The 113,078-nt window shown below is 67.3% G+C and carries 103 protein-coding genes and 2 pseudogenes (2 of these 105 only partly in view); 46 read left to right on the top strand and 59 right to left on the bottom strand.

The window, feature by feature from the left end; genetic code table 11:
- A protein-coding gene (locus QE393_RS16390) for a TetR family transcriptional regulator (protein WP_310044698.1) crosses the window boundary here: on the top strand, nt 1-83 show its end. Its footprint begins 574 nt before the window's first position; only the last 83 of its 657 coding nucleotides appear in the window; its start codon lies off the left edge, out of view; its stop codon occupies nt 81-83.
- 683 nt (nt 84-766) lie between these two features.
- Here QE393_RS16390 and QE393_RS16385 read toward each other — a convergent pair.
- The 3 genes from QE393_RS16385 to QE393_RS16375 all read right to left on the bottom strand — a co-directional run bounded on the left by QE393_RS16385 (nt 767) and on the right by QE393_RS16375 (nt 3,230).
- Complete coding sequence (locus tag QE393_RS16385; protein ID WP_273809014.1) at nt 767-1,624, bottom strand: glucose 1-dehydrogenase; 858 nt, start codon at nt 1,622-1,624, stop codon at nt 767-769.
- 63 nt (nt 1,625-1,687) lie between these two features.
- Nucleotides 1,688-2,545, bottom strand: a complete 858-nt coding sequence (locus QE393_RS16380) for an SDR family oxidoreductase (RefSeq protein WP_273809015.1) — start codon at nt 2,543-2,545, stop codon at nt 1,688-1,690.
- A gap of 97 nt (nt 2,546-2,642) precedes the next feature.
- Entirely contained in the window at nt 2,643-3,230 is a 588-nt protein-coding gene (locus QE393_RS16375) for a TIGR00730 family Rossman fold protein (RefSeq protein WP_273809016.1), read from the bottom strand.
- Between the two features lie 330 nt (nt 3,231-3,560).
- Between QE393_RS16375 and azu the strand changes: the two genes are divergently transcribed.
- Nucleotides 3,561-4,010, top strand: a complete 450-nt coding sequence (azu, locus tag QE393_RS16370; protein ID WP_310044697.1) for an azurin — start codon at nt 3,561-3,563, stop codon at nt 4,008-4,010.
- Between the two features lie 212 nt (nt 4,011-4,222).
- On the opposite strand, the gene QE393_RS16365 is transcribed toward azu, so the two are convergent.
- Together QE393_RS16365 and QE393_RS16360 are read right to left on the bottom strand one after the other, a co-directional pair.
- A complete protein-coding gene (locus QE393_RS16365; RefSeq protein WP_310044695.1) occupies nt 4,223-4,771 on the bottom strand; it encodes a glutathione peroxidase in 549 nt (182 codons plus the stop codon).
- Nucleotides 4,772-4,852: 81 nt separating this feature from the next.
- On the bottom strand, nt 4,853-5,182 hold the full coding sequence (locus QE393_RS16360) for a hypothetical protein (protein ID WP_133862181.1): 330 nt from the start codon (nt 5,180-5,182) through the stop codon (nt 4,853-4,855).
- A gap of 220 nt (nt 5,183-5,402) precedes the next feature.
- On the opposite strand from QE393_RS16360, the gene QE393_RS16355 reads away from it, so the two are divergent.
- Nucleotides 5,403-6,809 (top strand): L-cystine transporter, encoded by a 1,407-nt coding sequence (locus QE393_RS16355; protein ID WP_310044693.1) that lies wholly within the window; start codon nt 5,403-5,405, stop codon nt 6,807-6,809.
- Between the two features lie 58 nt (nt 6,810-6,867).
- Here the strand turns inward: QE393_RS16355 and QE393_RS16350 are convergent, their stop codons facing one another.
- The 7 genes from QE393_RS16350 to QE393_RS16320 form a co-directional block, all read right to left on the bottom strand.
- Nucleotides 6,868-7,398: an REP-associated tyrosine transposase gene (locus QE393_RS16350; protein ID WP_310045644.1), complete on the bottom strand. Its 531-nt coding sequence runs from the start codon at nt 7,396-7,398 to the stop codon at nt 6,868-6,870.
- A gap of 373 nt (nt 7,399-7,771) precedes the next feature.
- The gene (ureC, locus tag QE393_RS16345) at nt 7,772-9,472 is read right to left on the bottom strand and encodes an urease subunit alpha (protein ID WP_273809020.1); all 1,701 of its coding nucleotides are present in this window, start codon (nt 9,470-9,472) and stop codon (nt 7,772-7,774) included.
- Nucleotides 9,473-9,614: 142 nt separating this feature from the next.
- Nucleotides 9,615-9,920 (bottom strand): urease subunit beta, encoded by a 306-nt coding sequence (locus QE393_RS16340; protein WP_064307547.1) that lies wholly within the window; start codon nt 9,918-9,920, stop codon nt 9,615-9,617.
- Entirely contained in the window at nt 9,917-10,426 is a 510-nt protein-coding gene (locus tag QE393_RS16335) for a GNAT family N-acetyltransferase (protein ID WP_273809021.1), read from the bottom strand. The genes QE393_RS16340 and QE393_RS16335 overlap by 4 nt, the downstream gene beginning before the upstream one ends.
- A gap of 10 nt (nt 10,427-10,436) precedes the next feature.
- On the bottom strand, nt 10,437-10,739 hold the full coding sequence (gene ureA / locus QE393_RS16330) for an urease subunit gamma (RefSeq protein ID WP_007162996.1): 303 nt from the start codon (nt 10,737-10,739) through the stop codon (nt 10,437-10,439).
- Between the two features lie 132 nt (nt 10,740-10,871).
- A complete protein-coding gene (locus tag QE393_RS16325; RefSeq protein WP_273809022.1) occupies nt 10,872-11,711 on the bottom strand; it encodes an urease accessory protein UreD in 840 nt (279 codons plus the stop codon).
- 1,009 nt (nt 11,712-12,720) lie between these two features.
- The gene (locus QE393_RS16320) at nt 12,721-13,764 is read right to left on the bottom strand and encodes an AraC family transcriptional regulator (protein WP_310044691.1); all 1,044 of its coding nucleotides are present in this window, start codon (nt 13,762-13,764) and stop codon (nt 12,721-12,723) included.
- Between the two features lie 339 nt (nt 13,765-14,103).
- Here QE393_RS16320 and eat point away from each other — a divergent pair, with 339 nt between their 5' ends.
- The 3 genes from eat (at nt 14,104) to eutC (ending at nt 17,959) form a co-directional block, all read left to right on the top strand.
- The gene (gene eat, locus QE393_RS16315; RefSeq protein WP_310044690.1) at nt 14,104-15,468 is read left to right on the top strand and encodes an ethanolamine permease; all 1,365 of its coding nucleotides are present in this window, start codon (nt 14,104-14,106) and stop codon (nt 15,466-15,468) included.
- A gap of 166 nt (nt 15,469-15,634) precedes the next feature.
- Nucleotides 15,635-17,026: an ethanolamine ammonia-lyase subunit EutB gene (locus QE393_RS16310; protein ID WP_310044687.1), complete on the top strand. Its 1,392-nt coding sequence runs from the start codon at nt 15,635-15,637 to the stop codon at nt 17,024-17,026.
- A 117-nt stretch (nt 17,027-17,143) separates the two neighbouring features.
- Entirely contained in the window at nt 17,144-17,959 is an 816-nt protein-coding gene (gene eutC, locus QE393_RS16305) for an ethanolamine ammonia-lyase subunit EutC (protein ID WP_310044685.1), read from the top strand.
- 13 nt (nt 17,960-17,972) lie between these two features.
- Here the strand turns inward: eutC and QE393_RS16300 are convergent, their stop codons facing one another.
- A complete protein-coding gene (locus QE393_RS16300) occupies nt 17,973-18,407 on the bottom strand; it encodes a GNAT family N-acetyltransferase (protein WP_310044683.1) in 435 nt (144 codons plus the stop codon).
- Between the two features lie 127 nt (nt 18,408-18,534).
- Between QE393_RS16300 and QE393_RS16295 the strand changes: the two genes are divergently transcribed.
- Nucleotides 18,535-19,440, top strand: coding sequence for an alpha/beta fold hydrolase (locus QE393_RS16295; protein ID WP_310044681.1), 906 nt, complete (start codon nt 18,535-18,537; stop codon nt 19,438-19,440).
- Between the two features lie 8 nt (nt 19,441-19,448).
- Here QE393_RS16295 and rutR read toward each other — a convergent pair whose 3' ends face one another.
- Nucleotides 19,449-20,129 (bottom strand): HTH-type transcriptional regulator RutR, encoded by a 681-nt coding sequence (gene rutR / locus QE393_RS16290; protein WP_310044678.1) that lies wholly within the window; start codon nt 20,127-20,129, stop codon nt 19,449-19,451.
- A 366-nt stretch (nt 20,130-20,495) separates the two neighbouring features.
- On the opposite strand from rutR, the gene rutA reads away from it, so the two are divergent.
- From rutA to QE393_RS16230, 12 genes are all read left to right on the top strand, one after another.
- Nucleotides 20,496-21,584, top strand: a complete 1,089-nt coding sequence (gene rutA, locus QE393_RS16285; protein WP_027600944.1) for a pyrimidine utilization protein A — start codon at nt 20,496-20,498, stop codon at nt 21,582-21,584.
- Complete coding sequence (gene rutB, locus QE393_RS16280; protein ID WP_273809030.1) at nt 21,584-22,312, top strand: pyrimidine utilization protein B; 729 nt, start codon at nt 21,584-21,586, stop codon at nt 22,310-22,312. The genes rutA and rutB overlap by 1 nt, the downstream gene beginning before the upstream one ends.
- 6 nt (nt 22,313-22,318) lie before the next feature.
- Nucleotides 22,319-22,702, top strand: coding sequence for a pyrimidine utilization protein C (gene rutC / locus QE393_RS16275; RefSeq protein WP_310044675.1), 384 nt, complete (start codon nt 22,319-22,321; stop codon nt 22,700-22,702).
- A gap of 100 nt (nt 22,703-22,802) precedes the next feature.
- Nucleotides 22,803-23,588, top strand: coding sequence for a pyrimidine utilization protein D (rutD, locus tag QE393_RS16270; RefSeq protein ID WP_310044673.1), 786 nt, complete (start codon nt 22,803-22,805; stop codon nt 23,586-23,588).
- 4 nt (nt 23,589-23,592) lie between these two features.
- On the top strand, nt 23,593-24,117 hold the full coding sequence (locus QE393_RS16265) for a flavin reductase (protein WP_310044671.1): 525 nt from the start codon (nt 23,593-23,595) through the stop codon (nt 24,115-24,117).
- 361 nt (nt 24,118-24,478) lie between these two features.
- The gene (locus QE393_RS16260; RefSeq protein WP_310044670.1) at nt 24,479-25,498 is read left to right on the top strand and encodes a 2-oxoglutarate and iron-dependent oxygenase domain-containing protein; all 1,020 of its coding nucleotides are present in this window, start codon (nt 24,479-24,481) and stop codon (nt 25,496-25,498) included.
- Entirely contained in the window at nt 25,498-25,884 is a 387-nt protein-coding gene (locus QE393_RS16255; protein WP_310044668.1) for a VOC family protein, read from the top strand. The genes QE393_RS16260 and QE393_RS16255 overlap by 1 nt, the downstream gene beginning before the upstream one ends.
- A 20-nt stretch (nt 25,885-25,904) precedes the next feature.
- A complete protein-coding gene (locus QE393_RS16250; RefSeq protein ID WP_273809034.1) occupies nt 25,905-26,996 on the top strand; it encodes a BMP family ABC transporter substrate-binding protein in 1,092 nt (363 codons plus the stop codon).
- 76 nt (nt 26,997-27,072) lie between these two features.
- Nucleotides 27,073-28,587, top strand: coding sequence for an ABC transporter ATP-binding protein (locus QE393_RS16245; RefSeq protein WP_310044667.1), 1,515 nt, complete (start codon nt 27,073-27,075; stop codon nt 28,585-28,587).
- Nucleotides 28,580-29,707 carry an ABC transporter permease gene (locus QE393_RS16240; RefSeq protein ID WP_310044665.1) on the top strand — a complete coding sequence of 376 codons (1,128 nt, stop codon included), beginning with the start codon at nt 28,580-28,582 and terminating at the stop codon, nt 29,705-29,707. Before QE393_RS16245 ends, QE393_RS16240 begins: the two co-directional genes overlap by 8 nt.
- Nucleotides 29,704-30,630 carry an ABC transporter permease gene (locus tag QE393_RS16235; RefSeq protein WP_273809037.1) on the top strand — a complete coding sequence of 309 codons (927 nt, stop codon included), beginning with the start codon at nt 29,704-29,706 and terminating at the stop codon, nt 30,628-30,630. The genes QE393_RS16240 and QE393_RS16235 overlap by 4 nt, the downstream gene beginning before the upstream one ends.
- On the top strand, nt 30,627-31,331 hold the full coding sequence (locus QE393_RS16230; protein WP_310044664.1) for an isochorismatase family cysteine hydrolase: 705 nt from the start codon (nt 30,627-30,629) through the stop codon (nt 31,329-31,331). The genes QE393_RS16235 and QE393_RS16230 overlap by 4 nt, the downstream gene beginning before the upstream one ends.
- 142 nt (nt 31,332-31,473) lie before the next feature.
- On the opposite strand, the gene QE393_RS16225 is transcribed toward QE393_RS16230, so the two are convergent.
- The 3 genes from QE393_RS16225 to QE393_RS16215 form a co-directional block, all read right to left on the bottom strand.
- Complete coding sequence (locus tag QE393_RS16225) at nt 31,474-33,099, bottom strand: hypothetical protein (protein ID WP_310044663.1); 1,626 nt, start codon at nt 33,097-33,099, stop codon at nt 31,474-31,476.
- 1,188 nt (nt 33,100-34,287) lie between these two features.
- Nucleotides 34,288-35,094, bottom strand: a complete 807-nt coding sequence (gene hisN, locus QE393_RS16220) for a histidinol-phosphatase (RefSeq protein WP_310044662.1) — start codon at nt 35,092-35,094, stop codon at nt 34,288-34,290.
- Nucleotides 35,095-35,096: 2 nt separating this feature from the next.
- Nucleotides 35,097-36,047 carry an adenosine deaminase gene (locus tag QE393_RS16215; protein ID WP_133861420.1) on the bottom strand — a complete coding sequence of 317 codons (951 nt, stop codon included), beginning with the start codon at nt 36,045-36,047 and terminating at the stop codon, nt 35,097-35,099.
- 228 nt (nt 36,048-36,275) lie between these two features.
- On the opposite strand from QE393_RS16215, the gene QE393_RS16210 reads away from it, so the two are divergent.
- The 3 genes from QE393_RS16210 to QE393_RS16200 all read left to right on the top strand — a co-directional run bounded on the left by QE393_RS16210 (nt 36,276) and on the right by QE393_RS16200 (nt 39,162).
- Nucleotides 36,276-37,376 (top strand): acyltransferase, encoded by a 1,101-nt coding sequence (locus QE393_RS16210; protein ID WP_273806655.1) that lies wholly within the window; start codon nt 36,276-36,278, stop codon nt 37,374-37,376.
- Between the two features lie 106 nt (nt 37,377-37,482).
- Nucleotides 37,483-38,589: a calcium:proton antiporter gene (locus tag QE393_RS16205; protein WP_017638648.1), complete on the top strand. Its 1,107-nt coding sequence runs from the start codon at nt 37,483-37,485 to the stop codon at nt 38,587-38,589.
- A 9-nt stretch (nt 38,590-38,598) separates the two neighbouring features.
- On the top strand, nt 38,599-39,162 hold the full coding sequence (locus QE393_RS16200) for a DedA family protein (RefSeq protein WP_133861417.1): 564 nt from the start codon (nt 38,599-38,601) through the stop codon (nt 39,160-39,162).
- Between the two features lie 966 nt (nt 39,163-40,128).
- Here the strand turns inward: QE393_RS16200 and QE393_RS16195 are convergent.
- Entirely contained in the window at nt 40,129-41,148 is a 1,020-nt protein-coding gene (locus QE393_RS16195) for a branched-chain amino acid aminotransferase (protein ID WP_310044660.1), read from the bottom strand.
- Between the two features lie 401 nt (nt 41,149-41,549).
- Here QE393_RS16195 and QE393_RS16190 point away from each other — a divergent pair, with 401 nt between their 5' ends.
- Entirely contained in the window at nt 41,550-42,041 is a 492-nt protein-coding gene (locus QE393_RS16190; RefSeq protein ID WP_178083908.1) for a hypothetical protein, read from the top strand.
- Nucleotides 42,042-42,047: 6 nt separating this feature from the next.
- Here the strand turns inward: QE393_RS16190 and QE393_RS16185 are convergent, their stop codons facing one another.
- Nucleotides 42,048-43,091 (bottom strand): zinc-dependent alcohol dehydrogenase family protein, encoded by a 1,044-nt coding sequence (locus QE393_RS16185; protein ID WP_310044659.1) that lies wholly within the window; start codon nt 43,089-43,091, stop codon nt 42,048-42,050.
- A gap of 94 nt (nt 43,092-43,185) precedes the next feature.
- The gene (locus tag QE393_RS16180) at nt 43,186-43,878 is read right to left on the bottom strand and encodes a 3'-5' exonuclease (RefSeq protein WP_273806651.1); all 693 of its coding nucleotides are present in this window, start codon (nt 43,876-43,878) and stop codon (nt 43,186-43,188) included.
- A 209-nt stretch (nt 43,879-44,087) separates the two neighbouring features.
- Here QE393_RS16180 and QE393_RS16175 point away from each other — a divergent pair, with 209 nt between their 5' ends.
- From QE393_RS16175 to prpF, 4 genes are all read left to right on the top strand, one after another.
- Entirely contained in the window at nt 44,088-46,427 is a 2,340-nt protein-coding gene (locus tag QE393_RS16175; protein WP_310044657.1) for a DNA polymerase II, read from the top strand.
- 340 nt (nt 46,428-46,767) lie between these two features.
- A complete protein-coding gene (locus QE393_RS16170) occupies nt 46,768-50,883 on the top strand; it encodes a CheR family methyltransferase (RefSeq protein ID WP_310044656.1) in 4,116 nt (1,371 codons plus the stop codon).
- A 104-nt stretch (nt 50,884-50,987) separates the two neighbouring features.
- Nucleotides 50,988-51,878 carry a YghX family hydrolase gene (gene yghX / locus QE393_RS16165; RefSeq protein WP_310044654.1) on the top strand — a complete coding sequence of 297 codons (891 nt, stop codon included), beginning with the start codon at nt 50,988-50,990 and terminating at the stop codon, nt 51,876-51,878.
- Between the two features lie 21 nt (nt 51,879-51,899).
- Nucleotides 51,900-53,051, top strand: coding sequence for a 2-methylaconitate cis-trans isomerase PrpF (prpF, locus tag QE393_RS16160; RefSeq protein ID WP_310044652.1), 1,152 nt, complete (start codon nt 51,900-51,902; stop codon nt 53,049-53,051).
- 550 nt (nt 53,052-53,601) lie between these two features.
- Here prpF and QE393_RS16155 read toward each other — a convergent pair.
- Nucleotides 53,602-56,943 carry a PAS domain S-box protein gene (locus tag QE393_RS16155; protein ID WP_273806646.1) on the bottom strand — a complete coding sequence of 1,114 codons (3,342 nt, stop codon included), beginning with the start codon at nt 56,941-56,943 and terminating at the stop codon, nt 53,602-53,604.
- Nucleotides 56,944-57,187: 244 nt separating this feature from the next.
- Between QE393_RS16155 and QE393_RS16150 the strand changes: the two genes are divergently transcribed.
- Complete coding sequence (locus QE393_RS16150) at nt 57,188-57,571, top strand: response regulator (protein ID WP_310044649.1); 384 nt, start codon at nt 57,188-57,190, stop codon at nt 57,569-57,571.
- Here QE393_RS16150 and QE393_RS16145 read toward each other — a convergent pair.
- From QE393_RS16145 to QE393_RS16115, 7 genes are all read right to left on the bottom strand, one after another.
- Nucleotides 57,568-57,960, bottom strand: a complete 393-nt coding sequence (locus QE393_RS16145) for a response regulator (RefSeq protein WP_187980332.1) — start codon at nt 57,958-57,960, stop codon at nt 57,568-57,570. The genes QE393_RS16150 and QE393_RS16145 overlap by 4 nt on opposite strands.
- Nucleotides 57,961-58,043: 83 nt before the next feature.
- Complete coding sequence (locus QE393_RS16140; protein ID WP_310044648.1) at nt 58,044-59,051, bottom strand: NAD(P)-dependent alcohol dehydrogenase; 1,008 nt, start codon at nt 59,049-59,051, stop codon at nt 58,044-58,046.
- Nucleotides 59,052-59,125: 74 nt separating this feature from the next.
- Entirely contained in the window at nt 59,126-59,680 is a 555-nt protein-coding gene (locus QE393_RS16135) for a GNAT family N-acetyltransferase (protein ID WP_310044646.1), read from the bottom strand.
- 57 nt (nt 59,681-59,737) lie between these two features.
- The gene (locus QE393_RS16130; RefSeq protein ID WP_310044645.1) at nt 59,738-60,388 is read right to left on the bottom strand and encodes a MotA/TolQ/ExbB proton channel family protein; all 651 of its coding nucleotides are present in this window, start codon (nt 60,386-60,388) and stop codon (nt 59,738-59,740) included.
- Between the two features lie 14 nt (nt 60,389-60,402).
- Nucleotides 60,403-62,691 carry a TonB-dependent receptor gene (locus tag QE393_RS16125; protein ID WP_310044642.1) on the bottom strand — a complete coding sequence of 763 codons (2,289 nt, stop codon included), beginning with the start codon at nt 62,689-62,691 and terminating at the stop codon, nt 60,403-60,405.
- A 24-nt stretch (nt 62,692-62,715) separates the two neighbouring features.
- Nucleotides 62,716-63,489, bottom strand: coding sequence for an energy transducer TonB (locus QE393_RS16120; RefSeq protein ID WP_310044640.1), 774 nt, complete (start codon nt 63,487-63,489; stop codon nt 62,716-62,718).
- A 2-nt stretch (nt 63,490-63,491) separates the two neighbouring features.
- The gene (locus QE393_RS16115; protein WP_310044638.1) at nt 63,492-63,899 is read right to left on the bottom strand and encodes a biopolymer transporter ExbD; all 408 of its coding nucleotides are present in this window, start codon (nt 63,897-63,899) and stop codon (nt 63,492-63,494) included.
- A 196-nt stretch (nt 63,900-64,095) separates the two neighbouring features.
- On the opposite strand from QE393_RS16115, the gene QE393_RS16110 reads away from it, so the two are divergent.
- Nucleotides 64,096-65,757, top strand: coding sequence for a bifunctional metallophosphatase/5'-nucleotidase (locus QE393_RS16110; protein WP_310044636.1), 1,662 nt, complete (start codon nt 64,096-64,098; stop codon nt 65,755-65,757).
- A 51-nt stretch (nt 65,758-65,808) separates the two neighbouring features.
- Here QE393_RS16110 and QE393_RS16105 read toward each other — a convergent pair.
- Together QE393_RS16105 and QE393_RS16100 are read right to left on the bottom strand one after the other, a co-directional pair.
- Nucleotides 65,809-66,192, bottom strand: a pseudogene (locus QE393_RS16105) (DUF4398 domain-containing protein); the annotation flags it as partial.
- Nucleotides 66,193-66,221: 29 nt separating this feature from the next.
- On the bottom strand, nt 66,222-66,653 hold the full coding sequence (locus tag QE393_RS16100) for a DUF4398 domain-containing protein (protein ID WP_187980324.1): 432 nt from the start codon (nt 66,651-66,653) through the stop codon (nt 66,222-66,224).
- 158 nt (nt 66,654-66,811) lie between these two features.
- Here QE393_RS16100 and QE393_RS16095 point away from each other — a divergent pair, with 158 nt between their 5' ends.
- The gene (locus QE393_RS16095) at nt 66,812-68,437 is read left to right on the top strand and encodes a methyl-accepting chemotaxis protein (RefSeq protein ID WP_310044634.1); all 1,626 of its coding nucleotides are present in this window, start codon (nt 66,812-66,814) and stop codon (nt 68,435-68,437) included.
- Between the two features lie 3 nt (nt 68,438-68,440).
- Here QE393_RS16095 and QE393_RS16090 read toward each other — a convergent pair whose 3' ends face one another.
- Nucleotides 68,441-69,586 (bottom strand): HPP family protein, encoded by a 1,146-nt coding sequence (locus QE393_RS16090; RefSeq protein WP_310044633.1) that lies wholly within the window; start codon nt 69,584-69,586, stop codon nt 68,441-68,443.
- A 274-nt stretch (nt 69,587-69,860) separates the two neighbouring features.
- Between QE393_RS16090 and nhaA the strand changes: the two genes are divergently transcribed.
- The gene (nhaA, locus tag QE393_RS16085) at nt 69,861-71,030 is read left to right on the top strand and encodes a Na+/H+ antiporter NhaA (RefSeq protein ID WP_310044630.1); all 1,170 of its coding nucleotides are present in this window, start codon (nt 69,861-69,863) and stop codon (nt 71,028-71,030) included.
- An 11-nt stretch (nt 71,031-71,041) separates the two neighbouring features.
- On the top strand, nt 71,042-71,419 hold the full coding sequence (gene crcB / locus QE393_RS16080) for a fluoride efflux transporter CrcB (RefSeq protein ID WP_273806638.1): 378 nt from the start codon (nt 71,042-71,044) through the stop codon (nt 71,417-71,419).
- A 19-nt stretch (nt 71,420-71,438) separates the two neighbouring features.
- Here the strand turns inward: crcB and QE393_RS16075 are convergent, their stop codons facing one another.
- A complete protein-coding gene (locus QE393_RS16075; RefSeq protein WP_273806637.1) occupies nt 71,439-72,491 on the bottom strand; it encodes an acyltransferase in 1,053 nt (350 codons plus the stop codon).
- A 351-nt stretch (nt 72,492-72,842) separates the two neighbouring features.
- Nucleotides 72,843-73,364, bottom strand: coding sequence for a hypothetical protein (locus tag QE393_RS16070; protein WP_187980319.1), 522 nt, complete (start codon nt 73,362-73,364; stop codon nt 72,843-72,845).
- Between the two features lie 234 nt (nt 73,365-73,598).
- Between QE393_RS16070 and QE393_RS16065 the strand changes: the two genes are divergently transcribed.
- The gene (locus tag QE393_RS16065; RefSeq protein WP_310044628.1) at nt 73,599-75,035 is read left to right on the top strand and encodes a dihydrolipoyl dehydrogenase; all 1,437 of its coding nucleotides are present in this window, start codon (nt 73,599-73,601) and stop codon (nt 75,033-75,035) included.
- 238 nt (nt 75,036-75,273) lie between these two features.
- On the opposite strand, the gene QE393_RS22605 is transcribed toward QE393_RS16065, so the two are convergent.
- The 4 genes and pseudogenes from QE393_RS22605 to QE393_RS16050 all read right to left on the bottom strand — a co-directional run bounded on the left by QE393_RS22605 (nt 75,274) and on the right by QE393_RS16050 (nt 79,861).
- Nucleotides 75,274-76,041 (bottom strand): methyl-accepting chemotaxis protein, encoded by a 768-nt coding sequence (locus QE393_RS22605; protein ID WP_405046307.1) that lies wholly within the window; start codon nt 76,039-76,041, stop codon nt 75,274-75,276.
- A gap of 87 nt (nt 76,042-76,128) precedes the next feature.
- Nucleotides 76,129-77,136, bottom strand: a pseudogene (locus QE393_RS22600) (cache domain-containing protein); the annotation flags it as partial.
- Nucleotides 77,137-77,370: 234 nt separating this feature from the next.
- Complete coding sequence (locus QE393_RS16055; RefSeq protein WP_273806634.1) at nt 77,371-78,783, bottom strand: sugar porter family MFS transporter; 1,413 nt, start codon at nt 78,781-78,783, stop codon at nt 77,371-77,373.
- A gap of 184 nt (nt 78,784-78,967) precedes the next feature.
- The gene (locus tag QE393_RS16050; RefSeq protein WP_310044625.1) at nt 78,968-79,861 is read right to left on the bottom strand and encodes a LysR family transcriptional regulator; all 894 of its coding nucleotides are present in this window, start codon (nt 79,859-79,861) and stop codon (nt 78,968-78,970) included.
- Between the two features lie 96 nt (nt 79,862-79,957).
- On the opposite strand from QE393_RS16050, the gene QE393_RS16045 reads away from it, so the two are divergent.
- Nucleotides 79,958-81,127 (top strand): MFS transporter, encoded by a 1,170-nt coding sequence (locus tag QE393_RS16045; RefSeq protein ID WP_310044621.1) that lies wholly within the window; start codon nt 79,958-79,960, stop codon nt 81,125-81,127.
- Nucleotides 81,128-81,140: 13 nt separating this feature from the next.
- Here QE393_RS16045 and QE393_RS16040 read toward each other — a convergent pair whose 3' ends face one another.
- Complete coding sequence (locus QE393_RS16040) at nt 81,141-81,638, bottom strand: carboxymuconolactone decarboxylase family protein (protein WP_310044620.1); 498 nt, start codon at nt 81,636-81,638, stop codon at nt 81,141-81,143.
- A gap of 231 nt (nt 81,639-81,869) precedes the next feature.
- Here QE393_RS16040 and QE393_RS16035 point away from each other — a divergent pair, with 231 nt between their 5' ends.
- A complete protein-coding gene (locus QE393_RS16035; RefSeq protein ID WP_310044617.1) occupies nt 81,870-82,370 on the top strand; it encodes a GNAT family N-acetyltransferase in 501 nt (166 codons plus the stop codon).
- Between the two features lie 9 nt (nt 82,371-82,379).
- Here QE393_RS16035 and QE393_RS16030 read toward each other — a convergent pair whose 3' ends face one another.
- Nucleotides 82,380-83,477 carry an alpha/beta fold hydrolase gene (locus QE393_RS16030; protein WP_310044615.1) on the bottom strand — a complete coding sequence of 366 codons (1,098 nt, stop codon included), beginning with the start codon at nt 83,475-83,477 and terminating at the stop codon, nt 82,380-82,382.
- A 385-nt stretch (nt 83,478-83,862) separates the two neighbouring features.
- On the opposite strand from QE393_RS16030, the gene QE393_RS16025 reads away from it, so the two are divergent.
- Entirely contained in the window at nt 83,863-84,114 is a 252-nt protein-coding gene (locus QE393_RS16025; RefSeq protein ID WP_310044613.1) for a hypothetical protein, read from the top strand.
- Nucleotides 84,115-84,184: 70 nt separating this feature from the next.
- On the opposite strand, the gene QE393_RS16020 is transcribed toward QE393_RS16025, so the two are convergent.
- The 7 genes from QE393_RS16020 to QE393_RS15990 form a co-directional block, all read right to left on the bottom strand.
- On the bottom strand, nt 84,185-85,000 hold the full coding sequence (locus tag QE393_RS16020) for an SDR family oxidoreductase (RefSeq protein ID WP_310044610.1): 816 nt from the start codon (nt 84,998-85,000) through the stop codon (nt 84,185-84,187).
- Nucleotides 85,001-85,070: 70 nt separating this feature from the next.
- Nucleotides 85,071-85,553, bottom strand: a complete 483-nt coding sequence (locus tag QE393_RS16015; RefSeq protein ID WP_310044608.1) for a hypothetical protein — start codon at nt 85,551-85,553, stop codon at nt 85,071-85,073.
- A 124-nt stretch (nt 85,554-85,677) separates the two neighbouring features.
- Nucleotides 85,678-86,799 carry a hypothetical protein gene (locus QE393_RS16010; RefSeq protein ID WP_273806626.1) on the bottom strand — a complete coding sequence of 374 codons (1,122 nt, stop codon included), beginning with the start codon at nt 86,797-86,799 and terminating at the stop codon, nt 85,678-85,680.
- 258 nt (nt 86,800-87,057) lie between these two features.
- A complete protein-coding gene (locus QE393_RS16005) occupies nt 87,058-88,494 on the bottom strand; it encodes an NAD(P)(+) transhydrogenase (Re/Si-specific) subunit beta (protein WP_310044607.1) in 1,437 nt (478 codons plus the stop codon).
- A gap of 1 nt (nt 88,495) precedes the next feature.
- Nucleotides 88,496-88,810, bottom strand: a complete 315-nt coding sequence (locus QE393_RS16000) for an NAD(P) transhydrogenase subunit alpha (RefSeq protein WP_133861386.1) — start codon at nt 88,808-88,810, stop codon at nt 88,496-88,498.
- Between the two features lie 35 nt (nt 88,811-88,845).
- Entirely contained in the window at nt 88,846-89,964 is a 1,119-nt protein-coding gene (locus QE393_RS15995) for a Re/Si-specific NAD(P)(+) transhydrogenase subunit alpha (protein ID WP_310044605.1), read from the bottom strand.
- Nucleotides 89,965-90,087: 123 nt separating this feature from the next.
- Nucleotides 90,088-90,960 (bottom strand): alpha/beta fold hydrolase, encoded by an 873-nt coding sequence (locus QE393_RS15990; RefSeq protein WP_310044603.1) that lies wholly within the window; start codon nt 90,958-90,960, stop codon nt 90,088-90,090.
- A 236-nt stretch (nt 90,961-91,196) separates the two neighbouring features.
- Between QE393_RS15990 and QE393_RS15985 the strand changes: the two genes are divergently transcribed.
- Entirely contained in the window at nt 91,197-91,598 is a 402-nt protein-coding gene (locus QE393_RS15985) for a TetR family transcriptional regulator C-terminal domain-containing protein (RefSeq protein WP_310044601.1), read from the top strand.
- 60 nt (nt 91,599-91,658) lie between these two features.
- Entirely contained in the window at nt 91,659-91,796 is a 138-nt protein-coding gene (locus QE393_RS15980; RefSeq protein WP_167348568.1) for a hypothetical protein, read from the top strand.
- A gap of 210 nt (nt 91,797-92,006) precedes the next feature.
- Here QE393_RS15980 and QE393_RS15975 read toward each other — a convergent pair whose 3' ends face one another.
- The 5 genes from QE393_RS15975 to QE393_RS15955 form a co-directional block, all read right to left on the bottom strand.
- Nucleotides 92,007-92,783: an SDR family oxidoreductase gene (locus QE393_RS15975; RefSeq protein ID WP_310044600.1), complete on the bottom strand. Its 777-nt coding sequence runs from the start codon at nt 92,781-92,783 to the stop codon at nt 92,007-92,009.
- A complete protein-coding gene (locus QE393_RS15970; protein ID WP_273806620.1) occupies nt 92,780-93,640 on the bottom strand; it encodes an amidohydrolase in 861 nt (286 codons plus the stop codon). The genes QE393_RS15975 and QE393_RS15970 overlap by 4 nt, the downstream gene beginning before the upstream one ends.
- Entirely contained in the window at nt 93,637-94,929 is a 1,293-nt protein-coding gene (locus QE393_RS15965) for an L-fuconate dehydratase (RefSeq protein ID WP_310044599.1), read from the bottom strand. The genes QE393_RS15970 and QE393_RS15965 overlap by 4 nt, the downstream gene beginning before the upstream one ends.
- A 105-nt stretch (nt 94,930-95,034) precedes the next feature.
- Complete coding sequence (locus tag QE393_RS15960; RefSeq protein ID WP_310044598.1) at nt 95,035-95,883, bottom strand: ureidoglycolate lyase; 849 nt, start codon at nt 95,881-95,883, stop codon at nt 95,035-95,037.
- Nucleotides 95,884-95,927: 44 nt separating this feature from the next.
- Nucleotides 95,928-96,668 carry an SDR family oxidoreductase gene (locus QE393_RS15955; RefSeq protein ID WP_133861378.1) on the bottom strand — a complete coding sequence of 247 codons (741 nt, stop codon included), beginning with the start codon at nt 96,666-96,668 and terminating at the stop codon, nt 95,928-95,930.
- A gap of 152 nt (nt 96,669-96,820) precedes the next feature.
- Here QE393_RS15955 and QE393_RS15950 point away from each other — a divergent pair, with 152 nt between their 5' ends.
- The gene (locus tag QE393_RS15950; protein WP_310044597.1) at nt 96,821-97,585 is read left to right on the top strand and encodes a FadR/GntR family transcriptional regulator; all 765 of its coding nucleotides are present in this window, start codon (nt 96,821-96,823) and stop codon (nt 97,583-97,585) included.
- A 353-nt stretch (nt 97,586-97,938) separates the two neighbouring features.
- Entirely contained in the window at nt 97,939-98,769 is an 831-nt protein-coding gene (locus QE393_RS15945) for a PhzF family phenazine biosynthesis protein (protein WP_310044595.1), read from the top strand.
- A 7-nt stretch (nt 98,770-98,776) separates the two neighbouring features.
- On the opposite strand, the gene QE393_RS15940 is transcribed toward QE393_RS15945, so the two are convergent.
- Nucleotides 98,777-100,594 carry an alkaline phosphatase family protein gene (locus QE393_RS15940; protein ID WP_310044593.1) on the bottom strand — a complete coding sequence of 606 codons (1,818 nt, stop codon included), beginning with the start codon at nt 100,592-100,594 and terminating at the stop codon, nt 98,777-98,779.
- 132 nt (nt 100,595-100,726) lie between these two features.
- On the opposite strand from QE393_RS15940, the gene QE393_RS15935 reads away from it, so the two are divergent.
- Nucleotides 100,727-101,509, top strand: coding sequence for an aldolase (locus tag QE393_RS15935; protein WP_310044591.1), 783 nt, complete (start codon nt 100,727-100,729; stop codon nt 101,507-101,509).
- A gap of 9 nt (nt 101,510-101,518) precedes the next feature.
- Here QE393_RS15935 and QE393_RS15930 read toward each other — a convergent pair whose 3' ends face one another.
- Together QE393_RS15930 and QE393_RS15925 are read right to left on the bottom strand one after the other, a co-directional pair.
- A complete protein-coding gene (locus QE393_RS15930; protein ID WP_310044590.1) occupies nt 101,519-101,800 on the bottom strand; it encodes a hypothetical protein in 282 nt (93 codons plus the stop codon).
- A 371-nt stretch (nt 101,801-102,171) separates the two neighbouring features.
- Nucleotides 102,172-104,259, bottom strand: coding sequence for a PAS domain-containing protein (locus tag QE393_RS15925; protein ID WP_310044589.1), 2,088 nt, complete (start codon nt 104,257-104,259; stop codon nt 102,172-102,174).
- A 305-nt stretch (nt 104,260-104,564) separates the two neighbouring features.
- Here QE393_RS15925 and QE393_RS15920 point away from each other — a divergent pair, with 305 nt between their 5' ends.
- Complete coding sequence (locus QE393_RS15920; RefSeq protein ID WP_310044588.1) at nt 104,565-105,926, top strand: MFS transporter; 1,362 nt, start codon at nt 104,565-104,567, stop codon at nt 105,924-105,926.
- 152 nt (nt 105,927-106,078) lie between these two features.
- Entirely contained in the window at nt 106,079-107,149 is a 1,071-nt protein-coding gene (locus tag QE393_RS15915) for a 2-isopropylmalate synthase (RefSeq protein ID WP_273806610.1), read from the top strand.
- Here QE393_RS15915 and QE393_RS15910 read toward each other — a convergent pair.
- On the bottom strand, nt 107,130-107,918 hold the full coding sequence (locus QE393_RS15910; RefSeq protein ID WP_310044586.1) for a helix-turn-helix transcriptional regulator: 789 nt from the start codon (nt 107,916-107,918) through the stop codon (nt 107,130-107,132). The genes QE393_RS15915 and QE393_RS15910 overlap by 20 nt on opposite strands.
- Before the next feature lie 4 nt (nt 107,919-107,922).
- Nucleotides 107,923-108,417, bottom strand: a complete 495-nt coding sequence (locus QE393_RS15905; protein WP_273806608.1) for a MarR family winged helix-turn-helix transcriptional regulator — start codon at nt 108,415-108,417, stop codon at nt 107,923-107,925.
- A gap of 78 nt (nt 108,418-108,495) precedes the next feature.
- Between QE393_RS15905 and QE393_RS15900 the strand changes: the two genes are divergently transcribed.
- Nucleotides 108,496-109,710, top strand: a complete 1,215-nt coding sequence (locus QE393_RS15900; protein ID WP_273806607.1) for an MFS transporter — start codon at nt 108,496-108,498, stop codon at nt 109,708-109,710.
- Here the strand turns inward: QE393_RS15900 and QE393_RS15895 are convergent.
- Together QE393_RS15895 and QE393_RS15890 are read right to left on the bottom strand one after the other, a co-directional pair.
- A complete protein-coding gene (locus QE393_RS15895) occupies nt 109,707-111,068 on the bottom strand; it encodes an ATP-binding protein (protein ID WP_273806606.1) in 1,362 nt (453 codons plus the stop codon). The two genes, QE393_RS15900 and QE393_RS15895, sit on opposite strands and share 4 nt — an antisense overlap.
- A complete protein-coding gene (locus QE393_RS15890; protein WP_273806605.1) occupies nt 111,065-111,730 on the bottom strand; it encodes a response regulator in 666 nt (221 codons plus the stop codon). Before QE393_RS15890 ends, QE393_RS15895 begins: the two co-directional genes overlap by 4 nt.
- A 153-nt stretch (nt 111,731-111,883) precedes the next feature.
- Here QE393_RS15890 and QE393_RS15885 point away from each other — a divergent pair, with 153 nt between their 5' ends.
- Nucleotides 111,884-112,150, top strand: coding sequence for a PepSY domain-containing protein (locus QE393_RS15885; RefSeq protein WP_273806604.1), 267 nt, complete (start codon nt 111,884-111,886; stop codon nt 112,148-112,150).
- Entirely contained in the window at nt 112,150-112,698 is a 549-nt protein-coding gene (locus tag QE393_RS15880) for a cytochrome b/b6 domain-containing protein (protein WP_273806603.1), read from the top strand. Before QE393_RS15885 ends, QE393_RS15880 begins: the two co-directional genes overlap by 1 nt.
- A 7-nt stretch (nt 112,699-112,705) precedes the next feature.
- On the opposite strand, the gene QE393_RS15875 is transcribed toward QE393_RS15880, so the two are convergent.
- On the bottom strand, nt 112,706-113,078 hold the final stretch of the coding sequence (locus QE393_RS15875; RefSeq protein WP_310044583.1) for a cation diffusion facilitator family transporter. Its footprint extends 590 nt past the window's final position; only the last 373 of its 963 coding nucleotides appear in the window; its start codon lies off the right edge, out of view; it ends in the stop codon at nt 112,706-112,708.

The raw sequence follows: 113,078 nt of genomic DNA, 5'->3' as shown, positions 1-113,078 counted from the left end.
ACATCGACATGGAGGAGCCGGCCGTGCTGCGTCGGCACAAGACCATGATCGGCGATGCGATGGTGCGCTACCTGCAGCCGTAGGACCTCCGGGCGACCCTCTCCCAGGGGGAGAGGGAGCGTTTGACCGATGCGTCCAGTCGCCGGCATGGATTCGCAGGGCGGCAAACCGCGCAGGTTGGGTTGAGACGGCCCCATCGTCGAAGCCCAACGCTGCTGGATGTCCAGTGTTGGGCTTAGCTGCGCTCAACCCAACCTACGGATCTGCCAACTCCTCGCACCTCACCCCGCTTCGTAGGTTAGAAAACGGCGCAGGTTGGGTTGAGACGGCTTCATCGTCGAAGCCCAACGCTGCTGGATGTCCCCACGTTGGGCTTCGCTGCGCTCAACCCAACCTACGGATCTGCCAACCCCTCGCACCTAACCCCGCTTCATAGGTTAGAAAACGGCGTAGGTTGGGTTGAGATGGCTTCATCGTCGAAGCCCAACGCTGCTGGATGTCCCCGCGTTGGGCTTCGCTGCGCTCAATCCAGCCTACGGACCTACCTCCTCTCCCTCGGGGAGAGGGCTGGGGTGAGGGCAAACCCTGCTTCATAGGTTAGAAAACGGCGTAGGTTGGGTTGAGACGGCTTCATCGTCGAAGCCCAGCGCTGCTGCATGTCCCCGCGTTGGGCTTCGCTACGCTCAACCCAGCCTACGGGCCTACCCCCTCTCCCTCGGGGAGAGGGCCGGGGTGAGGGCAAACCCCGGCACCCCAGTCAGAACCCTCAGAGCACCGGCATCCCGCCCGTCACCGGCAGCATGGCGCCGGAGATGTAGCTCGCCTCATCGGATGCCAGCAGCACATAGGCCGGCGCGAGTTCCGCCGGCTGGCCGGGACGACCCAGCGGCGTGCTGCTACCGAATTGCTCCGGTTCATCCGGCTTCATGGTGCTGACGATCAGCGGTGTCCAGATCGGGCCGGGAGCCACGCTGTTGGCGCGGATGCCCTTGTCGCCCAGCAGCTGCGCCAGACCCGCGGTGAAGTTGGCGATGGCGCCCTTGGTGGCCGAATAGGCCAGCAGGGTCGGCGGAGCGATGTCGGCATTGATCGAGGCGGTGTTGATGATGGAGCCGCCGCGTGGCATGTGCTTCAGCGCCGCCTGGGTAATGCGGAACATCCCATGGATGTTCACGTTGAAGGTATGTACCCATTCCTCGTCAGGGATCTCGTCGAGGCTGTCGCGCACCTGTTGGAAGGCGGCGTTGTTGACCAGCACGTCGATGCGACCAAAGGCCTCGACGGTCTTCTGCACCACGTCCAGGCAGGTCTGGCGCTCGGCCAGATCGCCCGGCAGCAGCACGGCCTGGCGCCCGGCTTCGGTGACCAGGCGGGCGGTCTCCTGCGCATCCTCGTGCTCGTCCAAGTAGGCGATGGCGACATCGGCGCCCTCACGGGCGAAGGCGATGGCCACGGCGCGACCGATGCCGCTGTCGGCACCGGTGATCAGGGTCTTCTTGCCCGCCAGACGACCCGAGCCGCGGTAGCTCGCGGCGCCGCTGTCGGGCTGGGGCTCCATGCGTGCTTCGGAGCCGGGAAAGGTCTGGGGTTGGGGTTTCAGCGGGGGTTTGGGATGGTCGCTCACGAGAGGGCTCCGAAGGCGGAAACAGAAGGGGCGACCCCGGCCTGTGCCGGGGTGCGGGGCGGGTCAGAGAATCGGCTTGCCGCCGGTGACGGCGATGCGCGCGCCCGAGGTGTAGCTGGATTCGTCCGACGCCAGCATCACGTAGACCGGCGCCAGTTCCACCGGCTGGCCAGGGCGACCGAGCGGGGTGTTGCCACCGAACTCCTTGACCTGCTCCGGCGGCATGGTGGCCGGGATCAGCGGAGTCCAGACGGGGCCAGGGGCCACGCTGTTGGCGCGGATGCCCTTCTCGCCGAGCAACTGAGCCAGGCCGGCGGTGAAGTTGGCGATGGCGCCCTTGGTGGTGGCATAGGCCAGCAGCGTCGGTCGCGGCATGTCCGAGTTAACCGAGGTGGTGTTGATGATGGAGCCACCCTGGCCCATGTGCTTTATCGCGGCCTGGGTGATGCGAAACATGGCGGTGATGTTTACATCGAAGGTGTAGACCCACTCGTCGTCGGGAATCTCTTCGAGGGTCTCGTGAGTCATCTGGAAGGCGGCGTTGTTGACCAGCACATCGATACGGCCGAAGGCGGCCACGGTCTTGTCCACCACTGCCAGGCACTGCTCGCGCTTGGACAGGCAACCCGGCAGCAGCAGCGCCTCGCGGCCAGCTTCACGCACCAGGCGGGCGGTGTCCTCGGCGTCTTCGTGCTCGTTCAGGTAGCTGATGGCGACATCGGCGCCCTCACGGGCGAAGGCGATGGCCACGGCGCGGCCGATGCCGCTGTCGCCACCGGTGATCAGCGCCTTCTTGCCGGCCAGACGGCCAGAACCCTTGTAGCTTTGCTCGCCGCAATCCGGTACCGGATTCATGCGCGATTGCAGGCCGGGAACGGCCTGCTGCTGTTCTGGCATCGGGGCTTTGGGGAAATCGGTCATGGGAGAATCCTCGTCGCGGTAACTTTTGCGGGCCTGTCAGTACCGACAGGCCACAAGCGGCGAGGGTTCGAGATCCGGGACGGGCGGTGTACCGGCGCTAGCGGGGTGCCGATTCGGCCCAGCGCGGCGGCACCGTGGGTTGCCAGGCGGCGAGGGCGTCTAGCAGGGCCGTTGGTGAAGCTTCCACCTGCAGCATGGCGCGGTGCGGTGCGGCGACGAAGCCCTGGGCGACCAGGTGATCGAGGAAGCCCTCCAACTGGGCATAGAAGCCGTCGACCTCCAGGAGGCCCATGGGCTTGGCGTGATAGCCGAGCTGACCCCAGGTCCAGACCTCGAAGAGTTCCTCCAGGGTGCCCAGGCCGCCGGGGAGGGCGATGAAGGCATCGGCCAGTTCCGCCATCCGCGCCTTGCGCGCATGCATGCCGTCGACCACTTCCAGGCGGGTGCAGCCCGTATGACCCAGCTCGGCGGTCTTGAGACTCTGGGGAATGATGCCGATGACTTCGCCACCAGCCGCCAGGGCGGCATCGGCGACCACCCCCATCAGGCCGACCTTGCCGCCTCCATAGACCAGGGTGAGCCCGCGCTCGGCGAGGGTACGCCCCAGGTGCGCGGCGGCTTCGGCGAAGACAGGCGAGGCACCGGGCTTGGCGCCACAGAAGACACAGACGGTTTTCAGCGACATGGGGACTCCTAGGCAGGCAAAGCGCCTAGCCTAGCCGCCCGCTCCGCCGGAGCAAAGCACCCTCATCGCGCGAGGAAAGCCGCTTCCGGCGCATTGCCGCTGGCGGCCTGGGCATAGTTGGCGAACAACTCGTGCAGCAGGGCGGTAAGGGTCATGGCGGGCGTCCTTGGCTGGCGGATGATGGAGGGATAGTACCCAGAGGTAAGGCCCGGCGACCTGGCAAAGGTTTCGATGGAGGCGATAGAGCGAAGCCGTTCCCTTGCCACGGCCGCTGGAACCCGCCACCCTCGCATCGGTCTGACTGGCGACTTCCACGCATCCGGAGGGTTCATGAAATCCACGTTTTTCGCCGCCGCACTGTTCGCCCTGGGAAGTACCGGCGCCTGGGCCGCCGACAGCTGTACCACCCAGATCGAAGCCGGCGACCAGATGACCTACAGCCGCGCCTCGATCCAGGTCCCGGCCTCGTGCAAGACCTTTACCGTCGAACTGATCCACAACGGCAGCCTGCCCAAGAACGTCATGGGCCATAACTGGGTGCTGACCCGTTCTACCGATGCCTCGGCCGTCGACGCCGCCGGCATGAATGCGGGCGAAGACAAGGGCTACCTGCCGGAGGGCGACGAACGCATCATCGCCCATACCCGCATGCTGGGCGGTGGCGAAAAGGACGCGGTGACCTTCGATACCGGGGCCCTGGAAGCGGGCAAGGAATACAGCTTCTTCTGTTCCTTCCCGGGGCATTTCGGGTCCATGCGCGGGGTGTTGCAGCGGGGGTAGACCTGCTGTCATAGCACTGATCGCGCAAGGCTCCAGGCACTTGCCGTAGGTTGGGCTAAGCGTCAGCGAAGCCCGACGTTGCAGCGCTTGCCGCGTCGACTTGATCTGTTTGGCGCCCTGGCTGCCTAGCGCGTTGGAAGTGTTGGGCTTCGCTGGCGCTCAACCCAACCTACGAATCAGGTCGCGCCTCGCCATGTACCGGCAGGGGGGCTTCAACCCTTCGCCAATTCCGCCTCGATGGCCGCCACCAACCGCGGATCATCCGCCGTCACATCCGGCGCGAAGCGCCCCCCCACCTCGCCGTCCCGCCCGATCAGGAATTTCTCGAAATTCCACAGCACCTCCGGCTTGGGATTGGGAGTGCCACCACGACTCAGCATGCGCTCGCGGAAGGGGCCGTCGCCGGTCGTCTCGGGTTGCGCCTGGGTCAGTTCGGCATAGAGCGGATGCTTGTCTTCACCCACCACGCTGAGCTTGGCGAACAGCGGGAATTGCACGCCATAGGTGAGGGTGCAGAATTCCTTGATCTCGGCGTCGCTGCCGGGTTCCTGCTGCTTGAAGTCGTTGGCGGGAAAGCCGAGCACTTCCAGGCCGCGCTCGCGCTGGGCCTCATAGAGGCGTTCCAGGCCTTCGTACTGGCTGGTAAGGCCGCACTTGGAGGCGACGTTCACCACCAGCAGCACCTTGCCCAGGTAGCGCTCCAGGGTCAGGGTTTCGCCGTCGATGGATTGCAGCGGGAGTTTCATCAGGGTCGCGGTCATGGTCGGCTTCCTCGGGGAGAAGCGACCAGCCTAGCGCAAAAACGCCGCCTCGATGGGCGGCGTCGGTCGGTCTGGCGGGGTTCAGCGCTTGAGCTTGACCACGTCGCCGGAAACGGTGGTGGTGAAACCGCTCAGGACATAGGCCCAGAACCAGTTTTCCTGTACCTGGGCGTTGATCAGGGCATCGCCGCCACGGGATTTGATGGCGGCCTGCTGGGCGCGCACGAAGCGGTCGTTCTGCTGGACCGGGATGAAGCCCAGGATCATGAGGCCGGTCGCCTTGCCTTCGCCATGACCGACGACGGTGTACTGCGACGGATCCAGGTTCTGCGTCTTCATCGCGGTGCCGGTGCAGCCGGCGACGGCGGCGGCGAGGGCGAAGGAAGCGGCGAGCTTGGCAAAACGTTGCATGGAATCACTCCTTTTGGGTTGGCATTGCCGGGCATCTTTTCCCGGCAGCACGAACTCTAGCAGCGCCCATCCAGGGGCGGGCGCCGTTCACCCCGGCGATAGGACCGCTCCTCCCGTTATCAGGTGATAGCACCTCGATCTAAGCCGAGTCGGCCCGAGCTGCTACCATCGCCGCCTTTTCGTCCGGCGGTCGTGTCGGGCGCCGTTCTGGAGACCTCGTGTGAATCTGCCTCTCGTTCTCAACCTCGTCGCCTTCGCCGTGCTGCTCGGCCTGCTGGCGCGTACCCGCAATACCGGCTGGAGCCTGGCCGTGCGCGTCTTCATCGGCCTCGCCCTGGGCGTGGCCTTCGGCCTGGTGCTGCAATTCGTCTACGGGCATGACGCCCCGGTGCTCAAGACTTCCATCGGCTGGTTCAATCTGGTCGGCAACGGCTATGTGCAGCTGCTGCAGATGAGCATCATGCCGCTGGTGTTCGCCTCCATCCTGGCGGCCGTGGCGCGGCTGCGCGAGGCCTCGTCCATGGGCCGCATCAGCCTGCTGACTCTGGGCACCCTGCTGTTCACCACCGCCATCGCCGCCCTGGTCGGGGTGCTGGTCACCTGGCTGTTCGGCCTGAGCGCCGAGGGCTTGGTGCAGGGCGCCCAGGAGACCGCGCGCCTGACCACCCTGCAGAACAGCTATGTCGGCAAGGTGGCGGATCTGTCGGTGCCGCAGCTGCTGCTGTCCTTCATTCCGAAGAATCCCTTCGCCGATCTCACGGGCGCCAATCCCACCTCCATCATCAGTGTGGTGATCTTCGCCGCCTTCCTCGGCGTCGCCGCCCTGCGCCTGCAGCGCGACGATCCGGTGCGTGGCGAGAAGGTGCTGGCCGGCATCGACGTGCTCCAGGCCTGGGTGATGAAGCTGGTGCGCCTGCTGCTGCAGCTCACCCCCTACGGCGTGCTGGCGCTGATGACCAAGATGGTCGCCACCGCCAGTCCCCAGGACGTGCTCAAGCTGGGCACCTTCCTGATCGCCTCCTACCTGGGCCTGGGCATCCTCTTTGGCGTGCATGCGCTGCTGCTGACCCTGAGCGGCCTGTCGCCCGCGCGCTTCTTTCCCAAGGTCTGGCCGGTGCTGAGCTTTGCCTTCACCAGCCGTTCCAGCGCGGCGACCATCCCGCTGAGCATCGAGGCCCAGACCGAGCGCCTTGGCGTGCCGCCGGCCATCGCCAGCTTCGCCGCCTCCTTTGGCGCCACCATTGGCCAGAACGGTTGCGCCGGTCTCTATCCGGCCATGCTGGCGGTAATGATCGCGCCCACCATGGGCATCAATCCGTTCGATCCGCTGTGGATCGCCACGCTCGTGGGTATCGTCACCCTGAGTTCGGCGGGTGTGGCGGGCGTGGGCGGCGGTGCTACCTTCGCCGCCCTGATCGTGTTGCCGGCCCTGGGCCTGCCGGTCACCCTGGTGGCGCTGCTGGTGTCCATCGAGCCACTGATCGACATGGGCCGTACCGCCCTTAACGTCAACGGTTCCATGACCGCCGGCACCCTGACCGCACGCTGGATGGGCCAGCTGGACAAGGCCACCTACGGCCGCAACGACCGCGCCGAAGCCCCGGCCGCGCCGGTCAGTCGCGGCTGAACGGCGGCGGGCTTCGTGTAGGTTGGTTGAGCGCAGCGAAGCCCAACACGACCAACCCTCACCGCTCGCCCACCGCCCATTCCTCATCACGTTGTCCTGCCCAATCCGCAGGCAAAACGCCCGCTCGCACATAGCGATGGATGGAGGAATAGGGCCACTCCACTGCACTCCGCGCGTGGCCATGCTTCACCGGATTGAAGTGGATGTAATCGAGATACCGCTGCAGATCCTGCTCGTCGCGGATCTGGTGCTCCCAATAGCGCCTTTGCCAGACGCCGCGCTCGCGTTTCAGCCGTCGCGACAGCTGCACCGTTTCCAGCGGCGGCAACTGCCGGGAGAAGGCCGCCTTGATCAGGCCCCAGCGCAGGGGGTAGTCCCCGTCCTCCGCTGGCAGACGCCAGACGGCGTGAAGATGATCGGGCAAGACCACCATGGCGAGAATATCGAAGGGATGCCGTGCCTTTACCTGACCTATCGCCGCCCGCAACGAATCGATGTGGTCGACGAGCAGGGTGGTAGAGCGGTCGTTGAGATTGACCGTGAAGAAGAAGGTGCCGCCGGTGGCGCGGCTGCGTCGATAATCCATGATCACCGTCCCTGGTGAGTGGAAAATCGCAGTGTAGAGCCTCTCGCAGCGCTTGTGAGTGGCTTGTGAGTGGCTTTGGCTTGTTGGGCTTCGGCGATAGAGCCGCCTCAACCCAACCTACGGATGCCAATCGGGCTTTGTCTCGTTGGGCTTCGGCGGTGGAGCTGCCTCAACCCAACCTACGGATGCCAATCGGGCTTTGGCTTGTTGGGCTTCGGCGGTGGAGCCGCCTCAACCCAACCTACGGATGCTAATCGGGCTTTGGCTTGTTGGGCTTCGGCGATAGAGCCGCCTCAACCCGACCTACGAAACGCGCAACGTAGGTTGGGTTGAGCGCAGCGAAGCCCAACATGCCGTGCCGTTGGAACAGGCCTCTCTAGAACAGGAAATACCGCTGCGCCATCGGCAGCACGTCCGCCGGTTCGCACCAGAGCAGCTGGCCGTCGGCCTTGACCTGGTAGTTCTGCGGATCGACCTCGATGGTCGGCAGGTAACCGTTGTGGATGAGGTCGCTCTTCTGCGCGGTGCGGCAGCCCTTCACCACGCCGATGCGCTTCTTCAGCCCCAGTTGCTCCGGCACCCCTGCCTCGAACGCGGCCTGGCTGATGAAGGTCAGGCTGGTGTCGTGGAGCATGCCGGCGTAGCTGCCGAACATCGGGCGGTAGTGCACCGGTTGCGGGGTGGGGATGGAGGCGTTGGCGTCGCCCATCAGACTGGCCGCGATGGCGCCGCCCTTGAGGATCAGCGTCGGCTTGACGCCGAAGAAGGCCGGGCGCCAGAGCACCAGGTCGGCGAACTTGCCCACCTCGATGGAGCCCACCTCGTGGCTGATGCCATGGGTGATCGCCGGGTTGATGGTGTACTTGGCGATGTAGCGCTTGACCCGGAAGTTGTCGTTGCCGGCGCCGTCCTCGGGCAGCGGGCCGCGCTGCTTCTTCATCTTGTCGGCCGTCTGCCAGGTGCGGGTGATGACCTCGCCGACGCGGCCCATGGCCTGGCTGTCGGAGCTGATCATGGCGAAGGCGCCGAGGTCGTGGAGGATATCCTCGGCGGCGATGGTCTCGCGGCGGATGCGGCTCTCGGCGAAGGCCACGTCCTCGGCGATGCTCGGGTCCAGGTGATGGCAGACCATGAGCATGTCCAGGTGCTCGTCGATGGTGTTCCTGGTGAAGGGCCGCGTCGGGTTGGTGGAGCTGGGCAGCACATTGGGGAAGCCGCAGGCCTTGATGATGTCCGGCGCATGGCCGCCACCGGCACCCTCGGTGTGGTAGGTGTGGATGGTGCGCCCCTTGAAGGCGCCGAGGGTGGTCTCGACGAATCCGGATTCGTTGAGGGTATCGGTGTGGATGGCCACCTGGATGTCGAAGCGATCGGCCACCGCCAGGCAGTTGTCGATGGCGGCGGGGGTGGTGCCCCAGTCTTCGTGGAGTTTCAGGCCGATGGCGCCGGCGCGCACCTGTTCCTCCAGCGGCCCGGGCAGGCTGGCGTTGCCCTTGCCGGTGAAGCCGATGTTCATGGGAAAGGCGTCGGCGGCCTTGAGCATCTGCGCCATGTGCCAGGGGCCGGGGGTCACGGTGGTGGCATAGGTGCCGGTGGCCGGGCCGGTGCCGCCGCCGATCATGGTGGTGGTGCCGCTCATGAGCGCCTCTTCGATCTGCTGCGGGCAGATGAAGTGGATGTGGGAGTCGATGCCGCCCGCGGTGAGAATCATGCCCTCGCCGGCGATGACCTCGGTAGCCGCGCCGATGGGCACGCTGACGCCGGGCTGGATATCCGGGTTGCCGGCCTTGCCGATGGCGTGGATGCGGCCCTGCTTGAGGCCGACGTCGGCCTTGACGATGCCCCAGTGGTCGACGATCAGCGCATTGGTGATGACGGTGTCGACCACCTCGGCCGCCAGCAGCTGGCTCTGGCCCATGCCGTCGCGGATGACCTTGCCGCCGCCGAATTTCACTTCTTCGCCGTAGACGGTGTGGTCTTCTTCGACCTCGATCCAGAGCTCGGTATCGGCCAGGCGCACCCGGTCGCCGGTGGTGGGGCCGAACATGTCGGCATAGGCTTGGCGGGAGATTTTCATAGGCGTTGATCCCGAATAAAGGTGGTCCGGTTTGCCCTCACCCCGACCCTCTCCCGGCGGGAGAGGGGGAAGGGCGGGAGCTCGGTGTCTGCTCTTAGCCCCCTCTCCCTGAGGGAGAGGGTTGGGGTGAGGGGGCTTGCCCCTACAACTTGCCCATCACCCGCCCGGCGAAGCCGTAGACGGTGCGCAGGCCGGCCAGCTCGACCAGCTCCACCTCGCGGCTCTGGCCCGGTTCGAAGCGCACGGCGGTGCCGGCGGCGATGTTCAGGCGCATGCCGCGGGCCAGGGCGCGATCGAACAGCAGGGCGTCGTTGGTCTCGTGGAAGTGGTAGTGCGAGCCCACCTGGATCGGCCGGTCGCCGCTGTTGGCGACGGTGAGGCTCAAGGTGCGGCGGCCGGCGTTGAGTTCGATGTCGCCGTCCTGGATCTGGTATTCGCCGGGGATCATGGGCGCTGCTCCAGCATCAGTTGCATGAAGGTGAGGTCCAGCCAGCGACCGAACTTGGTGCCGACCTGGGGCATCTGCCCGGTGGTGATGAAGCCCAGTCGCTCGTGCAGGCGGATGGAGGCCTGGTTGCCGCTCTCGATGGCGGCCACCATGACGTGCTTGTCGCAGGCGCGGGCGCGTTCGATGAGCACCGTCATCAGCCGCGGCCCGATGCCCTGGCCGCGCTGGTCGGGGTGGATGTAGACCGAGTGCTCGACGGTGTGGCGAAAGCCCTCGAAGGGGCGCCAGTCGCCAAAGGAGGCATAGCCCACCACCGTGCCCTCGGCATTCTCGGCGACCAGGATGGGGTAGCCCTGGGTGGCGCGCAGGTCGAACCAGGCCTGGCGGTTGGCCAGGTCGACGGGGGTCTCGTTCCAGATCGCCGTGGTGTTGCTGACGGCGTCGTTGTAGATGTGCAGCACGGCCGGCAGGTCGGCAGGGAGGGCGTCGCGGACGATCAGGCTCATGGCGGTCTCCCTAGGCGATCGGCTGGTGGACGGTGACCAGCTTGGTCCCGTCGGGGAAGGTGGCTTCCACCTGGATCTCCGGGATCATCTCCGGAACGCCTTCCATCACCTGGTCGCGAGTCAGCAGGGTGGTGCCGTAGTGCATCAGCTCGGCCACGGTGCGACCGTCACGGGCGCCTTCGAGCAGGGCGGCGGAGATCAGCGCCATGGCTTCCGGGTAGTTGAGCTTCACCCCACGCGCCAGGCGGCGCTCGGCCACCAGGCCGGCGGTGAAGATGAGCAGCTTGTCTTTTTCGCGGGGCGTCAGGTCCATGGGTGTTCTCTTTGGCGAAGGGCATCGCAGCCATGGGCCGCTCCTACAAGATGCCGCTGGAGCCTGTAGGAGCGGCCCATGGCCGCGATTAAACGGGAATTCAGAGCGGCTATCGCTACTATCACGAAGATATCAGGTACTCCAGATCCGCGGCGGCGTGGCCACGCGGCCGAGCAGGGCCGGGCGCAGCAGGCGCCAGACCTCGATCAGCCAGGCGCGGGCCTGCAGCGATTCGGCGGCCAGGCAGCGGGCGACCACCAGGCCGGGCAGCTGGGTCAGGTCGCCGCGGACCGGCAGGGCGAGGTCGCGGCAACGCGCCAGGGTATCGGCATCCAGGGTGCCGGTGATCAGCAGGGTGGCGAACACCGGCTGACCGGCGAGGCCGATGGGCGAGTCGAGCAAGCGATCCGCCCCGACCAAGCGCTGACGCTCGTGCCACAGCGGGGTGCCATCGCGACGGATGTCCAGGTGCGCCTGGAACAGCCCCTCGGCGAAGCGCTCGGCACTGGCCGGACGCCCCAGGGCGACGATGTCCCAGTAGCAGAGGCGGGCGTCGCCTGCCAGCTCGATGCGGGTGGCGAGATGGGCCTGGGCGCCGGAGAAGACGATGGTCTCCTGGGGCAGCCACTCCAGGGTGGCGCCAGCGGCCACGCGTAGCTCGATCTGCTGATGGGCCGCGCTGTCGGCGCGATACCACTTGGCCGCCCCGGGGCTGGTGAGCTGGGCCCAGGCGGTCTCGCCGACGCTGACGTCGATGTCCAGCCGATCGCCCCCGGCGATGCCACCTGGTGGATGGACGATGATGTGCTGGCAGACCTCGGGACCTTCGGCGTGCAGGTGTTTCTGCACCCGTAGCGGACCGAGATGGCGGCGGGTGGTAGGCCGGGTCCAGTCGCCCTGGCGGGCATAGGCCAGCTCCAGGCGCGCCAGCCAGGCGGGGGTGAAGAGGGCAGGGGGCAGGGCAGAGGTCATCGGGGTGGTCGTTGTTCTGGTTGAGCTGTTTGGGGAGGGCCTTGCAAGAATCTGACCGGGTGGGTGGTATCGGTGAGGCGGGGTGCTATGGAGACCCTGTTTCGCCTGACCGGCGTCTTACTTTTGCCAGTTGGGTAGGTTGGCGCTGAGCGTAGCGAAGCCCAAAGGGGCGGAAGTTGGCCGAGATGCCTTGGCTTAGCTGGTTTACTGGGTTTAGTCAGTGCCTTGGCTGATTATCGAGCGCTGTGATAGTTTTGGTTTCGCCCACCCGGGCGACTTACTTTTTTCAGTCGCGAAAAAAGTAAGCAAAAACGCTTGCCCCATCATCCGGCCCGGCGCGAGGCGCCGGGTGCGCTCACGCCAGCGCCGTGCAGGAGGTCGGTCCAGACGGGCCGTCCATGGCCCGCTGGACCTCTCGCCGCATCCATGCGGCTCGACCCCCTGCACGGCGCTGGCGTAAGCCCTCCTGAACGGGGCGATTCGCCAGTCTGAAAGTTTCGATTGAAGAGCCGTAACCGTCCGTAGCGTGGACAACGGCGTAGCCTTGTCCACCATGTTCAGCACTTTGCACAGCGGAAAACGCTGCGCGGTTTTGCACGCTACAGATCCTGTGAACACCCAAGCCTCAGGCATGCGACCCGTCCCCGTCAGTGAGGCCGAGTTCTGGTGTCTTGGCGGGGGTTGCGAGGCAGGACGCCAAGCAAGGCGCGAGGGGCAGGAAGCCCCTTCGTGCCGTGTCCCCGCCACGGCGCCGGAGCGAGAGCACACGGCGCTCTGCGCCGGGCCGAACTGTCGAGGTGTGCTTTCTTTTGCTTACTTTTCTTTGCACCGGGCGGCGATCCGCAAGCAAAGAAAAGTAAGTCGCCCGGGCGGGCGAAACAAAAACCATCAGAAAACTCGATAAGCAGCCAGGGCACCTATAAAACCAAGATTGCAGCTCCGCAATGTTGGGCTTCGCACCGCTCAGCGCCAACCTACGTCAGCCGGCCTTCGGCGCGCCGACCTTTCCCTACGAAATCCCCCGCCACTGCCGCGGACTCACCTGAAACCACCGCCGAAACGCCCGCGAAAAGGCGCTCGTCTCCGAATAGCCCAGCAGCGGCGCCAGGTCGGTGACCGGTAGCCGCTGCCGCAGGTAGTGCTGCGCCAGGTCGCGGCGAACGCCCTCGACCAGCGCCGAGAAGCTCGCGCCCTGGTCGCGCAGGCGCCGTTGCAGCTGGCTGGTGGAAAGGTCCAGGCGCTGGGCGATGGACTCCAGGCTGGGCTCGCCCAGGGGCAGGGCCAGGCGCACCGAGGCGCGGACTTCTTCGAGCAGCTCCATCTGTGGCAGGCGCTGACCGAGTTGGCGGATGGCGTCCTGCACCACCAGCAGGAGCAGCGGATCGTGCTCGGGCATGGCGCGGCCACGCAGGTCGGCCTTGGGCACCAGCATGGCGTTGCAGGGCTGTCCAAAGCTGACCGGGGCGTCGAACAGCCGGCGGTGCTCGTGCCAGCCCTCGGGGCGCGGGTGTTCGAATTGCACCGCGCGCGGCGCCCAGGTGGGCCCGAGCACGTGGCGCAGCAGGTTGAGCAGCATGCCCAGGGTCAGCTCGGCGTCCTGGCGGCGGGCGACGATGGCGCCGTGGCGTACCTGGTAGTCGAAGCGCCAGCAGTCGCCGGCGTCCACCAGCTGGATCAGGGTGCTGTGCTGGTGGAAGGGAAAGGCGGCGGCGAAGTTCTGCAGCGCTGCCTCGGCAGTGGGCGAGCAGAGTCCCACGTAGCCCAGCAGGCCGAGTCTCTGCGGCTTGAATTGCCCACCGTAGTGCAGGCCGAAATTGTCGCAGCCGGATTGGGCGGCGGCCTCTTCCAGGACCCGGCAGTAGTTGCCCAAACCGAGGCTCAGGGTGGGATGCCGCAGCTGTTCGGGATCGATGCCGGCGGTGCCGAAGATGCGATCGACGTCGCCGCCGTGGCTGGTGATGACGGTGTCCAGGCCGCTGGCGGCGGCGGAGAGCACGCCGAGGTTGCGCGACGGTGAGGTCAGGGCGGCTAAGCCGGAGGCGGCCAGGGGCATGGTGCGGGTCCAGGGAGGGGATCGGCATGAATGAAGCAAAGGCTGTGCCCCGGGGTGGAAAGCAGTCCTCCGGTGGGGCTGGAACGCCGAGGGCTTCACGCTATTGAGCGCCCTGGTGTGCTTCATCGCGGGGCGAGTGGTCGGGCATCGCACCAGGGTGGTGCGGTCTCGGGTAGCACCCTGGGAAGAGGGGTAACGCCGACTTGACCCCAGGTCACGGCGACCGTGCCGAGGGGTCAAGTCGGCGCGGCCCCGAGCTGTTTAAGCTCGAAATAGCCGGGCATCGCGGGATCGCGGTGACCCATTCGGATCACGTCGCTACAAGGGGAGTGGCCTGTCATGACCAACGAGAAACTCAAGCCGACCCTCGGCACCCTGCACCTCTGGGGCATCGCCGTGGGCCTGGTGATCTCCGGGGAATACTTCGGCTGGAGCTACGGCTGGGGCGTCGCCGGGACCCTGGGCTTTCTGATCACCGCGCTGGTGGTGGCGGTGATGTACACCTGCTTCATCTTCAGCTTCACCGAACTGACCACCGCCATTCCTCACGCCGGCGGGCCCTTCGCCTACAGCCGGCGCGCCTTCGGTCCCACCGGGGGCACCATCGCCGGCATCGCCACCCTGATCGAATTCGTCTTCGCGCCGCCGGCCATCGCCATGGCCATCGGCGCCTACCTCAACGTGCAGTTTCCTACCCTCGATCCCAAGCTTTGCGCGGTGGCGGCCTATTTCATCTTCATGACGCTGAACATCCTCGGGGTGAGCATCGCCGCCACCTTCGAGCTGGTGGTCACGGTGCTGGCGGTGATCGAGCTCTTGATCTTTATGGGGGTGGTGGCGCCTGGCTTTAGCCTGACCAACTTCACTAGCGGTGGCTGGGCTGGCCAGGACCAGTTCACCCTGGCCGCGGTGGGTGGCATGTTCGCCGCCATTCCCTTCGCCATCTGGTTCTTTCTCGCCATCGAGGGCGCGGCCATGGCCGCCGAGGAAGCCAAGGACCCCAAGCGGACCATTCCCAAGGCCTACATCGCCGGCATCCTCACCCTGGTGACCCTGGCCATCGGCGTGATGATCTTTGCCGGCGGGGTGGGCGACTGGCGCGCCCTGTCCAACATCAACGACCCGCTGCCGCAGGCCATGAAGGGCGTGGTGGGCGAGGGTTCGGTGTGGCTGCACCTGCTGGTGGGCATCGGCCTGTTCGGCCTGGTGGCCAGCTTCCACGGCATCATCCTCGGCTATTCCCGGCAATTCTTCGCCCTGGCTCGCGCCGGCTTCCTGCCCCGCGGCCTGGCCAGGCTGTCGCGCTTCCAGACCCCGCACCGGGCGGTGCTCGCGGGTGGCGTGGTGGGCATCGCCGCCATCTTCAGCGACGGCGTGATCAGCCTGCAGGGCCTGACCCTGACCGCCGCCATGATCACCATGAGCGTGTTCGGCGCCATCGTCATGTACATCATGAGCATGCTCAGTCTGTTCAAGCTGCGTAGCAGCGAGCCGAACCTGGAGCGTACCTTCCGCGCCCCCGGCTATCCGGTGGTGCCGGCCATCGCCCTGGTGCTGGCGGTGGTCTGCCTGATCGCCATGGTCTGGTACAACCCGGTGATCGCCAGCGTCTTCGTGGTGCTGATGGTGATAGGCGCGCTGGTCTGCGGTCTCAGCCGTAGACAGGGCGACATCGCCCCCGACGCCGCCTTCGGCGAGGCCTGAGAGCCTGTTCAAAGTCTGCTGCGCGTCGGCCAAACGGCGTTGAAAATGGTTTCGGAATGCTCATTTACCACTCGTAAACTCCGCTTCCTCAGCCATTTTCGCCTTGTTTGTCTCTAGCTCGCGAGCCTTTGAACAGGCTCTGCGCAGCGCAACCCGAGGAGGTGGCATGAGCGGTTTCCAGCACAGCGTGGGCGGCCAGACCTGGCGTTTCGCCGATCTCAAGGAATTGCTGGCCAAGGCCACCCCGGCGCGTTCCGGGGATGTCCTGGCCGGGGTCGCCGCCGGCAGCGACGTGGAGCGGGTGGCGGCGCAGATGGCGCTGGCCGAGGTGCCGCTCAAGCACTTTCTCAGCGAGGCGGTGATCCCCTACGAGGCCGACGAGGTCACCCGGCTGATCCTGGACAGCCACGATGCCCAGGCTTTCGCCCCGGTCGCCCACCTCACCGTGGGCGGCTTTCGCGACTGGCTGCTGGGTGCGGCGGCCGACGAGACCAGTCTCGCCGCCCTGGCGCCGGGGCTGACCCCGGAGATGGTCGCCGCGGTGTCCAAGATCATGCGCATCCAGGACCTGATCCTGGTGGCGCAGAAGGTGCGGGTGGTGACCCGCTTTCGCAATACCATCGGCCTGCGTGGACGGCTGTCGACCCGGCTGCAGCCCAATCACCCCACCGACGATCCGGCCGGCATCGCCGCCAGCGTTCTCGACGGCCTGCTCTATGGCAACGGCGATGCGGTGATCGGCATCAACCCGGCCACCGACAGCACGGGCGGCATCTGCGAACTGCTGAAGATGCTCGATGCCGTGATCCAGCGCTACGAGATCCCGACCCAGGCCTGCGTGCTGACCCACGTCACCACCAGCATCGCCGCCATCGAGCGCGGCGCGCCGGTGGACCTGGTGTTCCAGTCCATCGCCGGGACCCAGGGCGCCAACGAAAGCTTCGGCATCAGCCTGGCGCTGTTGCAGGAAGGCTACGAGGCGGGGCTGTCGCAACGCCGCGGCACCCTGGGCGACAACCTCATGTACTTCGAGACGGGGCAGGGCAGCGCTCTTTCCGCCGGGGCCCACCATGGCGTCGACCAGCAGACCTGCGAGGTGCGCGCCTACGCCGTGGCCCGTCAATTCAAGCCGCTGCTGGTGAACACCGTGGTCGGCTTCATCGGCCCGGAGTATCTCTACAACGGCAAGCAGATCATTCGCGCGGGCCTCGAAGATCACTTCTGCGGCAAGCTGCTCGGCGTGCCCATGGGTTGCGACATCTGCTACACCAACCATGCCGAGGCCGACCAGGACGACATGGACATGCTGCTGACCCTGCTGGGTGCGGCGGGTATCAACTTCATCATGGGCATCCCGGGGTCGGACGACGTGATGCTCAACTACCAGACCACCTCCTTCCACGATGCCCTCTACGCCCGCCAGGTGCTGGGCCTGCAACCGGCGCCGGAATTCGCCGCCTGGCTCGACCGCCTGGGCATCCTGCGCCTGGAAGACGGCCGCTTCCGCCTTGGCGAGGACTTGCCGGCACCGTTCCGGCGGGCGCTGGCGCAGTTGTAGGGAGGATCGCGGCCATGGGCCGCTCCTACAAACTCCCTCTGTACCCGTAGGAGCGGCCGCATCGGCGGACCGCCATGGCCGCGATAGCTTAGATACCGAATCGTTCAGGAGTCGCTCATGAATCCCAACGACACCGCCCGCCCCGATCCCTGGGCCGAATTGCGTCGGCTCACCCCGGCGCGCATCGCCCTGGGCCGTGCCGGCACCAGCCTGCCGACGTCGGCCCAGCTGGACTTCCAGGCCGCCCACGCCCAGGCCCGCGATGCGGTGCACCTGGCCTTCGACCACCAGGCGCTGCGTGAGGGCCTGGTCGCCCAGAACCGCGAGACCCTGGTACTCAAGAGCGCCGCGCCGGATCGCCACACCTATCTGCAGCGGCCGGATCTGGGGCGCAAGCTGTCCGCGGAGTCCGCCCACGAACTCCAGGCCTATGCCGCCGCGCATCCCGAGGGCTTCGACGTCGCCGTGGTCATCGCCGATGGCCTCTCGGCCCTGGCGGTGCATCGCCATGCGCTGCCGTTCCTGGAGCGCCTGGCCGATCAGGCCGGGGCCGAGGGCTGGCGCTGGGCCCCGGTGACCCTGGTGGAGCAGGGGCGGGTGGCCGTGGGTGATGAAATCGGCGGGCTGCTCAAGGCGCGCCTGCTGGTGATGCTGATCGGCGAGCGCCCCGGTCTCAGTTCGCCCGACAGCCTTGGCCTCTACTTCACCTACGGCCCACGGCCGGGCCTCAACGACGCCTATCGCAATTGCATCTCCAATGTGCGCCTGGAAGGCCTCGCCTATGGCCTGGCGGCGCATAAGCTGCTCTACCTGATGCGCGAGGCGGACCGCCGCAAGCTCTCCGGCGTGCAACTCAAGGACGAAGCCGAGGTGCCGCTGCTGGAGGGTGACGAGGAGAACGCCCGGATCGGCAACTTCCTTACCGCTCGATGAGCGGGACTGGCCGTTAGCCTGCCGTGAGCGCCTTGCGCAGGAAATACCGCGCAAAGCCCGGCGGATAGTCCGCCAGTTCGCCGAACACCTCGTAGCCCAGGCGCTCGTAGAAGCCGCGGGCCTGGAATTCGTGGGTGTCGAGCCAGGCGCCGTGGCAGCCGCGGGCCAGGGCTTCGGCCTCGGCGCGGCGCAGCAACTCGCGGCCGGCGCCCTGGCCGCGAGCGGCTTCCTCCACTGCCAGCAACTGCACATAGAGCCAGCCATAGCTGGTGTAGCCCCAGAGTCCGCCGAGGGATTCGCCGCCACGGGTCAAGCTGATGACCAGGGCCCGGTAGCCGCTCGGGCCAGCCTGACTGTCGTTGTAACGTCTCAGCGGCGCGGCGATGGCCTGGCGCAGATCTTCGCGCGCTTCGTCGGTCAGGTCGTAAATCAGTGGCGCTGCAGACATGGCGAAGGACTCCGGGAGAAGGTCGTCCGAGCATAGCGCAGCACCGCTGCGTGACCGCCGGGTTCTGCCGCTTTCGCCGCGCCGGCCTTGGGGTAGCATGACCCTTTAGCCATTTCGCGGGGGAGCCATGGACATACGTGAAGGTCGCGCCCGGGTTGGTGCCCTCGAACTGGCCTATGAAGACTGGGGCGATCCCGCCGATCCGGCGCTGCTGCTGATCATGGGCTTTGGCGCCCAGTTGCTGCTCTGGCCGGAAGGCTTCTGCGAGGCCCTGGTACACCGGGGCCTGCGGGTGATCCGTTTCGACAATCGCGACGTCGGCCAGTCCTCGCGGCTGAGCTGGCCGGGTGGGCAGCCGCCTTCGCTGTGGCCGGTGCTGGGGCGGGCGCAACTGGGCAAGCCCAGTGCGGTGCCCTATCGCCTGGAAGCCATGGCCGCCGATGCGGTCGGGTTGCTCGATCATCTGGGCCTTGCGCGCGCCTCAGTGCTGGGGGGCTCCATGGGCGGCATGATCGCGCAGATCCTCTCCGCCGACTGGCCTCAGAGGGTCGCGCGGCTGGGCATCCTGTTCTCGTCGACCAATCAGCCGCTGCTGCCGCCGCCCTCGTTCAAGCTGCTTGGCAGCCTGCTGCTGCGGCCGCCGGCCGATCTGCCGGCGGAAGCGGCGCTCGCCCGGCAGAAGGCCCTGCTGCGCGGTATCGAGAGCCCGCGCTATCGCCAGAGCGAGGTCGATCTCGAACGGCTGGTGCAACGGATCCTGGCGCGCGGTGTGGATGTGGATGGCGTGCAGCGGCAGCTGTTCGCCCTACTCGGCAGCGGCGATCTGCGGCCCTTCGCCCGGCGCATCCAGGCGCCGACCCTGGTGGTCCATGGGGCGCGGGATCCGCTGTTGCGTCCGGCCTGTGGCCGCGCCGTGGCCCGGGCCATTCCTGGTGCCCGCTTCGAGCTGATACCCGACATGGCCCACGACCTGCCGGCGCCGCTCTGGCCGAGACTGAGCGAGCTGTTCGCCGACTTCTTCCTGGCGCCCTGAGCCGGGCTTCAGCTGCCGAGGCGCGGTCGCAGCCCATCGATGAGCAGGGTTTCCAGGCCGCTCAGAACCTCGTCGAAGAAGGCTGGGTCCTGCAGGGTACGGCCGCAGAGTGCCTGTACCTGGACCCTGAAGTCCGCATAGTGCTGGGTGGTGGCCCAGAGGCTGAACATCAGCTGGTACGGATCCACCGGTGCCAGCCGGCCGGCATCGATCCAGGTACGGATCACCCGGGCCTTCTCGTCTATCAGGTCGTGCAGGCTGCCCTGCAATTCCGGCAGCAGCAGCGGCGCGCCCTGGACCATCTCCAGGCAGAACAGCCGGGACTCGGCGGGATAGTCGCGGGACATCTCCAGCTTATGGCGCAGATAGCCGCGCAGGGCGTCGAGGGGATCCTGGTCTTCGCTGAAGGTGCGCAGGGGACTCAGCCAGGTCGCCAGCAACTGGCGCAGCACGGCGACATAGAGCTCTTCCTTGCTGCTGAAATAGTAGAGCAGGTTGGTCTTGGAGACGTCTGCCTGCAGGGCCACCTGATCCAGGCTGGCGCCGTGCAGGCCGAAGCGGGAAAAGATATCGAGCGCGGCGCTGAGGATCTGGGCGCGCTTGGCTTCTATCTGACGCTGCCGGCGTTGCTGGGCGGCAGCGCTGGGTTGACGCGGCTTGCGTGGCGAAGAATCACTGGCCTGACTCACGAACTGCTCCTTGGGCCTTCATGGGCATCTGACGCGGACCGACCGCTGGACGAGCGGGAGGGCCGGCTTCAGGCGCGGTCGTTGAGATTCGCACCTTCCTGGTGACGAATCGTCGGCGGATGCCAGAGGGTAGCGCGCCGGTCTCCAAACTCTAGCATGGCCCGACATCCTGCATGCCCCGGATTCGGGCGCCTTGCACAAACTGAGTGCTCTGATCTGGACCAAATGGTCTGAAGATATTTCGAGATTTCCGTCAAGTGTTTGATTGGCTTGAAATTTCAAGACTTGGCAAGCTTTCTGCTCTGATCTTGCAGCCACGGCGCATCTCGATGCGCCTCGATTCCTGACTGCGGGAGAGTGCGAGCGATGAACATCGGTGTCTTCATTCCCATCGGCAACAACGGCTGGCTGCTGTCGGAAAATGCCCCCCAGTACCGGCCCACCTTCGAGCTGAATCGCGAGATCGTGCAGCGCGCCGAGCACTACGGCTTCGACTTCGCCCTGTCGATGATCAAGCTGCGCGGCTTCGGCGGTAAGACCGAATTCTGGGACCACAACCTGGAGTCCTTCACCCTCATGGCCGGGCTGGCGGCGGTGACCTCGCGCATCAAGCTGTTCGCCACCGCCGCGACCCTGACCCTGCCGCCGGCCATCGTCGCGCGCATGGCCGCCACCATCGACTGCATTTCCGGCGGCCGCTTCGGCGTCAATCTGGTCACCGGCTGGCAGAAACCCGAATACAGCCAGATGGGGCTCTGGCCGGGGGATGAGTTCTTTGCCAGCCGCTATCAATACCTTGGTGAATACGCCCAGGTGCTACGCGACCTCTGGGGCACCGGCCAGTCGGACTTCCAGGGCGCGCACTTCCGCATGGAGGACTGCCGGGTGAGTCCGCAGCCCCAGGCGCCCATGGAGATCGTCTGCGCCGGGGCGAGCGACGCCGGCCTGGCCTTCGCCGCCGAACACGCCGACTACAGCTTCGTCTTCGGCAAGGGCGTCAACACGCCCAAGGCCTTCGCCCCGGCGGTGGAGCGGCTGCAGGCGGCCACCGCCAAGACCGGGCGCGAGGTCTCCTCCATCGCCCTGTTCATGATCATCGCCGCCGAGACCGACGAGGCCGCCCGCGCCAAGTGGGAGCACTACAAGGCCGGTGCCGACGAGGAGGCCATCGCCTGGCTCGGCGCCCAGGCCGCCGCCGACACCAAATCCGGCAGCGACACCAACGTGCGGCAGATGGCCGATCCGACCTCGGCGGTGAACATCAACATGGGCACCCTGGTGGGCTCCTTCGCCAGCGTGGCGCGGATGCTCGACGAGATCGCCGAGGTGCCCGGGGCCAGCGGGGTGCTGCTGACCTTCGACGACTTCGTCCAGGGCGTGACCGACTTCGGCGAGCGCATCCAGCCGCTGATGCAGAGCCGCCGTCACGTCGACCTGCTCAAGGAGAGTGCCTGATGAACGCTGTGGAAACCCTGGCGGGCTATGCCCTGCCTGTCGGCGATACCGAAGCCCTGACCCTGCCGGCGCGTCCCGAACCGCTGCGGCTCAAGGCCAGCGAGACCGCCCTGATCGTGGTGGACATGCAGAACGCCTATGCCAGCCCGGGTGGCTACCTGGACCTGGCCGGTTTCGATGTCTCGGCCACCGGGCCGGTGATCGAGAACGTCGCCGCGGTGGTGGAGACCGCCCGCGGCGCGGGCATTCAGGTGGTCTGGTTCCAGAATGGCTGGGATCCGGAGTATCGCGAGGCGGGCGGGCCGGGTTCGCCCAACTGGCACAAATCCAATGCCCTCAAGACCATGCGCAAGCGACCCGAATTGCAGGGGCAGCTGCTGGCCAAGGGTGGCTGGGACTATGCCCTGGTTGACCGGCTGCAACCGGCGGCCGCGGACCTGGTGGTGCCCAAGACCCGCTACAGCGGCTTCTACAACACCCACCTGGACAGCCTGCTGCGCGCCCGCGGCATCCGCAACCTGGTGTTCGTCGGGGTCGCCACCAACGTCTGCGTGGAGTCGACCCTGAGGGACGGCTTCTTCCTCGAATACTTCGGCGTCTGCCTGCACGACGCCTGCCATCAAGCTGGGCCCCGTGCGGCCCACGAGGCCGCGCTGTTCAACATCGAGACCTTCTTCGGCTGGGTCGCCAGCTGCGCCGACTTCCACACCACCTTCGCCAAGGACTGAGCCATCATGCCCAAGCAAGCCGTGATTCCCGCCGGTACCGGTACCCCCATCGCCCCCTTCGTGCCCGGCAGCCTGGCCGATGGCGTGCTCTATGTCTCCGGCACCCTGCCGTTCGATGCCCAGAACAACGTGGTCCACGTCGGCGACGCCGCCGCCCAGGCCCGCCACGTGCTCACCACCATCCAGGGCGTTGTGGAGGCGGCTGGCGGCACCATGGCCGACGTCACCTTCAACATGATCATGCTCACCGATTGGACGAACTACGCCGCCATCAACGCGGTATACGCCGAATTCTTTCCCGGCGAGAAGCCGGCGCGCTACTGCATCCAGTGCGGCCTGGTGAAGCCCGACGCGCTGATCGAGATCGCCAGCATCGCCCATGTCGGCTAGGCCGCGCGCCTGACCCCGCGCCTGCTCCGTATCGCCCTCTCCCCCTAGGAGAGGGCTGGGGTGAGGGTCGCCTCAACCACCCAACCTTCAAGGACCGCCCATGCACTTCGAACTCCATGGCCGCCAGGATCCGGCGGCCGAGACCCTGCTGCTCAGCTCCGGGCTGGGCGGCGCCGGGGCCTTCTGGGCGCCGCAGCTGGCGGCCCTCGGTGAACGCTTCCGGGTGGTGGTCTACGACCAGGCCGGCACCGGTAGGAGTCCGGCCGAGCTGCCGGCGGACTACCGCATCCAGCAGATGGCCGAGGACCTGCTGGCCCTGGCCGATCGCCTGGAACTCGACAACTGCCTGTTCATGGGCCATGCCCTGGGCGGTCTGGTGGGCCTGCAGGCCAGCCTGCTGCGTCCGGGCCTGATCCGCCGCCAGGTGCTGGTCAATGCCTGGAGCCGACCCAATCCGCATACCGCGCGCTGCTTCGCCCTGCGTCAGCACCTGCTGCGCGACAGCGGCGCCGCGGCCTATGTCCAGGCCCAGGCGATCTTTCTATATCCGGCCACCTGGATCGCCGAACACGGCGAGCGCCTGGCCGCCGACGAAGCCCATGCCCTGGCGCACTTCCCTGGCGAAGCCAATGTGCTACGGCGCATCGGCGCGCTGCTGGCCTTCGATCTGGACGCCGAGCTGGCGCGGATCGAGGTGCCGACCCTGGTGCTGGCCAATCGCGACGACGTGCTGGTGCCCTGGACCGCGTCCCAGCGGCTGGCCGCGGGTCTGCCCCGGGCCACCTTCCAGTTGCTGGAGTGGGGCGGCCACGCCTCCAGCGTCACCGACCCCGCCACCTTCGACCGGGTGGTGCTCGACTATCTCAGCCAAGCCCTGGAGGTGTAGCGCCATGTCCGTTGCCCATGCCTTGCCCCTGTCCGCCGCTAGCCCCGCCGCCCCGGTCGAACGCGACCTCTTCCGCGGGGCCATGGCGCGCCTGGGCGCCGCGGTCAATCTCGTCACCACCGATGGTCCGGCCGGACTGGCCGGCTTTACCGCCACCGCCGTGTGCAGCGTCAGCGATACCCCGCCGACCCTGCTGGTCTGCCTCAACCGCAGCGCCTCGGTGCATCCGGCCTTCACGGCCAACGGCGTGCTCTGCGTCAACGTCCTGGCCGCCGGCCAGCAGGTGCTGGCCAACCTCTTCGGCGGCAAGACCGCCATGGCCGAACGCTTCGCCGCGGCGCGTTGGACCCGCCTCGCCACGGGGGCGCCGGTGCTGGACGGTGCCCTGGTGGCCTGCGACTGCCGCATCGCCGGTGTGCAGTCGGTGGGCAGCCACGACCTGCTGCTCTGCGAGGTGCTGGGAGTGGCCGAGCCGGGTGGCGAAGGCGGATTGCTGTACTTCGACCGGCGTTATCACGAGCTGGCCTAGTTAAGCCTGTTGGGCTTCGACGGTGGAGTTGTCTCAACCCAACCTACGCGGACCGGTAGGTTGGGTTGAGCATAGCGAAGCCCAACACAGACTGGCTGACCATCGCCCCAAGGCTTCTCTGGTTACCACGTGAAGACATCGAACACACCCCAGGCGCCACCCCGGTGCACGCTGACCGTTCGAGGTGCAGCGCACCATCAGCGGATCCTGAGTATCTCCCTCAACTCGCTGTTTTGATTGGCTTTTATAGTTTTTACCAAATGGTCCAAAGATGGCACAACGGTTGCAATTTCCCTGTTGCCGTCCTGCCCGGTGAACGTGCGTCGCGCTGTCTCCTTTCGTCCAATCCGTGAGGTCCGTCATGCCGCTGTCCAGTGTTCCCATCATCAATCTGGGCCCCTATTTCGAAGGCTCGGCCGCCGGCAAGCAGGCGGTGGCCAGGGCCGTCGACCAGGCCTGCCGCGACATCGGCTTTCTGGTCATCACCCACCATCAGGTGCCCGAGGCACTGGTCGAGCGCGTCTCGCGCCTTTCGCGAGCCTTCTTCGAGCTGCCGCTGGCGGAGAAGCGCAAGGCCGATCGGCCGCGTCCGGATCAGGTGCGCGGCTACAGCGCGGTGGCCGAGGAAAGCCTTTCCTACAGCCTGGAGGAGGCGGCGCCGGGGGATCTCAAGGAATCCTTTTCCATCGGACCGCTGGATGTCCCGGAGACGGCCTACTACCACGGTCCGGAAGCCGGGCCGCACTTCGCGCCCAATGTCTGGCCAACAGCCATCCCCGGTTTCCGCGAGGCCTATGCCGAGTATTTCGCTGCCATGAGCGACCTGGCGCGCACCCTGATGCGCCTCTTCGCTTTGGGGCTGGCGTTGCCGGAAACCTATTTCGACAGTCGCATCGATCGCCATATCAGCATGTTCCGCACCCTCTGCTATCCCCACCAGAGGGAGGCGGCGCTGCCCGGCCAGCTGCGCGCCGGGGCTCATACCGACTACGGCAGCCTGACCATCGTCCGTCCCGAAGACGCGCCCGGCGGCCTGCAGGTACGCAACGCCGACGGGGAGTGGATGGACGTGCCCAAGGTGCCTGGCGGCTTCGTGGTCAACATCGGCGACCTGATGATGCAGTGGACCAACGATCGCTGGGTCTCGACCCTGCACCGGGTGGTGAATCCACCGGCGGATGCCGGTCGCGACACCCGTCGCCAGTCCCTGGTGTTCTTCCACCAGCCCAACTACGACACCCTCATCGAATGCCTGCCCGGTTGCGCCACGCCCGGCACGTCGCCGCGCCATGCGCCCATCACCTCGGGCGACCACCTGAGATCCAAGTTCGTCAAGCAGACCACCTTCGGCGGGACCCAGTCCGGCGTGCGGGTGGCCTGATGCCGAGTCTTTCCTACGTCAACGTCTTCGCCCAGGACGTGGTGGTCCTGAGCGGCTTCTACCAGCGGGTGTTCGGCTTCCCGGAGATCGAGGCGATCCGCTCGCCGATCTTTCGCGGCCTGGACACCGGCAAGACCGCCATCGGCTTCAACGCGCCGGAGGCCTATGAGCTGCTGGGGCTCGGCGAATTCGCCGGCAGTGAAGGCTGCCGCTTCCTGCTGAACCTGGAGGTGGACAGCCGCGCCGAGGTGGACCGGCTGGTGCCGGTGGCCGAGGCCACTGGCGCCCGCCTGCTGAAGGCGCCATACGAAACCTACTACCACTGGTACCAGGCGGTGCTGCTGGACCCGGAAGGCAATGTGTTCCGTATCAACCACATGTTGTAGACAAGACTAAGGACGAGACGATGCTGAGCAGATGGCTGGGAAGAGTGGCGTGCGTGCTGGCACTGGCAGGGCTGAGCGCCGTGGCGCGAGCGGACGACGAGGGCTTCACCCTCAAGGGCGAGCCGAAGATCGCCATGCTGTACTTCACCGCCAAGAACGACGGCGGCTGGACCCAGGCCATGGACGAGGCGCGGGTGAAGATCGAGAAGGAACTGGGCCTGAAGATCCAGTTCGTGGAAAACGTGCCGGAGACCGCCTCGGCCATCCGCCCGGCCGCCGAGCGCTTCATCAAGCGCGGCGCCAACATCGTCATCGGTACCGCCTTCGGCTACTCCGACACCTTCAAGCAACTGGCCGAGCAGTATCCGGAGGTGGCCTTCCTCAACGCCTCGGGCACCACCAACGGGCGCAACCTGGAATCCTTCTACGGCCGTACCTACGAAAGCCAGTACCTCTGCGGCATGGCCGCGGGCGCGGCCTCCAAGACCGGCAAGCTGGGCTTCGTCGCCGCCAATCCCTTCGGCGTGGTGAACTGGACCATCAACGCCTATGAGCTGGGCGCCCGGCAGATGAATCCCAACGCCACCCTCACGGTGATCTACACCGGCAGCTGGAACGATCCGGTCAAGGAGCGCGCCGCCGCCGCCGCGCTGATCGACCAGGGCGCCGATGTCATCGGCCAGCACGTGGACACCCCCACGCCGCAGATCGTCGCCCAGGAGCGCGGCGTTTATGGCACCGGCCACCACCGCGACATGCGCCAGTTCGCGCCCAAGGCCACCCTCTGTTCCTCGGTGTGGGTCTGGGATCGCTTCCTGGTGCCGGAACTCAAGCGCGTCATCGCCGGCCACTGGAAACCCGCCCCCAACGGTGCCCTGGTGTCCATGGCCGACGGCGGCACCGACATCGCCGGCTTCGGCGACGCCGTGCCCAAGGCGGCCCAGGAGAAGATCCTCGCCGAGCGCGAGGCGCTGCTCAAGGGCAAGCAGATCTACGCCGGTCCCCTGAGCGATCGCGACGGCAAGGAGCGGGTCGCCGCCGGCCAGGTGCTCTCCGACCCGGAGCTGTGGCAAATGGACTGGTTCGTCCAGGGCGTGACGACGCAGAAGTAGCGGTTCACCGCTGGATAGGATGGAAAACCGCGCAGCGTTTTCCACGGAGGCGATCCTTGGACAAAGGCCGACCCGCATGAAAAGACACAACGCCCTGCAACTGCGTGGCGTCGGCAAGACCTTCGATGGCTTCCAGGCGCTGCAGCAGGCGGATTTCCTGGTGCGCTGGGGCGAGGTGCACGCGCTGCTCGGCGAGAACGGCGCGGGCAAGTCGACGCTGATGAACATCGCCGCCGGCCTCTATGCGCCGGAGACCGGCGAGCTCTTGGTGGACGACAACCCGGTGCGGCTGCGCGGTCCGGCGGACGCCGCCCGACTGCGCATCGGCATGGTCCACCAGCACTTCAAGTTGGTGCGACCCTTCAGCGTGGCGGAGAACGTGTTGCTCGGCCTACCGGCGGGGCAGGGTAGCCATCGCCGGCGCCTGGCCGAGATCAGCGAGCGCATCCGCCAGCAGGCGGCCGCCCTGGGCTTCGCCATCCGCCCGGAGCAGCGCGTGGCGGAGCTGTCCATTGCCGAACAGCAGCGGGTGGAAATCCTCAAGGTGCTGCTGGCCGGGGCGCGCATCCTCATCCTCGACGAACCCACCGCGGTGCTTACCGATGGCGAAGGCGAGCGGCTGTTGCAGACCCTGCGCGCCCTGGCGGCGGAGGGCGCAGCGGTGGTGCTGGTGACCCATCGCATGCAGGACGCCCTGACCTATGCCGACCGCCTCACGGTGATGCGCGGCGGACGCACCCTGCGCAGCCTGGACCCCGCCGAGGTGTCGGTGGACGAACTGGTACGCCTCACCGTGGGTGACGCCCAGCCGCTCGCCGACGCCCCGCGACGTCCTGCCGGAGCACCGCTGCTGACGGTGCGCGGCCTGCGCACCCCGGAACATGGCGGGCGCCGCGCCCTGGAAGGCATCGACCTGGAGCTGCGCGCTGGCGAGATCTATGGCATCGCCGGGGTTGGCGGCAACGGCCAGGGCGAACTGGCCGACGTCTTGATGGGCCTGCCGCAGCCCTACGAAGGCGAGGTGCGGCTGGAGGGCTTCGGCGATCTGGCCGCGGCCGCCAGCGCCCGACGCCGCGACCTGCGCATCGCCGCCATTCCCGCCGACCGCTATGGCAGCGCCCTGGCCGGAGGGCTGTCGGTGGCCGACAACTTCGCCATCGGCGTGGTGCATGCCGGTCGCTTCGGTGGCTTCGCCCGCCTGGATCGCCGCGCCCAGGAAGCGGCGACCCAGGCGGAGGTCGCGCAATTCGATGTCCAGGGCGTGCGCTCGGTGCGGCAGAAGGCGGCGCTGCTCTCCGGCGGCAATGCCCAGAAGCTGGTGATCGCCCGGGAATTCGGGCGGGAGCCGCGCCTGGTGCTGGCGCACAGCCCCAGTCGTGGCCTCGACGTGCGCGCCGGCGCCGAGGTGCAGGCACGGCTGCTGGCCGCCCGCGAGGCCGGCGCCGCGGTGTTGCTGATCAGCGAAGACCTGGACGAGGTGCTGGCCCTCGCCGATCGCATTGGGGTGATGAGCGCCGGGCGCCTCGTCGCCGAATTCCAGCGACCTGCCGATCGCCAGGCGATCGGCCATGCCATGGTGAATCATGCTTGAACCCCTGAGTGCTCCGCTTTCCCAGGTCGATGGTCCGCGACCACGGCAACCGCTGTTCAGCCGGCGCTACACCCTGGAGATCCGCCAGCAGCTGGCCTGGCCCTGGCAGGCGCTGATCCTCGGCCTGGCGCTGCTGCTGGGCCTGGGCCTGTCGGCCGCGATCCTGGTGCTGGCCGGGGTGCCGGCCGGCGAGTTGCTCAACGAATTCGTGACCGCCACCCTGTTCGATGCCCAGAGTCTGCAGGCCACCCTGTTCCAGGCCGCGCCGGTGATCCTAGTGGGCCTGGCCGGCTGCCTGGCCTTTCGCGCGCGCTTCTGGAATCTGGGGCTGGAAGGCCAGATGATCTGGGGGGCCATCGGCGCTACGGCGGTGTCGCTGTTCGAGATCGGTCCGGAAGCCCTGCGCCTGCCGCTGATGCTGGTGGCGGCATTGCTAGGCGGCTTGCTCTGGGCGCTGGCGCCCCTGCTGCTCAAGCTGCGCCTGGGGGTGAACGAGATCATCGCCTCGCTGATGCTCAACTACATCGCCGCCAACTTCCTGCTGCACCTGGTGTTCGGCCCCTGGAAGGACCCGCGCGACGCCTTTCCCTATTCGCCGCTGTTCCGCCCCTTCGAGCGGCTGCCGGAGTTGCTGCCCGGGCTGAGCCTGGCGGTGCCCCTGGCGCTGCTGGTGGCGGTGCTGGCCTGGTGGTTCGTGGCGGTGAGTCGCGCCGGGCTCTACCTGAGATTCGTCGACGCCAATCCACGGGTGGCCGGCGCCGTGGGTGTGCCGGTGCGGGCCACCATCCTCGCCACGGTGCTGGCTTCCGGCGCCCTGGCCGGGTTGGCCGGTTTCGTGGTGGCGGCCGGGCAGGAAGGGCGGCTGACCCAGTCCTTCTACCAGGGCTACGGCTTCTCCGGGATCCTCATCGCCTTCCTGGCGCGCAACAACCCGCTGGCCGCCGCCGTGGTGGCTTTCCTGGTGGCGACCCTGTTCGTCGCCGGGCGCAATCTGCAGGTGTTCTACCAGATCCCCTTCGCCATGGTGCAGCTGATCCAGGCGCTGATCGTCATCTGCGTGGCGTCCTCGGATTTCTTCATCCGCCATCGGCTCAGACGCAGCCAGGGAGGTGCCGCTTGAATCTGCTCGCCAGCTGGCTGGGTAACGTCCCCGATTTCGCCATACCCTACGCCCTGGCGGCGCTGGGGCTGATCCTCACCGAGCGATCCGGGGTGCTGGCCCTGCATGCCGAGGGCCTGATGCTGGTCGGCGCCCTGTTCGGCGTCGGCGCGCAACTGGCCTTGGGCAATGCCGGCCTGGCGCTGCTGGCGGCCATGGGCGCGGCGGCGCTGGTGTCGCTGCTGTTCGCGGTCATGGTGATCTGGTTGCGCATCAACCAGGTGATCGCCGGCCTGACCCTGGTGTTTTTCTGCCAGGGCCTCACCGGCCTGCTCGGCACCCTCTGGGGCTGGACCAACCAGCCGGTGGCCGGCCTGCCGGCGCTGGCGCTCTGGCCGCTGTCGGAGCTGCCGCTGGTGGGGCGGCTGTTCCAGCAGAACCTGCTGGTCTATCTGACCCCGCTGATCTTCTTCGCGGTGATCGCCTGGCTCGAACGCACCACCCCCGGCCTGCGCCTGCGGGCGGTGGGCGAGAATCCCCAGGCGGCCGATGCGGCGGGGCTCTCGGTGGCCGGCTACCGGTTGCTGGCGATCCTCGCCGGCGCGGCCCTGGTGGGGCTGGCCGGGGGCTACATCGCCGTGCTCAGCACCAAGCTGTGGATCGCCGAGATGACCGGCGGCCGTGGCTGGATCGCCGTGGCCCTGGTGATCTTCGCCCGCTGGTCGCCCTGGCGCGCCCTGGCCGGGGCGCTGCTGTTCGGCTGCATCGAGGCGCTGATTCCCCAGTTGGCCGCCGCCGGGGTGCGGCTGTCGCAATACTTCATCCTGATGGCGCCCTATGCCGTCACCCTGGGCGTGATGATCTGGGTCGCCCTGGCCGGGCGTGACCGCCTGAGCCAGCCCGGCGCCCTGGGCGAAGCCTATGTTCGGGAGGAACGTCGATGAACCTGCGTGCTTTCGTCTATGAGGAACCCCGGCTACTGGCGCGGGCGGACTTCGCCGATTACCTGGACCCGAGCACCACGGCGGTGCTGTCCATCGACCTGCACCGCGGCCACCTGGACGCCTCGCCGGAGTGCCCGTGCCCGGCGCCCCGCGCCCGTGACCTGGTGGCGCCGGTAGATGCCTTCCACCGCCAGGCCCGCGCCCTGGGCGTGCGCATCGTCCATGTGAAGTCGGTGCTGCGCGCCAATGGTGCCGATGACCTGGGCGGTATTCCTGCGGCCTGGCGACGAACCTTTCCGTTGCACGTCGGGCCGATTCCCAATGCCGACGCCCATGCCCTGGAGGGCTCGCCCTGGACCGAGCTGCTCACCGAGGTCCTGCCCGAGGATCTGCGAGTGGAAAACAAGCGGCGGCTGTCGGCCTTCTATCCCACCGACCTGGACTTCCTGCTGCGCAACCAGCGCATCACCACCGTGGTGCTGGATGGCGGCTTCACCGACTGTTGCGTGCTCAACACCGCCTTCGACGCCAGCAACCGCACCTACCGGGTCATCGTCCTGCGCGACCTGGTGCGGGGAACCGATGAAGGCCTGGAGCGGGCGGCGCTGAGCATGGTCTCCCTGCACCTGGGGCTGGTGATGGAATCCCAGGATCTGCTTGCGGCCTGGGGCGATGGCGGTGGCCTATCGGAGCAGCCGTAGGCTGGATTGAGCGCAGCGAAGCCCAACGGTGCCCAGGGCCGGATCCCGCGTGTTGGGCGTCGACGATGGCGCCGTCTCAACCCAACCTGCGTGGGGGTTGAAGCCGCCGTAGGTTGGGTTGAGCGAAGCGAAGCCCAGTGCCTCAGGGCACCCTCGGCAACATTGTGAAGGCGCGGAAGCGCTCCTTGAGATTGCCGGGGCGCGCGCCCTGCCAGAGCAGCTGCCAGCCTGGCGGTATCGCCACGGGTTCGTGCCACTCGTCCTGCACCACCAGCACCCGGCAGGGCACCTGGTGCAGACCGCTCAGCTCCTGTGGGGGATAGCCCCCGTAGACGTGCAGCATGGAGCGCTCCGATTCGCCCAGGCCGTAGCTGGCCACGCAATCCGTCCGTGGCAGCACCCGCTGCAGCGCGGTGAAGGGCCGCGCATAGCTGTTGCCCAGGTCGACCCAGGGTAGCCAGAGACTGTTGGCCAGGGTCCAGCTGACCGTCAGGCCGACGAACCAGACGCTGGCGGCTGCCAGCTGTGCACGCAGCGTCAGGGTGACACCCCAGCCGACCAGGGCCAGCAGCGCGACCGCCCAGGCCAAGGGGCTCAGCGCCAGGCGTTCCATGATCGGCAAGTGCTCGCGGATCAGGTGCGGCCAGGGCAGCGCCCAGCCCAGGGCCAGGCCGATACCGCCCAGGGCCAGCAGGACGATGAGCGGCGTCCAGAATGCCAGGCTGGCATCACGGCCGAGGCGAGCGATGGCCGGCGGTGGCTGCAATCTTGCCGCCAGCAGCGCCAGGGCCGGAAACAGTGGCAGCAGATAGAGGCTGCGAAACACCGCCGACTTGAGCAGCACCGCCAGGCAGACGATCGCATAGAGCACCACCGTGGCCAGTCCCGGATGCCGGCCCAGGCGCTTCAGCGGGCTGCCGCCACGGCGATACAGCTGCCAGAGCGTGGCGCCGAGCAGGATCAGCCCGGTGGGAAAGGACAGCGCCAGCAGGTCCTCCAGGCTGGAAGCCAGACCGTCGGTATCGCTGTTGCGTGCCTCCAGGCCGAAGAAGCGGCCGATGTTGTTGGTCCACAGCCAGCTATGGAACAGCTCCGGCGCCTGTTGCCAGAGCAGCGCTGGCCAGAGCAGCAACCAGGGCAGGGCGGCCAGACTGGCGGCGAGCAGCCAGTGACGCCCTTCCGGCTCGACCAGTCGCCGCGGCCAGCAGAGCGCGCAGAGCAGTCCGGTGAGGCCCAGCACCCCGGGCACCAGCAGGCCCTTGCTCATGAAGGCGATACCCAGGCCGCTGCCGAACAGCAGGCCCTGGCGCCAGGGATGGCGGTTGTCGTGCAGGTGCGCGGCCAGCCCGGCGAGACCCAGGGTGGCGCCGGCCAGCTGGGGCACGTCGGCGATCAGCAGATGACTGTGCTGCACTACCCCGAGCATGCCCAGCAGGGCGAGCACGGCTTCGCGCCGGCGGCCGGGCAGCAGCCGCTGGGTCAGCCAGGCGAGAGCGGCCAGGGTCACCAGCATCCAGCCCAGCACCGCCAGCCGCGCGCCGTCGGGCGCACCCAACAAGGGTGTGGACAGCCGCGCGGCCAGGGCGCCGGTCCAGTACATCAGCGGCGGCTTTTCCATGAAGGGCGCGGTCCCGACCCGGGGAATCAGCCAGTCCGGGGTGGTGAGGAAATTCCACACCATGCCGAAGGAATAGGGTTCGTCGGCCTTCCACAGACCACGGCCGAATAGACCGGCGAGCAGGTAGGCGGCCAGGCAGCCGAGCAGCAAGGCCCGCTCCAGCTGTGCGGCTCTTGGGGAGGCAGGGGAAGAAGAGGGGAGCACGGCAGGGACTCTTGGCGGAATCCCGCCGGTATACGGGAGTTGGCTTAGAGGGGGCTTAAGAGGGTGGCGGGGGATGATTGCCATGGGGCCAATCGCGGCCATGGGCCGCTCCTACAGGCTTGGATTGTGCCTGTAGGAGCGGCCCATGGCCGCGATTCCAGTAGAGTCAAGGCGTAGCGTGTAAAACCGCGTAGCCTTTTCCAATGGCGAGCACTGACGCCATCAGTGGACAAGGCTCCGCCGTTGTCCACGCTACGAAGCGCTTGGGCTCCTCAACCAAAACTTTCAGTCTGGCGAATCGCCCCGTTCAGGAGGGCGAACGCCAGTGGCGTGGAGTGGGTCGAGCCGCATGGATGCGGCGAGAGGTCCAGTGGGCCATGGACGGCCCATCTGGACCGACCCCGAAACGGCACTGGTGTGAGCGGACCCGGAGCGAAGCGGAGGGCCGGATGGTCGGGGCAAGCGTTTTTGCTTACTTTTGCCGAGATTGGCAAAAGTGAGTCGCCCGGGTGGGCGAAACAAGAAATACCAGGGGCGTAGCGTGGAAAACCGCGAAGCGTTTTCCACTCTTGGGCATCTAAAGCCATCAGTGGACAAGGCTGCGCCGTTGTCCACGCTACGACCGCTTACGGTTCTTCAACCAATACGTTCAGGCTGGCGAATCGCCCCGTTCAGGAGGCCTAACGGGCCATGGACGGCCCGTGTAGGCCGACCCCGGAACGGCACTGGTGTGAGCGAAACGTAGCGAAGCGGAGTAACAGCCGCAGTCTGGCCCGAAGGGTGAGCGCAGCGAATCACCCGGAGCGCAGCGGAGGGCCGGATGGTGGGGCAAGCGTTTTTGGTTACTTTTGTCCGGGACGTGTAGTCCGGGGCGCGCAGCCGCGATTGGCAAAAGTGACTCGCCCGGGTGGGCGAAACAAAAACCATCAACGCACTCGATATGCAGCCAGAACACCCATAAGCCAGACCTGACGCACACGTAATGTTGGGCTTCGCTGCGCTCAACCCAACCTACGTTGCAGTCGCCTAGCTCGGATCGAGACGGCTCTATCATTGGGGCCCAACGTGCCTAGTTCGAGCAGGGGGCAGTGTTGGGCTTCGCTCCGCTCAACCGAATCTAAGAAAGCAGGCGTCCTACGCCAGGTGCTTCAACCTTTCCACCAACTGCGCATGCAACCCTGGATCGCCACAGGCGAGGATGGCGCCGCCTTGCTGGGCATCGCCGCCATCCCAGGCGGTCATGCGGCCGCCGGCGCCTTCGATGATGGGGATCAGTGCCTGGACGTCGTAGGGCTGCAGGCCCGCTTCGATGATGACGTCGACGAAGCCCGAGGCCAGCATGCAGTAGGCGTAGCAGTCGCCGCCGAAGCGGGCCAGCTGCACCTCGGCGGCCACGGCGTCGAAGGCGGCCAGGCGCTTGGGGGTGTCGAAGATGTCGCGGCTGGTGCACATCAGCCGAGCCTGGGCCAGGTTGGCGCAGGCGCGGGTGCGCAGGGCCGCGCCGTTGCGCCAGGCGCCGGCGGGGGTACCCAGGTAGCGCTCGCCGGTGAAGGGCTGGTTCATCACCCCGATCACCGGACGGCTGCCGTCGTTGAGCGCCACCAGGGTGCCCCACAGCGGCAGGCCGGTGATGAAGGCGCGGGTGCCGTCGATGGGGTCCAGCACCCAGCTCAGGGGACTGCTGCCGGCGACGTTCTCCTCTTCCTCACCGAGGATGCCGTGATCCGGGTGCTCGGCCTGGATGAGTTCGCGCATGGCCCGCTCGGCGGCCTTGTCGGCGATGGTCACCGGGTCGTAGCGGCGGCCGGCGATGGCCGCGTCGCCCTTGTCGTCCACCGCCAGCTGGGCGCGGAAGTAGGGCTGGATGGCCACGGCGGCGGCGTCGGCCAGGCGCTCGGCGAAGCGTTCGTAGTAGGAAATCTCGGCAGCGGTCAGGGTCATGCTCATTTCACCAGGCGGGCGTCGAGGCTGTTCTGCGCCAGGCGCCGGGCCTGCTCCTGGGTCATGCCCAGGCCTTCGTGCAGGGCCATGAAGTTCTCGGTGACGTAGCCGCCGAAATAGGCCGGGTCGTCCGAGTTGACGGTGACCTTGAGGCCGCGGTCGAGCATCTTGAGGATGGTGTGCTGGCTCATGTCGTCGAACACGCAGAGTTTGGTGTTGGACAGCGGGCAGACGGTGAGCGGGATCTGCTGGTCGACCAGACGGGCCATCAGCCGCTCGTCCTCGAAGGCGCGCACGCCGTGGTCGATCCGCACCACGCCGAGCTGGTCGAGGGCTTCCCAGATGTATTCCGGCGGACCTTCCTCGCCGGCGTGGGCCACGGCCGGAAAGCCTTCGGCACGGGCGCGGGCGAAGACGCGCTTGAACTTGCTCGGCGGATGACCCTTTTCCGAGCTGTCCAGGCCGACGGCGACGAAGTGGTCGCGGAACGGCAGTGCCTGGTCCAGGGTGGCCTGGGCGGCGTCTTCGGACAGGTGCCGCAGAAAGCTCAGGATCAGCCCGCTGGTCACGCCCAGCTGCCGCTCGCCGTCGCTCAGCGCCTGGGTGATGCCGCGCACCACCACCTCGAAGGGAACGCCGCGATCGGTGTGGGTCTGGGGATCGAAGAAGGGCTCGGTGTGGATGACGTTCTGTTCCTTGCACTTGAGCAGATAGGCCCACGTCAGGTCGTAGAAGTCCTGCTCGGTGCGCAGCACGTCGGCACCGGCGTAATAGAGGTCGAGGAATTCCTGCAGGTTGCCGAAGTTGTAGGCGGCGCGCAGGGCTTCGACATCGCCCCAGGGCAGGGCGACGCCATGGCGCTCGGCCAGCTTGAACAGCAGCTCGGGCTCCAGGGTGCCTTCCAGGTGCAGGTGCAGTTCGGCCTTGGGCAGGGCGTTGAGCCAGTCGTACATGGGAGCCTCGGGATAGCTTGAATCGGAAAAAGATGGACGATTGTCGCACGCTTTGCCGGGTTTTCCGCAGGCATCCGGGTTCCCGCTGACCGATGTACGGTGGCTTCGTCGGTTAGAAATTCCCAGCATTCCACGCTTTGGGCCAGCAAAAGGCCATAACGCCTGCATTGGGTCCGGATCTGACTACAATCGGGACGCATGGCTCCAAACACCAGACGTGAGGTATCCGTGCAGACCGTTCAGGATTACGTTGGCGGCAAGAACAACAATCTCAATCTGATTCGCATGATCGCGGCGCTCGCCGTGGTCTTCAGCCACAGTTTCGCCATCTCCAGTGGCACCGCCACGGCGGAACCCGGACGCGAGAGCCTGGGCATGACCCTCGGCGACATCGCGGTCGACATCTTCTTCATCACCAGCGGTTTCCTGGTCACCAAGAGTCTGCTCAGCCGCGCCGACATCATCGACTTCGTCTGGGGCCGCGCCCTGCGCGTGGTGCCAGGGTTGCTGGTGATGCTGATGCTGACAGTGCTCGGCCTCGGCGCCTGGCTGACCCGGGCACCGCTGCAGGATTATCTGAGCGATCCCCAGACCTGGTTCTATCTGCTGAAGAACACCGGGCTGATCGCCGGCGCCGAATTCGACCTGCCCGGGCTGTTCGAGGGCAATCCGCTGCAGACCATCGTCAATGGTTCGCTGTGGACGCTGCCCTTCGAGGTGGGGATGTACGGCGCCCTGGCGCTGCTGTGGCTGGCCGTGCTCTGGCTGCGCCTGGACAGCCGGCACTTCCAGCGGGCCATCCTGCTGTTCGCCGCGGGCGCGGTCCTGTTCAAGCTGTTCGCCTATTACTTCTTCGCCAGCGAATCGCACCTGCTGCGGCTGTTCCAGATGTTCTTTCTGGGGGGCGCCTTCTATGTGCTGCGCGGCTACATTCCCCTGTCGCGCGCGCTGTTCGCCGCCGCCGTGGCACTGCTGGCGGTGGCCACCCCCGACCGTGACAGCTTCTTCCTGGTCTACAACCTGACGCTGGGCTACGTGCTGCTCTACCTCGCCTTCGTCCCGGGCGGGCGCATCCGCGCCTTCAACGAGGTGGGCGACTATTCCTACGGGCTCTACATCTATTCCTTCCCGGTGCAGCAGACCCTGGCGGCGGTGATCCCCGGCATCGAGGCCTGGACCCTGGTGCTGCTCTCGATCGGCATCACCCTGCCGTTGGCGGTGGTCTCCTGGTTCCTGGTGGAGCGCCATGCCCTGGGCTATCGCCAGGCCTGCGCCACGGGCACCAAGGCGGTGTGGAAGCGCCTGGCGCCGCGCCCCCGGGTGGGCTGAGGAGCGGCCGCGCGGGCGATCAGGTCAGGGCTGTATCAAGGTGCGAGCGTTTTACCGTCTACGGCGGTCGTAACAAGGCATTGCTCAACCAAGGACGCCCCTTTCCATGCTTGCCGCCCTCAAAGACGAAACCCTGCTGCTGGTCGCCATCGGCGCCACGGTGCTGGCCTATGTGTTCGAACACGCCCTGCTCGGCGGTGGCCAGACCCTGGCGCTGATCGCGGCAGGCGGTCTGATCGCCGCCATCATCTGCGCGGCCATGCGCGTGGCCCATCACGCCGAACTGCTGGCGGAGAAGGTTGGCGATCCCTATGGCACCATGATCCTGACCCTCTCCGCCGTGCTGGTGGAGGTGATCATCCTGGCGATCATGATGAGCCACGACCACTCGCCGACCCTGGCCCGCGACACCATCTATGCCGCGGTGATGCTGGACATGAACGGCATCATTGGCCTGGCCGCGCTGCTCGGTGGCCTCAAGCACGGCGAGCAGCCCTACAACGACGACTCCAGCCGCAGCTACGGGGTGATGATCATCACCGCGGTGAGCATCTCCATGCTGGTGCCGGAATTCATCCCCTCGGCCCAGTGGCACGTCTATTCCTTCTTCACCATCGGCGCCATGGCGCTGCTCTATACCCTGTTCCTGCGCATGCAGACCGGCCCGCACAGCTATTTCTTCAGCTACAACTACCCGGACAAGAAGCGCAAGCGTCCGGCGGTCGAGGGCGAAGCCGCCACCGCTGGCCATGGTGAAAGCAGCGCCACCCTGTCCATCGCCATGCTGATCGTCGGCATCGTCGCCACCGGGGCGCTGGCCGAGGTGATGTCCAAGTCGCTGGATACCGGGCTGGAAGGCCTGGCCGTGCCGGCGCTGGTCCCCGCGCTGGTGGTGGCGGTGATCTCCGCCAGCCCCGAGATCCTCACCGCCCTGCGCGCGGCCATGGCCAATCGCATGCAGTCGGTGATCAACATCGCCCTGGGTGCCAGCCTGTCCACCGTGATCCTCACCGTGCCGGTGGTGGAAGCCATCGCCCTGTACAACGGCCAGCCGATCCAGATGGCCATGACCCCGGTGCAGACGGTGATGATGGCCGTGACCCTGATCGTCGCCGCCATCAACCTCAACGACGGCGAGACCAACGCCATCGAGGGCATGACCCACTTCGTGCTGTTCGGCACCTTCATCATGCTGACCATTCTCGGTCTCTAGGGACGCGCCATGATCGACAGCGAGGTCATCAGCAACTACGGCTACGGAGCCGCCGTCCTGGGCGCCCTCATCGAGGGCGATGGCGTGGCCATCCTGGCCGGCATCGCCGCCCGCCACGGCTACCTGCTGTATCCGCTCACGGCCGTTTGCGTGGCCCTGGGCGGCTTCATCGGTGACCAGACGCTGTTCTTTCTCGGGCGGCGCTACGGCGACCGCATCCTCGGTCGCTTCAAGCGCCAGCAGGCGCGCATCGACTGGCTGCGCAGCCGCATCCATCGCCACGAGGCACTGTGGATCATCGGCATCCGCTTCGCCTACGGCTTCCGCCTGATCGGCCCGCTGCTGATCGGCGCCAGCGGCGTACGCCCGCGGCGCTTCCTGTTCTTCAACATCATCGGCGCGCTGCTCTGGGGCTTCTTCATGACTGGCATCGGTTATGCGGTGGGCGAGATCCTGCGGGATTTCTTCGCCGAGCATCATGTGTCGAAGCGGTGGTTCTTTGCGGCGGCGATCTGCGTGGCGGTACTGTTCATCGGCGCCCGCGCCATCCTGCGGCGGCGGGAGAGGGTGTAGGGGAAAGGCGGCTGCGTAGGTTGGGTTGAGCGCAAGCGAAGTCCAACACCTGGCTCTAGCTGATTATCGAGTGCCTTGATGGTTTTTGTTTCGCTCACCCGGGCGAGTCACTTTTTTCAAACGCCAAAAAAGTAACCAAAAACGCTTGTCCCCACGTTTCGGCCCTTCGCTGCGCTCCGGGTGATTCGCTTCGCTCACCCTTCGGGCCAGCCTGCGGCTGTTACTCCGCTTCGCTACGTTTCCCGCGCTCCGGCGCCGCTCCGGGGCACGGCACGAAGGGGCCTCCTGCCCCTCGCGCCTTGCTCGGCGTCCTGCCTCGCATCCCCCTACGCAACGCCTGCATTCGGCCTCACTGACGGGGGCGGGGCGCAAGCCTGATACTTGGGTGTTCACAGGTTGTAGCGTGGAAAACCGCGTAGCGTTTTCCACTGAGGGAGTAACGCTTAACGCGTGGACAAGGCTGCGCCGTTGTCCACACTACCGGTTTGCACCCAAGGCATCAGGCACGCGAATCGCCCCGTTCAGGAGGGCGAACGCCAGCGTCGTGGAGTGGGTCGAGCCGCAGGGATGCGGCGAGAGGTCCAGTGGGCCATGGACGGCCCATCTGGACCGACCCCGGAACGGCGCTGGCGTGAGTGAAACGTAGCGAAGCGGAGTAACAGCCGCAGGCTGGCCCGAAGGGTGAGCGCAGCGAATCACCCGGAGCGCAGCGTAGGACCGGATGTCCGGGGCAAGCGTTTTTGGTTACTTTTGTCCGGGGCGCGCAGCCGCGACTGGCAAAAGTGACTCGCCCGGGTGGGCGAAATCAAAACCGTCAAAGCACTCGATAAGCAGCCAAGGCACCGACAAAGCCAAGCCTGTAGCACCGTAGCGTTGGGCTTCGCTTGCGCTCAACCCAACCTACCGCCAACCCCTTCTCCAACAAAAAAGGCGCCCTGAGGCGCCTTCTTCAAACCAACCCCCACGTCAGACCTTGACGATCCAACCCTCGGGCGCCGGCTTGTCGCCGGTCTGGATACCGGTCAGTTCCTCGTAGAGCTTGCGCGTCACCGGGCCGACGTCGGTCAGGCTGTGGAAGACGTGCAGCTTCTCGCCGTACTGGATGCCGCCGATGGGGGTGATGACCGCCGCCGTGCCGCAGGCGCCGGCTTCGACGAACTGGTCGAGCTGGTCGATATGGACATCGCCCTCGACCACTTCCAGGTTCAGCCGCTCGCGCGCCAGGTCCATCAGCGACATGCGGGTCACGCCCGGCAGCACCGATTCGGAGCGCGGGGTGACGAACTTGCCGTCGCCGGTGATGGCGAAGAAGTTGGCCGAACCGACTTCCTCGATCTTGCTATGGGTCAGGGGGTCCAGGTAGATGCAGTCGGCAAAGCTTTCGGCCTTAGCCTGGGCGCCGGGCATCAGGCTGGCGGCGTAGTTGCCGCCGACCTTGGCGGCACCGGTACCCTGGGGCGCGGCGCGGTCGTAGCCGGAGATCACGAAGTTGTGCGGGGTCATGCCGCCCTTGAAGTAGGCGCCGACCGGGATGCCGAATACCACGAAGTGGAACTCGGGGGCGGTACGCACGCCGATGTTGTCACCGACGCCGATGACGAAGGGACGCAGGTAGAAGGCGCCACCGGTGCCGTACGGCGGGATCCAGGCCTCGTTGGCCTTGACCACCTGCTGGCAGGCGTCGATGAACATCTCGGTGGGGACCGGCGGCATCAGCAGGCGGGCGCAGCTCTTGTGCATGCGCGCGGCGTTGCGATCGGGACGGAACAGGTTGATGGAGCCGTCCTGGCAGCGATAGGCCTTGAGGCCTTCGAAGCACTGCTGGCCGTAGTGGATGGCCGTGGAGCCTTCGCTGATGTGCAGCTGGTTGTCGCGAGTCAGCTCGCCGGGTCCCCAGCTGCCGTTGCGATAGGTGGCGATATAGCGGAAGTCGGTCTTGATGTAGTCGAAACCGAGGGTCTTCCAATCGATGTCCGCAGCGCTCATAGATCCTCGCAGTGCTCTCCGGCGCGTGGCCGGTCGTTTCGTGGTCGGGCCGTACGCCTCGCCGGCGACGGTTCAAGGGGGTGGACGAGGCGGGCTCGTCGCTAGGTTCTGTATGAAAAGTCGCCGAGCGAAGGTCAGGCAAGGCAAAAATCGGCGAGGAAGCGGACCGGGCTCGCGAACGAGTTTACGAGTGGTAAATGAGCATTCCGAGCTGATTTTTAACGCAGCATCACCGAGCGCAGGCACTTTTCGTACAGAGCCTAGAGTGTGAAAGATACCGCTTATCCGGACCGCTGGGGGCACCTTTCAGCCAATCGGGTCTCCAAAATCTGAAGCTGGCCCTTTGCCGCCTCGGCCTGCTGCCTCAGGCTGGAGGGTGGGGTCATCACCAGGAGCTCGTTTTGAAAACAATGATGGCGTTGCTGGGTGCCTTGACCCTGCCAACGCTCACGGCGCAGGCCGCCGGTATCTTCACCGATGGATTCGACGCGGCGCTCAATCGCCGGGTCATCGAATGGCGAGGCGCGCCCTCGCCGGAAGGCATCGTCTTCAGCGTCATTGCCAGCCAGTTCAAGACCAGTGCCGGCAACGCCACCACCGATTTCCGCACCCAGCTCTCCACCTTTGGCGACAAGGTGCGCTTCAATGGCTGCAGCGCCAGTCGCTGGGAGATGAACGGCCAGATCTACCTGCCGCTCAAGGGCCAGTACCGCATGGCCGGGCTGGACGAGCGCTACGGCGAATACTTCGTCGCCCAACCCACCCGCCAGGATCTGGAGTGGGTGGCCATGAACACCCGCGTTCACTATCGCCTCTGTCGCCTGCGCGAAACCCTGACCGCCGAGGACCTGCAGGGCCTGCGCTGGGTATTGCAGGCGGCGGAGGCGGATTAGCCGGGGCTAGTCGAAGCGGGTGATGACAGTCACTCCGGTGCCTGCGAATGTGTCCATGTGCATCAGCGCCGCGCCGGACTCGGCCAGGCTGATCTCGCGGCCGATCAGTTGCTCCGGTGCCAGGGTGCCCTGGCGCAGCATGGCCATCAGCACGTCGTAGCGATGGGCCTGCATGCCGTGGCTGCCAAGGATCTCCAGTTCCCGGGCGATCACCAGATTCATCGGCAGCGCCGGGGTCGCCTGGTCACCCAGCAGCAGCCCGACCTGAACGTGCCTGCCGCGCTTGCGCAGGCTGGCAATGGAGTTGCAGCAGGTGGTGGGATGCCCCAGGGCGTCGAGGGAGACGTGCGCACCGCCACCGGTGAGCTCCTGCACCGCCTCGGGTACGCTAGCCACCTGGGTGGCATCCAGCATCGCCACCGCGCCGAGACGACGCGCCAGGGCCAGCTTGTCGGCGGTGATGTCGATGGCCACCACCTGGGCGCCCAGGGCGCGGGCGATCATGATCGCCGAGAGGCCGACGCCGCCGCAGCCGTGCACTGCCACCCACTGGCCGGCGCTGACCCGGCCCTGATCGACCACCGCACGAAAGGCCGTCACGAAGCGACAGCCGAGACTGGCCGCCGTGGCGAAGTCCAGCTGCTCGGGCAAGGCGACCAGATTGAGATCGGCCTGGTGGACGCCGACGTACTGGGCGAAGGACCCCCAGTGGGTGAAGCCGGGCTGGAACTGGTGATCGCAGACCTGCTGGTGGCCGGCATGGCATTGCGGACAGGCTCCGCAGCCACCGACGAAGGGCACCGTCACCCGATCGCCGATGCGCCAGAGTGTCACGTCCCTGCCCACCGCCTCGACCACCCCGGCCAGTTCGTGGCCCGGCACATGGGGCAGCTCGATGTCGCTGTCATGGCCGACCCAGCCGTGCCAGTCGCTGCGGCAGACGCCGGTGGCCATGACCTTGAGCACAACGCCGTGGGGCTCGGGGGTGGGGTCCGCGACCGTGGTCAGGCGGGGTGGCGCGGAAAAGGCTTCATAGACGACGGCTTTCATGGCGGGGCCTCGGGCTGGATGATGCCTCCAGTATGGCAAGCCGCACGAATTCAGCCTGTCTGCGTGCCGGTGTTGCCGGCGGACCGCCGCTCGGCTAGCCCGCCAGGGCCTGCAGCCCGCTCCAGGTAGCCGGCGCCTCGTCACCCAGCGCCTGCACCAGGGCGGCCTTGAGCCGGCAATCGGGCAGGGCGCGATGGGTTTCCTGCACGGCGACGCCTTGCTGGCGCGCGGCCATAGCCAGGGACTTGCGGCGCCAGCCGTCCTGGCTGCGGCTGTCCAGACTCGGCTCCTGCCAGAAGTGCGCATAGAGCTGCATCAGGCAGTGCAGACGGGTGCCATCCACCAGTTGTACCGGTGGCGTCTCGCGCTCCAGTTCCGGCGGCAGGGCCTGGCCGTGGCGGCGGGCATTGTGGGCCAGCAGGCGATAGTCGAAGGCCATGCCATAGGCCAGCACGGTGCGGCCCTGCAGCAGGGGCCAGAGGCCGGCGAACACCTCGGGAAAGCGTGGCGCCTGGGCCAGGTGGGCATCGGTCAGACCGTGGATCAGGGTCGCCTCGCGCGGTACGGCGATGCTCGGGCGGACCAGGGTATCGAGCAGCACCCGGCCGCTGAGGGTCATGACCGCCACCTCGATCAGCTGGGCATCCTCGCCCAGCCCGGTCGCCTCGGTATCCAGCACCAGGACGTCCTGCTCCAGCCAGCGACGCGCCTGCTCGCGCACCCGTGCTTGCTGGGCGTTGTAGCGGGGTGGGACAGCGCTGGAAAAAGACGACGACAACGGATTCATACACGGCCTGACAGCTATAACCAAGGATGCGCCCAAAAGCCGACAAGTCGGCTCCACGACGGGTGTGGGCATTCGATGCAAGATCATCGCCACAGGACACAGGCCGTTCGGCGGGGGCGACGAGCGGACCACCTGGCGCGCCGAGGTCGCCGGTACCGGCTGGCCTTGCGAGAATAGGCGCTTCATCCATGTCGAGGAGTGCCATTGCTTTGGCCGCCGTCCAGGGTTTCTTGCTGACACGCCTCTGGCGCGAGACTTCCACCGGGATGGAGCTGGTGTTCTGGTTCGCCACCGATAACGGTCCGCACCAGCTACGCGTGCCGGCGCAGCAGGCGGTGGCCTTCGCCCCGGCCGCGCGACGGGCGGACATCGAGCGCCTGTTGCCAGCCGGGGTGGAGATCCGCGAGCTGGCGCTGCAGGACTTTCAGCGGCGCCCCGTCCTGGGGCTCTATGCGCCGCGCTATCGCACCCTGCGCGAACTGGAGCAGCGCCTCCCCGCCGCCGGCATCGACGTCTACGAGACGGACATCGCCCCGGCGGATCGCTTTCTCATGGAACGCTTCATCACCGCGCCGGTGACGCTGCCCACCCCCGACGGCGCGCCCCTGCGGCCGGATCCCGACTATCGCCCCACGCTGCGCACCCTGTCGCTGGACATCGAGACCAGCGAGCGCGGCGAGCTCTACAGCATCGGTCTGCACGGCTGCGGCCAGCGCCAGGTGTACATGCTCGGTCCCCCTACCGGCGAAGACGCCGCGGTGGACTTCGACCTAGAATACGTCGCCGACCGCGCCACGCTGCTCGAACGCCTCAACGCCTGGATGGCGCGCCATGATCCTGACGTCATCATCGGCTGGAGCGTGCTGCAGTTCGACATCCGCGTGCTCCACGAGCACGCCCGCAAACTGGCTGTGCCGCTACACCTGGGCCGTGGCGCCGCCGAGGACGATCGCTACGAACCGGGCGGCCAGGGCCGGCCCTTCCACGCCCTGCTGGCCGGACGGCCGATCATCGACGGGGTGGAGGCGCTCAAGTCGGCGACCTGGGTGTTTCCCTCCTACAGCCTGGAGAACGTCAGCCGCAGCCTGCTGGGCGAGGGCAAGGCCATCGACAATCCCCACGACCGCATGGCCTCGATCAACCGCATGTTCGCCGGCGAGAAGAGCGCCCTGGCGCGCTACAACCTGGTGGATTGCGAACTGGTCACGCGGATCTTCGCCAAGACCGGGCTGCTGCGCTTCCTGCTGGAGCGGGCCAGTGTCACCGGTCTGCCGCTGGAGCGTCACGGCGCGTCCATCGCCGCCTTCTACCACCTCTATCTGCCGCTGATGCACCGCCAGGGTTTCGTCGCGCCCAATCTCGGTGCCCAGCCGCCCGAGGCCAGCCCCGGCGGTTTCGTCATGGATTCCCGGCCCGGGCTCTACGACTCGGTGCTGGTGCTGGACTACAAGAGCCTCTATCCCTCGCTGATCCGCACCTTTCTCATCGATCCGGTGGGCCTGGTGGAGGGCCTGGCGCTGCCCGAGGACGAGACGGTGCCGGGCTTTCGCGGCGCGCGCTTCCATCGCACCCGGCACTGCCTGCCGGAGATGGTGGCGCGGGTCTGGGAGGGGCGCGACGCCGCCAAGCGCGCCGGCAACGCGCCCCTGGCCCAGGCGCTGAAGATCATCATGAACAGCTTCTATGGCGTGCTGGGCACCCCGCACTGCCGCTTCTTCGATCACCGCCTGGCCTCGTCCATCACCCTGCGCGGCCACGCGGTGATGCACCAGACCCGCGAGCTGATCGAGGCGCGCGGTCATCGGGTGATCTATGGCGATACCGACTCCACCTTCGTCTGGCTCGGGCGCGCCCAGGCCGAAGCCGAGGCCGAGGCCGAGCGCATCGGTCGCGACCTGGTGGCGGCGGTCAACGCCCACTGGCGCGAGCAGCTGCAGGTCGAGCTGGGACTGGAAAGCCACCTGGAGCTGCAGTACGAGACGCACTTCAGCCGCTTTCTCATGCCCACCATCCGCGGCGCGGAGGAGGGCAGCAAGAAAAGATACGCCGGGCTGCGACCTGGTGCCGATGGTCAGCCGGAACTGGTGTTCAAGGGCCTGGAGACGGTACGCAGCGACTGGTCGCCGCTGGCCCAGCGCTTCCAGCGCGAGCTTTATCTGCGCATCTTCACCGGCGCGCCCCACGAGGACTATGTGCGTGACTTCGTCGCCCAGACCCGCGCCGGCGACTTCGACGACCTGCTGGTCTATCGCAAGCGCCTGCGCCGGCCGCTGGAGGAGTACCAGAGCAACCTCTCGCCCCAGGTCCGCGCGGCGCGGCTGCTGGAGGCGGAAAACGCCCGCCTGGGACGCCGCAGCCGCTTTCGCCGCGGCGGCTGGATCAGCTACCTGATCACCATCGCCGGCGCCGAACCGGCCGAACTGCCCCATGCGCCGCCGGACTACGACCACTATGTGCAGCGCCAGCTGGCCCCGGTGGCCGACGCCATCCTGCCCTTCGTTGGCGATCGTTTCGATCGGTTGCTGGATCGGCAGATGGGGTTGTTCTAGCGCGGTCGGAAGTGGGAGCGGTTGCCGTTTAGGGTGGATGACGGCCTGGCCTCCTACACGCGCGCTCGGCGGCGAGGCCGAGCGCGCTGCGAGTCCAACAAAATCCCGTCTCGCCCAGGCTGTCCCGCGCTTCGCTCGCACCTGCCCTGCACTGGCCAGTCCCACTCAGGCGGTGCGGCCGTCGGTCAGTCTCACTGCTGGATGATGCCCGCTCTCCCGGCCTGGGCTCGTTATACTCCGGCCGGCGACAGGTCTTTTCCGCGGGAAGGATAGGTGGCGTGCCAGGATCGGTGCGGACGCGGCGATCACGATTTCTTGTGGATGTGCAGACGGCGGATAGATGAGCGACCAGGCGGATGTGGCCCGACCCAACAACTCCAGGAACCTGACCCCCAGCGACCTGCCGTTTCCGGTGGTGGGGATCGGGGCCTCTGCCGGGGGTATCCAGGCGCTGCTGCATTTCTTCGAAGCCCTGCCGGCCGATTGCGGCATGGCCTTCGTGGTGGTGATGCACCTGTCGCGGGAGCACCAGAGTCATCTCGACGAGATCCTGCAGCGGGTGACCCGCTTGCCGGTGCAGCAGGTGACCCAGCCGGTGCCGATCCAGGCCGAGCACGTCTATGTGACCCCGCCCGGCTCCGACCTGACCATGAACGACGGCTACCTGCGACTGGCCCCGGCGGAGCGCCCCCAGGGCGATCATGTCGCCGTGGACCTGTTCTTTCGCGCCCTGGCCGACGTGCACAAGACCCATGCCGTCGCCATCGTCCTGTCGGGTAATGGTGCCGATGGCTCGGTGGGCCTGGGGCGTATCAAGGAGCAGGGCGGGGTGACCCTTGCCCAGGCGCCGGAAGATGCCGAATTCGATTCCATGCCCAAGAGCGCGATCACCGCCGGGGTGGTGGACTTCGTCCTGCCGGTGGTGGAGATGCCGCAAAAGCTGCTGGAGCTGGCCGCCACCCTCAGCACCCTGAGCCAGGGCGAGTTGCACCAGCTCGATCTCGAAGCCCGGATTCCAGGTCCGTCGAGCAAGGCCATGCAACTGGCGCTGCGTGACATCCTCACCCTGCTGCGCACCCGTACCGGGCACAACTTCAAGCAATACAAGACCGCCACGGTATTGCGCCGGGTGGAGCGGCGCATGCAGGTGAACGCCATCGCCGACATGCCGGCCTATGCCGGTTTTCTCCATGATCATCCGGAAGAGACACCGGCGCTGCTCAAGGACATGCTCATCGGCGTGACCAATTTCTTCCGCGACCGCGAGGCCTTCGAGGCCCTGGAACGCGACGTCATTCCGGAATTGTTCGAGCACCTGCCGGCTGGGGAAGACCAGGAGCTGCGGGTCTGGAGCGCCGCCTGCTCCAGCGGCGAAGAGGCCTATTCGCTGGCCATGCTGCTGACCGAGCAGGCCGAGTTGCGCCAGTCGGACGCGCGCCTGCAGGTCTTTGCCACCGATCTCGACGAGCATGCCCTGGCGATGGCGCGCTATGGTGTCTATCCCGGTTCCATCGTCACCGACGTCGCCCCCGCCCGGCTGCGCCAGCACCTGCTCAAGGAACAGAATCAGTACCGGGTGAAAAAGGAGCTGCGCGAGAAGGTGCTGTTCGCCCAGCACAACCTGCTCAGCGATCCACCGTTTTCCCGGCTCGACCTCATCAGCTGCCGCAATCTGCTGATCTATCTGGATCGCGAGGTGCAGGCCGAGATCCTGCACACCTTCCATTTCGCCCTCAAGCCGGGTGGCTACCTGTTTCTCGGCAGTTCCGAGTCGGCCGATGTGCAGAGCAGCCTGTTCGCCACGGTCGACAAGAAGAACCGCATCTATCGGGCCAAGCACGCGACCAGCGTGGTGCGTCCCACGCCGCTGCTCAATCTCAATCCGGGCGTGCACAGCGTGCGCCTGCCACCGCACCAGGTCGGTCGGCGCAACAAGGTGTCCTTCGCCGAGGTGCATCAGCGGGTGCTGGAGCAATATGCCCCGCCCAGCATCATCGTCGATCGCGAATCCAACATCGTGCACCTCTCCGAGCGGGCCGGGCGCTTCCTGAGGTACGTCGGCGGCGAGCCCAGCTACAGCCTGCCGGCGCTGGTGCTGGAGGAGTTGCGCCTGGAGCTGCGTACCGCCCTGTTTCAGGCGCTGCAGAGCAACAAGAGCGTCGAGGCGCGACGCGTGCATATCCAGCGCGACGACCGCAGCTACTACATCAACATGGTGGTGCGGCCGTTCCGCGACAGCGACACCAACACCGACTACCTGCTGGTGCTCTTCGATGAAGTCGAAGATGTCATGAGCGCCGATTCCGTCAGCGATCACGTCGAAGCCAAGGACAGCGTCCTCACCCAGCTGGAAGCCGAGTTGCAGCGCACCAAGGAGCAGCTGCAGCTGACCATCGAGCAGTCCGAGACCTCCACCGAGGAGCTCAAGGCCTCCAACGAAGAGCTGCAGGCGATCAACGAGGAATTGCGCTCGGCCACCGAGGAGCTGGAGACCAGCAAGGAAGAGTTGCAGTCGATCAACGAAGAGCTGATCACCGTCAACTACGAGCTCAAGTCCAAGATCGAGGAAACCGGCAAGATCAACGACGATCTGCAGAACCTCATCACCTCCACCGACATCGCCACGGTGTTCGTCGACCGCGGCATGCGCATCAAGAGGTTCACTCCGCGCGCCGCCAGCATCTTCAACATCATCGTCAGCGATACCGGCCGCTCGCTGCTCGACATCACCCATCGCCTGGACTATCCGGAGCTGGCCACCGATGCCAATCAGGTCTTCGAGTCCCTCGGCCAGATCGAGCGGGAGGTTCGCAGCCACGATGACCGCTGGTACCTGGCACGGTTGCTGCCCTACCGCACCGCGGAGGACCGCATCGAAGGTGCGGTGCTGACCTTCATCGACATCACCGAGCGGCGCAAGGCCCAGGATCGGGCCCGCGATGGCGAGGAAAACATGCGCCTCATGGCGCAGAACATCCATGACTATGCCATCGTCACCCTGGATGCCGGCGGCATCATCAACAGCTGGAACGGTGGCGCCACCCGGCTGTTCGGCTATAGCGAACGCGAGGCGCTGGGGCAGCCCATGGGCCTGATCTTCACTCCGGAAGACCTGGCCGCCCAGGTTCCGGAAGCGGAGCTGCGCCAGGCCGACGAGCAGGGCGCCGCCCAGGATGAACGCTGGCTCAGGCGCAAGGATGGCAGCCGCCTCTATTGCACCGGGGTGCTCAGTCGCATGAGCAATGCCTCGGGCGGTCGCGGCTATGCCAAGATCGCCCGGGACGCCACCGCCGATCACGTCCGTGCCAGCGAGAACGCCAATCAGCAGGCACAGCAGCGCGCCCTGGTGCAGCTCAAGGACGAGTTCTTCGCGGTGATGTCCCACGAACTCAAGCACCCGCTCAATCTCATCCAGCTCAACAGCGAGCTGCTGACCCGCTCGCCAGTGCTGCGCGACGTGCCTCTGGCGCGGCGTGCCACCGAGGCCATCCAGCGCGCCGTGCGCAGCCAGGCGCAGATCATCGACGACCTGCTCGACCTGTCGCGTATCCGTACCGGCAAGCTCAAGCTGGAGCGCCAGAGCCTGGATCTGGTGCAGCAGCTGCGCGAGATCGTTGAAGTGATCCGGCCGCTGGCGGGTGAGGTCGAGGTCAGCAGCCTGCAGCTACCGAAAGCGCCGCTGTTTGTGCAGGCGGACGCCACCCGGGTCGGCCAGATCGTCTGGAATCTGCTCAACAATGCCGTCAAGTTCACCCCGGCCGGTGGGCGGGTGGAGATCGCCCTGGGGATCGAAGGCGTTGAAGCCCGGCTGGACGTCACCGATACGGGCCAGGGTATAGAGCCGGACTTCCTGCCGCGGGTGTTCGAGATGTTCGGCCAGGCGGAAATGAAGTACACCGCCCGCGCCCAGCACGGCCTGGGGATCGGCCTGGCACTGGTCAAACAACTGGTGGAAGCCCACGGCGGGCGCATCGAAGCCCATTCCGCCGGACTCGACCAGGGCGCGCGCTTCAGCGTCTGGCTGCCCCTGTGCGAGGACGAGCGGCGGCTTGCGCCGGAGGCGCGAGCGGATGACCAGTCCATCGCCGGATTGCGGGTCCTGCTGGTGGACGACTCTCCCGACATCGTCGAGACCCTGCAGCTGCTGCTGGAGGAGGAGGGCGTGCGGGTCATCACCGCCACCGACTCCCGGCAGGGCCTGGTGCTGGCCCAGACGCAGGATTTCGACATCATCCTTTCCGACATCGGCATGCCGGAGATGGACGGTCACGAATTCCTGCGCCAGGTGCGGGCGGGCGATCGCAACGTCGGCACTCCGGCGGTGGCGCTGTCCGGCTATGGCACCCGGCTGGATGTCGACAAGGCGCGGGCGGCGGGCTTCACCCGGCATCTGAACAAGCCGGTCAGCTTCGAGGCGCTGATCGCCGTGCTGCACGAATTGCAGGTCTCCAGCTAAGGCGGGCAGTGGCATAGTCAGATGATTCGCGGCACACTCGGGAGCCCCCAGGGCGCCTGGCCAATCGGGCCGGATGCCTTGTTTCCCGCCAGAGGAGCGCCGCGATGACCCGCCTCACCGCCAAGGATTTCTCGCCCGAACTGCTCGAACTCTACGACTTCTATGTGCACGGTCGCATCAGCCGTCGCGACTTCCTCGACCGTGCCGGGGCCTGCGCCGCGGTGCTGGGGCTTTCGGCCACCGGAGTGCTGGCGGCCCTGACGCCCAACTATGCCCTGGCCACCCAGGTCGAGTTCACCGATCCGGATATCGTCGCCGAATACGTCTACTACCCCTCGCCCAAGGGGCATGGGCGGGTCCGCGGTTATCTGGTGCGCCCGGCCAAGGCCAGCGGCAAGGTGCCGGCGGTGGTGGTGGTCCACGAGAATCGCGGCCTCAATCCCTATATCGAAGACGTCGCCCGACGCCTGGCCAAGGCCGGCTATCTGGCCCTGGCGCCGGACGGCCTCACCTCCATGGGCGGTTACCCCGGCAACGACGACAAGGGCCGCGAACTGCAGCAGCAGGTCGATCCCGAGAAGCTGATGAACGACTTCTTCGCCGCCGTGGAAACCCTGATGGGCCACGAATTCAGCACCGGCAAGGTCGGCATCACCGGTTTCTGCTACGGCGGCGGGGTGGCCAATGCGGCCGCCGTGGCCTATCCCGAACTGGCCGCGGCCGTGCCCTTCTATGGTCGCCAGCCGCGCGCCGAGGAGGTGGCCGCGATCAGGGCGCCGCTGCTGATCCATTACGCCGAGAACGATCCGCGCATCAACGAGGGCGCCGCCGCCTACGAAGCGGCGCTCAAGGCGGCCGGCAAGACCTATGAGGTGCATCGCTATGCCGGCACCAACCATGGTTTCCACAACGATTCCACCCCGCGCTACGACGAAGCCGCCGCGCGCCTGGCCTGGGACCGTACCCTGGGCTGGTTCGGTCGCTATCTCGCCTAGGCACCCCGGAGGAGACCTTAGATGCCGCAACTGCGCATTCCCGCCGTCTACATGCGCGGCGGTTCCAGCAAGGGCGTGTTCTTTCATGCCCGCGACCTGCCGCCGGCGGGTCCGGCGCGCGATGCGCTGCTGCTGCGGGTGATCGGTAGCCCCGATCCCTACGGCAAGCAGATCGACGGCCTGGGCGGCGCCACCTCCAGCACCAGCAAGGTGGTGGTGATCGCACCCTCCTGCCGGCCGGACTGCGACGTCGACTACCTGTTCGGCGCCCCGGCCATCGAGGCGCCGGTGATCGACTGGTCGGGCAACTGCGGCAATCTCAGCGCCGCCGTCGGGCCCTTCGCCATCAGCGAGGGCCTGGTCCAGGCACCCCGCGAGGGCCTGGCCACGGTGCGCATCTGGCAGGCCAATCTCGGCAAGCGCATCCTCGCCCATGTCCCCATGGCCAACGGCGAGGTGCAGGAAGAAGGCGATTTCCGCTTCGACGGCGTGGCCTTTCCGGCGGCCGAGGTGGTGCTCGATTTTCTCGATCCCACCGGTACCGATGGCAGTGTGCTGCCCACCGGGCGGGCCGTTGACGAACTCTATGTTCCGGAGCTGGGCCGGCTGCCGGTGACCCTGCTCAATGCCGGCAATCCCACCATTTTCGTGCGGGCCGAGACCCTGGGCCTCAGCGGCACCGAGACCCAGGCGCAGGTCAACGGCGATGCGGCGCTGCTGGGGCGCCTGGAGGCCCTGCGCGCCGCGGGCGCGGTCGCCATGGGCCTGGCCGCCACGGTTGCCCAGGCGACGGCGGAGCGCTCGCATACGCCCAAGCTGTGCCTGGTCGCCGCGCCCCAGACCTACCGGGTGGCCGGCGGCCAGCAGGTCCAGGCCGAGGAACTCGACGTCATCGCGCGGATGATCTCCATGGGCAGGCTGCACCACGCCATCCCCGGGACCGGCGCGGTCGCCGTGGCGGTGGCCGCGGCGCTGCCCGGGACCCTGGTTCATGCGCTGACCGGCGACCTGGGTGGTCGCCAGGTACGGATAGCGCACACCGCCGGCAGCGTGGCGGTCGGCGCCCAGGCCCGCGAGGTCGCCGGTATCTGGCAGGTGGAAAAGGCCAGCATGAGCCGCAGCGCCCGCCGCCTGATGGAAGGCTGGGTGCGGGTACCGACGGAGATCCCGTAGGTTGGGTCGAGCGCAGCGAAGCCCAACGTGGGGAGACCTCCGTGCTGGAGCGCCCTCACCCCAACCCTCTCCCGGAGGGAGAGGGGGCGATCGAGTCCAGCGTGAGTTTGTGGCTCGCCTTCCAGGGCCGCTCCTCGTAGCGTGGAAAACCGCGCAGCGTTTTCCACGGGGCGAGCCTTCACGTCATCCGTGGAAGGCTGCGCCGTTATCCACCCTAAGGCCGAGAGCGTCCGCGTAGGTCGGGTGGAGCGCAGCGAAGCCCAACGTGGGGAGACCTCTGTGCTGGAGCACCCTCACCCCAACCCTCTCCCGGAGGGAGAGGGGGCGATCGAGCCTGATGCGGGGTTGTGGCTCGTGTACCTTGGCCGCGTCACCGTAGCGTGGAAAACCGCGCAGCGTTTTCCACGGGGCGAGCCTTCACGTCATCCGTGGAAGGCTGCGCCGTTATCCACCCTACGGCCGAGAGCGTCCGCGTAGATTGGGTTGAGCGCAGCGAAGCCCAACGTGGGGAGACCTCCAGAGTGAGAGGCGATCCGCTCGGAAGCGGACCTCAGGTCCCTTCGATCAGATCGCGAATGCGCACCGCCAGGGCGTCCATGGCGAAGGGTTTGGTCATCACGTGCATGCCGGGCTCCAGGTGGCCGTTGCCGACCACGGCGTTTTCGGCGTAGCCGGTGATGAACAGCACCTTGAGCCCGGGGCGGCGCTGGCGGGCAGCGTCGGCCATCTGCCGGCCGTTCATCCCGCCAGGCAGGCCGACATCGCTGATCAGCAGGTCGATGCGCACATCGGATTCCAGCAGGCGCAGCCCGGAGCTGGCATCCGCCGCTTCCAGGGCGGCGTAGCCCAGTTCTTCCAGCACCTCCACCACCAGCATCCGCACCGTGGGTTCGTCATCCACCACCAGCACCGTCTCGCCGTGGCCCTGGCGCGGCAGGGTCGGCTGGCTGGCGGCGAGGTCGACGCCAGTGGCCACCTCGCGATGGCGCGGCAGGAAGAGGGTGACGCTGGTGCCCTGATCGACCTGGGAATGGATGCGCGCCTGGCCGCCTGACTGGCGCACGAAGCCGTAGATCATCGACAGGCCGAGTCCGGTGCCCACCCCGATCGGCTTGGTGGTGAAGAAGGGATCGAAGGCCTTGGCGATCACCTCGGGCGGCATGCCGCAGCCGTTGTCGGTCACCGAGAGGGCGATGTATTCGCCCGCTTCCAGGTCGCGGACCCGGGCCATGCGCGCATCCAGCGCCCGATTGGCGGTCTCGATGAAGATGCGGCCCCCCTCGGGCATGGCGTCGCGGGCATTGATGCAGAGGTTGAGCAGGGCGTTTTCCAGTTGCGGCGGATCGACCAGGGTCGACCACAGCTCGCTGCTGGCCACCACCTCGATCTGGATCGCCGGCCCCACCGTGCGGCGGATCAGGTCTTCCATGCCGGCCACCAGGCGATTGACGTCGGTGGGCTTGGGGTCCAGCGTCTGCCGGCGGGAAAAGGCCAGCAGCCGGTGGGTCAGGGCGGCGGCGCGGATGGCGGCGCCCTGGGCGGCGGTGGTGTAGCGCTCGAGGTTGTTCAGTCGGCCCTGGCCGATGCGCACCGTGAGCAGGTCCAGGCTGCCGACGATGCCGGCGAGCAGGTTGTTGAAGTCGTGGGCCAGGCCACCGGTGAGTTGGCCGACCGCTTCCATCTTCTGCGACTGGCGCAACTGCTCTTCCAGCAGCGCCTGGGTTTCCGCGGCGTCCTTTTCCCGGGTGATGTCGCGCCCGGCGCCGGTGAGGCGATCCTGTTCGGTGTCTATCGACAGCGTCCAGGACAGCCAGCGCCAGCTGCCGTCCGCCGCCTGGGCCCGATTCTCCACCCGGGTCGGCAGGCCGCTGCGGCGCAGTTCGTCCAGCGCCACCAGCACGCCCGGCAGGTCGTCGGGATGGATGAGTTCGGTGTAGGGGCGGCTGAGCAACTCGGCTTCGGAATAGCCCAGGCCGCGCGACCAGGACGGACTCACCCGCAGGAGCTGCCCGTTGAAGTCGGCGGTGAGCAGCAGGTCCTCGCTGAGCGCCCAGAGCCGGTCGCGCTCGGCGGTACGGGCCTGGACCTCCTGGCTGAGGCTGAGATTCTGCGCCTGGATCAGCGCCTGGGCGTCGCGCTGGATGGTGACGTCCTGGGCGAAGACATAGAAGCCATCCACCGCACCGCGCGCATCGCGCCGTGGGCGGTAGTGGATGTCGGCGATGCGCCGGCGACCGTCCGGCCAGGCCCAGGGCAGGTCCAGTCGCGCCGGAGTGCCGTCCAGGGCGGCCTGGATGGCCGGGCGGCGGGCAGCGAACAGTTCCGGCGCGAAGACCTCGCCCATGCTGCGGCCCAGGATGCTCTGCGGGGCGTCCTTGAACCACTTGGGCGCCTCGATATTGGCGAAGCGATAGATCAGGTCGCGATCGACGAAGGCGATCAGGCAGGGCAGGGTGTCGGCCACCAGGCGCAGATTGAGTTCGCTGTCGCGCAGGGCACGTTCCGCGGTCAGTCGCGCCGTGGCCGAGCGGGTGCGATTGGCGACCTCGCGGATGAATTGCAGCTCGGCCGGCGTCCAGCGCCGCGGCTGACTGGAGCAGACATAGAGCAGGGCCACCAGGTTGCCGTGCTCGAACAGCGGCAGGTTGACGAGGGCGCGGGTCTCCAGGCGTTGCAGGGCCGCGAGGTTGTCGCGGGTACGAGGGTCTTCCTGCACGTCCTCGATCACCACGGTCTCACCGCGTTTGAAGGCCTCGCTGTAGCTGCCGTAGTCGCGAAAATTCAGCGTGCCCATCAGGCTGCGGGCACCCGGGACCGTCCAGTCGCGCTCCACGGTGATGGTCTCGGTCTCGGCGTCCACCAGACCATAGCCCACCAGATGGGCATTCAGGATGGTGCCCAGGGCGGTGCAGGCGAGTTCGGTGACCGCCCCGATGTCGTTCAGCTGGCTGAAGCCTTCGCCCAATTCGGCGAGGGCGCGACGATAGCGCTCTTCGTCACGCGTGGCCTGGGCGGCCTGCTCGCGCTCGGTGACATCCAGGAACAGCACCAGAAAGCTGTCCGGGCCGGCCTTGTGCGCATGGCCTTCGTACCAGCGGCCGTTGAACTGGAATTGCCGCACGTAGCTGAACGACTGGCCGGTATCCACCACCCGGGTGAAATCCTCCACCCAGAGTTCTTCGAGTTCGGGAAACAGGGTGCGGGCGGTCTGGCCGATCGTCTGTTCCGCGCTCAGGCCGAAGTGGGTGCACCAGGCGCGGTTGACCTGGTCATAGCGCCAGTCCCGGCCATGGCCCTGGTCATCGCGCAGGATGGTGCCAAGGATGAAGCCCTCGTCCAGCTGTTCGAACAGGCCGCGCCAATAGCGCTCGCTCTCCGCCAGTTGCCGCTGCACCTCGCCCACGTGGCGCTGGCTGTCACGCAGGGCCTCGCCGGCCAGGTGCTGGGGGGTGCGGTCGCGCAGGATCTTGACGAAGCCGGTATGGGTGCCGGCGTCGTCGTGCAGCGGATGCATCTCGCCGCTGGCCCAGAAGCGGGTGCCGTCGCGCCGCAGGTGCCAGCGTTCGTCTTCGGCGCGACCATCCTGCAGCGCCAGCCGCATTTCCAGCGCGGCCCGGCCGTTGCGGTTGTCCTCCGGGGTGAAGAAGCATGCCGCCGGTGCGCCGCGAATCTCCGCAGCGGTCCAGCCGAGCAGGCGCTCGGCGCCGGTGTTCCAGTCGGTGATGACCCCGGCCGGATCCAGTACGACCATGGCGAAGTCGATGGCGCCATCGAAGATCGCCAGGCGCCGCTGGGCGTCCTGGGGCGGCAGCGCGGTGCACTGGTCGAGCGCGGCGCGGAGGCGACGGACTTCGGCCTGGAGTTCAGCGTAGGAGGGAGCGGATTCAGCCATGGGGTCTTTCAAGCGCGTGGGCAGCGGAAGCGGACGCCAATCACGTCCAGCGAGAGCCTTAGAGTAAGAGAGTCGGGCGCCGGCTAGCGATCTGCCAGCATCTTTTTCCGACAGGCAGGGAATTAAGTAGCTGTTACGGCATCAGACAAGTGCCGGCACCAAGCGGCCAGCCGTCCATCCGAGGGTTGTGATCCAATTCGAGTAATTTCGGTCTATTTAGTCGTACTAATGAAGTAGCGTTGCCATGACCGATGTAGTTCCTTCCGCAACCGTTACCACCGTGCTGGTGGTCGAGGACGATCCTGTACTGCGATCGCTGGCGACGGAGGTGTTCGAGATGGAGGGTTATGCCGTCCAGTCGTTCGACACCGCCGATGCCGCCTGGTGCTGGTTCGAAGCCGACCCGCTGCCGCCTGATCTCCTCTTCACCGACGTGCGCATGCCCGGTCGGCTGGATGGTCTCGCCCTGGCCAAACAGGTCCGCCAACGTTTTCCGCAGTTGCCGATACTGGTGTCGTCCGGCTATACCGGCCAGCAGTATGCCGAACGCGAAGACCGGGCGCTGTTCCTGCCCAAGCCCTGGACCATCGACCAGTTGCTGAAGGCCTGCGGCCAGCTGGGCGTCTAACCGCCTGCCTGACGCGCGCGCGCGAGGCGTACCGCCGAATCCACCTCATCGAGCGTCCAGGGCTTCTGCAGGAAGATCACCTGCGGGGGCAGCGCCGTGGTGATCTCGTAGCCATAGCCCGAGGTGATGACCATGGGCAGCGCGGGCCAACGCTGGAGCAGCATCTCCGCCAGCTCACCGCCGCGCAGCTGGCCGGGCATCAGATGATCGGTGATCACCAGGCCGGGGGCCTGCTGCTGCTGGAGCAGATGCACGAGGGCATCGTCGGCATTGTCGAACTGCCGACAGGTCCAGCAGAGGCGATCTTCGAGATGGTTGCTCAGCAGCTCGGCGAGCAGGCTGTTGTCTTCGATGACGACGAGATAGGGAAGGGGGTCTGGCGAGGTCATCGAGACTTCCGGAACGCGACGAGACGATTCCGGAAGTCTAGCAGAGCCTTGCCGGCGTCATTCCGGCTTTCGTCTGACCATTATTAGAACTCCAGGACGATCTTGCCGAAGTGGCTGCCGTCCTTCTGGAAGGCGAAGGCCGCGGCGATTTCGTCTAGCGGATAACTGCGATCGATGACCGGCTTAATTCCGTTGCCTTCCAGCGCCTGGATCATCTCCTGCTGCTGGCGGCGGCTGCCGACGATCAGCCCCTGCAGCCGCTGATGGCGGCGCATCAGATTGGCCGTGGGGACCTGCCCCTCGACGCCGGTGAGCACCCCGATCAACGCCAGGTGACCATGGATACGCGCGGCCTGGATCGACTGCGCCAGGGTGGCCGGACCGCCTACTTCCACCACGATGTCGACGCCGCGGCCGCCGGTGATGGCCTGCACCTTGGCACCCCATTCCGGTTCGTCGCGGTAATTGATCAGGTGATCGGCGCCCAGGGCATAGGCGCGCTGCAGCTTCTCGTCCGAGGAGGAGGTGGCGATCACCGTGGCGCCCATGGCCTTGGCCATCTGCAGGGCGAAGATCGACACCCCGCCGGTACCCATGACCAGCACGCTGTCGCCGGCCTTGAGGCCACCGTCCACCACCAGGGCACGCCAGGCGGTGAGGCCGGCGGTGGTCAGGGTTGCCGCCTCGGCATGGCTGTAGCCCTTGGGCGCCAGGGTGAAGGCCGTGGCCGGGCGTACCACCACCTCGCAGGCGAAGCCGTCGACACCATCGCCAGGGGTCGTGGAAAAGTCATCGATGGGCGGCTCGCCATCCAGCCAGTGGGGAAAGAACGTCGAAACCACGTGATCGCCCACGGCAAATTCGCTGACCCCCGCGCCCACGGCCTCGACCACGCCGGCGCCGTCGGACATCGGAATGCGCCCATCGGCGGTCGGCATCTTGCCCAGCACCACGCCCAGGTCATGGAAATTCAGCGAGCTGGCCTTGATCCGCACCCGGATCTCGCCCGCTCCCGGTTGCCCGGGATCAGGCAGCTCGCAGGCTTCCAGCTGGTCCAGACCACCGGGTTTGCGTAGGCGTATGGCGTGCATGAGCGTTCTCCTTTGGGGCGCAGGCCGCGGTTGGCCTGCCGATCCAGAAGGGACCCCAGGCGCCGCGCGGGAATTCAATCCAGCAGACGAGCCAGCCAGCGCTCACGAGTGAGCTGGTAGCTGTCCAGCTCCTCCTCCCCGCCACGGATGGGGAACAGGGCGCGGACCCGTCCCTGCAGCGTAAAGCCGTTCTTGAGCAGTACGCGACCCGAGGCGGGATTCTCTGGCAGGTGGCGGCCGTTGATGGCGCTCAGCGCCCAATGGTCGAAGCCGAAGGCAATCAGGGCTGCGCAGGCTTCGGTTGCCAGGCCCTGGCCCCAGGAGGGCACGCCAATCCAGTAGCCGACATTGGCCGTGCCCTCGCCATCACGGCGCAGCGAGATGACGCCGCGCAGATCGTCGTGCGTCCGGTCGACGATGGCGAAGTGGGCTTGGCTACCTGTGGACCAGCCCGCTGCGTGGGTGGCGAGCCACTCGCGGGCGATCGCCTCGGTGTAGGGATGGGGCAGGGTACCGGTGGTGGCGGCAATACGCAGGTCGCCGGCCAGCGTCACCAGGGCAGGTACGTCCCGTTCGCTACAGGGACGTAGCGCCAGGTGTTCGGTGAGCAGGCTGGGTTGCGGCAGCATGGCAGTCCTCCGGCAGCAGCATGGGGCGTCCTCGCGGCGCGCCGCGAGGACCTCGACTCAAGCCTGGCGTAGTCGCGCGGGCGACAGGTCTTCAGCCAGCTCGGCCTGGGTAGGCCAGCTGGCGGCGCCACGCGCCCGGATCAGCACGATCTTGAGCTGTTCGTTGATGCGCTCCTGGCGGTCCTGGAAGAAATTATGGAAGACCACGCAAAGCAGGGCCACGGCGATGCCCAGGCCGGTGGCGAACAGCGCCGTGCCGATGCCACCGGAGATCTGCCCCGGATCGGACACCCCGGCCGAGGCCAGTGCCTTGAACGTGTCGATGATGCCGAGGATGGTGCCGAGCAGGCCCAGCAGCGGGGCAGCGGTGGTGATGGTCTCGATGATCCACAGGCTACGCGCCAGCGGTGCCCGGGTGGCCAGGTACTGGGTATCGACCAGATCCTCCAGCGCCTGGTGATCGAGCCGACCGCGCTGGGCCAGGATCGGCGCGATCATGCTCACCGGCAGCCCGGGCCGCTCGGCCAGGGCGGCGGGCAACCGACCGCTCTGCTGCACCTCGCGTTGGCTCAGGGCCTCGGCCAGGTGCCTGGCCTGGCGGCGGGTGTAGGCGAAGAACAGGCCACGCTCGATGGCGATGAACAGCGCCAGGGCGATGCAGCCATAGAGGATGTAGAAGGTGGCTTCGTGCAGGAGTTGGGTATTCATGCGGGGCTCCGGGCTCAGAAATGGCCTTCCAGGGAAACGGTCACGGTGCGTTCCATGGCGACGTTGTAGGTCGGGCTGCTACCGGCATAGCCCTGGTAGGCGACGGCGTTGGTCTGCACGCTGTCGACGTCGTCCAGGTACCTCTTGTCGAACAGGTTGTCGACGTTCAGCCGCAGGGTGGCGTCCTTGAGGAAGCGCTTGTCGGTGGGCAGGTAGATGCCGGCGCCGAGGTTGAAGACCGTGGCGCCCGATACGCTCTCGTCATTGGTCAGATCGCCATAGAGCTTGCTGCTGTACTTGCCGCCGAAGGTGCCGTAGTAGCGGCCATCGTCATAACCGATATTGGCGGCCAGCATGTTGCGCGGCACGTTGGCGAATTGCTTGCCCTTGGTGGGCAGCTCGATGCGCTGCCCATTGTTATAGACCGGCAGGTCGTCCTGCTGGATGGAGCGGGTATAGGTGTAGGAGGTGTAGTAGTTGAAATGGCGAGGCAGCAGGCCGCTCCAGGCCAGCTCCAGGCCGCTGTTGTCGACGTCGCCACCGTTGAAGCTGAGGCTGTCGCCGTTGATGTCCTTGCTCGAGGCCTGGCGATCCTTGAACTTGAGGAAGAACAGGCTGGCGGAGAAGGCCATGGTCTCGCGCTGCTGGCGCCAACCCAGTTCCTGGTTCCAGCTGAATTCCGGTCGCAGGTTGAGGGAGTCCGGGCTGCTGTCGTACAGCACGTAGTTGGCCGGCACGCGCATGTTGCGGTTGACGTTGTAGAACAGCTGATTCTGCGCATCGAGCTGATAGCTCAGCCCGGCGCTGGGCAGGAAGGCGTCGTAGCTGCGCGAGCGCTCGAAGGGCAGGCTGCCAAGATCGCCATGGTTGTCGGCCTTGCGCTCCACCTTTTGGTAGGCCGTGCCGACGTTCAGGGTCCAGTCAGGGCTCAGGGTCCAGGTGTCCTGCACCCAGAGTTTGTGCGCCGGGGTTTCGGTGTAGCGGTCGCGGCCCTGGATCCGGTTGCCGCGGGCGTCCACCACGCTGCGGGCATCCGGCCAGAAGTTGTCACCTGCCTTGCCCGCCGCGTCGATCGGGATATAGGGCTGGGTCTGCGATTGCCGGGCATATTCGAACCAGTAGCCGAATTGCAGGCTGTGGGCGTCATTCACGTCCCAGGTCAGCTTGGTGGTCACACCCGGGCGCCAGGTCTGGGTGCGCGAGGGCCGGTAGTAGACACCAGAGTTGGGCGTGCCATCGGCGGCATAACCGGCGGCGCTGTTCAGGTTGCTCAGGTCATAGACGCCATTGCGGCTGGAATTGCGATTCAGCGCACTGCTGAAGTAGCCATTGCCGCTGCCGTCGCCCCAGTAGAAATAGGGGTTGAAGCTGAGCGCCAGAGTGTCCTGCAACTGCAGGTGGCCGTTGAAGATGGCGCTGAAGTTCTCGAAGGGGTTCTTGCTGAACTCGTAGTAGCGGGCGATCTTGCCGTTGCTGCCCAGTACCGGGTTGTCTGGCGCCGGCGTGTAGCTGCGGCCCCCCTGCTGGAACTGGGCCTTGGTCAGCTTGGTGTAGCTGTCGTTGTCCTGCCGGTAGTACTTGAGGATCAGATTGGCGGTATTGCCGTTGCCCTGGTCGAAGAAGCTGTTGAATTCGACCCGGTCGGCACGCACCGCACCCTTGCCACGCCAGAGTTCGCCCTCGGTATGAGAGGCCGACAGCCAGTTGCTGAAGCCGTTGAATTCGCCGGTGTTGAGCCGGGCGAAGGTCTTGGTCAGGCCATTGTTGCCTACCGCCTGCTTGACGAAGACGTCGCTGTCCTTGGTTGGACGGACGGTGGTGAAACCTATGTTGCCGCCGCTGGAGCCGATGTGCGGGCCGTCCAGTTCCGAGGAGCCCTGGGTGACGAATATCTGGTCCAGGTTCTCCGGATCGCCCAGCAGGTTGGCGTAGACCTTGTAGCTGCCCGAGTCGTTGAGCGGCATGCCATCCACCGAGACCCCGATCTCGCTGGAATTGAGACCGCGCATGGTGAAGTTGAAACCGGAAATACCGCTGGCGTCGTTGCTGCTGACGTGCAGGCCGGGCGTGTATTGGAGGCGATCGATGGCGTTGGCCGTAGCGGTCTGCTTGTCCATCGCCTCGCGGGTCAGGCTGGAGCGCGACTTGGCGCTCTGCTCCGGGGCCAGGTAGCCGCTGCCCAGGGTGGTGTTGCCCTGGACACCGATGGTGCCCACGTCGCGTTCGGCGGTGCCGTCGGCCCAGGCCAGGCCGGGTCCCAGGCTGGCCGCCATGATGGCGAGACAGAGTTTGCTACGGTTCATCTCGAATCCTCGAAAGGCTGGTGGTTAACGGGGCGAATAGTCGAAGGTGGCGGTGATGCGCAGCTGACTGCGCCCGGCGAAGGCTTCCGCTGGGAAGGGCTTGACCTGCTCGATGCGTCCCAGACTGCTGGTGGCGGCGCGATTGAGCAGCATGCTGCTGGCGCGTTCTTCCAGACCGCGGTCGAGGACCTTGCCGTTGCGGTCGATGAGCAGCCAGACCACCACCTTGCCGCTGGGGCGCTCCAGGGACGCCTGGCGGCCAGTGGGGTATTGCTTGTAGCGCTCCAGATCACCGCGCACGCCCTGCAGGTAGCCGCCCTCCAAGGCCTGGGTATCCACTCGCGGTTTGGGAGGCGGTGGGGCAGGCGGTGCAGGGCGCGGCGCAGCTTCCACCGCCTTGGGCGGCGTTGCGACGGGAGCCGTGACGGGCTGCTGTGGCTTGGGCACGGGCTTGGGGTGGTGCTCCACCCGAGGCTTGGGTTTCGGCTGGGGCTTGGGCGCCAGCCGCGGCTTGGGTGGCGGCAGGGCGACCGGTTGCTCCGTTACGACGGGTGGCACGTCCGGCGTGGGCTCGGGTTCGGGCTCCAGGACCGGCGGTGGCGGCGGTGTCTCTACTTCCGGCGCCGGTGATATCGGCGCTTCGCGCTCGGGTTCGGCCAGGGCGAGCTGCACCGGCGGCTCGTCGTAGCTGGGCTGGATCTTCAACGGCACCCGTTGCAGGGTCCAGGCGATGAACACGGCTGCCAGCGCCGCTGGCAACCAGCCGAGGACATGGCGGGAGCGATAGAGGGCGTACATGGTCAGGGCTTGCGGGTGGCGATGGAGATGGCGTTGAAGCCACCCTGGCGGAGGCTGTCCATCACCTCCACCAGCCGCTCGATGGCGACCGCCTTGTCGCCGTTGATGATGATGGTGGTCTGGCTGTCGGGCCTGGCCTGGGCCTTGAGTCGCCCGGGCAGCTCGGCCAGGGTCAGGGGTTCGCCATCGAGCTGCAGATCGCCGCTGGCGGCCAGAGTGACGATGGCCTTGTTCTGCGGTTTGAGTTGCACGGCGCTGCTGGCGCCTGGCAGTTGGGTCTTGATGCCCAGGGCGGGGATCACGTTGAGGCTGATGAGTACGAAAAACACCAGCAGGAACATCATCACGTCGATCATCGGGATGAGTTCGATATGGGCTTTGCGCTTCTTGGGTTCGTCCCAGGCTTTCATGGTGAGGCCTACGGTTTATCGGAAGCCCGAGACCCTAACAACCGTCCTTGACGCTTCGGCGACTGTTTTCTTGCGTGGTGATTACACTTTGACATCGCTCTCTGGATGCCAATTGACTGTCATAAAGGCTGGGCATGCTGCCCCGCTTCGTTGGAGCAGACCGCTCTGACCTGAGGTGCTTGTCCGGAGCTCATCCATGCGTTCGCGTTTTCCAGCGTCTTTGGCCTTGGTGCTGCTGCTAGCCGGTTGTGCCAGTCCGTCACCCCAGCCGGTCACGGTCAACCTGGCCCTGATCAACGACTTTCACGGCTATCTGGAGCCCAATCCGGCGTTGTTCGACCAGGGACGCAAGGGGCAGCTCATGGGCGGTATCGCCAACGTCGGCGGGCTCATCGATCACCTGCGCCAGGAGGATCCCCAGACCCTGGTGATTGGCAGTGGCGATCTGATCGGCGCGAGTCCTGCGGTCTCCGCGCTGTGGGCCGACGAACCCACCCTGCAGGCCATGAACCTGCTCGGCTTGCAACTCTCGGCGGTGGGCAATCACGAGCTGGACAATGGCCAGGCCGAGCTGCTGCGCCAGGTCCGGGGCGGCTGCGATTCCAGCCGACCAGCCAAGGCTTGCCAGTTCGAGCCGCGCTGGCAGGGCACGCGCTTTCCCTATCTGGCGGCCAACCTGCTGGACGCGCGCACCAATCAGCCGTTGTTCCCGGCCTATCGCATCCTCCAGGCCCACGGGCAGAAGATCGCCTTCGTCGGGGCCGTGCTCAAGGAGCTGGACCAGGTGGTCTCGCCGAAGGGGCTGGCCGGGCTCAAGGTGATGGACGAGGCGGATAGCATCAACGCGGTGATTCCCGAGCTGAAGGCTCGAAAGGTGGACGCCATCGTCGCCATCATCCACCAGGGCGGTACCAGCCTGGCGGGAGGTCCTGATTGCCAGGACCTCCAGGGGCCGATCGTCGAGGTGGTGAAGCGCCTGGACCCTGCCATCGACCTGGTCGCCAGCGCCCACAGTCACCGGGCTTATACCTGCCATGTGGGGCGGATGCCGGTCTTTCAGGGCGGGTCCTACGGCCAACTGGTCAGCCATGTGAGCCTGCAGATCGATCCTCACCAGCGACGTGTGACAGGGGTTCAGATGGAAAACCTGCCGGTGGTCCCGGGGCACTATCGGCCGAATCCGCAACTGGCGGCCTGGGTCGCCCGGGTTGCGGCCCACAGCAAGACGGTATTGGAGCGTCCGATCGCCCGCCTGGGGGTATCCCGTCTGGAGCCGCGCTACGACACTGCCGGAGAAAGTGCCCTGGGCGATCTGATCGCCGATGCCCAGTTGGCGGCCGTACGCGATCAGGGCGCCCAGATCGCCCTGATGAACAGTGGCGGCATCCGCAACCAACTGGCCCTGGCGCCCGGCCAGTCGCGCCTGACCTATGCCCAGCTCGCCAGTTGTCAGCCGTTCGCCAACACCCTGACCCTGGTCGATCTGACCGGCGCCCAGCTACGCGAGCTGCTGGAGCAGCAATGGAGTCGCGATCCTGACGCCAGGCCGCTGCAGGTATCGGAAGACTTCACCTATGTCTGGGATGGACGTCGCCCGGTCGGGCAGCGCGTCGTACCGGGCAGCATTCGCCTGAATGGCGAAGCGCTGGCCGACGATCGCCGCTATCGGGTAGTGGCCAACAACTTCCTCGCCGATGGCGGCGATGGCGCAGTCCTGCTCAAGGACGGCAGCAATCGACGGGAGACCGCCATCACCGATCTGGAGGCATTGGAGCGCTATCTGGTGCAGCAGGATCGCCTGGGCACGCCTGCGGGACAGGCCGAATCGGCTGGGCGCCTTCGCCGGCAGGACGGCTGAGGGGAGGGTGGTCGCGGAGCCCCTGGGGCTCCGCGACGCGCGACCTTACTTGATCGCTTTCTGCAGTTGCTGCAGCTGCTGGGTGCGGGTGTTCAGGCGGGTTTCGCCGCGCTGAGCGTCGACCTTCTTCAGCTCGGCTTCGGCCATGCGCAGCTTGATGGTCTGCATGGCGGTCTGGATGCGTTGCTGGGTCAGGTAGGCCAGCTGGTCGACGGTGCGCTCGTTCTCACCGTCCTTGTAGGCCTTGTCGGTCTTGGCCAGCCAGGTGCCGGCATCCTTGGTTTCCAGGGCCGCCAGCTGGGTGGCCTGGGGCTGGGACTCGAGGGCGGCGTAGTCGTTGCGCGCCTTTTCCAGATTGGGGTTGGGCGGGGTGGCGCAGGCGGCCAGGGTCAGGGTCAGCGCCGACATCAGCGGGAGCAGAAAACGTTTACGCATGGTTTCGTCCTTCAAGAGAGCGGGCAGCCTTACTGCTGCACCTTTTTCTGTAGATTTTGTTGCAGCTGGAGGTTGATCTGACCTTCCTCACGGATCTGCTGGATGCTGTTCTGGGCATCCTGCAGCGCCGCCGCGGCCTTGGCGGCCTGGGTCTTGCGGGTCGCCAGGCGGGCATCCCACTCGGCCTGCTCGGCCAGTTGCTTGGCTTCGTCGTACTTCTCGTTGGACAGGGCCGCCTGGGCCTGGGTCCACTTGTCCTGGGCCGACTTGGTCTCGATGGGGGCGAACTGGTTGCCGCCGCCGCTCACGGCTTCGTTGACGGCCGACTGGGTCACGGCCATCTGCGCGGTCGGCGGATTGCCGGCGCAGCCCGCGAGCAGCAGACCGCCGCCCAGGACCAGGCTGGCGAGCAGCGCACGAGGCGCGGAGAACGGGGAGGCGCGAGAGGGACCGGTTTTCATCCGAACATTCCTGGCAGGTCGCCCGGAATGGGCGACAGTGCCTTTGAGACGGCGAAAACGCGGCGAGGTTCGCTGCGACCGCTGCGCTCAAGGTCAGGGGGTAGCGGCCGATATCTGTTGTCTGACAACAATAAGGGCCAGCGGCCACGGAGACTTCCATGCTGTTACGCAACTGCAACATCGCGCCCCGAGCCGCGCTGGGCTTCGGCCTGATCGCGCTGATGGTGGCTTTTCTCGGGCTGTTTTCCCTGGCGCAGATGGCGGGTATCCGCGAACGGCAGGTGGTGACGGAGCGTGACTGGGTGCCCAGCATCCGCGCGGTAGATGCCATTCGCGAGAACATGCTGCGCATCCGTACCATTTCCCTGCGCCTGGCGCTGGACCCGGACCCGCGCAACATCGATACCTATGTCGGCCAGTACGAGGCACGCAACAAGGTGCTCATGGACGGCATCAAGGCCTATGAGGTCCTTGTCGATACCCCCGAGGAGCGCCAGCGCTGGGACCTGTTCAAGCGCGATTTTGCCACCTACCAGCAGGGCATGACCGAGTCCTTCGCCCTGGCCCGGCGTGGCGATACCGCCGCCCTCAACAAGCTGACGCTGGTGGACATGAAGCCGGTGGTGGACGGCACCGGCAAGCAGCTGGGTGAGTTGGGCGACTTCTATGCCGACGGCATCGAGCGCGACGGCAGGATCTCGGCGGACCGCTACGCCGCCTCGCGGCTGATCGTCATCGCGGTGATCGCCCTGGCCGCCCTGGCCACGGTGCTCATGGCCTGGCTGCTGACCCGCAGCATCGTCGGACCGCTGCGCGAGGCGCTGCTGGCCGCCCGCCGCGTCGCCCAGGGCGACCTGACCCAGACCCTTGCCGTGCAAGGCCGCGACGAGGTGAGCGAATTGCAGCGCGCCCTGCAGCAGATGCAGGCGCAGCTGCGCGAGACCCTCTCGCGTATCGCCGGCTCTTCCACCCAGCTGGCGACCGCCGCCGAAGAGCTCAATGCGGTCACCGAGGCCGCTGGCCAGGGCCTGCAGCAGCAGAACGATGAGCTCGAACAGGCCGCCACGGCCGTCACCGAGATGAGCACCGCGGTGGACGAGGTGGCGCGCAACGCCGTCTCCACTTCCGAAGCCTCGCGGGCCTCCAGCCAGGCCGCGCAGCAGGGCCAGACCCGGGTCGCCGACACCCTGGGCGCCATCGCCGCCCTGTCCGACGAGGTCTCCGCCACCGGGACGCTGGTCCAGCGGCTCGCCGAGCAGTCCCAGGACATCGGCAAGGTGCTCGACGTCATTCGCGCCATCGCCGAACAGACCAACCTGCTGGCGCTCAATGCGGCCATCGAGGCGGCGCGCGCCGGCGAGGCCGGCCGCGGTTTCGCCGTGGTCGCCGACGAGGTGCGCGCCCTGGCCAGCCGCACCCAGCAGTCCACCCTGGAAATCGAACAGATGGTCTCCGGCATGCGCAGCGGTGCCAGTCAGGCGCTGGGCTCCATGCACAGCAGCAGTCAGCGCGCCCAGGCCACGCGTGCCCTGGCGGAAACCGCCGGGGTTGCGCTGGACGAGATCAACAGCCGCATCGGCGAGATGTACGAGCGCAACCTGGTGATCGCCAGCGCGGCCGAAGAGCAGGCGCAGGTGGCCCGGGAAGTGGATCGCAACCTGGTCAACATCCGCGATCTCTCCACCCAGTCCGCCGACGGTGCCCGCCAGACCAACGCCGCCAGCCAGGAGCTGTCACGCCTGGCGGTGGACCTGCAGGGGCTGGTGAATCGCTTCCAGGTGTGAGCCCTAGGCCCGCACCGCCTGGTACAGCGCCCGGATCAGATCCGACTGGGTGATGATGCCGACCAGGCGGCGCGAGCCGTCGATGATGGGGATGTGGCGGTGGCCATTCTCGGAAAACACCGGCACCAGGTCGATCAGCAGGCGGTCGGCGCTGGCCACCCGCACGGTGCGGGTCATGATGCGGCCGACGCTGTTTTCGTCCTGGCGGGCCTTCGGCCGGACCAGCGAGCGCAGGCGCCAGCCGAGGCCCTCGTGGACGTCCAGGTCGATCTGCCGCATGAAGTCGGCGACGGTGACGATGCCCAGCAGATGGCCCTGGCGATCCACCACCGGCAGCGCCTTGATACGGCGGGCGCGCATCAGCGCCCAGGCTTCCTGCAGCGGCATCTCGGCGCGGGCCGTCACCGGTTCGTGGCTCATGACGTCGGCGCAGCGCAGCTCGCCCATCTTGCGCTGGTAGGCACGCGCCTCCACCTGTTCGAGCAATTCGGCAAGGTCATCGCGGCTGATGTCCAGCACCTGGTTGTAGCGCGCCAGCACGGCGTCCAGGTCGGCGCGCTGCAGGCGCGTCTCGCCGCTCGGTTCGGCGGGGCGTGGCACATGGGGCCAGGGGCGGCGGGTCAGGTTGTTGTAGAGCAGGCCGGCACTCACCAGCAGCAGCGAGTCCAGTGCCACCGGACTCCAGGCATAGCCGAAGTCCTGGGCGCCGATAAGCACCATCAGCAGCGCCGAGGCGCCGCCCGGCGGGTGCAGACAGCGCAGCGTGAACATGGCGGCGATGGCCAGGGCGACCGCCACCGCGGCGGCCAGGTTGGCTTCGGGAACCCAGCGCGCGCAGGCGATGCCGATCAGCGCCGAGAGGGTGTTGCCGCCCACCACCGACCAGGGCTGCGCCAGCGGACTGGAGGGCAGGGCGAACACCAGCACGGCGCTGGCGCCCAGCGGCGCCACCAGGGCCAGCGCCAGGGCGCCATGCTGATGCACCGGCTGGCCCTCCAGCCACCAGGCCGCCAGGAGCGCGGCGAGCAGGATGCCGAGGCCGGCGCCCAGGCTGGCGCGCAGGCGTTCGCGACCGTCGATGGGCAACGGCGCCGGCCAGAAGGCGCGCAGGCCCTGGACCAGGCGGGCGTGGAGGGATGAAGACGGCACAAGGGGTTCCTGGGACATGGCGAAGCGGCGGCTGGGCAGGACGAGGGCGCTGATGGTCCACCCTGTACGGAGCCCTGGCAATAGCGGCGAAGGCCACGGCCGCCACCGCCGGCGGCCAGGCAGCGACCCAGAGCGGCCACGGTCCCGAAGAGATTTTCTGCTGCGACCACCCGGATTGCCGTAGTAGGATGATCGGCTGGGTGTCGCCGCAACCTCGCGGTAGGACAGGTTGAATCGAGCGCAGGTCGGGCCGCCGCGCGGAGTACGGCTGCCCATGAACTCCCCTCTTTCTCCAGCGAAGGCCCTGGCCTTTCTCAATCGCTTCTGCGCGGCCGAAGCGGCCGGTGGCATCGTGCTGATGGTGGCCGCGGCCATCGCCCTCATCGTCGCCAACTCGCCGCTGGCCGAGGGCTATTTCGCCAGCCTGCACTGGTACATCGGCGGGCTCTCCGTGGGCCACTGGATCAACGACGGCCTGATGGCCATCTTCTTCCTGCTGGTGGGGCTGGAGATCAAGCGCGAGATGGCGGTCGGCCAACTCGCCAGCTGGGGCGATCGCGCCCTGCCGGGTCTCGCGGCCCTCGGCGGCATGCTGGTGCCGGCGCTGCTCTACGCCCTGGTCAACCGCCATGATCCCCAGACCCTGTCGGGCTGGGCGATTCCCGCCGCCACCGATATTGCCTTTGCCCTCGGCGTGTTGTCGCTGCTGGGTTCGCGGGTCCCTGTTTCGCTCAAGGTGTTCCTCTCGGCGCTGGCGATCCTCGATGACCTCGGCGCCGTGCTGATCATCGCGCTGTTCTATACCAGCGATCTCTTCACCACCATGCTGCTGGCCGCGGCAGGGCTGGTGGCGGTGCTCTTCGTGCTCAACCGCTTCAAGGTCACCGCCTTGCTGCCCTATCTGCTGGTGGGGGCGCTGCTGTGGTTTTGCATGCTGCGCTCGGGCATCCATGCGACCCTGGCCGGGGTGATCCTGGCGCTGTTCATTCCCCTGGGCGATACCGAGGCCGACGACGCCTCGCCGCTGCTCAAGCTGGAGTCCGCGCTGCACCCCTGGGTGGCCTTCCTGATCGTGCCCCTGTTCGGCTTCGCCAATGCCGGGGTCTCCCTGGCCGGGATGTCACCCGCCAACCTGCTGGATCCGGTCCCGCTGGGCGTGACCCTGGGGCTGTTCCTCGGCAAGCAGATCGGTATTTCCCTCATGGCGGTGCTGGCCATCCGCAGCGGCTTGGCGCGACTGCCGGAAGGCTCCAGCTGGCTGCAACTCTATGGCGTGGCCCTGCTCTGCGGGATTGGCTTTACCATGAGCCTGTTCATTGGCGCCCTGGCCTTTCCGGGTGCGCCCTTCCTGGTCGACGAGGTCAAGATCGGCGTGCTGCTGGGGTCGCTGCTGTCCGCCCTGGCCGGCATCGCCGTCCTGCTCCTGGCCGCCCGTCGTCGTTAACGAGGACTGTCATGCCCTATGCGCTGTTTGCGGTGATGTTCGGAGGCGCCGTCGGCAGCGCGTGCCGCTGGTGGATCGGGCTGCGGCTGAATGCGCTGTTTCCGCTGCTGCCCATGGGCACGCTGCTGGTCAATCTGGTCGGCGGCTTCGTGATCGGCCTCGCCTTGGGCTTCTTCTCCCGCTATCCAGGCATGGACCCGCAGTGGAAGCTGCTCCTGGTGACCGGCTTCTGCGGCGGCTTCACCACCTTCTCGACCTTTTCCGCCGAGGTGGTGGGCCTGCTGCAGAGCGGCCGCCTGGGCTGGGCAGCGCTCACCGTGACCGTCCACGTGCTGGGGTCGCTGCTGCTGACCCTGGCCGGTTTCGCCCTGGCTGGCCGCCTCGGCTGAGGCGACCGGCCAGCCGGGCTCAGGCGGGTGCCACCGGCGCGGTCGGGGCCTGGCGCCGCGGCTTGAATCTCAGCGCCGGCGCCTCGATCAGGTGCCAGGAGAGCACCGCGAGGCCCAGGGTCAGGACGTAGCTCACCAGCAGGAAACCGGGCAGCGAGAAGCTGTCGGGAAACCGGTGCATGAGCAGTTGCTGGACCGGGAAGTTGAACAGGTAGAGGCCGTAGGAATAGTCGCCGAAACGCCCGAAACCGTGCAGCACCGGTACCTGCACCTGGGCCAGGTAGATGATCACATAGGCCAGCGACACCAGGTGGATCACCGGCAGGATGTGCCAGACGATGGCCGCCAGCGACAGCAGGCAGAGCGCCAGGGCGATATCCAGGCGCCAGGGTATGCGCGGTCCGGCGAGCTGCAGCAGGGCGCCGGCGAAAAAGAACATGCCCAGGCTGAACACCTTGTGCAGCACGAAGCTGGCGACGCCCATCTGCGGCAGCAGCAGGAAGTTGCCCAGCACCAGCACCACCAGGGTGGCCATGACCACCGAGCGGGTCAGCAGCCCCAGCACGCCGATGATCAGCAGCGACAGGTACATGAACACCTCGTAGGGCAGGGTCCAGTAGCTGCCGTTCACCGTGTCCGGAAAGGGATTGCCGGTGAAGACGCCGGGCAGTTCGAAGCGCGTCATCAGGAAGATGTTCTTGAAGAAGCCCAGGGTCTGGCGATCGCCGAAGTAGGCGCTCGTCTCGCGACTGGTGGCGAGCCAGCCCACCACCAGCACCGAGAACAGCACCGAGACGATCAGCGCCGGAAAGATCCGCAGGGCGCGCTTGAGGATGAAGTCCAGGGGATTGCGGCTGCGCTGGAAGGACGCCGTGATCAGGAAGCCGCTGATCACGAAGAACACATAGACGGCGATGTTGGCCGCGTCGGTGAAGCCGGTGAAGTTGAGGATCGGCTCGGCGCCGATGTGCCCCGAGAGCCAGAAGCCGTGGCCGATCACCACGGTGGAGGCCGCGGCGAATCTCAGGAAATCGAAGTTGTTGCGTCCGTGGGGGACGTGGACGGTAGTCATGTCTGCTCCTCGCAGCCGTGGCCCATGCCGCGGCCGCCGTCCGGGAGCGCACTCCAGGCGGACAGCGACGCAGACGGCATTGGCGGAAACGCCCGTCGTGAGACGCGCGCAGGCAAAGGCCGCTGCCGGCTGGACCGGCAACGAAAGGGCGACAGCCGACGCGATCAGCGAGATCGGCCGGCCGGCGAGGGCAGGGACGCTATGGGGGGCTGAGCGGCGCGAAAGCGGGCGTCATGCGCCAGGACTCCGGAAAAGCGGTACGGCAAGAAGGAACGGGGGCGGCGAGGCGCGCGCAGGCGATCGGGGTCTGGGGCCTCCCGGCCGCCCCGGTCGTTGCGTACGCCTCGCTCATCAGGCGCTGGCCTGCAGCGGCTGTTCGTGCACGTCTTGCGACTGTTCCAGGGCGAAGGGTTCCTGGGCGAAATACAGGGCGGCGCTCTGGCGGGCGTGATCGCCGAATTCATGCGGATGGCGCATGACGATCTGTTCGAAGGCGCCCGGCTCCAGGCCGTCTTCGTAGAAGCCGTTGTGGCACTGCAGGATGCCCGACGCGCAGACGCTGCGCTCTACCGCGGCGATCAGGCCGCCGGCCCTGAGGCTCTTGACGATGTTGTGCGGCAGCCGCTGGCGGCGTCTCAGACTGGCGGCGGTGTCGCTGAGGGTATCGAGGATCTCGGTTTCGGCCGGCGACAGCTTGCGTACATCCAGCTTGGACTTCTGCACCAGGTAGCGACGGGAGAGCAGACGGGCCTGGTCGTTGAGGGCCTTGAGTACCACGCCGCTGAGTTCGCCACGGGTGAACAGGCCGGTTTCCAGGGCGATCAGGTAGGACCAATCGTTGATGAGCGGAATCTTGCTGATGTCACGTTCCATGTGAGTGCCTGCGTCCATTTAAGTTGGCTAATTGAGGATAGGACACCCTCAATGGTTCCAGTTGGCCAGTATAAGGTGACGAGTGGCATGGAATTTGACACTCCTGACAAGAATTGTCGGTTTTTTGTCGAAGTGGATCACGCCTTTGGGATGCAACCTCAACGCTGCGCTTAGGGTCCCTTGCTGGAGCCCTGGCGCGAGTCGGGTTAATCCTCCGCAACGTCAGGTGATGAGATGAGTGATCCCGCAGCCCCTTCCACCTCTGCCGATCTCGACTGCGATGTCGCCGTGATCGGGGCCGGAACCGCCGGCCTTGCCGCCGAACGTGCCGCCCGGCGCCAGGGTGCGCGCACCCTGCTGATCGACGATCACTGGGCGGGGACTACCTGTGCCGCCGTGGGCTGCATGCCCTCCAAGCTGCTGATCGTTGCCGGTGAGGCGCATCACGCCGTCCGCCGTGCTGCTACCTTCGGCATCGAGGTGGGAAGCGTCAGCGTCGATGGCGCGGCGGTCATGGCGCGGGTGCGGCGCGAGCGCGATCATTTCGTCGCCGCCACCAAGCAGGGTTTCGCCAAGTTGCCCGCAGGCGTGGCCCAGCGGGCCACGGCGCGCTTCGTGGCGGCGGATCGCCTGCAGCTTAGCAATGGTAAGACTATAAGCGCGCGCAGCGTGGTCATCGCCACCGGTTCCTATCCCCTGGTGCCGGAACCTTTCGCCGCGCTGGGCGAGCGTGCGCTGACCAACGAGACGATCTTCGAGCTGCCCGATCTGCCGCGCTCCCTGGCGGTGATCGGCACCGGTCCGGTGGGCCTGGAACTGGCCCAGGCCATGGCTCGCCTCGGCGTGGCCGTCACCCTGTTCGGCCAGGACGATGGCCTGGGCGCGCTCAAGGATCCGGAGGTCAAGGCCGAGTTGCGCAAGATCCTGGAACAGGACCTGACCTTGCTGCTGGACGTCGAGGTGGACGCCCGCCGCGAAGGCGAGGGCGTACGGCTGTCCTGGTCCGGCGCGGCGAGCGGCGAGGGCGCTTTCGACTACGTGCTGGTGGCCGCCGGGCGACCACCACGACTCAAGGGCCTGGGTCTGGAAACCACCGGCATCGCGCTGGACGACCATGGCACCCCGGTCTACGACCCCGAGACGCTGCAGTGTGGCTCTTCGTCGATCTTCATCGCCGGCGATGCCGATCATGACCGGCCGATCCTCCATGAGGCCTCCGACGAGGGCGCCATCGCCGGGCACAATGCCGCCTGCTATCCCGAGGTGCGGCCCACCCCCAGGTCGCCGCTGTTTTCGCTGATCTTCACCGATCCGCCGGTGGCGGTGCTGGGCAGTCCACCCGACGAAGGCAGTCTGATCGGCACCTCTTCCTACCACGACCAGGGCCGCGCCCGGGTCGAGGCGCGCAACCAGGGCATCGCCCGTTTCTATGCTGAGCCGGGCACCGGCAAGTTGACCGGCGCGGCCATGGTCGGACCGGGCATGGACCATATCGGCCATCTGCTGGTGCTGGCGCTGATCCATGGCGAGACCGCCAGTTCGCTGCTCGACATGCCCTTCTACCACCCTACCCTCGAAGAAGGCCTCAAGAGCGGCCTGCGCGAGATCTGTCAGGCCGCCCACAGCAGCCTGCGTGGCGATCGCGACCAGGGCTTGCCGTCCGGAGCTTGAGTGGGGTCGATCCGGCAGCGGAAAAGGCTGCGCCGTTTTCCCGCTACGGTTTTGCTGAAGGCACCCTCGCTCGAACCCTTTCCCGCAGGCGGGAGAGGGGGCTGTCCGGCGTAGCGGGGAGGTTCAACGTTCGTAGGGTGGATAACGGCGCAGCCTTATCCACGCATCACCGAACGCCCGCCCACAAAAAAGCCCCGCCGGGATCACCGGCGGGGCTTCTGCTACCGCCAAACAGCCATCAGGCCTTGAAGCGCCGCACCAGGCCATCCAGTTCGCCCGACAGTTGCGACAGGCGCGAGGAGTCGCGGGTGGTGGACTGGGCCAGGCCTTCCACCTGCTGGGCGTCGTCGTGGATCTGGGCGATGTGGCGGTTGATGTCCTCGGCCACCTGGTGCTGTTCCTCGGCCGCCGCGGCGATCTGCAGGGCCTGGTCGCGGATCTCGTCCACCGACTGGCGGATGCCTTCGAAACTGCCACGCGCCTCGCTGATGGAGGTCACGCTGGTCTGCGACAGCTCCAGGCTGGTCTCGATCTGGCGGGTGACCTCCTGGGTGCGCCGCGCCAGGCTGCCGAGCAGGCCGTCGATCTCGCCGGTGGAGTCGGCGGTGCGCTTGGCCAGGGCCCGCACCTCGTCGGCCACCACGGCGAAGCCGCGCCCCTGCTCACCGGCCCGTGCCGCTTCGATGGCGGCGTTGAGCGCCAGCAGGTTGGTCTGCTCGGCGATGCCGCGGATGGTGTCGAGGATGGTGTTGATGTTGTGGCTGTCCTGCTCCAGCACCGCCATGGCCTGGGCCGACTGCTCCAGGCTGCCGCTGAGGCGATTGACGTTGCCGGTGGCCTTCTCGATCTGGCCGTAGCCTTCCTGCACCTTGTGATGACCGGCGTCGGCGGAGGCCGCGGCCTGGCTGCAGGAGCGCGCGACCTCGTTGGAGGTGGCGACCATTTCGTTGAAGGCGGTGGAGACCAGCTCCACGGCTTCGCGCTGGCGACCGGCCACTTCGTTCATGCTGGCCGCCGCCTGGGTGGTGGTCTGCGAGGCCTGCTGCAGATCGTTGGAGGCCTGGCCGATACGTTGTACCAGCTGGCGGATGCTGGCGAGGAACTGGTTGAACCAGCCCGCCAGGGCGGCGGTTTCGTCCTTGCCCTGCACGTTCAGGCTCTTGGTCAGGTCGCCTTCGCCCTGGGCGATGGATTCCAGGCCGGCGGAAACGCCGCGGATCGGCCGCACGATCATGCCGGCAAAGGCCGCGCCGAGCACGGCGAACAGCAGCGCCAGCACCGCGGTGATGCCGGCGATCTGCCAGGTCAGGGCGGTGGCCTTGCCCATGACTTCGCTGCGCTCGATCAGGCCGATGAATTTCCAGCCGAGATCCTTGGCCTGGTAGACGTTGACCATGTAGTCGGTGCCGTTGAGATTGACCTCACCCAGCCCGTTCTGGATGCCGCTGAGGGTCTGGTAGGCGTCGCCCAGCTCCTTGAGCTGCTTGAAGTTGTGCTTGGGATCGCGGGGGTCGACCAGCACGTTGCCGTTGTCTTCCACCAGCATCAGGTAGCCGCTCTGACCCAGGGTGATGCTCTTGACCAGGTCGGTGAGCTGCTTGAGCGAGATGTCCAGGCCCACCACGCCGCGGACCTTGCCGCTGGCATCTTCTATGGTCCGTACCACGCCCATCAGCGAGACGTCGTCGGTCGCCCAGTAGTAGGCCGGGGTGCGCACCACCTTGCCCGGATTGTTCATGGCCGTCTGGTACCAGGGGCGCACGCGCGGGTCGTAGTTGGTCAGCTTGGCGTCGTCCGGCCAGCTGACGTAGCCGCCATCGGCCAGGCCCACCGACAGGTAGGCGGTGGTGGGGTGGGTCTTGGCGAAGCGGGTGAAATAGGCCAGCGCCTGCTGGCCGGTTTCCGGCTGCGGGATCTGGGCGGCATCGGCACCGCTGTAGTTCTTCAGCCCTTCTAGGGCGAGGATGTTCGGCTCCTTGGCGAGGAAGTCGACGTTCTGCTGGATGCCGGCAAAGAACTGCTGGATGTTGCGATCGATCTGGCGGATTTCGCGCCCGCTACCGTCGAGGAAGTCGCCGGTGGCCTGACTGCGCACGTTCATGATGACCACGCCCGCCACCAGGATCACCGGGAGGCAGGCGGTTACCGCGAAAAGCGAAGTGAGTTTTTGTTTGATGTTCATCGAAAGCCCCGGTCGCGCGCTGCGCGAAGAGTGACGGCAACATGCCTTCACTCTGCATCGGCTTGGATAAGTCCGACTTGATACGGAATGAAAAATTATTCCATTTGGTCCGCAGCAAGCCGGAAAATCGCCGATCGGTCGGCTAACGACCCGCTATAGCTCTTTCTTCAGATGGCGTTCGATTTCTTCCAGAGACTTGCCGCGGGTCTCCGGCAGGCAGAAATAGACGAACACCAGCGAGCCCAGGTTGATGGCGGCGAATACATAGAAGGTGTAGTTGCCGATGGCTTCCAAGGCCACCGGAAAGCTGAAGGCCACGGTGGCGTTGCACAGCCATTGCACCGCTACCGCTACCCCGGTCAGCAGGCCACGGACCTGGTTGGGAAACAGCTCGGACATCAGCAGCCAGTAGACCGGGGCGATGCACATCTGCATGAACAGCAGGAACACCAGGATGCAGGCCAGCGCCAGGTAACTCTGGGTGAGGTTCTGCGGCAGCCACAGCAACACGCTGCCCAGCGCCAGTTGCGCCACGACCACGATCACCAGGCCGATCAGCAGCAGGGTGCGCCGTCCGGCGCGGCCGATGGCCCAGATGCCGAGCAGGGTGGCGATCACCGAGACCACGCCGTTGCCGATGGTGGCGGTGAGGGCCGCGCTGGTGCCCATGCCGGTGCTCTTGAGGATGATCGGGGTGTAGTACATGAAGGCGTTGACCCCGGTGAACTGGGCGACGAAGCCCAGGCCGATGCCCAGCAGGAGCAACTTGACCACCCAGCCCTGGCTGAGCAATTCGCGCACTGGCGGGCGATGCTTGGCCTGCTCCTCGCTCTCGCGCATCTCCTGGACCTCGCGCTCGACCTCCTCGGGGGTGTCGCGCAGGCGCTCCAGCACGGCTTCGGCCTCTTCGATGCGGCCCTTGGCCGCCAGCCAGCGCGGCGAGGTGGGCAGCAGGAAGGTACCGGCGAACAGCAGGATGCCCGGCACCATGGCGATGGCCAGCATGTAGCGCCAGATGCCGTTGTCGTGCACCAGCCAGGCGAGCAGGGCGCTGAGCACATAGGCCAGCAGCTGGCCGCTGACGATCATCAGCTCGTTGCGGCTCACCAGGCGACCGCGACGCTTGGGCCCGGCGATCTCGGCGATGAACACCGGCACCGTGGCCGATCCGCCGCCCACCGCCAGGCCGAGCACGAAGCGCGCGACCACCATCAGCTCCACCGAGGGCGCCACCGCGGTACCCAGGGCGCCCACGACGAAGAGGATCGACAGCAGGCGCAGGGTGGTGCGGCGGCCATAGCGATCGGCGAGATAACCCGCCGCCAGCGAGCCGAAGGCCGCGCCGACGATCAGGGCGGCGGTCACCAGCCCCTCGGTGTAGGCGTTGAGGCCCAGGCCGCCCTGGTCGGGTGGGAGGGTCATGAAGGGCAGGGCGCCGGCGATGATGCCGGTGTCGTAGCCGAAGGCCAGGGCGCCCATGGTGGCGACCAGCACGGTAATGAAGATCAGCCGGCGGGCCGAAGCCTTCTGGTCGGGGTCGACGGCGGGGGAAGCGGAAGCGGACATGGCAGAGCGGGATCCTGGCAAGACTCGAGAGGGACCGGCGAACGGGGCGCCCTCAGACCAGCGAAGCGAACGATTGGAGCGTTGCGAGTCAGCGAAGGGGCGCCATGGATGCGGGCGTGGGGGGTTAGGGCAGGGATGACGGCTGGAGTTCCCGAGGTGGGCAGGTCGGGCGCGACGCGCACCTTCAACGGCCCAGCCGCTCCACCAGGAAATCCACGAACACCCGGACCCGCGCCGGCATGGTCGAGCCGCCGACGAAGACCGCGTGGATGGGCTCCAGGTCGCCCGGATTCCAGGCTTCCAGCAGCGGCACCAGGGCGCCGCTGCGCAGGTCCTCGGCCACGCTGAATTCACCGATGCGGGCGATGCCGGCGCCTTCACGGGCCAGCAGGGCCAGGGCCTCGCCACTGTTGCACTCGATGTTGCCGCCGATCTTCAGGGCGAAGGCCTGGCCGTCGCGGACGAAGGGCCAGTCGGGCAGGGCGCGGCGGAAGTTGAATCTCAGGCAGTTGTGCTCGAGCAGGTCTTCCGGCACCTGGGGTGTGCCATGGCGGGCAAGATAGGCGGGCGAGGCCACCACCACCTGCCCGGTGACGCCGATGGGGCGGGCGCTGAGGGGGCTGTCGGCCAAGTGGCCGAAGCGGATCGCCACGTCGGCCTGGCCGGCGAGGATGTCCACCACCTCATCGCCCAGCGCCAGGTCCACGACGATATCCGGATAGCGGGCGCTGAAGGCCGCCACCAGCGGCACCAGAGTCATGCGGCCATGACCGAGGGCGGCGCTGACCCTCAGCCGTCCCCTGGGCACGCCCTGGTCGGCGATGGCGTCTTCCACCTCGGCCAGGTCCGCGAGGATGCGCCGCGCCGCGCGCAGATAGGCCTCGCCCTCGGCCGTGAGCGTGATGGCCCGGGTGGTGCGCAACAGCAGTCGCGTGCCGAGGCGCTGCTCGGTGCGGGCGATGGAGCGACTCACCGCCGAAGGCGTCAGGCGCAGGGCTCTGGCGGCAGCAGACAGGCTACCGGCCTCCACCACCTGGGCGAACACCGCCATCTCTCCCGAGCGACCATTCAGATCCACTTGTGACTCCAGGGCAAAGCTGCATGCCAAAACCGCCGTCTACCGGCGCTTGAAGCGGGAGCTTAGCATTCACGGCATAGATAAGGAGCCCTTCCCATGCGTATCAATCCACCCCTGCTGGCCCTGGCCACCGGTGCCTTCGGCATCGGCGTCACCGAATTCGCGCCCATGGGCATGCTGCCCGGCATCGCCGCCGATCTTGGCGTCTCCATCCCGGCGGCCGGCCTCCTGATCAGCGCCTATGCCCTGGGCGTGCTGATCGGGGCGCCGCTGATGACCCTGACCACCGGCCGCATTCCGCGCCGTCATCTGCTGATCGGCCTGATGGCCATCTTCACCCTGGGCAACCTGATGTCGGCGCTCGCCACCGACTACACCAGCCTGCTGATCGCCCGGGTGGTCACCTCGCTCAACCACGGCGCCTTCTTTGGCGTCGGCGCCCTGGTGGCGGCCAGCGTGGTCGCCCCGGACAAGCGCGCCGGGGCGGTCGCCGCGATGTTCATGGGGCTGACCCTGGCCACCATCGGCGGCGTGCCCCTGGCCACCTGGTTCGGCGAATTGCTCGGCTGGCGCCAGGCCTTCTGGGGCATCGCCGGTTTCGGCCTGCTGACCATGGCCGCGCTCTGGTTCGCCCTGCCCAACGTGGCCCTGCCGCCGAGCGACGGCGTGCTGGCCGAGATCCGCGTGCTGGGTCGTCCGCCGGTGCTGGCCGCCCTCGGGCTGACCGTGGTCGGTTCCGGCGCCATGTTCACCGTCTTCACCTATATCGCGCCCATCCTCGCCCGCGAGACCCATGGCTCCACGGCCTTCATCACCGCCATGCTGGTGCTGTTCGGCGTCGGCCTGACCCTGGGCAATCTCTGGGGCGGCAAGGCCGCGGACAAATCCATCGACCGTACCCTGATCGCCTCCCTGGGCGTGCTCATCGTGGTGCTGCTGGCCTTCAGCGTGCTGATGCGCTGGCCGCTGGCGGCCGCCGTGGCCATCCTCGTCTGGGGCATCGCCAGCTTCGCCCTGGTGCCGCCGCTGCAGATGCGCGTGATGGAAGCCGCCAAGGACGCGCCCAACCTGGCCTCGGCGGTCAATATCGGCGCCTTCAACCTGGGCAATGCCCTCGGCGCGGCCCTGGGCGGCGCGGTGATCGACGCCGGCCTCGGCTATCCGGCGATCTCCCTGGCCGGCGCCGGCATGGCCGCCCTGGGCCTGGCGATGGCCCTGGCCCTGGCCTGGCGCGGTCGGGCCAGCGCTGCGGCGGTGGCCGGCTAGGGACGCGGCGGCGTCACTCGGCGAAGGGGCGGGGCGTATCGCCGCCCCGATCCACCGCGAAGGCGTTGAGGGTCATGGCGACCAGGCTGTAGTAGCCATAGACGCCCACCAGTTCGACCATTCCCGCTTCACCGAACAGCGCTACCCCCTGGCGATAGAGATCCTCGGGAATCCGCCGAGTAGCGTAGAGCGCCACGCCGACGGCATGGACACAGGTCTCCGCGGGCGTTTCGAAGGCCGGCACGGTGCCTTGCCGGAGCGCCTCGATCACGGCCTCCGCCAGGCCCGCCTGCCGGGCGATGGGCTCATGGATCTGCCACTCCGCCTGGGAGCGCCACCAGGCCGCGGTGGTGAGGATCGCCAGCTCCGTGAGACGCACGTCCAGCCGGGTGCCATAGCGGCAGAAGGCGCCCAGCCGCTGGGCGTGATCGGCCAGCGCCGGACTGTGCACCCAGGCCAGGAAGGGGCCGTCGAGATTGCCCCTTGGGCCGCGCTGGATGTCGTCCAGCACCCCGCTGCTGCTCGAGCGTCGTGTTCTGGTCGGACAGGGGCGTCAGGCGTGACGAGATGGGCATGGTGATAACTCTCAGCGGGCAGTGTGCAGGGAGACGCCTATCCAATCTCACCCCAGGCTCCTGGGGCAAGAGCGCGGCGCTGCCTGGCCAAGGGTCGCAATCGGACTGGCACCGCCCCTGCCGCTCTGGTCACAATCGGGTCTGACCTTTTCCAGGGAGTCTTGGCGATGGACCGGACCTGCACGACCTTCTACCTCGAAATGACCTCCTCGGCCGAGTTGCGCGAGAAGCCACAGCGGCCCGACCTGCAGATCGTCGAGTGCGAGGTGCCGCAACCCGAACTCAACCGCTTTCTCTATGCCCTGGTCGGCCAGGCCTGGGACTGGAGCGATCTCAGCGGCTGGAGCGATGCCCAGTGGCGCGAACTGGTGGAGCAAGAGGGGCACCGCACCTGGGTCGCCTATCACCGTGGCGCCATCGCCGGTTACTACGAGCTGTACCGCCCGGATGGCCGCAACGTCGAGATCCGCTACTTCGGCTTGGCCAATGCCTTCATGGGGCTCGGCTTCGGCGGTCCGCTGCTGAGTCACGCCCTCCGCTGCGCCTGGGACTGGGCGGGCACCGAGCGCGTCTGGGTGCACACCTGCACCCTGGATCATCCGGCGGCCCTGGCCAACTACCAGGCACGCGGGCTGCGGATCTACCAGGAAGAAACGACCCCGCTCTAGGCCAGGGCCCTAGCGCCCGGCAGGGGCGCTGGGCAGTTTTTCGACGAATTGCGCCAGCTCCGCCGCATAAAGCCTGGCCAGCCCGGTGGTACCGTGTCCGCGCGTGTCAGCGCTGCCCGGAATCAGCAGGTAGCGGGCACTGGGCACCTGCTTGAGCGCCGCCTGCATGACGCCGGTTTCCGGTGGATTGCGCTCGTCGTCCGCGGCGTTGATGGCCAGCACCGGCACCTTGATCCTGCCCAGCCCCGGCTCGGCGTTGTAGTCGGCCGAGGACTGCCACTGGTAGATGAAATCATTGGCGTCGACGGCGACCGAGGCCGCCAGGCGCTTGTCGACCAGCGCATCGGCCTGGGCATGGGTGCCGGCGATCTCCTGGTAGTTCAGGGTGCCGCCACTGGTGGCGAATTCGAACATGGTCTTGGCCAGGCGCAGCGACGGCGGCTGGGTCTGGTAATTGCCCTGGTTCCAGGCCGGGTCCTGCTTGATGGATTCCACCAGCATGCGCCTCATGATCCAGTTGCGGCCGGCCATCTCCGTCGGCTGCGCCGCCATGGGCACCAGGCCATCGGCGAAGCCGGGGTGCAGGCCGCCCCACAGCCAGGTCTGCATGCCGCCCATCGAATTGCCGATGATCAGCCGCAGGTGCTCTATCCCCAATCCCTGGGTGAGCAGCAGGTACTGCGCCTGCACCATGTCGGCGTAGTTGTAAGGGGGAAAGGCGGCGCGCAGGCCATCCGACGGCTTGGTCGAGCTACCGGTGCCGATCGCATCCGGAATCACGATAAAGAACTTGGTTGCATCCAGCGGCTGGCCCGGACCGAACAACTGGCCGCCGACATCCTTGCTCAGCATCGCCGCCGCCTGCTGGCCGGTACCGTGCAGCACCAGGACTACGGGGTTGCCGCGCTTGCCCAGCGTCAGGTAGTGCAGGCGGAAGTTGTCGAGTGTCTGGCCGGTATGGAAGGTGAAGCGCGGCACCACGAAGTCGCCTGCGACCGGCTTGGGTGGCTCGTCCGCCTTTACGCTCAGGGTGGTCAGCAGCAACAGGAAGGTCATGGCCGAGTACAGGGTGGCCGTGGCGCGTCGCACGGTGAAAATGCTGTTCATTGAGGCCTTTCCGTTTCTTATTAGAATGATGAATCGAAATGTATAAGTCCTAACCGCGCAGCTGACAACTCAGGCGCTTGACCACCGCGGCAGTCGTCCAGCCGCGGCTGCTTGCCCCTTTCCGGCCGCTCCAACGACTGCCCACGTCCTCGTCATCCTTCTGATCTTCCGATCGCAGGCAGGCACCCTCTCGTTTCCGCTGCTGAATCGGTGCGCCGAGGGCCAGGCACGCGTTCGTGGTGAAACGGCTCTGTTGAGGGCTGGACGGGTAAGGGCTCTCGTCAGCCCTGGCCGCGAACGACAGCTGTTGGCGAGCGAAACGCTGGAACGCTGGCACCAGCGGTCGAGTCGTAAAAGCAATACCACCTGGAGAACACTTGGCTCTATGCAAGCCCTTAAAAGTCAACTGGCGGCGCTGGACCCGCCCATCAAGCACGAGATCCAATCCCAGGGTGACAACCTGCTGATCACCCTTATCGACCCCGCCCGGCCGGCGCGGGTGTCGCGTACCCTCAACCAGACCCTGGTGCGCAACACGGCGCTGCTCTACGAGGTGATCCGCGACGCCATCAATGAATTGCGCGCCATCGGCAGCCTGCCGGCCATTACCGCGGCAGACATCTATCCGGATGACTAGCGACCGGCAGGATGCCTCTACCAGGTAGCCGGCGCCGCACCGCGTTGCGGCTGAGTTGCAAAATCAACGGCTAGGGCGACTCGACCACCGCAGGCGTCACCGCCGAACCGGCCAGGAGACCGCCATCCAGATTCAGCTCGCTGCCGGTCATGTAGGCGGCCTCGTCGGACGCCAGCAACAGCGCCACGGCCGCCACCTCCTCGGGGCGGCCAAAGCGCCGCAGCGGCGTGTCCCGTACCAGCGCCGCCATGCGTGCCGCGCGGTCCGCTCCGTCGCCCAGCATGGGCTCCCACATGGGCGTGAGAATGGCGGCGGGGTGGATCGAATTGCAGCGGATGGCGAGGCCCTGTTCCGCGCAATAGAGCGCCACCGTCTTGCTGTGGTTGCGCACGGCGGCCTTGGACGAGGCATAGGCCGCCGCACCGGGAATACCCACCAGCCCGGAGCGCGACGAAATATTGATGATGGACCCGGCCCCGGCCAGACGCATGGCGCGGATGCCATGCTTGCAGCCGAGAAAGACGCCATCCAGGTTGGTGCGATGCACCGCGTGCCAGTCTTCGAGCCGGGCGTGTTCGGGATCATGGGCGACCATGCCATGCTCGAAGCCGGTGATTCCCGCGTTGTTCACCAGCACATCCAGCCGCCCGCGATCAGTAAGAAGCTGCCCGATCACCCGCTGCCAGTCGGCCTCCAGGCGCACATCCAGGGGCAGATAGCAGGCGCTGTCGCCGAGCTCGGCCGCGACGGTATGGCCGAGCTCGGCGTTGAGGTCGGTGACATAGACGAAGGCGCCTTCCGCCACGAAGGCCCGGGCGATGGCGGCGCCTATGCCCTGGGCCGCGCCGGTGACCAGGGCGATCTTGCCCTTGAGTTTGGCTGCCATGCGAGTACACCCCTCCAGATCGTGACCAGCCTCCGAAGGTAGTCCAGGCGGTCGGGTCAGGGGGCCAGCATCACGCCCGGGCGCTGACCCCGCTGGTGGTCTCGCCGGCCTTCTTCAGGGCTTCGGTATAGGCGGCGTAGGCCGTCGTCAGAGCTTCGCTGGCGGCGGCGACATTGGCCTGGGCAGCTTCACGGGCAGCCTGGCTGGCCTCCTGCTCGGCCTTGCTGCCGCCCTTGCTCTGGGCCTCCACGGCGCGTAATTGCTTTTGCGCCAGCTCCAGTTGCCGCTTGGCCATGTCGATGGCCTTCTGCAGGGTATCCAGGGTCTTGTTGCCGGTGCTGCCCTTCTCGCTGGCGGGGGCGGCGTCGGCTTCGGCCTTATCCTTGATCTGGTTCAGCGAATTGGGCTTGCCGATGCCCTTGGGCTTCTTGGCTTGCTCGACCTTGGCCGCCTCTTCCTCGGCGGTGGGCTTGGCAGTCGCGCCACCCAGCCTGAGCGTGGGCGCGCGCAAGATGCCATGGCCGATGCCATTCACCGACAGCGTGCTGGACATCGCGGACTCCTTGAAAGGTACATCCCAAGGATAGCGGCCGCAGGAGGCGAAAATTGAGCGAGCGGGGCAGGGCGGACCCCATCCCCTGCCGGAGAGGGCGGGGATGGACCCCGCTGATCCAGGTCTACTGGCTAATGACGGCGTGGTTGGAAAAGCCGCTCTGGGTCAGGTTGATGGCATTGCCCGCGGTGTTCTGGGTCAGGTTGGCCGTGTGCTGATAGCCGCTCTGACTGGCGGTGATGCTGGAGGCATTGCCCGTGACGTAGGCGGTCAGCGCCAGATCGTTGCCCTGCTGATCGACCTTCAGCTGGCCGTCGTTGCCCAGGGCATAGGCGTTGATGCCATTGCCGTCGCCAGTGGACGCCAAGTCCAACTGGTTGCCCTCGCCCGAGACGATGGCGGTGGCGCCATTGCCGTTACCGGTCTGCGCCAGGGTCAGCTGGTTGCCTGTGCCATAGACGTTGACGTCCGCATGGTTGAGATCACCGCGCTGGGCGATGTCGACTTTACTGGGCTGCGAGCTGCCACTGGAATGCCGGACCCGGGCGTCGTTGCCATTGCCCTGCTGTACCACCTGGGTCTCCAACCGCTCACCGCCCTGCTTGAGGCCGATGTAGTTGTCGTTGCCGTTCTGCGTGATGAGGGTGGTCGAGTCCTCGCCGTTCTGGCTCGCCCAGACCTCGTTGCGCAGACCGAAACTGGTCACCTGCAGGTCCTGGCGATCACCGTGCTGAGCCAGATCGAGCTTGCCGTTGAGGCCATCCTGACGCACCGTCAGGGTGTTCTGGCCCGCGGCATAGCTGCCCTGCTCGATATCGATCCGGTGATAGCCACCGTCCTGATGGACAGAGGTGTCCTGTCGCAGACCGCTCTGCCGCACCACCGTCTCGTTGCCGCTGCCCGGTCCCTGATCGACCTGCACCCGGTCATAGCCGCCATCGCGCTGCTCGATATCCACCAGGCGCTGCGAACCCCAGACCTGATTGACCTCGACCGCGCTCCTGGCATTGGTCTGCAGCACCCGCACGCTGTCATCGGCATCGTTCTGCTGGGTGACCTGGGCGTTCAGAAAGCTGCCGCTCTGCTGGATATCCGCCTTGTTGCGCGCCGACAGCTCGCTGCCCTGGTTCAGATTCACCACGTTGAAGCCGCCGTTCTGCTGGACATTGGCCGTATTGGACTCGGCCCAGACGGCACCGGTGTTGGCCAGCAGCAACGCGACCATGAGGGAGCGGGAGGTGTGCATGGGGACGGTCCTTGTGAGGGCTGGGAGAGCCCTGCGCGTGAGCGTTCGATTGGAGGCAGGGGATAGGTGAGGCGCTGAGGAATAATCTGATTAGTGAGGCTGAAGGCGCAATCGGTCGAAGGAGCGATGCTGATCCTTGCGTGAACGACCTTGCGTTGAGTGCGTAAGCCTGGAGGCTTTGAGAGAGAAACGTATGTCTTATGGGGTGCCAGCGAACAGCCCCTCGCGACCACCCAAGCGGTCGTGAGGGGCTACGACTTAATCCACCGCCTTGACCATCTCCTCGATGACCTTCTTGGCATCGCCAAAGACCATCAGGGTCTTGTCCAGGTAGAAGAGTTCGTTGTCGAGACCCGCGTAGCCGCTGGCCATGGATCTCTTGTTGACGATGATCGTCTTGGCCTTGAAGGCTTCGAGGATGGGCATGCCGGCGATGGGCGATTTGGGGTCGTTCTTGGCCGCCGGGTTGACCACATCGTTGGCGCCGAGCACCAGCACCACGTCGGCCTGGCCGAATTCGGAGTTGATGTCGTCCATCTCGAACACCTGGTCGTAGGGCACCTCGGCCTCGGCCAGCAGCACGTTCATATGGCCGGGCATGCGACCCGCCACCGGGTGGATGGCGTATTTCACCGTCACGCCGTTGTGCACCAGTTTTTCGGTCAGCTCCTTGAGGGCGTGCTGGGCGCGGGCCACGGCCAGGCCGTAGCCGGGGACGATGATGACGCTGTCGGCGTTGCCGAGCAGGAAGGCAGCGTCGTCCGCCGAGCCGGATTTGACCGGGCGCTGCTCCCCGCTGCCGCCACTGGCCGCCGCTTCCGTCGCCCCGCCGAAGCCGCCGAGGATGACGTTGAAGAAGGAGCGGTTCATCGCCTTGCACATGATGTAGGAGAGGATGGCACCGCTCGAACCCACCAGCGAACCGGCGATGATCAGCATGGAGTTGTTGAGCGAGAAACCGATGCCGGCGGCGGCCCAGCCGGAGTAGCTGTTGAGCATGGAGACCACCACCGGCATGTCGGCGCCGCCGATGGGGATGATGATCAGCACGCCGATGACGAAGGCCAGGGCCACCAGCACGGCGAAGGCGCCAAGGTTGCCGCTGAAGGTGAAGACCAGGCCCAGGGCGAGGATGGCCAGGCCGATCACCAGGTTGAGCGGGTGCTGGCCGGCGAAGCGCACCGGGGCGCCCTGGAACAGGCGGAACTTGTATTTGCCGGAGAGCTTGCCGAAGGCGATCACCGAACCGGAAAAGGTGATGGCGCCGATGGCCGCGCCGAGGAACAGCTCCAGGCGATTGCCGGCGGGGATCGGCTGGCCAAAGCTGGCGACGATGCCCAGGGATTGCGGCTCGACCACCGCGGCGATGGCGATGAACACCGCGGCCAGGCCGATCATGCTGTGCATGAAGGCCACCAGCTCGGGCATCTTGGTCATTTCCACGCGCTTGGCCATGTAGGCGCCGGCGCTGCCGCCCACCAGCAGGCCGACGATGACGTAGCCAATGCCCTGTACCGCCAGTTCGCTGCCGAGCTTGTGGATCAGCGCCAGGGTGGTGAGCACGGCGAGGGTCATGCCGGCCATGCCGAAGGCGTTGCCGCGGCGCGAGGTGGTGGGATGGGAGAGGCCCTTGAGCGCCTGGATGAAGCACACCGAGGCGATCAGGTAGAGCAGGGTGATGAGGTTCATGCTCATGTCAGCGCTGCTCCGCCGGGGCCTTGGGGGCCTTCTTCTTGAACATCTCCAGCATGCGGCGGGTGACCAGGAAGCCGCCGAAGACGTTGACCGCCGCCAGGGCCACGGCCAGGGTGCCCATGGTCTTGCCCAGCGGGGTCACGGTGAGGGCGGCGGCGAGCATGGCGCCAACGATGACGATGGCGGAGATGGCGTTGGTCACCGCCATCAGCGGGGTGTGCAGCGCGGGGGTGACGTTCCAGACCACGTGGTAGCCGACATAGATGGCCAGCACGAAGATGATCAGGTTGTAGAGACCGTCGGAAATCAAATCCATGGGGGCAGTCCTTTATATAGGCGGAGGGCGGGCGCTCAGGCGTTCTTGCGGCGCAATTCGCCGCCGTGGCACATCAGGCAGGCGGCGACGATGTCGTCGGCCAGGTCGAGGTGGAAGGCCCCGTCCTTGAGCACCAGCTTGAGAAAGTCCAGCAGGTTGCGGGCATAGAGCGCGGAGGCGTCCGCCGGCACCCGGGCGGCCAGGTTGCCGTAGCCCACCAGGGTGACGCCGTGCCTGACCACCACCTGATCCAGTTCGGTGAGCGGGCAGTTGCCGCCCTGGCTGGCAGCCAGGTCGATGACTACCGAGCCCGGCTTCATCTCGGCCACGGTGGCCGCGTGCAGCAGGGTGGGGGCGCGGCGACCGGGGATCAGCGCGGTGGTGATGACGATGTCGGCCTGCCTGGCGCGCTCGTGCACCGCCTTGGCCTGGCGCGCCATCCAGCTGGCCGGCATGGGCCGGGCATAGCCACCGACGCCTTCGGCGCACTGGCGTTCTTCCTCGGTCTCGAAGGGCACGTCGACGAACTTGGCGCCGAGGGATTCGATCTGCTCCTTGACCGCCGGACGCACGTCCGAGGCCTCGATCACCGCGCCGAGGCGCTTGGCGGTGGCGATGGCCTGCAGGCCAGCCACCCCGGCGCCGAGGATCAGCACCCGCGCAGCCTTCACCGTACCGGCGGCGGTCATCAGCATGGGCATGAAGCGCGGATAGTGGTCGGCCGCCAGCATCACCGCCTTGTAGCCGGCGATGTTGGCCTGGGAGGAAAGCACGTCCAGGCTCTGGGCGCGGGAGGTGCGCGGCGCCGCCTCCAGGGCGAAGGCGGTGAGGCCCCGGGCATTGAGCTGGACCAGGGTCTCCTGGGCGAAGGGATTGAGCATGCCGATCAGCACGGCGCCGGGCTTCATCAGCGCCCGCTCGGCGGCATCGGGCGCCGCCACCTTGAGCACCAGGTCGGCGCCCAGGGCCGCGGCGGCATCACCGAGTTGGGCACCGCTGGCGGCATAGGCCGCGTCGGGCACGCTGGCGCGTTCGCCGGCGCCCTGTTGCACCACCACCTGGTGGCCCTGGCCGATCAGTTTCTTGAGGGTCTCGGGGGTCGCGGCCACGCGCGTTTCCCCCGCACCGGTTTCCATCGGGATGCCGATCAGCACGGGTGTCACTCCTTTTTATTCGAGCCGCCACAATGGGACCTGGGGCAGCGGGATGGCTGTCCGGAAACGACGGAGAGCTTTTGGAAAAGCGACAGGCACGCCCTGGGGCGGCCTGTTCGAGGCTCAGTTCACGCCAGGTGCACGGGGCAGGGCGGCGAACCAGTCCAGGGCGCGATCCCAGAGGGGCTGGGCGCTGCCGCGGAAATAACCCATGTGGCCGATGGCGCCGCCGTGCTGGCGGGGGTCGAGGTCTTCGCGCTGGAGGTCGACGTTGCGATAGGCCTGCATGAAGGCATCGCGCGAACGCGGCGTGGCCCAGAGATCGTCCAGGGCGTTTACCGCGACGATGGGCGTGCGCACTTCCGCGTAGCCGACTTCGATGCCCCGCATGGCCGGATCGTCGAAGAAATAGTGGGGATAGCTGCACCAGTGGCGCCACTGGCGATAGACGTCGCGCGGCAGGTCTTCGCCCAGGCCCAGGGCGCTCCAGGGGCAGTAGCCTTTCCACCACGTCATGACCGGCAAGACCAGTTTCCACATGGTCAGGACCTTGAGTCTTTCCAGCGGCGGCATGTAGCCGTACCAGCCGGCGCTGGTGCCGAAGACGTAGAAGCCGGCCACCTTGGCGTGGTTGGGCAGGAGGCCGAAGGCATGGCCGCCATAGGAGTGGCCGACCAGGTAGAGGGGGACGTCGCCCCGGGCCATGGTGTCCACGGCGGCGGCGAGGTCCTGGCGTGCCCAGTCCAGCAGGTCCATGCGAAAGCCCTTGAGCGACGCCGGCGCCGAGCGGCCGACGCCGCGATAGTCCAGGGTCAGCGTCTCGAAGCCGCGGGCCGCGGCGTGCTGGGCGAAACGCCGGTAGAAGCCCTGGGGCACGGCGGTGGCGCCGGCGACGATCAGCCGTCCCTGCAGCGGCCCCTGGGCGGGAAAGCGACTGGTGCTGAGGCGATAACCGTCCGCGGTGATCAATTCCTCGACGAGGGCGTCGCTGGGCATGGGGTGGTCCCTATGACAGTTGTTATAATGCCTGGACGGTAGATTATGACGACTGTCATAGCAAGGAGAATGGATGACCGAGCAGTCGACGGTACGGGAACGGGTGGTGGTGGCGGCGTCGGCCATGCTGGCGCAGCACGGCCTCAACGCCACCAGCATCCGCGAGACCATCAAGCGCGCCCGAGGCGCCGCTGGGGTCCACCTATCATCACTTTCCCGGCGGCAAGCATCAGCTGGTGGTGGAGGCGGTGGAGCTGGCCGGCGCCCAGGTCAGTCGCGACCTGGAGCGGCAGCTGCAGGCTGGGGCGCTGGCGGGCATCCAGGGCTTTTTGCGGCTCTGGCGCGACATCCTGCTGGACTCGGACTTCCGCGTCGGCTGCCCGGTGATGGCGGTGGCGGTGGAAGAACCGGTGGACGAGATCGCCCAACGCGAGCTGGATGCGGCGGCGGGCATCTATCGCCGCTGGGAAGCGCGCTTGCAGGTGGCGCTGGTCGAGCATGGCCATGCGGAGCAGGCGGCCACGGGGTTGGCCACCTTGCTGGTGGCGGCGGTGCAGGGGGTGATCCCGCTGTGCCGCGCCCAGCGCAGCATCGAACCCTTCGACCGGGTGGCCGAACGTCTGGTGGCGCTGATCTGACGGGAACGCCACCGGGGCCGGCGGACTCCACCGAGGGTGCCTCTAAGATCGGAGTACCCCATGAATCCCGAACCCGCCGACGACAAGCAGACCCCCCACGACTACGACGAATACGGCGACGTGCCGGATTCGGCGAACACCACCACCACCGAAGAGCGCGAGGACCAGGACGACAGTCCCTTGAGTCCGAAGCGCTAGCGGGTTGGGTGCCCGGCACGTGGACAAGGCTGCGCCGTTGTTCACCCTACGGGAGCTCGCTCTCGCCAAACTACGGCAGATGGGTAGGGTGGAAAACCGCGAAGCGTTTTCCACGTACGGGTGATCCCATCGCTAACGTCGATACCATCCCCTCTCCCTCCGGGAGAGGGCTGGGGTGAGGGCGCCTTCCTGCTCCTCCGCCTCACTCCCTCATGTCAATGCCCGATCCAGATGCAGGTAGCCGCCGTCGACACTCAGCCACTGGCCGGTGGTATGGCTGGAGCGTGGCGACAGCAGGAAGGCCACGGTGTCGGCGATCTCCTCCGGGGTGGTCATGCGGCGGCCGAGGGGAATGCGCGCGGTGATGGCGGCGAGCTTGGCGGCCGGGTCGGGAAAGCCCTGTAGCCAGCGTTCGTAGAGCGGCGTCATCACCTCGGCGGGGATCACCGCGTTGACACGGATGCCGTCGTCCAGCAGCGAGGCGGCCCACTCCCGGGTCAGGGCCAGGACGCCGCCCTTGGCCGCGGTGTAGCCGCTGGTGTCGCCCTGGCCGGAGAGGGCGGTCTTGGAGGCGATGTTGACGATGGCGCCGGTGCTGGCGCGCAGCGCCGGCAGGCAGAGGTGCGCCAGGTGGTAGTAGTGCACCAGGTTGCGCTCCAGGGAGGCGACGAAGGCCGCCCGACCGGCGCTGAGACTCACGCCATCGTTGACCCCGGCGTTGTTGACCAGTCCATCGATGCGCCCATGGGCGTCCTGCACCGCGGCCACGGTCCGCTCGCAGGCGGCTTCGTCGCACAGCTCCACCGTGAAGGCCCGCGCCCTGGGCTGACGTTCGGCCAGTTGCGCAGCGAAGTCGGCCGCCAGCGGCTCGCGGGCGAGAATCACCGGGATGGCGCCCTCGGCGGCCAGGGCCAGGGAGATGGCGGCGCCGATGCCGGAGCTACCGCCGGTGACCAGGAACACCTTGTCGGTCAGCTGCAGGTTCATGCCACGGCCTCCCGTGGCTGGGTGCCCAAGCCATAGAGGCGGGCCGCGTTGCCGCCAAAGACCGCCCCGCGCTCGCTGGGCGTGAGATCCAGCAGCGCCTGTTCGGCCAGGTCGATCACCTCGGCGTAACTGGCGGCGAGGGTACAGACCGGCCAGTCGGAGCCGAACAGCAGCCGCTCCGGCCCAAAGGCCTCCAAGGCGATCCGCGCATAGGGCAGCAACTGCTCCGCCTGCCAGCCGTGCCAGTCGGCCTCGGTGACCAGCCCGGACAGCTTGCAATGCACATGGGGCAGCCGTGCCAGGGGCGCCAGTAGGCGGGCGTAGTCGGCGGGGGCGACCCGGCCCGGCGGCTTGCCCAGGTGGTCCAGCACCAGCACGCCATGGTCATGGCGGGCGGCGAAGGCGGTGGCGGCGGGCAGGGTCTCGGCGTGGATCAGCAGTTCATAGAGATAGCCATGCCGCTGCAGGGTGGCGACGCCCCGGTTGGCGGCGGCATCGGCCAGCCAGGCGCCGGGATCGGCCTCGTCCTGCACCGGATGGCGAAAGCCGCGCAGGTGACGACTGCCCTGGCGCCGTTCCAGGCGTGCCACCAGGTCGGCGGCGCGCAGGTCGGTCCAGCCGACCACCGCCTGTACCCAGGGCGTCCGGGCGGCGAGGTCGAGCAGAAAATCCGTCTCTTCTTCCAGGGTGCGCGCCTGGACGGCGATGCAGCCGTCGAAGCCGGCGCGCTGCAGGTGCGGCTGCAGATCGGCGGGCAGATGGTCGCGCTGCAGCCCGGCCATGCGCCCGTCGATCCAGCCGAACTCGGCCGGGCGGTAGCGCCAGAAGTGCTGGTGGGCATCCAGGCGCAGACTCATGACGGCTGCTCCTCGGCATGGCGATAGCGCGCCCGGGAGGCGGCCTTGATGGCGATGGAGAAACCCGGCGCCTGGGGTGCCAGGTAGGCGGCGCCGCGCACCTGGCAGGGGTCCTCGAAGTGTTCGTGGAGATGGTCGACGTATTCCACCACCCGGCCCTCGTGGGTGCCGGCGACGCAGAGGTAGTCGATCATCGCCAGGTGCTGCACGTATTCGCAGAGGCCCACGCCGCCGGCATGGGGGCAGACCGGCAGGTCGTACTTGGCGGCCATCAGCTGCACCGCCAGCACCTCGTTGAGGCCGCCCAGGCGGCAGGCGTCGAGCTGCACCACGTCCAGGCCGCCGCGCATGATGAATTGCTTGAAGAGGATGCGGTTCTGGCACATCTCGCCGGTGGCGACCTTGACCGGCGCCACTGCCTCGCGGATGGCGCGATGGCCCTCCACGTCGTCGGGGCTGGTGGGCTCTTCGATGAACCAGGGCTTGGCGAAGGCCAGTTCGCGCACCCAGTCGATGGCCTCGCCGACTTCCCACACCTGGTTGGCGTCGATCATCAGGTGGCGCTCGGGGCCGATCACCTCGCGGGCGATGCGCACCCGGCGGATGTCGTCGGCAAGGTCGCGGCCGACCTTGAGCTTGATATGGGAGAAGCCGGCGTCGATGGCCTCCTGGCAGAGGCGGCGCAGCTTGTCGTCGGGATAGCCGAGCCAGCCGGCCGAGGTGGTGTAGCAGGGATAGCCCTCGGCTTCGAGGCGCCGCAGCCGTTCGGCCTTGCCCTCGGCGCGCTGGCGCAGCAGGGCCAGGGCCTCTTCGGGAGTGATGCAATCGGTGAGATAGCGGAAGTCGATGCAGCGCACCAGTTCCTCGGGACTCATCTCCGCCACCAGGCGCCAGACCGGCTTGCCCACGGCGCGCGCCCAGAGGTCCCAGGCGGCGTTGACCACCGCGCCGGTGGCCAGGTGGATGGCGCCCTTGTCCGGGCCGATCCAGCGCAGCTGGCTGTCGCCGGTGATGTGGCGCCAGAAGCGGCCCGGGTCTTCCTGGATCCACTCCAGGGTCAGGCCGCGCACCCGCGGCTCCAGGGCGCGCAGGGCGGCGCAGCAGATCTCGTTGCCGCGACCGATGGTGAAAGTGAGGCCGTGACCCTCCAGGCCCGGCTGGTCGGTCTGCAGGATGACGTAGGCGGCGGAGTAGTCCGGATCGGGGTTCATGGCATCGGAACCATCCAGCGCCTGGCTGGTGGGGAAGCGGATGTCTTCGATCTGCAGGCCGGTAATTGTTGTTGGCATGGCGCTGTCCTCGAGGGGTTTTCGCGGGCTGAGCGAGCCCGGCCCCGCGCCCGCTCGATGAAAGCGGGCACGGGGGGCTGATAGGCAGGGGTAGGGCTGTCGGGCCTAGTCGGCGGCGACGGTGCGCTGGTGCTGCTCGCCCAGGCCCTGGATGCCCAGGCGCATTTCCTGGCCGGGCTTGAGGTACACCGACTGCGGCTTGACGCCCATGCCCACGCCCGGCGGGGTGCCGGTAGAGATGACGTCACCCGGCTGCAGGCTCATGCAGCGGCTGAGGTAGGCGATGATCTGCGCCACGCTGAAGATCATGGTGCGGGTATTGCCGTTCTGGTAGCGGTGGCCGTCCACCTCCAGCCAGAGGTCGAGATTCTGCGGATCGGCCACCTCGTCGGTGGTGACCAGCCAGGGGCCGAGCGGACCGAAGGTGTCGAAGCCCTTGCCCTTGTCCCAGGTGCCGCCGCGTTCGAGTTGCCATTCACGCTCGGAGACGTCGTTGACCACGCAATAGCCGGCCACATGGTCCAGGGCATTGGCCTCGTCGATGTAGCGCCCGGCCTTGCCGATCACCACGCCCAGCTCCACTTCCCAGTCGGTCTTGGTCGAGTCGCGGGGGATCTGCACCGCGTCGTTGGGACCGCAGATGGCGCTGGTCCACTTGTTGAACACCACCGGCTCCTTGGGCACGTCCAGGCCGGATTCGGCGGCATGGTCGGCATAGTTGAGGCCGATGCAGATGAACTTGCCGACCCGGCCCACGCAGGGGCCCAGGCGCGGGGTGCCATCCACCAGGGGCAGACTGTTTGGGTCCAGTTGGCGCAAGCGGGCCAGGGAGTCGGCGCCGAGCGCCTCGCCGGCGAGGTCGGCCACCTGGCCGGAGAGATCGCGAAGCCGGCCCTGGGCATCCAGCAGACCGGGTTTTTCCTGGCCCTGGGGGCCGTAGCGCAAGAGTTTCATCGGAGCTCCTATGAGGGGAAAAGGGTTGCGGACGAAAAACGGCGTCAGACGCTCCAGCCACCATCGATCACCTGGGCGGTCCCGGTGACGAAGGCGGCGGCGTCGGAGGCAAGATACAGGGCGAGGGCGGCGATCTCCTCCGGGCGACCGACGCGACCCATCGGCTGGCGGGCGGCGAAGGCGGCTTGCACCTCGGCTTCGCTGCGGCCTTCACGGGCGGCCTGGTCGGCGATGCGCTGGTGCAGCGAGGGGGAATCCACGGTGCCGGGGCAGATGGCGTTGCAGCGGATGCCCTGGCCGACATAGTCGGCGGCCACCGACTTGGTCAGGCCGATCACCGCCGCCTTGCTGGCGCCATAGGCGCAGCGATTGGCCACGCCCTTGAGGCTGGAGGCGATCGAAGCCATGTTGATGATGCAGCCGCCGCCCTGGGCCAGCATGCCGGGCAGCACGGCGCGGATCATCCGGTACATGGCGGTGGCATTGAGTTCGAAGGAGAAGCGCCAGGCCTCTTCGTCGCAATCGAGGATGCTGCCGGCGTGGACGTAGCCGGCGCAGTTGAACAAGACGTCGAAGCTGCCCAGCTCGGCGACCAGGGCGGTCACGGCGGCCGCGTCGGTGACGTCGAGCACCCGTGTCTGCAGCCCTTCGAGGCTGTCCAGGGCGGCGGCATTGATGTCGGTGGCGATGACCTCGGCACCGGCGCGATGGAAGGCGAGGGCGGTGGCCCGGCCGATCCCCTGGCCGGCGGCGGTGACCAGGACGCGTTTGCCTGCGTGACTCATGCGGAGACCTCTTGGCTGATTATTGTTGTGGAGTTGCCTGACCGCCAGCGGTCAATGGTCAGGCCATTGGTCCTATTGTTTAGACCCTGCTAGGCTCTCAGGCAAGGATTTTTTCGCGGCAGACTACGCGACCTGCATGAGACGAGACCGCCATGCCCCTTCAGGTGATTGAAAAACCACGGCTTTACCGGCAGATCGCCGACCAGTTGCGCGCCCTCATCGACGGCGGCGAATACCCGCCGGGCAGTTGCCTGCCCGCCGAGCGCGAACTAGCCAAGCAGCTGGGGGTGAGTCGCGCTTCGGTGCGCGAAGCGCTGATCGCCCTGGAGGTGATCGGCCTGGTGGACGTGCGCGTCGGCGACGGCGTACGGGTCTGCGCGCCCATTGCCCCGCCGCCACCGGACACCCCGGTGCTGGAACTGGCCGGGCGCGGCCAGTGGGCCGAGATGGATCCGGAGCTGAGCCTGGCGCTGGATCTGGACGCCGAGATCCCGCCCTTCGCCCTGCTGCAGGCGCGTCGCCTGGTGGAACCGGAAGCTGCCGCCCTGGCCGCCCGGCACGCCAGCGCCAGCGAACTGGCCGGCATCCGCGCCGCCTATGTTCGCAACGTCGAGGACAATCGCCTGGGCTCCACCACCCATCCCGGCGACCGGCTGTTCCATATCCGCATCGCCCAGGCCAGCGGCAATCCGGCCTATGCGCTGCTGCTGCGCCATCTGCTCGGCCATCGCTACGGCAGCATGTTCCAGCTCCTGCAGCGCCGCTACACCCCTGAGGACATGCCCGACCGCTCCCAGCAGGAGCACCTCGCCATCCTCGAAGCCCTGGAAACCCACGACCCCGACGCCGCCCGCCAGGCCATGGCCGCGCACCTGGATGCGGTGACCCGCATCTTCGCGCGGCCGGCGTTGGAGTGAGGGATGACTGGGGTGAGGGTGGCTGGCACTGTTGGGCTTCGCTGTGCTCAGCGCCAACCTACGGGGGCTCGGTGATGCGTGGACAAGGCTGCGCCGTTGTCCACGCTACGAAATGGCCCCAACCTCTGCTCGGAACCGCCCCTTCTTCCTCCGGGAGAGGGTTGGGGTGAGGGCAAGCCCCGCGACGATGGCATGGGCAGGCAACACCGTAGCGTGGAAAACCGCGCAGCGTTTTCCACGCGAATCCTGCGCGCGACACCCCTCTGTACGGCTCCTTAGCCACCTGGCTGTGGCTGTTCCTATCGCCTGCCGACCACGGACAATCGGCTCTTTGCCCCCAGGAGTCCGCCGCCATGTCCCTCGTTTTCCATCAGGTCGATGTCTTCGCCCAGCGCCCCCTGGAGGGCAATGCCCTGGCGGTGGTCTGTGGCGCCGATGCGCTTTCTACCGAGCAGATGGCTGCCCTGGCGCGCTGGACCAATCTGTCGGAGACCACCTTTCTCCTGCAGCCGACCGATCCAGCGGCGGACTACCGGGTGCGCATCTTCACTCCGGTCCGCGAGCTGCCCTTTGCCGGCCATCCGACCCTCGGCAGCTGCCATGTCTGGTTGCGTGAAGGCGGACGACCCAAGGGCGGCGAGGTGATCCAGGAATGCGACGCCGGCCTGGTGTCGATCCGCGCCGCCGGAGAGGAGCTGGCCTTTGCCGCGCCGCCGCTGTTGCGAGGCGGCGCGGTCGAGGCCGAGGTACTAGCACGCATCGCCCGCGGCACCGGCCTTTCGCCCGAACGCATCCAGGCCAGCCAGTGGGCCGACAACGGTCCCGGCTGGGTCGCGGCGCTCGTGGAAAGTCGTGAGGAGTTGCTGGCGATCCGCCCGGACTATGCTGCCCTGGAAGGCCTCAACGTCGGCTTGATCGCACCCTGGACAGGCCATGGCGCGGAGGCGCAGTTCGAGGTGCGCGCCCTGATGGGCGAGGAGTTCGCCGAAGATCCGGTTACCGGCAGCCTCAACGCCAGCCTGGCGCAGTGGCTGATCCCGGCGGGCCTGGCACCGGAGCGCTACCTGGCCAGCCAGGGCACGGCGCTGGGCCGGCGCGGCCGGGTACGGGTAGCCCGTATCGCCGACCGCATCTGGGTGGGTGGCGCGGTGCAGGACTGCATCCGCGGCGCCCTTGCCCTCTAGGCGCTGATCAGAGCCCGACCGAGCGGCCCTTGAAGCCGGCGGCATCGAAGTAGCGGGTGTCGCCGACGTTCTGGGTCTTGAGTTCGGTGACCAGCCCGCCCGCCGCCGGCGCGGAACGCTGCACCTGGTGGCTGGCCTTGACCGGCTTGCCGCCCTCCAGACTCTCGCCGATCACCCGGCCGACCAGTTGCCCCTTGGCCGGGATCTCCAGGTGCAGCAGGTGGGCCAGGGTCTGGCCGACGTCGGCGTTGCTGACCGGACTCAGGTCGACGAAGCCCTTGCGGAAGTCCGGGCCGATCGCCGCCATGAAGTTGTGGGTGTCGCCGCGGCTGAAGCTGCCGTGCATGCCCTGGCCCTGCTGCAGCCCGGTGTCGGCCACTTCCACGGCGCAGACGTCGGGTTTGCCGCAGCCGCTGTCATAGGAGCGGAAGTTGACCACGATGGCCGGATAGGGGGTGAGCGCCGAGCCCTTGAGGTTGATCGCCGAGAGCGGCAGGGTGCCGGGGATCTTGCCCAGGTCGTCGTCGACGAACAGGCCGCTGACGTAATCCTGCTTGAGCAGCGCGGCGACCACCTTGGGTGCCAGGGCCTTGGCATCACCCTGGGGCAGATAGACGAGGTCCGAACCGCCGTTGGCCGCCACCACCATCTCCGGCTTGGCCGCGTCGGGACCGATCAGGCCATTGGCCTTGCTCGGGTGCTGGCCCTTGTCCATCGCCACCGGGGCGTCCTTGGCGTCCGGATCGAGCAGCGGTAATTTCAGCGCGGCGGCGAGATCCAGGGCGAGGAAGCCGGGCGGCAGCTGCCCCTTGGGCACGTCGGGGTAGCTGGCCTTGGCCGCCGGACTGGTCTTGCTCTCCTTGGAAATGGTGGAGAAGCCGTGGTCGGCGCTGACGAAGATGTCGGTGTTGCCGTCCAGGCCCAGCTCCTTCAGCCGGGCGCGCAGGGCACCGAGGTTGGCGTCGACGTTGCGGATGGCGGCCAGGCTGGTGGGGCCGTTGATGCCCGGGGTGACCTTGCCCAGGCTGTCGCCCTGGTTGTGCTGGGTGCCGTCGGGATCGCGCGACCAGAACACCAGCACGAAGGGCTTGCCGCTTTCCTTGAAGCGCGGCAGCAGCACCTGGTTGGTGACCTCGAGGAAGTAGCGCTGCTGCTCGACGTTGGCGCTCAGGGTGCCCGGTGTGGTGGCGTTGCCGGCCTTGCCGTTGGCGCCCCGGCTCGGGGCTTCCAGCGGCAGACCGGCCTGTTTCAGGGCGTCCTGCATGGCCGCGCTCAGGGGAATGCCGGTGGGATGGCCGGTAGAGTCGTCGACGATCACCGTCTTCTCGCCGTCGCGGGCGGTCACGTCCTGGATGGCCACCGGGCCGAGCTTGCCGACGGCGGCGGTGGACAGGCCGGCCTGGCGCGCGGCGGCGAGCAGGGTTTCCTCGTCCAGGTAGTTGCCGGCGAAGTGCTCGTCGACGTCGCCCAGCACCTCGTCGTTTTCCAGGAAGGGCGTGACGCTGTTGTTCGCCCCTGAAACCGGGAAACCGGTGTAGATCGTGTTACTGAAATCCCCGGTGTCGCCCAGGTAGTGCCCGGTGGCCAGGGCCGAGGCATTGGGCGTGGTGAAGGTCGGAAACAGCGAGTGGCTGTTCTGGAAATTCACGCCCTCGCGCCGCAGCTGGGCCAGGTTCGGCGCGGTCTGGGCATCGACGATGTTGGCGCGCAGGCCATCGGGAATGAAGAGGATGACGTTGCGCGCCGGTTCCGCGGCCATGACGGCCGAACTGGCGAGGAGGGCGAGACTGCAGGCACGGGCGAGACGGGTAGGAAGGAACGCCATGGAAGACTCTCTGCGCAGGTGGAAAGACAGCAGAGATGTAACAAGAGATTGCTGCAGTTTTATGATGACAACGCCATGACAGGGGGCGGCATCCTTTGTGCAACGCCTGGATCCCCGTCCAAGGAGCTGCCCATGGCCCACGCCTTCGAAAGTACCGTCGCCGCTGCCCGTCACCTTGACCTGGATACCCCGGCCATCCGCCAGGCCCGCATCGATCTCGCCGCCTGTTTTCGCATGGCCGCCCGCCTGGGCCTGGGCGAGGGGATCTGCAATCACTTTTCCTTCGTGGTGCCCGGCCACGACGATCTGTTCCTGGTCAATCCCTATGGCCTGGCCTTCGCCGAGGTCACGGCTTGCTCGCTGCTGATCTGCGACTTCGTGGGTGGTGTGGTCGTGGGGGAGGGCGCGCCCGAGGCCACCGCCTTCCATATCCATGCCCAGCTGCACCGGCTCAATCCCCAGGCGCGGGCGGCCTTCCACACCCATATGCCCCATGCCACGGCGCTCTGCCTGCTGGAGGGCGACCCCTTCGTCTGGGCCGGGCAGACCGCGCTGAAGTTCCATGATCGCCTGAGCGTGGACGAGGACTACAACGGCCTGGCGCTGGACGCGGCCGAAGGCGAACGCATCGCCCGGGCGGCGGGTGACGCGGCGGTGGTCATGCTGAAGAATCACGGACCGCTGGTGCTGGGGCCGAGCATCGCCGAGGCCTGGGACGATCTCTACTACCTGGAGCGCGCCGCCGAGGTGCAACTCAAGGCCATGGCCAGCGGCCGGCCGCTGAAGCCAGTGGCACCGGCCATCGCGCACGCCGCCTGCCAGCAGCTGCTGCAGGGCAACGCCGACAGCGCACGGCTGCATCTGGAAAGCGTGAAGCGCCAGCTGCTGCGGCTGGAGCCGGATTATCGGGACTGAAAGGGACGATCAGCCGCCGCGGCTGCGACGCTGCGGCAAGGCCCGCGGTTGCGGGGTGGAGCGTTCCAGCGCGGCGGCCGCGACCGCGGGCAGCTCGGCATCCAGTTGTTCGACCAGCCGCTCGCGCAACTGGCGCTTGAGCTCGCGACTCATGTCCAGCTGCCCATGATGATCCAGCGCCAGAAAGCCTTGGCGGAGCAGATCGATGGACAGGGACTGGACGTCCGCGCCCAGGGGGCAGACATCGAAGGCGAGCGACTGAGCGTGGGCTGACGGCATCCTGGTGATCATGGCTGTCCCTCCTGGACCAGAGCCCCATCTTGCCAGGCCCGGCAGAGGGCGCTGCAGTGGCAAAGCGCGGACCCGTGGACTGCTGCGCATTTTGCCGACGCGAAAAAAAAGCCCGGGATCCTCCCGGGCTAAAAGCGCAGATGTCAGCTTCTACGATGCCTCGTCGGCATGGAGGAGAGCTTGCCACCGCCCGCCTTATGGCTGCCTTAACGCCGCTAGCGAATCAGCGCGGCCAGCAGGGCCATGCAGGCGATGGCGGTAAAGATCAGCAGCAGGTGAAGCAGGGAGAGCTTGTCCATGGGCGAGGGCACGGGTAGCGACGCAGATGATCGATGATAGCAAAGAGCTATCATTCGTTGCCCGGTCGCGACTCAGGACGACTGCAGCATCGCCTGGATCCGCCGTTCCAGCGTATCCAGGGTGAAGGGCTTGGTCAGGACCCGCATGCCGGCGTCGAGATCGCCGTCCCCGATGACATTGGCCTCGGCATAGCCGGTGATGAACAGCACCGGCAACCGCGGTCGCAGCCGGCGCAGGGCATCGGCCAGCTGGCGGCCATTGAGCGTCCCCGGCAGGCCGACGTCGGTCACCAGCAGATCCAGCGGGGTATCGGGCGTTGCCAGTGCCAGGGCGGTGGCGGCATCGGCTGCCTCCAGCACCCGGTAGCCCTGGGCGAGCATGGCATCCACCAGCAGGGTGCGGATGGTCGGCTCGTCATCCACCACCAGGATGGTCTCGCCCTGGCCGGGCCGGCTGGGTTCGAACTCGGGATAGACCGGGGCGCTGGCCACCGGTGCCAGGCAATGGCGCGGCAGATAGAGATGTACCCAGGTACCGGCGCCGGGCACGGAGTCGATGCGGATCTCGCCACCCGACTGCAGCACGAAGCCGTGCACCATGGACAATCCCAGCCCGGTGCCCTGGCCAATGGGCTTGGTGGTGAAGAAGGGGTCGAAGGCCCTGTCGCGGACCTCGTCGCTCATGCCGCTGCCGGTATCGCCCACGCTCAGGCGCACATAGTCGCCCACGGGCAGCGCCTGGCGCTCGGCCTGGGTCTCGTCCAGGCGCTCGTTGCTCAGGACGATACGGATGCGCCCGCCGTCGGGCATGGCGTCGCGGGCGTTGAGGCAGAGGTTGAGCAGGGCGTTTTCCAGCTGCGGGCCGTCGATGTGGGTCAGCCAGAGCCTGGGATCGGCCTCGCGCTCCAGGGCGATCTGCGGGCCGATGCTGCGCTGGATGAGGTCTTCCAGACCAATGACCAGTTGCTCCAGGGCCACCGGCTGCGGATCCAGGGTCTGGCGGCGGGAAAAGGCCAGCAATCGATGGGTCAGGGCGGCGGCGCGCTGGGCGGCGCTGCGGGCGGTGCCCGTGTAGCGCTCGAGGTCCTGCAGCCGGCCCTGGCGCAGGCGCAGGTCGAGCAGTTCCAGCGAACCGAGGATGCCGGTCAGCAGGTTGTTGAAGTCATGGGCGATGCCGCCGGTGAGCTGGCCGACGGCTTCCATCTTCTGCGATTGCCGCAGGGCTTCTTCCATGAGCCGGATGCGCTCCTGCTCGTTGAGGCGCTCGGTGACGTCATAGGCGAACTGATAGGCGCCGATGCGCTGGCCCTCGGCGTCGAGCAGCGGACTGAATTGCAGTTCGTAGTGGCGCTGCAGCGATCCCCTGTGCACCGAGATGACAGTGCTGAAGGTCTCGCCGGCGAAGGCGCGGCGCCAGTGCGCGAGGATGCCGTCACGCAGGTCGGGCCGACGCTCCAGGCTTTCGCTGAAGGAGTCGCCGATGCGCGGCCTTACCCCGATCACCTCTTCGAACACCTCGGCGCCGGAGCCGTTGACCGCCAGCCAGCGGAAATCGAAGTCCAGTACGTGGATCATGGAGCTGGCGGCGTCCACCACATTGGCCAGGATGCGGTTGGCGACCAGCGCCGCCTGCACCCGCTCTTCGAGGGTTTCGTTGAGTTGCCGCAGGGCCGCCTCGGCGCGCTTGCGTGGGGTGATGTCCTGGAACAGCACGGCGACCTGGCGGCGGCTGGCCGGCTCGATGCGAAAGGCAGTCAGCTCCAGGTAGCGCCCGGTAGCCACCAGTTCCTGCTCGAAGCGGATGGCTTCGCCCGTACGCAGCACATGGCCATAGCGATCCAGCCAGGCCTGGGCCTCGTCGCCGACCATGTCGCGCAACTTCTGGCCCACCACGTTGGGAATGCCGGCATGGGCGGCATAGGCCGGATTGGCCTCGACATGCACATAGTCGCTCAGCGGCCCATGGGGGCCGTCGATGAATTCGATGATGCAGAAGCCTTCGTCCATGGCGTTGAACAGGAACTGGTAGCGCTCGCTGGCCAGGGTGGCAGGACTTTCAGGAGGCGCAGCGCGGGCGTCGAGCTGCTGGCGCAGCTGCTGATTGCTCTGCTCCAGCTCGGCAAGGCGCGCCAGCAGGGAAGGGGTGTCGGCGACAGGCACGGCAGGCTCGGCAAGAAAGATGAGGCGACGGCTTCGCTTCAAAGACCGGCATTAGACGACCCCGGATGAGAAAGTGCCAGGCGCGTCACAGATTCTTCATGGTGCTGTTCAGCGGCCTGGCATGAGTGCCAAGGCGGGCTCGCCAGGCCAGGGTATAGCCCCTTGAGAGATGTCTGACCACTCTGCTTTGGGTGGATTGACACCTTCGAAAGTCACTCATACGATGTCATATGAATATCTGGTAACAGCTTTCCAACGACCCCGGTTCACGCCGGTCAATAACAACAAGTCAGGAAGCCCATTCAATGACTATCCAGGTCACTCCCGAGACGGAGTCCGCCCTGCGGCCGCAGGTCCCGCCCGTCGCCGCTACCCAGCAAGCCTCCCGCATCACCCGCTACCGCTGGCTGATCTGCGCCCTGCTGTTCATCGCCATCGGCATCAACTACATCGACCGCCAGATGATCGGCATCCTCAAGCCCACGCTGCAGGCGGACCTGGGCTGGACGGAGACCGACTACGCCAAGATCGTGTTCTGGTTCCAGTGCGCCTACGCCATCGGCTTCCTGACCTTTGGCCGCATCATCGACAAGGTCGGGGTGCGCATCGGCTACGCCCTGGCCTTCACCATCTGGACCATCGCCAGCATCGGTCACGGCATCGCCCATACCGTCACCCACTTCGTGCTGGTGCGCTTCACCCTCGGCTTCGGCGAGTCCGGCAGCTTTCCGGCCAGCCTCAAGGCGGTGTCGGAATGGTTTCCGCAAAAGGAACGCGCCCAGGCCACCGGGCTGTTCAACGCCGGCACCGCCATGGGTCCGATCATCACACCTTTGCTGGTCCCGGCCATCACCCTGGCCTGGGGCTGGCGCGCGGCCTTCATCTCCATTGGCATCGTCACCGCCCTGTGGCTGATCGCCTGGCTGCTGATCTATCGCCGTCCCCACGAGCACCCCAAGGTGAGTCGTGAAGAGCTGGCCTACATCCAGGCCGACGATGGCTCCCCGGTGGCGGCCACCCCGACTGTCCCGACCAAGATCTCCTGGTTCAAGCTGCTGACCTTCCGCGAGACCTGGGCCTATGCCGCCGGCAAGTTCCTCACCGATCCGATCTGGTGGCTGTACCTGTTCTGGCTGCCGGACTTCCTCGGCAAGACCTACGGCCTTAATCTGAAATCCTTCGGTCCGCCGCTGATCGCCATCTACATCCTCGCCGACATCGGCTCGGTGATGGGCGGCTGGGGCTCGTCCAAGCAGATGAAGCTCGGCCGCAGCGCCAACCTGGCGCGCAAGACCACCATGCTGCTCTGCGCCCTGGCGGTCGTGCCCATCGTCACCGCCCAGTTCGTCTCCAGCCTGTGGCTGGTGGTCGGCATCATCGGCCTCGCCGCCGCGGCCCACCAGGCCTGGTCGGCCAACCTGATGACCCTGCCGTCGGACCTCTTCCCCAAGGAAGCCGTGGCCTCGGTGATCGGCATCGGCGGTACCGCCGGCGCCATCGGCGGCATGCTGATGACCACCTACAACGGCTACATCCTGGAGATCTTCAAGTCCTACCAGCCGATCTTCATCGTCGCCGGCAGTGCCTACCTGGTGGCCATCGTGGTCATCCATGTGCTCACGCCACGACTCAGGCCGGTGCCGCTGGAGCGCATCTCGGTGGGTTGACCACGGGTCGCTGCCAGAGAAGCCGCCGGGTCCTCACCCGGCGGCTTTTTTTATCCCACTGGCTGTCCGGATCGCGCAGGGGGCTGTCCTGCTCGCGAGCGCAGCGGGCGGGCGGGGCGGTCAGACTCTGAGGCCCAGCCCTGGAGTCCCCCATGCTCAAGCAACCCCAGACCAAGTACCGCGCCTTCGCCGCGCCCTCGTTACCCGACCGCCAATGGCCGGGCCGTCAGCTGACCCAGGCGCCGCGCTGGTGCTCAACCGATCTGCGCGATGGCAACCAGGCCCTGATCGAGCCCATGGGGCTGGAGCGCAAGCGGCGCTTCTTCACCCTGTTGCTGGCGATCGGCTACCGGGAAATCGAGGTGGCCTTTCCGGCGGCGTCCCAGACCGATTTCGATTTCGTCCGCGAACTGGTCACCGCGGACGGACTGCCGGACGATCTCTGGCTGCAGGTGATGACGCCGGCGCGCAGCGAGCTGATCGAGCGCACCTTCGCGGCTCTGGTCGGGGCACCCCGCGCCATCGTCCATCTCTACAATGCCACCGCGCCACTGTTTCGCCGGGTGGTGTTCGACCAGGATCGCGCCGCCACCCTGGCCATGGCGGTGGCCGGTACCCAGCGGGTGCGTGCCCTGTGCGACGCCCAGCCGGAGACGGCCTGGATTTATCAGTATTCGCCCGAAACCTTCTGCTTCACCGAGGCGGACTTCGCCCTGGAGATCTGCCAGGCGGTGCGCGAGGCCTGGCAGCCCTCGGCGGATCGCCCGCTGATCCTCAATCTGCCGGCGACGGTGGAAGTGGCCACGCCCAATGTCTATGCCGACCAGATCGAGGGCTTCATCCGCGGCCTGGGTCCGGCGCCGCATGTGACCATCAGCGTCCATCCGCACAACGACCGTGGCACCGGCGTCGCCTGCGCCGAACTGGCCCAGCTGGCCGGGGCCACGCGCGTGGAAGGCTGCCTGTTCGGCAATGGCGAGCGCACCGGCAACGTGGACCTGGTGACCCTGGCGCTGAATCTCTACAGCCAGGGGATCACGCCGGGGATCGACTTCTCCCGCCTGGAGGAGGTAGCCAGCGTGGTGGAGGCCTGCAACCAGCTGACCATCCATCCGCGCCATCCCTATGGCGGTCGCCTGGCCCTGGCCGCCAATACCGAGCAGGGCGCGGCCCTGGGACTCGTCGATCCGGCCGAGCTGGGACTCAGGGCGCGGCGGGGCTGACCGCGTCGGGCAGGCCCGCCTGGCCGCGATAGGCCGAGGGCGATACCCCCAGCACCTGGCGGAAACGGGTGGCGAAGGCACTGGGGCTGGCGTAGCCGTGGTCCAGGGCGACGTCGACGATGGCATGGCCGGCGGCCAGGGAGGTCAGGCTGGAATCCAACCGCGCCCGCTGCAGCCACTGGCCGAAGGTCAGGCCGGTCTCCTTGAGGAACAGCCGGCTCAGGGTGCGCTCGCTGACCGCCAGTCGCGCGGCGGCGCCGGTCAGCGTCCAGCGCTCGCCCGGGTGCTGGCGCAGGTGGCGGCAGAGTTCAGCGAGCGTGGCATCCACCGGCCAGGGCAGGTGCAGTCCGGCAGTGGGCGAGCCCTGCAACTCGTCGAGCATCAGCTGCAGAATATGGTGGGCGCGCCCCTCGGCCAGTCTGTCGGCAGGCAGGGGCAGGGCGGCCAGGATGAGTTCGCGCAGGAGCGGCGAGACGGCGATCAGCTGGCAGCGCGTCGGCAGCTCGGCCCGTACCTGCGGATCGACGAACAGGGTGCGCACCTCGACGCGGCCCAGCAGGTGCAGATCGTGCTCTTCGCCGGCGGGTACCCAGACGCCCCGCCCGGGCGGCACCACCCAGCGGCCCTGGGCGGTGTTGACGATGACCACGCCGCAGAGCGCATGGATCAGCTGCGCCTGGCGATGGCTATGGGGCGGCACCCGTTCGCCATGGGCATAGTCCTGGGCCACGGCGTGCAGGCCGTTGCATGAGCTGAAGTCGATGAGCATGGCGTCAGGCCGGCGCGCGGCCGGCCAGCCACTTGCCCAGCAGCGCATCCAGCTGCCGCTGCTCGGCTTCGCTGAGGGTCGCCAGGGCCCGGCGCTCGTTGTCGACGTGGGCGGCCATCAGGCCATCGATCAGGGCGAAGCCGTCCGCGGTGAGGGCCACCAGGGTACTGCGGCGATCCTCGGGATTCCTGCGCCGCTCGATCAGGCCGGCTCGCTCCAGGCGGTCGAGGCGATTGGTCATGCCACCCGAGGAGATCATGGCCGATTCATAGAGCACGGTCGGACTCAGGGCATAGGGCTCGCCGGCGCGCCTCAGGGTCGCCAGGACGTCGAATTCACCATAGTGCAACCGGTGTTCGTCGAAGAAGGGCTGCAGGACATCGCGATTGAGCACCTGGGCCATCTCGCCCAGCCGACCCACCAGGCGCATGGGCAGGGCATCCAGGTCGGGGCGCTCGCGGTGCCATTGGTCCACGGCGAATTCGGCGCGATCGGCCATCGGGTTACCTCGGGAATATATCTTGATGTTAAGATACTTCTCATCAAGAGAAATACCGTGTCATTCTGGAGATTGTCCATGCTTTCCGCGTCATCATCATCCCCGACCATGGCCGCACCGCGCCAGGACGCCTTTCTCGTCGTGCTGCTGGTACTGCTGGTCGGCCTCAACCTACGGCCCATCCTGGCCGCCATCGGTCCGCTGCTGGATGGCATCCAGGCCGCGACCGGCCTGGAAGGTAGTGGCGCCGGCGCGCTGACCACCCTGCCCATCGCTGCCATGGGCCTCTGCGCCCTGGGCGGCGCCCGCCTGCAGGCCTGGCTCGGCGAGCGCCGTGGCATCGCCCTCGGCCTGCTGCTGCTGGCCCTGGCCAATGCGCTGCGCTGGGAAGAGCCGAGCGGCCTGGGGCTGATCCTCACCGCCGGCCTGGGCGGCGTCGGCATCGCCTTGGTTCAGGCGCTGATCCCTGCCTACATCCGCCGCTGCCATCCGCAGCGCACCAGCACCCTGATGGGCCTTTACACCACCGGCATCATGGGGGGCGCGGCCGTGGCGGCGGCCACCGCCGCGCCCCTGGCCGAGCAGTGGGGCTGGGCCCAGGGCCTGGCGCTCTGGACCCTGCCGGTGCTGCTGGCGCTCGGCGTCTGGCTGGCCCTGGCCCGTCCGGATGCGCCGGCGCAGAACGCTGCGCCCCGCGCGCAACCCTGGCGTCAACGCCAGGCCTGGCTGCTGCTGGCCTTCTTCGGCATCGGTACCGCTGCCTACACCCTGGTGCTGGCCTGGCTGCCGCCGTACTACACCGGCCTCGGCTGGCAACCGGCCGACAGCGGCCTGCTGCTGGGCGGCGTGAGTCTCGCCGAGGTCAGCGCCGGCCTGCTGCTGTCGGCCACCATCGCCCGGCTGCGCAATCGCCGGCCGCTGGTGCTGGGGGTGCTCGGCGTGGTGCTGGTGGGGCTGCTGTGCCTGGCGCTGGCACCGCTGCCACTGGCGGTGCCGACCGCCATCCTGCTTGGCCTGGGCATCGGCGCGCTGTTTCCGCTGTCGCTGATCCTGGCGATGGACCAGGTGCGCGATCCCGCCGAAGCCGGTGCCTTGCTCGGCTTCGTCCAGGGCGGTGGCTATCTGATCGCCAGCCTGGCGCCGCTGGCCGCCGGCATCCTGCGCGACCAGCTGGACAGCCTGGCCAACGCCTGGCTGCTGATGGCGGTGGGCGTGGTGCTGCTGATGGGCCTCGGCCTGCGCCTGACCCGACCCGCGCGGCCGGTCGTGGCGCGCGGTTGCCAGCAGGCCTAGCCCGCGCGCGGCAGGCGCAACTCCACGCAAAAGCCGCCCCGCGCCCGATTGCTGAAGCTCAGGGCACCGCCCAGGCGGCGGGTGATGGTCTCGACGATGGCCAGGCCCAGCCCGGCGCCCTGGGGGTTGCCGGCGCTGTAGAAGCGATCGCACAAGCGCGCCAGCTCGGCCTCGTCCACCCCGGGGCCGCGATCCTCCACCCGCAGCAGTACGCCCTGGTCCTGGCTGGTTTCGATGCCGACTTCCACCGCGCTGCCGGCGGGGGCGAAGGCCAGCGCATTGGTCACCAGATTCTGCAGGGCGATGGCGATGGCGTCCGGATCGCCCAGCACGGGCGGTCCGGCCTGGGCCGCCAATACCAGCTCCACCTGATGCCTGAGCGCCAGGGGCGTCAATTCCGCCAGTTCTTCCCGGACCAGGGGTTCCAGGGCCAGCGGCTGGACCTGGGTGGCGCCGGGTTCCAGGCGCGCCAGGGTCAGCAGCTGGCTGGCCAGCCGGGTGGCCCGGCTGACGCCCTGGCGCAGATAGCCCAGGGCTTCGTCGCGCTCCTCGGCCGTCTCGGCGCGCTGGGCGTTCTGCGCATGCAGATCGAGGATCGCCAGGGGCGTACGCAATTCGTGAGCGGCGTCGGCGATGAAGCGCCGCTCGCGGTCGAGCAGGGCGCGCAACTGGGCGAGCTGGTGATCCAGGGCGCCGCGCATGGGTTGCAACTCCGGCGGCAGCGGGCCGGCCGGCAGCGGCGCCAGGCTGTGCGGATCGCGCTCGCGCAATCCGCGGGCGAAGTCCTGCAGCGGTCGCAGGCCCCAGCCCAGCAGCAGCCAGAGCACCCCGACCAGTAGCGGCAGGCCCACCAGGGTCGGCCAGAGGGTATGGCTGACGATGCGCTGGATCAGGTCCTGGCGCAGGTCCTCGCGCTCGCCGACCCAGATGCGCAGGCCGCCATCGGCGGTACGCAACAGCATCCCGCACCATTCGCGCCCGTTGTCGAACACCTCGTGCAGCCCTTCCGGCGGCACCTCGGTCAGCCGCGGCGCCTGGCCGGAGCGGGCCAGCAGCCGGCCATCGGCGGTCCAGATCTGGAAGGTCAGCTGATTCTCGTAGGGATGCGCCGGCACGTTGCCGGGCACGGGTTGCATGGCGCGATCGAACACCCGGATCAGCTCCGGCCAGCTGGCCGCCGCCGGCGTGCCGGCCTGCAGCAGGCCTTCCAGCAGGCGCGCGCCCTGGACCAGCTGGGCGTCGTAGATGCCCTCGATCTCGCGATGGCTGTCGCGCAGGGCCAGCAGCGCGAGGGCCAGGCTGCCGGCCAGCACCAGGGCCAGGGTGGGGGCGAGGATGCGGGTCCGGATGGCGATCATGGCTGACGCTCCAGCAGGTAGCCGACCCCGCGCACGGTGCGGATCAGGCCGCTGTCGAGCTTCTTGCGCAGGTTGTGGATGAGCACTTCCAGGGTGTTGCCCGAGGCGGCTTCCTGCCAGCCATAGAGGGCGTTGCTCAGCCGCTCGCGGGTGATGACGGCGCCCGGTCGCAGCAGCAACAGGTGCAGCAGCTGGTATTCCATGGGCGTCACCACCACCTCGGCGCCGTGGTAGTGCACCACCTGGCGGGCCGGATCGAGGCTGATGCCGGCGTGCTCCAGCAGCGGGTGCGCGCGGCCACAGCTGCGGCGGATCAGGGCGCGCAGGCGGGCCTTGAGTTCGTCCAGATCGCAGGGCTTGACCAGGTAGTCATCGGCGCCGGCATCCAGGCCCTGGATGCGATCGGCCTTGGCGTCGCGGGAGGTGAGCACCAGCACCGGCACCTGGCCGTCCGGCTGGCTGCGCAGGCGGCGCAGCAGGTCGAGGCCGTCGCGGCGCGGCAGGCCCAGGTCCAGCAGCACCAGGTCGAAGCGCTCGGAGGCCAGGGCGTGCTCGGCGGCCAGGCCGTCAGCCACCCAGTCCAGGGTGTAGCCTTCGCCGCGCAGGGCCATGCGAATGCCCTGGGCCAGGGCCGCGTCGTCTTCCACCAGCAGTACCCGCACGATCGCCTTCCTCTCTCTGCAATGCCGCCAGGGCGCCATCATCGCCGGCGTCCTGGCGCAGCGGCAGGGGCAACTGTTACCGGGCGTTGCGTCCTAAGACTGCATTAAGCTTTGGCGCCGAGTCTGGCCACTCCAACCACGAGGAGTGTCGCCATGCGCCGCCTGCTGCTGCCGTTGCTGTTCGCAAGTCCCCTGGCCCTTGCCGCCGAACCCCAGTGCACCCAGGCGGACAAATCCACCTGGCAGGACGCCGAGAAATTCCAGGCGCAACTGCGTGACCAGGGCTACGAGATCAAGAAATTCAAGATCACCAAGGGCAACTGCTACGAGATCTACGGCTTCGACAAGGAAAAGCGCAAGGTCGAGATCTATCACGACCCGGTGAGCGGCAAGGCGGTCAAGAGCGAGATCGACAGCTGATGAGGACGGCGACCGTGCGGCTCTGGGATCCCCTGGTACGGCTGTTCCACCTGTCGGTCGCCGCGGCCTTTTTCGCCAACTATTTCTTCAACGAGAAGGGCGCCTTCTGGCACCGCTGGATCGGCTACTACGCCAGTGCCTGGCTGCTGGTACGCCTGATCTGGGGCTTCGTCGGCCCGCGCAGCGCGCGCTGGAGCGACTGCTGGCCGACCCGCGCGCGGCTGAGCGCTCATCTGCGTGATCTCTGGCAGGGGCGGCCCCATCATCGCCTCGGCCATTCGCCGCTGGGCGCCCTGGTGATGTTGCTGATGATGGGCGCCATCGGCGGCCTGGGCGTCACCGGCTTTCTCATGCGCGAGGTGGATGCCCTCTGGGGCGCCGACTGGCCCGCAGACCTGCACGCGCTCTTCGCCAACGGCCTGCTGGCGCTGGTCTGCCTGCATGCCGTGGCCGCCGTGGTGGAGAGCCTGCGGGTGGGCGACAACCTGCCGCTGTCGATGCTGACCGGTCGCCGCCGCCCGCTGGATGAGTCTTCCCCGCGCGACTAGGGCTCGCCTAGGCGCAGTGCCCGTCGAGGGTGCCCGGCGGATCCACCTGCACCGTCACGTGCTGCAGGCCATGGCGACTGCGCAACAGCTCGCCCACCAGGGTCGGCAGGCGCAGGGGGTCGCTGCCCGGCGCCGGGGTGATGTGCAGGGTGGCGATGCGGGTTTCGTCGGTCAGCGTCCAGACGTGCAGGTGGCCTACCTCGGCCACCTCCGGCAGGGCGCGAACCGCCGCCGTGGCACCGGCCGTGTCGAATTCCCGCGGCGCCGCCTGCAGCAGCACCGCGCCGGCATCGCGCACCAGGGTCCAGGCCGATTTGACGATGAGCAGGGCGACCAGGATCGACAGCGCCGGATCCAGCCAGGTCCAGCCGGTCCAGAGG

The sequence above is a fragment of the Pseudomonas sp. SORGH_AS_0211 genome (genome assembly GCF_031453455.1).
Taxonomy (GTDB): domain Bacteria; phylum Pseudomonadota; class Gammaproteobacteria; order Pseudomonadales; family Pseudomonadaceae; genus Chryseomonas; species Chryseomonas aestiva.
This window is presented reverse-complemented; position numbering and strand designations above follow the sequence as displayed.

Excerpts from the sequence above, each read along its gene's own strand:
- QE393_RS16380 (WP_273809015.1), bottom strand. The coding sequence starts at position 2,545 with ATGACCGATTTCCCCAAAGCCCCGATGCCAGAACAGCAGCAGGCCGTT.
- QE393_RS16375 (WP_273809016.1), bottom strand. The coding sequence starts at position 3,230 with ATGTCGCTGAAAACCGTCTGTGTCTTCTGTGGCGCCAAGCCCGGTGCC.
- azu (WP_310044697.1), top strand. The coding sequence starts at position 3,561 with ATGAAATCCACGTTTTTCGCCGCCGCACTGTTCGCCCTGGGAAGTACC.
- QE393_RS16365 (WP_310044695.1), bottom strand. The coding sequence starts at position 4,771 with ATGACCGCGACCCTGATGAAACTCCCGCTGCAATCCATCGACGGCGAA.
- QE393_RS16360 (WP_133862181.1), bottom strand. The coding sequence starts at position 5,182 with ATGCAACGTTTTGCCAAGCTCGCCGCTTCCTTCGCCCTCGCCGCCGCC.
- ureC (WP_273809020.1), bottom strand. The coding sequence starts at position 9,472 with ATGAAAATCTCCCGCCAAGCCTATGCCGACATGTTCGGCCCCACCACC.
- QE393_RS16340 (WP_064307547.1), bottom strand. The coding sequence starts at position 9,920 with ATGATCCCCGGCGAATACCAGATCCAGGACGGCGACATCGAACTCAAC.
- QE393_RS16335 (WP_273809021.1), bottom strand. The coding sequence starts at position 10,426 with ATGAGCCTGATCGTCCGCGACGCCCTCCCTGCCGACCTGCCGGCCGTG.
- ureA (WP_007162996.1), bottom strand. The coding sequence starts at position 10,739 with ATGGACCTGACGCCCCGCGAAAAAGACAAGCTGCTCATCTTCACCGCC.
- QE393_RS16325 (WP_273809022.1), bottom strand. The coding sequence starts at position 11,711 with ATGACCTCTGCCCTGCCCCCTGCCCTCTTCACCCCCGCCTGGCTGGCG.
- QE393_RS16320 (WP_310044691.1), bottom strand. The coding sequence starts at position 13,764 with ATGCCCCTGGCCGCCTCCGGCTTAGCCGCCCTGACCTCACCGTCGCGC.
- eat (WP_310044690.1), top strand. The coding sequence starts at position 14,104 with ATGACCAACGAGAAACTCAAGCCGACCCTCGGCACCCTGCACCTCTGG.
- QE393_RS16310 (WP_310044687.1), top strand. The coding sequence starts at position 15,635 with ATGAGCGGTTTCCAGCACAGCGTGGGCGGCCAGACCTGGCGTTTCGCC.
- eutC (WP_310044685.1), top strand. The coding sequence starts at position 17,144 with ATGAATCCCAACGACACCGCCCGCCCCGATCCCTGGGCCGAATTGCGT.
- QE393_RS16300 (WP_310044683.1), bottom strand. The coding sequence starts at position 18,407 with ATGTCTGCAGCGCCACTGATTTACGACCTGACCGACGAAGCGCGCGAA.
- QE393_RS16295 (WP_310044681.1), top strand. The coding sequence starts at position 18,535 with ATGGACATACGTGAAGGTCGCGCCCGGGTTGGTGCCCTCGAACTGGCC.
- rutA (WP_027600944.1), top strand. The coding sequence starts at position 20,496 with ATGAACATCGGTGTCTTCATTCCCATCGGCAACAACGGCTGGCTGCTG.
- rutB (WP_273809030.1), top strand. The coding sequence starts at position 21,584 with ATGAACGCTGTGGAAACCCTGGCGGGCTATGCCCTGCCTGTCGGCGAT.
- rutC (WP_310044675.1), top strand. The coding sequence starts at position 22,319 with ATGCCCAAGCAAGCCGTGATTCCCGCCGGTACCGGTACCCCCATCGCC.
- rutD (WP_310044673.1), top strand. The coding sequence starts at position 22,803 with ATGCACTTCGAACTCCATGGCCGCCAGGATCCGGCGGCCGAGACCCTG.
- QE393_RS16265 (WP_310044671.1), top strand. The coding sequence starts at position 23,593 with ATGTCCGTTGCCCATGCCTTGCCCCTGTCCGCCGCTAGCCCCGCCGCC.
- QE393_RS16260 (WP_310044670.1), top strand. The coding sequence starts at position 24,479 with ATGCCGCTGTCCAGTGTTCCCATCATCAATCTGGGCCCCTATTTCGAA.
- QE393_RS16255 (WP_310044668.1), top strand. The coding sequence starts at position 25,498 with ATGCCGAGTCTTTCCTACGTCAACGTCTTCGCCCAGGACGTGGTGGTC.
- QE393_RS16250 (WP_273809034.1), top strand. The coding sequence starts at position 25,905 with ATGCTGAGCAGATGGCTGGGAAGAGTGGCGTGCGTGCTGGCACTGGCA.
- QE393_RS16245 (WP_310044667.1), top strand. The coding sequence starts at position 27,073 with ATGAAAAGACACAACGCCCTGCAACTGCGTGGCGTCGGCAAGACCTTC.
- QE393_RS16240 (WP_310044665.1), top strand. The coding sequence starts at position 28,580 with ATGCTTGAACCCCTGAGTGCTCCGCTTTCCCAGGTCGATGGTCCGCGA.
- QE393_RS16230 (WP_310044664.1), top strand. The coding sequence starts at position 30,627 with ATGAACCTGCGTGCTTTCGTCTATGAGGAACCCCGGCTACTGGCGCGG.
- hisN (WP_310044662.1), bottom strand. The coding sequence starts at position 35,094 with ATGACCCTGACCGCTGCCGAGATTTCCTACTACGAACGCTTCGCCGAG.
- QE393_RS16215 (WP_133861420.1), bottom strand. The coding sequence starts at position 36,047 with ATGTACGACTGGCTCAACGCCCTGCCCAAGGCCGAACTGCACCTGCAC.
- QE393_RS16205 (WP_017638648.1), top strand. The coding sequence starts at position 37,483 with ATGCTTGCCGCCCTCAAAGACGAAACCCTGCTGCTGGTCGCCATCGGC.
- QE393_RS16200 (WP_133861417.1), top strand. The coding sequence starts at position 38,599 with ATGATCGACAGCGAGGTCATCAGCAACTACGGCTACGGAGCCGCCGTC.
- QE393_RS16195 (WP_310044660.1), bottom strand. The coding sequence starts at position 41,148 with ATGAGCGCTGCGGACATCGATTGGAAGACCCTCGGTTTCGACTACATC.
- QE393_RS16185 (WP_310044659.1), bottom strand. The coding sequence starts at position 43,091 with ATGAAAGCCGTCGTCTATGAAGCCTTTTCCGCGCCACCCCGCCTGACC.
- QE393_RS16180 (WP_273806651.1), bottom strand. The coding sequence starts at position 43,878 with ATGAATCCGTTGTCGTCGTCTTTTTCCAGCGCTGTCCCACCCCGCTAC.
- QE393_RS16170 (WP_310044656.1), top strand. The coding sequence starts at position 46,768 with ATGAGCGACCAGGCGGATGTGGCCCGACCCAACAACTCCAGGAACCTG.
- yghX (WP_310044654.1), top strand. The coding sequence starts at position 50,988 with ATGACCCGCCTCACCGCCAAGGATTTCTCGCCCGAACTGCTCGAACTC.
- prpF (WP_310044652.1), top strand. The coding sequence starts at position 51,900 with ATGCCGCAACTGCGCATTCCCGCCGTCTACATGCGCGGCGGTTCCAGC.
- QE393_RS16155 (WP_273806646.1), bottom strand. The coding sequence starts at position 56,943 with ATGGCTGAATCCGCTCCCTCCTACGCTGAACTCCAGGCCGAAGTCCGT.
- QE393_RS16150 (WP_310044649.1), top strand. The coding sequence starts at position 57,188 with ATGACCGATGTAGTTCCTTCCGCAACCGTTACCACCGTGCTGGTGGTC.
- QE393_RS16145 (WP_187980332.1), bottom strand. The coding sequence starts at position 57,960 with ATGACCTCGCCAGACCCCCTTCCCTATCTCGTCGTCATCGAAGACAAC.
- QE393_RS16140 (WP_310044648.1), bottom strand. The coding sequence starts at position 59,051 with ATGCACGCCATACGCCTACGCAAACCCGGTGGTCTGGACCAGCTGGAA.
- QE393_RS16135 (WP_310044646.1), bottom strand. The coding sequence starts at position 59,680 with ATGCTGCCGCAACCCAGCCTGCTCACCGAACACCTGGCGCTACGTCCC.
- QE393_RS16130 (WP_310044645.1), bottom strand. The coding sequence starts at position 60,388 with ATGAATACCCAACTCCTGCACGAAGCCACCTTCTACATCCTCTATGGC.
- QE393_RS16125 (WP_310044642.1), bottom strand. The coding sequence starts at position 62,691 with ATGAACCGTAGCAAACTCTGTCTCGCCATCATGGCGGCCAGCCTGGGA.
- QE393_RS16120 (WP_310044640.1), bottom strand. The coding sequence starts at position 63,489 with ATGTACGCCCTCTATCGCTCCCGCCATGTCCTCGGCTGGTTGCCAGCG.
- QE393_RS16115 (WP_310044638.1), bottom strand. The coding sequence starts at position 63,899 with ATGAAAGCCTGGGACGAACCCAAGAAGCGCAAAGCCCATATCGAACTC.
- QE393_RS16110 (WP_310044636.1), top strand. The coding sequence starts at position 64,096 with ATGCGTTCGCGTTTTCCAGCGTCTTTGGCCTTGGTGCTGCTGCTAGCC.
- QE393_RS16100 (WP_187980324.1), bottom strand. The coding sequence starts at position 66,653 with ATGAAAACCGGTCCCTCTCGCGCCTCCCCGTTCTCCGCGCCTCGTGCG.
- QE393_RS16095 (WP_310044634.1), top strand. The coding sequence starts at position 66,812 with ATGCTGTTACGCAACTGCAACATCGCGCCCCGAGCCGCGCTGGGCTTC.
- nhaA (WP_310044630.1), top strand. The coding sequence starts at position 69,861 with ATGAACTCCCCTCTTTCTCCAGCGAAGGCCCTGGCCTTTCTCAATCGC.
- crcB (WP_273806638.1), top strand. The coding sequence starts at position 71,042 with ATGCCCTATGCGCTGTTTGCGGTGATGTTCGGAGGCGCCGTCGGCAGC.
- QE393_RS16075 (WP_273806637.1), bottom strand. The coding sequence starts at position 72,491 with ATGACTACCGTCCACGTCCCCCACGGACGCAACAACTTCGATTTCCTG.
- QE393_RS16070 (WP_187980319.1), bottom strand. The coding sequence starts at position 73,364 with ATGGAACGTGACATCAGCAAGATTCCGCTCATCAACGATTGGTCCTAC.
- QE393_RS16065 (WP_310044628.1), top strand. The coding sequence starts at position 73,599 with ATGAGTGATCCCGCAGCCCCTTCCACCTCTGCCGATCTCGACTGCGAT.
- QE393_RS22605 (WP_405046307.1), bottom strand. The coding sequence starts at position 76,041 with ATGAACGAAGTGGCCGGTCGCCAGCGCGAAGCCGTGGAGCTGGTCTCC.
- QE393_RS16055 (WP_273806634.1), bottom strand. The coding sequence starts at position 78,783 with ATGTCCGCTTCCGCTTCCCCCGCCGTCGACCCCGACCAGAAGGCTTCG.
- QE393_RS16045 (WP_310044621.1), top strand. The coding sequence starts at position 79,958 with ATGCGTATCAATCCACCCCTGCTGGCCCTGGCCACCGGTGCCTTCGGC.
- QE393_RS16035 (WP_310044617.1), top strand. The coding sequence starts at position 81,870 with ATGGACCGGACCTGCACGACCTTCTACCTCGAAATGACCTCCTCGGCC.
- QE393_RS16030 (WP_310044615.1), bottom strand. The coding sequence starts at position 83,477 with ATGAACAGCATTTTCACCGTGCGACGCGCCACGGCCACCCTGTACTCG.
- QE393_RS16025 (WP_310044613.1), top strand. The coding sequence starts at position 83,863 with ATGCAAGCCCTTAAAAGTCAACTGGCGGCGCTGGACCCGCCCATCAAG.
- QE393_RS16020 (WP_310044610.1), bottom strand. The coding sequence starts at position 85,000 with ATGGCAGCCAAACTCAAGGGCAAGATCGCCCTGGTCACCGGCGCGGCC.
- QE393_RS16015 (WP_310044608.1), bottom strand. The coding sequence starts at position 85,553 with ATGTCCAGCACGCTGTCGGTGAATGGCATCGGCCATGGCATCTTGCGC.
- QE393_RS16010 (WP_273806626.1), bottom strand. The coding sequence starts at position 86,799 with ATGCACACCTCCCGCTCCCTCATGGTCGCGTTGCTGCTGGCCAACACC.
- QE393_RS16005 (WP_310044607.1), bottom strand. The coding sequence starts at position 88,494 with ATGAGCATGAACCTCATCACCCTGCTCTACCTGATCGCCTCGGTGTGC.
- QE393_RS16000 (WP_133861386.1), bottom strand. The coding sequence starts at position 88,810 with ATGGATTTGATTTCCGACGGTCTCTACAACCTGATCATCTTCGTGCTG.
- QE393_RS15990 (WP_310044603.1), bottom strand. The coding sequence starts at position 90,960 with ATGCCCAGCGACGCCCTCGTCGAGGAATTGATCACCGCGGACGGTTAT.
- QE393_RS15980 (WP_167348568.1), top strand. The coding sequence starts at position 91,659 with ATGAATCCCGAACCCGCCGACGACAAGCAGACCCCCCACGACTACGAC.
- QE393_RS15975 (WP_310044600.1), bottom strand. The coding sequence starts at position 92,783 with ATGAACCTGCAGCTGACCGACAAGGTGTTCCTGGTCACCGGCGGTAGC.
- QE393_RS15970 (WP_273806620.1), bottom strand. The coding sequence starts at position 93,640 with ATGAGTCTGCGCCTGGATGCCCACCAGCACTTCTGGCGCTACCGCCCG.
- QE393_RS15965 (WP_310044599.1), bottom strand. The coding sequence starts at position 94,929 with ATGCCAACAACAATTACCGGCCTGCAGATCGAAGACATCCGCTTCCCC.
- QE393_RS15960 (WP_310044598.1), bottom strand. The coding sequence starts at position 95,883 with ATGAAACTCTTGCGCTACGGCCCCCAGGGCCAGGAAAAACCCGGTCTG.
- QE393_RS15955 (WP_133861378.1), bottom strand. The coding sequence starts at position 96,668 with ATGAGTCACGCAGGCAAACGCGTCCTGGTCACCGCCGCCGGCCAGGGG.
- QE393_RS15950 (WP_310044597.1), top strand. The coding sequence starts at position 96,821 with ATGCCCCTTCAGGTGATTGAAAAACCACGGCTTTACCGGCAGATCGCC.
- QE393_RS15945 (WP_310044595.1), top strand. The coding sequence starts at position 97,939 with ATGTCCCTCGTTTTCCATCAGGTCGATGTCTTCGCCCAGCGCCCCCTG.
- QE393_RS15940 (WP_310044593.1), bottom strand. The coding sequence starts at position 100,594 with ATGGCGTTCCTTCCTACCCGTCTCGCCCGTGCCTGCAGTCTCGCCCTC.
- QE393_RS15935 (WP_310044591.1), top strand. The coding sequence starts at position 100,727 with ATGGCCCACGCCTTCGAAAGTACCGTCGCCGCTGCCCGTCACCTTGAC.
- QE393_RS15930 (WP_310044590.1), bottom strand. The coding sequence starts at position 101,800 with ATGATCACCAGGATGCCGTCAGCCCACGCTCAGTCGCTCGCCTTCGAT.
- QE393_RS15920 (WP_310044588.1), top strand. The coding sequence starts at position 104,565 with ATGACTATCCAGGTCACTCCCGAGACGGAGTCCGCCCTGCGGCCGCAG.
- QE393_RS15915 (WP_273806610.1), top strand. The coding sequence starts at position 106,079 with ATGCTCAAGCAACCCCAGACCAAGTACCGCGCCTTCGCCGCGCCCTCG.
- QE393_RS15910 (WP_310044586.1), bottom strand. The coding sequence starts at position 107,918 with ATGCTCATCGACTTCAGCTCATGCAACGGCCTGCACGCCGTGGCCCAG.
- QE393_RS15905 (WP_273806608.1), bottom strand. The coding sequence starts at position 108,417 with ATGGCCGATCGCGCCGAATTCGCCGTGGACCAATGGCACCGCGAGCGC.
- QE393_RS15900 (WP_273806607.1), top strand. The coding sequence starts at position 108,496 with ATGCTTTCCGCGTCATCATCATCCCCGACCATGGCCGCACCGCGCCAG.
- QE393_RS15895 (WP_273806606.1), bottom strand. The coding sequence starts at position 111,068 with ATGATCGCCATCCGGACCCGCATCCTCGCCCCCACCCTGGCCCTGGTG.
- QE393_RS15885 (WP_273806604.1), top strand. The coding sequence starts at position 111,884 with ATGCGCCGCCTGCTGCTGCCGTTGCTGTTCGCAAGTCCCCTGGCCCTT.
- QE393_RS15880 (WP_273806603.1), top strand. The coding sequence starts at position 112,150 with ATGAGGACGGCGACCGTGCGGCTCTGGGATCCCCTGGTACGGCTGTTC.